This is a genomic window from Marinobacter salarius, assembly GCF_032922745.1.
Classification (GTDB): Bacteria; Pseudomonadota; Gammaproteobacteria; order Pseudomonadales; family Oleiphilaceae; genus Marinobacter.
The window spans coordinates 1,726,282-1,837,289 of sequence record NZ_CP136693.1; the positions used below are offsets into that span (position 1 = coordinate 1,726,282).

Consider the following 111,008-nt stretch of genomic DNA (forward strand, 5'->3'; position numbering starts at 1 on the left):
CCGCGCCGACACACAAACCACAAGGAGTGGAAACCGATGCCATGGAGGCAGGCCGCACTAATTGTACTTTTCGTTATTCCCGCCGTTGCAACAGCCGAAAAAATGTACACCTGGGTTGATGACCAGGGCGTTGCGCACTTTACCGACATAAAGCCAGTGGCTCGTGAACATGAGCATGTGGAGTTGAAGCGCCCCTCGCTGATTCCCATGCGGGAGAACATCACCCGGGGCAAGCGGGTGAGCACGATCAATCAGCAAGTGAACCGTAGCCTTGAGAGCAGTAGCCGTAGCCAGCAAACGATGTCCGAAAAACAGAAGGCCCGCGAGCGTGAGCGCAAAAGCGCCCGCTGTGAGGAATATCGGAAAAAGCTGGACCGTATCCAGAAGCAACTGCGGGCCGGGTACTCCAACGATCAGGGCAACCGCTTGCGGCGACAGCGTCGGGAAGTCAGTCAGAAGTTGTCACGCGAGTGCTTGCTTGGCTGAGCTTCCCTGTGTATTCGGGCGCGTTTACGAGGTGAACGTGGTGGTTTCCTGATTTTCGGTGCTGGGTATGTCGTTCGTTATTCTGGTCGGAATACTCCAATAAAAAAGGTTTATCGCGGGTTAGCGGGCTTTTTTGTTGAATTCGTGGTGCCCGAAGGGCGCTACCCATAATCGCTGCAGAGCGGGTTTAATCGGACTATTGTGAGGGTGGGCAAGTGGTTAGACCACATGTTCGCTGTCCCGGATCTACCAAATCGACCGCTGCCCCATGCCTTTCGCTTCATACTTTGCCCGTGCCCAGACTAGCAAACGATACATCGAACCCTGTCTGGTTTCGGCCGTCCAGGAACGGACAAACTATCTCTCTGCGCAGCGGCGTGAGATCTAACCGGCTAGTTCATAAGGTAATCTGCAAGTGCTTGGTAAGCCGCTAACGAGGTTACGTCATTGATGGCATTGCTGGGAGTGGGGTGAGACGCGAAGCGAGCAATCACCATCTGAGCGGTCGGATCAACGTAAAGTGTCTGACCATGGATGCCTCTGGCGGCGTATGCGCCATTTTCATTGTGAAAAAGCCACCACAGGCTTTTATAGCTACCGTTTGGAATGGTGTCGTATTTGGCCTTGGCAAAGTCATCGGGGTCAGCGCCGGCAGTGATGCTTTTTATGGCTGCTTGCGGAATCAGACGCTTCCCGTTGAGTGAGCCCTCATTCAGCATGAGTTGCCCGATACGGCCAAGGTCTCTTAAGCCCATGCTCAAGCCGCCGCCCGCAAACGGCGTTCCGATGGAGTCGATGGTGAAGTATGCGGACTGTTCTGCGCCCATTTTCTGCCAGATGCGTTCCGACAGTTGTTGTGCCACCGACTTGCCGGTAACCCTGGCAATGATCCACCCGATGGTATCGACGTTTATGGTTTTATAAGCAAAAGCTTCGCCATGTTGTCCCTCCGGTTGAACGGTCTGGAGGTATTCGAAGTAGCTCCTGGGTCCCTCGAATCCGGGAGGTTTCGGTAGCGGTGTGGCCGCTTTTGAGTAGACCCAGACATCGGCATCAGGGTCTGAATAGTCTTCGCTGTATTTAAGGCCGGTTGTCATGTTCAGGATCTGGCGCACAGTGGCGTCTCCAAACGCGCTGTCTTTAAGTTCCGGCACAAGCTCTCCGGCTAAAGCGTGTTCATCAAGCGTGCCCTCGGCAATCAGCGTTTCGGCGATCAGGCCTGTTACGGATTTGGTCATCGACATGGCCGCGTGCTTTCCTTGCCCGTCCAGGCAGCCTGAATAGCGCTCGTAGACCACTTTCCCTTTGTGCAGAACAATTACTCCGTCAGTGTGATTAGCCGTATAAGCCTCTGCCCAGGTCATGGTGTCGCCGGTATCGCTGCGCTGGAATTTGACTTGGGCGATATTTTCGTCGAGCTGATAATCAAGTGGGACTGGCGCGCCGAGGCCTCGTGATACTTCTGTCGTTGGTAGCAATTCGCGAAGGTGACACACTGACCAGTTGAGTTTGGGAGCGGAAAAAAAGTCGCGATCGCTATTCCGGATGATACGGTTTTCGGGCGGTGGAAAGCCTTCCATCCACTCTCTTTCATTCTCTGTTGTGTCGGCCACCGCCGTGGTGTTAATGCACACGGTCATTGTCAGCACCTTGATCCAGAGATTGGTTTTAATGGTGTTAATCTGTTTGTACATAGTGGTTGTATCCCGGATTAATCGTCAGAGTTGTAGCGAAGGCGCCTTGGCACATGCACGGTTAGCCGAATATCAGTAAGCCGCCATCAGATCAGTATCCCTCTTCTTTTCCTAAGATCAGAGTTGCCAAAAAAACTTTCAGGCACATCGTCCATTTGAGGGTTTTGTAACGATTTGCAAGCAGGCAATTGATTTAGTCCCAACAGACCATGCCGATGTGTATGGATTTCCGGAAAGTTGCAGAGTTCAAGAATTGCGTTCGATACAAGGAGACAAGAACAATGCAACGTAGTTATTTGGGGGCGCTGATTGGTGCTGCAATGATTCCAGTATTTTTATCGTTTACTGCTAACGCGGCTGTAGGGTCAGAACAGATTGAGCGCCTTGGGAAAGATCTGACCTGTGTAGGTGCAGAAACGCAGGGGAACTCGGCGGGTACAATTCCCGAATTCACAGGCCGTTACTTGGGTGCAGTGCCCGGTTGGAATCCAGAGCCCAACTCCGGCGAACATCCTAAGGATCCTTATGCCGAGGAGTCCCCTCTGTTTGTCATAACCGGGCAAAACTACGACCTTTTTGCGGACAAGCTTTCAGAAGGTCAGCGTGCCATGTTTGAGCAGTATCCGAGCACTTTTCGGATGAACATCTATCAGGGGCACAGGGACTTCCGCTATCCGGATTTCGTGTGTGAAAGGGCAAAATACAATGCGGAAAGAGCTCGAGTTACCTACCGTGGCTTGGGTTATATGGGGATGGGCCACACACCGTTTCCGTTTCCAGAGACCGCGTTGGAGTTGCTGTGGAATCATATGGTGCCATTTCGCGCATACACTGACGAAAGCGTTCGCGACATTGCGTCTGTAAATGCGAGCGGGGATGTTGGCTTTGGTCGGGCAGAAGGGCAGTGCTTGGCCTTGTCCAACAAACCTGAAGGTCGTCCTCTCACAAGTGATGGCGTCTCGGCCATGTGTCGTACCGAGGTGCTCCTACCTATTCGTGAGAAAGGGAACGTTTCGATTAATCACGAGCCTTATAATTACTCGAGAGATAAGCGTGTGGTCTGGTCCTACAATGCCGGTACTCGTCGAGTCAGACTTGCGCCGGGATACGGTTTTGATCAGCCCCTTGGAGGAAGCAATGGCAATATGACCATTGATGAGGACAGGTTGTTCAACGGGTCGCCAGAGCGGTACGAGTGGACGATCGTCGGCAAGCGCGAAATGTATATTCCTGCGAATGCCTACAAGCCGAATACCGACCAGGTTTCTTATGAGGCCCTTTTGACGCCTCGTCACGCGAACCCTGATTTCATGCGATATGAGTTGCGACGGGTGTGGGTCCTTGAGGGCACTCTGAAACCAGAATTCAATCACCTCTATGGCAAACGCCGACTGTTTCTCGACGAAGATACATGGCATGCGGTTGTCGCTGATAATTACGACAGACGAGGCCAACTGTGGAAGCATGCTTTCGCTAACTACTATTATCACCCCGACAGTTCAGCTTGGCAGATTGGCAGCTCCTTCTACCACGACCTTACGAGCGGAGAATATCTTGCCTACAACCTGACGAACGAACGTCGCCAGGGACCTGTAATCAACAGGGGTAATCTGAAGGCTTACGAATTTACGCCAGATCGGTTGCGGGCGCAGGGACGTTAAGCCGCGAGATGGTCTGAATTGACGATGTCGAAAAGAGAGTTCAGGTAGATGCTCTTTCCAGTATGTCTGTCTGAAAACATAAAATGAGGTGTGAGATTATGCCAATTTCCGTCGTAACGGGTGCCGCATCGGGCATCGGTGCTGCTGTTTCTGAGAAGCTAAAGAGTCAAGGCCACACTGTGGTCGGAATTGATCGGGCGAATGCCGATGTGTCCGCTGATCTCTCCACGCCTGAGGGTCGTAAAGCTGCGGTTGAGCAGGCTCTGGAGAAAGCCGGAGGTAAGGTTGATCAATTGATTCTCTGCGCCGGGTTGGGGGTAACGGCACCCAATGCTGGACTGATCGTGTCCGTCAATTATTTTGGCGTCAGTGAATTGCTGGAAGGGTTCTTCCCGGCGCTCCAGACCGGTGACTCACCTTCAGCCGTGGTTGTGGGCTCCGTTGCGTCGGTTCAACCCGGTGCTGATCAGTCACCCCTGGTGGCAAAAATGCTGGAAAACGATGAAGACGGTGCCCTTGCGCTGACACAGGAGCGTGAGAATTCCATGGAAGCCTATGGCGGCTCCAAATACGCTGTCAGCGTTCTGGTTCGTCGGAAGGCCATTGAATGGGGCAAGGCCGGGGTCCGTTTGAATGTAGTGGCACCGGGTGCTGTTGAAACGCCCCTTCTTCAGGCTTCAAAGGAACATCCAAAGTATGGCGAAGCTACGAAGAAGTTTGTGGCTCCCCTGGGGCGTGGAAGTCGTCCGGAAGAGCTCGCAGATGTTATCTGTTACCTGACCTCAGATCAGGCGAGCTTCATACACGGGACCGTTCTTTTTTGCCGATGGCGGCATGGATGCAATGCTCAGGCCGGGCAACTTTTGAATACTGCAGAGGACGGATCATGAAAGTTGATTCAGAGATTATCGCAGAGGGACTTGCTTTTCCGGAGGGGCCGCGCTGGCGTAATAACCTTCTTTGGTTCTCAGATTTCTACAGCGGTAAGGTTTACACGCTGTCACTGGCCGGTCAGCTGGAAAAGCAGATTGACGTACCAAGCCAACCCTCTGGCCTAGGCTGGACACCTGAGGGTCACTTGCTGGTGGTCTCCATGATCGACCGGAAGCTGTTGCGTTGGGATGGTAAAGACCTTGAGGAGGTTGTCGATCTTTCTGCGCTAGCTGGCGGATGTTGTAACGACATGTATGTGGCCAATGACGGGACGGCATTTGTCGGCAACTTCGGCTTTGATATTTTCGGTGGTGAAACCTTTCGGCCCGCCCGGCTTATTAAGGTGACCCCGAATGCCGATGTAGAAGTCGCTGCAGAAGATATGCATTTCCCTAATGGTACGGTAGTCGTCAATAACGGCCAGACCCTGATTGTGGCTGAATCATTTGCGAATCGACTTACAGCTTTTGATATTGACCCTCATGGCGCGCTCTCCCGGCGCAGAGTATGGGCGGATTTGGGTGAGCACTCACCCGATGGCCTGTGTCTGGATCGTGATGGTGGCATTTGGGTTGCTACCCCGGGGCCTGGCAGGGCCGGGTTGGTCCGAGTGGCAAAGAACGGCGAAATAACGCATGAAATCACTGTGAGCCAAGACGCCTACGCTTGTGCTTTGACTTGTGATGGCCGTTATCTCCTGGTTTGCACCTCCGCCCATGCAGAGCCCTCCGAATGTCTGCGTTACCGCAGCGGGCGGATAGAGAAGGTTGATTTGACCGGTTTATGAGCCAGTAGGGAAGAGGCATGCGGTTCAGCCGCTGCGCTCCACCAATGAAAAGCGGTCGAATTCCGTTTCCACTATTAGCCATTTACCCTCAATGCGGCGATAACGATCTCTGTATTGACCTCCTAACTGCATAGTGGCGCCGGTCTCTCTATCCTGATTGAAGTAGTACAGGGCCCAGCGGGCAACCGCTTCATCTTCCCCTTCTAACCTTATTTCAGGGTTGCTCCCATGATGAAGATCTATGACTCGCTCATTGCAGGCCAGCTTCTGAAACAAAGCCACAAAGCTGTCTCGATCTTTAAAACTACCGAGGGGGCCAAAATCAATGAATACATCGCCGGGAGCAAAACACTGGCGAATGACCTCAACGTCTTTTGTATCGCAAGCATTCAGGTACCGATGCTTCAGTTCGCGGATATCTTCAAGTGCCTCCAGGCGGGCAACGCGCTGTTCAAGTTCCATGTTGAGCGCTCCTTTTATAATCGACGAGGAAATTCCGGGTCATATCGAACTTACTCAACTCTTGCAGGGTGGAATTTGCGTGGCTCTCCCAAGACGCTGCGATAGGAGGCAGGTTTATGGCCGTCTTGATCAGTAATGCCGTACTTTGCGGCCAGCTCTGCGGTGATTAAAGTTTGCCCGGAGATTTGTTTCAACTCAGCGTCATTCAATAGTGCAAGGATGACCCGACCGTTGAATTCCGGGGTTTCTGCGTTAGCCATAACGGATTCATATTTGTCCGCGCGCTCAACGGCCGCAATGGCTGAGCGTTCCGTACGCTGGGGGCCCAGCCATAGTGAAGCAGTGGCTACATTTGTACCCTCGAAATCTGCAGCCATATCAAAGGCGATCTTGTCGATGCCGGCCTTCTGACCACCGTAGGCCGGGCCACGCATATAGCAGTCCGCCCCGAATGATGAGGTGAAAGCAATCAAGCCACGAGGCGATTTAAGTAACAGCGGTGCAGCGTAATAGCTGGCAATATAGGAGGATCGCAGGCCGACATTGAGCATCTCCACCATATCGATCGGCTTACTCCAAAACGGTCCGGGATCAATAAGGTTTTCGTGGAGAAAGGCCGCATTGTTCACCAAAACGTCCAGGTGTCCTTGTTCTCGCTCGATTCGAGCGAAAAGCTGGCGAACCTGTTCATCAATGGCGTGATCGCAGCCTACGGCAATTCCCTTGCCTCCAGCGTGGGTAATCGCTTCTGCGGTTTCCTTAAGAGTGCCTGATAAGGTCTGACCGCGAAGCTTTGCATTGCTTTTCGTAGCAGAGCGGCCAGTAACGTAGACGGTCATTCCAGCGGCCCCTAAAACGATCGCAATGCCCCTGCCAACGCCACGACTGGCGCCGGTTACGACGGCCACTCCTCCGCTTGGTTGATTCATCTGCTCACCCTTATAACTGAGTCGGTGTTACTGAATTAAAGAAGAGTGGCTTTCAGGGCACGGCCACGCATCGTCTTATCAGACTAAGGCGAGGCTGAGTTCTCACGCCGGCTTCGCATTTGAATCGCACCGGTTTGTCTTCTTGAAGATAGGTCAACTGATGACTGGTGTAATGGCTTGAATCAACGCGCCAAATCGCTGTTGGCCCTCGCTGTGTCAATCGCTTGCTGTAAATCTGCAATCAAATCCGAAGGGTCTTCCAGGCCAATGGATAATCTGAGCATACCGTCACTGATCCCTCGTTTTTCTCTCTCTTCTTTCCCAATGTCATGATGACTTGTGACTGAAGGTTGGCTGACCAGGCTTTCTACACCGCCAAGACTGGTTGCCAACAGGAAGATTCGCAGATTGTCGGCAACGGCTGTGGCTGTTGGGCCTCCGCCAGCGATTTCGATGGTCATCATTCCGCCGAAGCCGCTCATCTGTTCGCTGGCCAGTTGGTACCCCAGGAAAGATGGCAGGCCAGGATAAAGAACCCGTGTTACGCCGGGATAACCGTCCAGGGCCCGCGCGACAGCCATGGCATTTTCATTGTGTTGCCTGATTCGCACGGGCAGGGTGCGAAGGCTCCGGGAGAGCAGGGCAGCAGTCTCGGGTGAAAGTAACTGGCCAAGGTTCTTACGCCAGGCGGCAACGGTCTTGCTCAATGGTGCCGACGACATCAGGGCACCAGCAGTAAGATCACTATGACCGCCCAGATACTTGGTGGCGCTGTGAACCACCAGGTCTGCACCCAACGCCAGTGGACGCTGATTTATGGGAGAGGCAAAAGTGTTATCAACGGCCAGTAACGCTCTTTTTTCGTGGGTGACCCTGGCCATGGTACGAAGATTAATGATGGCGAGGGTAGGGTTAGCTGGGGTTTCGCAGAACACAAGCATGCCGGGTCTGCTCAACGAAACCTCGAGATCTTCCGCGTTGGCTCGAAGAAGAAAGGTGACCGGGATACCCAATGGCAGGCAATGATTGGTAAGTAGCTCCTGCGTTCCACCATAGATATCACCAATACAGACAACGCCCTGTTGGCCGTGGGCGAGAATTGTTGCGGAAATCGCCGCCATCCCCGAAGCAAAGGCGAGCCCTGCCTCGGCATGCTCCAGCGTTGCAAGGCCCTGTTCCAGTTCCTGAATGGTCGGATTGGTTCCCCACCGGGTGTAGAGGTAGCCCGGCTTTCGTGCCTCAATGCCGTCCAGTTGCGCTTCGGTGTCACGGAAGCGGTAGGTGGTGGTGTTATAGATTGGTGAGTAGGGACTGCCAAAGGCATCCTGATGGCGTCGATTATGAATAATGCGCGTGGATTGGCCTTCTGAATGATCAGTAGTCATGTCTAATCACACCTCTTCCCGGATGACTTATGGCTGCTTTTTACTCAGTGCATGTTCATGATCGGGCGGATGCGATGGGCACCCATTTTTGATGGTTATACCAACAGCTACTCTCTGACTGGCAGCCTAATACCCTTGAGGCCCTCTAGTTCAGTGGCTTGTGGGCGATATCCAGTTCTTTGCCCTTGAGCATGTAATCAAAGTAGAACGGCGGCAGAAAATGCTTTTTCACCTGCCAGTAGAACCGGGACTCTTTAAATGGGCTCAGAGGCAGGGTAGGGGCAACCTTTCCACCATAGATGAATTCCGCCAGCATGACCTTGCCATAGCCCGTTACCACCGGACAGGAGGTGTAACCATCGTAGCTGGCGCTGATGTTACCGCCAGAGAGTTTGGCCAGAATGTTGGCGGCGGCTACCGGTGATTGCTTGCGAATGGCCGCCGCCGTTTTAGAAGTTGGTAGCGAGCTGGCATCGCCGAGGCTGAACACGTTACCGTAGGATATATGCTGCATGGAATGCTGATCTACATCCACCCAGCCGTCTGCGTTGGCCAGAGCACTGTTCCGGATAAAATCCGGAGCGCACTGTGGCGGCGTAACGTGCAACAAGTCGAAGGCTTCTTTTACTTCGCTGGTCTCGCCGGCGCTGCTAGTAAAGCGGAAGGTAGCAACTTTCTTGTCTCCGTCCACCGCAACCAGATTGTGGTTCATCAATAAACTGACGTTATGCCGTTTGGCCACCTGAGTCAGCGGCGGTACGAAGTCGGGTACGCTGAACAGGGCCCCGCCAGCGGCAAAGAACTTCAGTTCGCTACTTCCAGCAAGGCCTTTTCTGCGCACATAGTCCGCTGCGAGATAGGCAATTTTCTGGGGTGCTCCGGCGCACTTGATGGGTGCCTGTGGCTGGGTGAACAATGCCTTTCCGCCCTTGAATGCCTTCAGACACTGCCATGTGTATTCCGCCAGTGACGGGTCATAATTGCTGCAGACACCGTTGCGTCCGAGGGTATCCCGGAGCCCTTCCACACCATCCCAGTTCAGCTTCAGTCCGGGTGTCACCACCAGAATATCGTAAGCCAGTCTGCGGCCATCTGAGAGCGTTACCGAATTGCTATCTGGCTCAAGTTCATCGACGGCGGCTCTCACCCAGCGAGCGCTAGCCGGCAGGGTTTCCGCCTGTGGCCTGGCGGTTTTGGCGAGAGAATAGGCTCCACCGCCCACTAGCGTGAAGGCGGGCTGGTAGTAGTGAACGTCGTTTGGCTCAACGATTGCAACGTCCAGCCCTGGGCGTTGCCTTAGCAGAGAGGCGGCGACGCTGGTGCCGGCGGCTCCGGCGCCGATAACAACGACGGTGTGGTGTTGGGTGGTCTCTGGTTTGGCCATGAATCTGCTCCTTCCAATGTGTCATTCATAGAATGAAACGTTTGGATTTAATGTTAGATCTAAAACCAAAAAACATGGAATGATGGAGGTCATTTGCTGTCGATCGTTTTCGAATATCCATAAACCGCTTTTAAATCATGTCGATAAGTAGTAAATCGAAAAAACAGATAAATAATATCAAAACAATCTGATTTATAAGGGTTGTGTTTGCTTCCTAGAGTGCCCGTGACATTTTCGGCCCCCTCCGGATTGCCTTCCGGAGAGGCCACTCACACTGTGTTGCGGTGGCTTATTATGACAAACGCGCTTTCAGCATCTCCGCTCTCAGCGGAGCAGCAGCAACGGCTAGGCCAGTTACTGGCGGAACTCAGTCCGGATCAGACGAGCTGGCTTGCCGGCTATCTCGCTGGTGTCTGTGCAGCCTCGGGTACGACCGCACTGTCTCCCTCTGTTAAAACGGCATCCGCTCCGGGCGAGAGCGAACTGACCATTCTCTTTGGTTCCCAGACCGGCAACGCCGAAGATGTGGCGGAACAGCTGGCGGCCCGGGCGGCGGAGAAAGGCGTTGCCGCCAGAGTGGTCGACCTGGCGGACTACAAACCCAAGCAGCTCAAACAGGCACAGTTCCTGGCGCTGGTCACGTCAACCCAGGGCGAGGGCGATCCGCCCGACAACGCACTGGATTTTCACGAATTCTTGATGGGCAAAAAAGCGCCAAAACTGGGTCAGTTGCGATACAGCGTGCTTGGGCTCGGTGATTCCAGTTACGAGCATTTCTGCCAGACCGGCAAGGATTTTGACCAGCGGCTGGTGGAGCTGGGTGCCTCCAGCCTGGCCGAGCGGGTTGACTGTGATGTGGACTACGAGGATCTGGCAAAGCAGTGGATCGAGCGGGTGCTTGAGGCTGTGGCATCCGAGGCCGGCGCTTCCCAACCGGTGGCCGGCGATGCGACAGCATCGGTTGCGCCACTAGCATCGCCTTATGGCCGCAAAAATCCATTCCAGGCGACGATCTTGACCAACCAGCTGTTGAACGGCCAGGGCTCGGATAAAGAAGTACGACATATCGAGCTGTCCCTGGAAGACTCGGGGCTGCAGTACGAACCCGGCGATGCCCTGGCGGTGTGCCCGGAAAACAACCCGGAGCTGGTCTCACAACTGTTATCGGCCCTGGAGTTCGACAGTGAAACGACTGTGGATATCAATGGCGAGACCGGCTCTCTGGGCGAAGCCCTGACCCGGCATCGCGAGATTACCCTGCTGACCCCGCCACCGGTAAAACAGTGGGCAGAACTGGCGGGGCAGGAAGAACTGAGCGCCCTGGCCGACAATACCGGCGAACTCCGGGACTGGATGGAAGGCCGGGATCTGCTGGATCTGGTTCAACGCTGGCCGGTGCCGTCACTGGAGCCACAGCAACTGGTGAACCTGCTGCGCAAGCTGCCACCGCGGTTGTACTCCATCAGCTCCAGCCAGGCAGCCGAGGAAGACGAGGTACACATTACCGTGGCAGCCTGCGTTACCAGAGCCACGATCGGGATCGCGAAGGCGTGGCCTCCACCTGGCTGGCGGACCGGCTGGAGGGGGGTGCTACAGTGCCGGTTTACATTGACCCGAACAAGAACTTCTCCTTGCCGGATAACGACGAGGCGCCGGTCATCATGATCGGTCCCGGCACCGGTGTGGCACCGTTTCGGGCCTTCATGCAGCAGCGGGAAGAGCGGGAGGCAGCCGGTGATAACTGGCTGATTTTCGGTGACCGCCGCTTCCGCAGCGATTTCCTGTACCAGAGCGAGTGGTTGAAGTGGCGCCGGGATGGTTTGCTGACCCGGCTGGATGTGGCTTTCTCACGGGACCAGGAAGAGAAACGTTATGTTCAGCACTGCTTGCGGGAGCAGGGGGCGGAAGTCTGGGCCTGGCTTGAACGCGGTGCCAGCCTGTATGTCTGCGGCGATGCCGAACAAATGGCACCGGATGTCCATCAGGCGCTGCTGAACATAGTCCGTGAGCAGGGCGGCAAAACTGCGGATCAGGCGGAAGACTACCTGCACCAACTCAACCGGGATAAACGTTACCAGCGGGATGTGTACTGATGAGTGAGAAACTGCCAGAAGCCGAGATTATCAAACGGGAAAGCGATTACCTCCGGGGCACCATCCTGGAGGGGCTGCAGGACCGGGCGACCGGGGCCCTGCCGGAGGATGACACCAAACTGACCAAGTTCCACGGCAGCTACCAGCAGGACGACCGGGATCTGCGGGACAAGCGCCGGCGTCAGAAGCTGGAGCCTTTGTACCAGTTCATGGTGCGCCTGCGCCTGCCCGGAGGTGTACTGTCCAGCCAGCAATGGCTGGGGCTGGACCGGATTTCCGATGAGTGCGCCAACTCCACCCTGCGCCTGACCACCCGTCAGACGTTCCAGTTCCACGGCGTGTTCAAGGAAAAAATGCAGACCTTCATGAGAATGGTCAATGCCCTGGGTCTGGATACCCGGGGGGCCTGCGGCGATGTCAATCGCAACGTGATCAGCAACGTCAACCCGCAACTGTCCCACCTGCACCGGGAGATCCACGAACTGTCGCTGGCGATCAGTGATCATCTGCGCTGGCGCTCCGGCGCCTATGGTGAAGTCTGGCTGGGCGAGAAACGGGTCGCGGCCCTGGGGGAAGAGGAGGAGCCGTTCTACGGCTACAAATACCTGCCCCGCAAATTCAAGATTGCCCTGGCCATTCCGCCGGAAAACGATTGTGACGTATTCGCCAACGATATCGGTCTGATTGCCATCGTTGAGGATAACCGGATTCAGGGCTTCAACGTGGTGGTAGGCGGCGGCATGGGGCTGACCTATGGTGACCCCGCCACCTATCCAAGGCTGGCGACCATGGCCGGGTATGTGCCGAAAGACCAGATAGTGGATGCCTGCCAAGCCATCTGTGCCATCCAGCGGGATTTTGGGGATCGCACCAACCGCGCCCATGCACGCTTCAAGTACACCATCGATGACCACGGCATGGACTGGTTCCGGGACAAGTTTCAGGAATACCATGGCGAGGCCTTCGGGAAAGCCCGCAGTTTTAGCCTGACCAGCAACGGCGACCATTTCGGTTGGGTCGAGGGCGAGGATGGCCTGCTGCACCTGACCCTGCTGATCCCCACCGGCCGGGTGGCCGATACGGAGGAGGGCGGTCAGATACGTACCGCGCTGCGCCGGATTGCTGAAATCCACCAGGGCAACTTCCGGATTACCTGTAATCAGAACCTGGTGATTGCCGGTGTGCCCGCTGACCAGCGGCCGGCGATTGATGCGCTGGTAGAGGAATACGGTCTGGATGACGGCAACCGCAGCACCCCTCTGCGCCAGCACTCCATGGCCTGTGTGGCTTTTCCGACCTGTGGTCTGGCCATGGCTGAGTCCGAGCGTTTTCTGCCAGAGTTTATTGACCAGATCGAGCAGTTGATTGCAGAAGAGGAACTTGAGCCGAATGCCATCAACATCCGGATAACCGGTTGCCCCAACGGCTGCGCACGACCCTACCTGGGCGAGATAGCGCTCACCGGCAAGGCTACTGGCAAATACAACCTGTATCTGGGGGCGGACTTTGCCGGCCAGCGGATGAACCGGCTATACCGTGAAAACATTGATGTTGACACGGTTCTGGCCGAATTGCGGCCACTGTTTCGTGCCTACCGGGAGCAAAGCCAGGCCAGCGAGCACTTTGGTGACTTCCTGGTGCGCAGCGGAATAATTGAAGACGAAAGGACGGCACTCATGTTTCACCATCCATTGGTGTAACGTTTTGGATAATAGATTGGAAGTAAAATAGGTTGTTTTTTGTTGATCTTTTTTCAGTGAAAACCGTCGTCAACTGCGTAATGAGCCCGCCAGTGATCTAATCATCGGGTATTTTCATCGTTAGCGTCACGTTTTGGGGGTTCATCAGATTGAGATGTGAGACCTGAGCAGTGATCAAGACACCGTCTCAGGCCTCCATTCATTGCGGTTATTGAGAACCAACCGCCTAACAGCTTTCAGGTCATTACAAAGACTTCAAATATTCGACGAGATCACTCTGTTGTTCCTCATCGAGACCAAGGGCTTTGCGGTCATTGTAGAGAGTGACGACATCCGCAAGCGTTGCAGCCATTCCGTTATGGAAATAGGGCGGGTGTTGCCAGATGCCTTCCAGCGGAGAAGTGCGGTACATCTTGGTTGCACTTCGAGATGCGTACCCCGGAGCTCCGTCAGGCTCCGGTTCACTCACAACATCCGATGGATCATGCAAACGACTATTCGCGTCCGTGAACTTGGGCCCGCTATGGCAGGAAGAGCACTGTGCCTGGCCGTTGAACAGCTCTTCTCCACGGGCCGCTGCTGCAGGATCAAATGAACCTTCGGGAGGTTCTGGCGAGAGCAGCGACAGTTGATAAGCCTGTAGCGCCGGGAGCTTATCCGTCACAAGATCTTCGGTGCCGTTGGTTACATCAACCCCGGTTCTGGGTTCGTAGAAGGAACCTTCCCCACCCATCTGGGTGACAGCGACGTATCGGTTCCAATAGGCGATATCGTCGCCGTCTCCGGTGGATGTTGTCTTTTCAATACCGTTCAGACCAAACGCAGGCGTGATGACATGGGGACTGCTGATGCCGTCCTGATTGAACCTGGCGTCGTACATCCCTGGCCCCCAGTAAGCGTTCATTCCACGACGTTCTGCCACCCCGGTGAATTTGTCCCTACAGTAACCTCACATTTTCCAACAATAGGTTACTCCCATGAGAAAGCACCGCACCCCGGAACAATGGCAAGCCCTGGTTGACCAGCAGCATGACAGTGGCCTGTCCGCTCCGCAGTTTTGTAAGCAGGAGAATATCGGCTACGCCAGTTTCTGCAACTGGCGCAAGCGCCTGTCCGATCAGGCGACCGGTGACTCAGCGGATTCCGGCGAAGCCGGTTTTCTGGACCTGTCCTCTCTGATGGGTGCAGCGCAGTCCGGCCCAGGCTGGAACATTGTGCTGAGCTTGGGCAACGGCGTCGAACTGCGGCTGAGCCAGAACGGATGATCGGGCTCGATAGCCAGGCCAGGATCTGGTTGTGCACCGAGCCTACCGACATGCGCAAATCGTTCCGGGGCCTCAGTGCTCTGGTCCGGAATCAGTTGAAGCACGATCCGCTCAGCGGCCAGTATTTTGTCTTCGTCAATCGTCGCAAGACCCAGATGAAGATGTTGTACTTTACCGCCACCGGGTATTGCCTGTGGGCCAAGCGCCTGGAGCAGGGACAGTTCCGGGTGCCATCATCCGCCTCTGGTCAGCGGGCTTTAACCTTGACGGATTTGCAGTTGCTGATTGATGGCATTGAGGTGCAAAAATACCGTCAATTCAAGCGTTTTCGAGGGGTATAAAACGCGGACTTCCGGTATAATATCGGCCATGAATTCAACGGCTTCCATCTCCCAGTCCAACGCACCTTCCTACTCGGCCCTGGCCGAGGAGAATGCGTTGCAGCGCGAGCAGTTGGATGCTCAGGCGGAAGCCATTCGGCAGTTGAAACACCAGTTGGACTGGTTTAAGAAACAGCTGTTCGGCCCCAAATCTGAAAAGCAGGTTTATGATATTCCAGAACAGGATAGCCTGTTCACCTCCGGTGAAGCACCGCTGCCGGAGAAGCCTGCCGAGGAAGAGAGGCGCACCATTAAGGCCTATCAGCGCGGCACCGGCAAGAAGCAGCGGGACGACGATTGTCTGAACGACACCGGCCTGCGCTTTACGGCGGATGTGTCGGTGGAAGTCATTGAGCAATTGCCACCGGAACTGACCGGGCCGGACGCCGACCAGTACGACATCATTGGTACTAAAACGACTTATCGCCTGGCGCAGCGCGCCTCCAGCTATGTGGTGCTCAAGTGTGAGCGCCCGGTGTTCCGGCGTAAAGGCAGTGATAAGCCCATCACCACACCGGCCCCGTTCAACGTGCTGGACAACAGCCTGGCCGATGTCAGCCTGCTGGCCGGGTTGCTGGTGGACAAATTCCAGTTCCACCTGCCGCTGTATCGCCAGCACCAGCGCATTCAACAAGCAGGTATTACCCTCAGCCGCAGCACCCTGACCAACCTGGTGAAGCGTGCCATCGACCTGCTCCGACCCATCGTAGATGCCCAGACCGATAACGTATTGCGCAGCCGGGTGCTGGCGATGGATGAAACGCCCATCAAAGCGGGTCACCAGGGCCGGGCAGGTCCGCAGAAAGGCAAGATGAAAACAGGCTGGTTCTGGCCCCTATACGGTGATGACGACGAAGTGGTGTTTACCTACTCGAACAGTCGGGGCCGACTGCACATCGAGCAGGTTCTGAACGACCAATTCAGTGGCACTCTGATCAGCGATGGTTATGCCGCTTATGCCCGCTATGCCGCGGCCCAGAAAGGTATTACCCATGCTCAATGCTGGGTGCATAGTCGCCGTTGCTTCGTTGAGGCCCAGAAGGACCATCCTGAGAAGGCCACCGAAGCCCTGCAACAGATCGCGAAGCTGTACCAGATTGAAGATACCATGAAGGAAAAGGAACTCACCGGCGAGAAGAAGCGTCAATACCGGCTGGACCATGCGAAGCCGGTCGTCAGCGGCTTCTTCCAATGGTGCCGGGATCAGTTGGCGCAAGGCGGCCTGTTGCCCAGTGAACCGCTAACCAAAGCCCTGAATTACGTGCTCGGTCGGGAAACGAGCCTGACGGTGTTCCTGGAAGATCCGGACGTACAACCCGATACCAACCACCTGGAACGGGCCCTGCGGCCCATTCCAATGGGCAAGAAAAACTGGATGTTTTGCTGGACCGAACTGGGCGCTGAACACCTGGGCATCATCCAGAGCCTGATCAGCACCTGCAAGCTGCACGATATTACCCCGTACATGTACCTGGTGGACGTATTGCAGCGCATCAGCCAGCACCCGGCCCGTGAAGTCAGCGACCTGACGCCCCGACTCTGGAAAACTCGGTTCGCCGAGAACCCGTTACGGGCGCTGATCGACCCACGCCATCCTGACCGACAGAGCAAACAGCCGGAGGCCACCGTCCGTGCGCATTGAGGACATGAGCATCGACCAGTTGCTGGAACTGAACCAGTATATCTGCCAGCGAATTGATGAGCTACAAGAGCAAGAAACCCTGCAAGCCTTGAGTCAATTGCGGGTTGGCCTGAAAGTGACCTTCGAGGGCCGGGAAGGACCGGTGTTGGGGATCGTCACCAAGATCAACCGCAAGAGTGTGATCGTGCTGGGTGAGGATGGCAGGAAGCAGTACAAGGTCTCGCCGGAGTTATTGAGGCCCCTCCGTGACGTGAAGTAGGTCAACTACGTCGTGGAATGAACGCTTACGGCCCCCAGGAGTTGTAGATGTCTTTTTGTGCGGGAGTAAGTGCAGGCGACAAGGCAATAATGGCACCCGGGTTCAGGTCCCGGTTGGCCCATCCGTCAAGTCGTTTGCCAATGCCCGGAGCAAAGGAATTGTTCACGGTCGAATGGCACAACGCGCAGGTCACACCGACACTGGTGAGCGTATCCACGCCGTTTACCTCCTCCACGGTGCCTTTGACACCGACTACCGCATCCAGCTTGAGCAATGCAACGGTGGTCGCAGGTGACTCCAGATCAATGGTTCCTTGGGCGATTCCATCAACTACAGCCTCAGGAAGCGCTTCAGCATCTACTTTTAGTCCCACAGAAAGAGCTGTGACCGGATCAACGGCTGACTGAATAACATCGTGCATTTCCAGCACGTCCGTCCAGAAACGTTCATCTCCAAATGTGTCATAGCGGAATATCTCTTTTCCGAGCGCAAGAGTTTCCGGGCGTGCTGTTGTGCCAAAACTCCACTTAAAAATTTCTCCAAGCGTATTGTTGGAGAGATCCCGCACTTCTGCAGCAATTTGAACTTCGCAGTCCTTGTTTTCGGGCAAAAGCGTGTCTGGAGTCAAAATAACGGTTCTGACGTTGTTCTGGAAGGTGACATCGGCAAATGTGACCTCGGATTCGTCACATTCAAGGTGAACCTCGGCGGCCAAAAAAGTCGTGCTATCAAGTGAGCGGTTAAAGGTGATCGCAACCTGAGTATCAACTGGAATCAGTTCACCCTCGGCTGCCGGGCTGACGCTCTGCACAGCGAAAGGAGGCGAACTTCCGTCGCTGCACCCAACCAATGTTGCGATGCCAATTGCCCACACCAGGGTGTCTACTGTCTGTAGGTGTTTCTTATTGCTGTTCATATCCCGTTTCCTTCATTAGGCCGGTAACGGCGCACGTAACTACACCCAAACCCCGATTATTCAGGGTTGGCTAAAGCGACAGATGCGGGAAATTGGAAAAGGTTACCGAAAGTTTACGGGCGGTGGGGTGGCACTTTAATGCATTGCCGTGATGGCACTACCGACAAAAAAGCCTGAAACCTTTTCGTCAGAGCTGCATCTGGTTCATTGTCACATTAATTAATCACGAACGAGGAATGGCTATGAAAAAGTTACTGATCGGCTTGTTGGGTATGAGTCTGGCGGCCGGCGTGCTGGCCCATGACGAAGACAAGGTTGCCCAAATGCCGCCGGAGGGACCGTATGTGCAGGTGAGCGAGGTGTTGCCGCTGCCTGCATTTCTGCCGGGCCTGGGGACACTTTTCGTTGATCCGGACACCCTGCCTGCCGGTCCGTTCTTGGGCTATGACCACGATGGAAAGTTGTTGGCTACTGTCTACATGACGCCCCTTGAGGAATTGAAGAACGGAGTCGCTTACGACGACCTGACGATCGGATCTCATGAAGTGACGGCTGTTGACATCTACTACAACGCAGGGCATCCCGGCGTGGAAAGTCCGCACGCTCACGTCGTGCTGTTCCACGACAAGGGCGCCAAAGATCGGTTGGCCAAATAGACGACGAGTTGTCCCCCTTTTGGTTATCTGAGAGCACAAGGAGGGTCTATGGCATAACACGGCTGAACTGGGTTGGGATCGCAGGCAGAACGCTTACTTGGGTTTGAATGAAACGGGAAAAGCATGCAAGACCAACCCTGGCTCAGCCTGGGTGCTGAAACTTACGCCCCTTGTTTTGCGAACAGAGGCCGTTGATGACCATAGGAATTCAAAATATTTGTACGTTTGTCGCGTAACCTTTTTGAAATAAGCGCATCTGATCAGTAAGGCGTTTCTCAAATACCGATTGGACTGCCCGCCGGGTATCTGACTATGAACTGTTCAAGGCGTAGATTACTGAAGTTGTCGGGCTCGCTATTACTTCTGAGTAGTGGTGTGACTGAGGCTGCTGGCGAAAGCCAGGTTGTTATCAAGATGCAAGGCACACCCAGAGGTGAAAGGGTTTGGTTTGATCCGAAGGGGGTTGCGGTAAATCCAGGCGCAACAATTACCTTCGTCAATCGGGATCCCGGGAATTCCCACACGGTGACCGCGTATCACCCTGAGTATTTTGATCGGGTGCGGCGGATGCCAAAGGCTGCCAAACCGTTCGATAGTGGCTATTTGCTTCCGAACCAGAAATTCAGTCTGACGCTGACGGTTCCTGGTGTTTATGACTATTACTGCGTGCCGCATGAAATGGCGGCTATGGTTGGGCGGATCGTCGTTGGAACGCCTGCAATGGTGGATTGGGATAGCTCCGCTCTGTGTGCAGGTGGCGTAAGTGGACATGTAGCGACTCAATTCCCTTCGATCCGCGACATTCTTAATGCAAGCTGACAAGGTCTTGTTATGAAAGTTTCTGTCGATTCCCTATCGCCTAAGCCCTCCATTGGCTTGCAAACCTCTGAAGACGAGCTTGTAAGACTGGCAAAACAGGGGCATGAAGCGGCTGTAAGGGAGGTAATCAGAAGGCTTAATCCGCGTCTGTTTCGTATCGCCCGAGGTATTATGGATAACGATGCCGAGGCCGAGGAGATCGTCCAGGAAACCTACCTCATCGCCTTTTCGCGCATTGCCGAATTTCGTGGGGATGCCAAGCTCTCAACCTGGGCCACTAAAATCGCGTTAAATGCTGCACGAATGCGATTGAGAAAACGTCATCCGACCGAAGAATACGACTCGATCTCGGAAGAATTTCATCAGGAAGCATCAGTCATAGCGTTTCCAGGCAGCAGACAACGTTCCCCTGAAAACGAGCACGGGGTTGCACAGTTCCGCGAATGGTTAGAGGCAGCAGTATCTGAACTACCGAGTCATCTTCGGGTTGTGTTTGTTCTCAGAGAGGCAGAAGGGATGGCGTTGGCCGACATTGCATTGGACCTCGGTATTACCGTTATGACCGTCAAAACACGCCTGTTCCGCGCAAGACGACATCTTAAGTCGTTACTGGAGTCGCGTATCAAGGGTGGGTTTGAAACGGTCTATCCATTTGATGGCGCCCGTTGCGCCCATATGGCGGATTCCGTTATCGAGCTCCTTGCTGATTTTATCCGCCCTCCCAGTTAGTGATTGTCCTATTCCGACTCAATTGAAGAGCTAAATGCGGTTTGTAGTTGTCCAACGCTCATTCATCGGAGGGGCACGTGGACACCAAGCGAAAGGAAATTCATCAATAAATTATTACCGGCGAAGTCCATCCTGATGGTGATGTGCGTGATACACGCCGGAGATGCGCTTGGACGCGGCACTTTGGAGGAGCAGGAGCAGCTTGATGCCTCGTTTGGCCGTCAGAATCATACGCACAAAATCCTCATCGCGGGCAACCACGACTGGTGTTTCGAGAGAAGAGAACCAAATCAGTAGCGCCAATCTAAAAAATATACAACGTTATTCCCAAAAATTATCCGGAATGTACCTAGATCATCTCCTGTGGAGAACAAACCTTTCTGCTCCTTGTTTTTTAAATATAATGGGTTGAATCTGATTTATTGTTGAGGAGGTAAGAGTGAAACGTCTTCTAAGGAGACTCTGAATAAGTCTCAAAATCAGCGATAATATGGCCATCGCCAACCGCATAGGATTCGTTGCCACCATGGATCAGATCACTTTCTCCGAAGCTGAGTACCAGACCAAGAAGCGCAAGACGCGTCGCGAGATCTTTCTGGAACGGATGGACAAGCTGATTCCGTGGAAGCAGTTGGAGAAGAAGGTAGCCCGTTATTACCCCAAGGGTCAGAACGGTCGGCCTCCGTATCCGCTGCCTGCCATGCTTCGAGTTCACTGCATGCAGTTGTTCTATAACCTGAGCGACCCGGCGATGGAAGACGCTCTTTACGAGATCGAATCCATGCGCCACTTCGCTGGCCTGAAGCTGGACCGCTTGCCGGACGAGACCACCATTCTCAACTTCCGGCATTTCCTGGAGCAGCACGGTCTTGGCAAGGCGCTGTTTAAAGAGGTGAATAAACACTTGGAGAAGAACGGCCTGATGCTGCGTGAAGGCAGCATCGTAGATGCCACCATTATTTCTGCTCCAAGCTCCACCAAGAACAGCACTGGCAAGCGCGATCCTGAAATGCACCAGACCAGAAAGGGCAACGAATGGCACTTCGGCATGAAGATGCACATTGGTGTCGACGATACGCTTGGCCTGATTCATAGCATCGATACCACCGCTGCCAACGTGCACGACATCGTGCCCACCGACAAGCTGCTGCACGGTGAAGAGCAACGGGTCTTCGGCGATGCCGGGTACCTTGGCATTCAGAAGCGGGATGAGCATAAGCACCGTGAAAACGTCTCCTGGTTCATTGCCAAACGGCCTGGCACCCGGAAGAAGCTGGATGCTGACAAGCTGAAAGCCGAGAAAATCAAAGCCAGTGTTCGTGCCAAAGTGGAGCATCCCTTCCGGTACATTAAACAGGTCTTCGGTTATAGCAAGGTCCGCTATCGCGGTCTAGCCAAGAACAACAACCGGCTGCATTTGCTGGCCGCGTTCAGCAACCTGCTGATTGGTGAAAAATACATGCTGGCGTAGGGCCAGTGCGCCTGTTTTTCGCCAAAATGGCGGGAATCGGGCAAGAAACACACAACTAACGGGAAAATAGTGTCTGAATCTTCGATTTTTTGCCGGTTAAACCCAAGATCGGCAAATATCAGCAGTTATTCAGACCTTCCATAAGGTTATCTGTTTCGATCCCCATTTTATTTTATATGAAAGGATTATACAAATTCACACACGATCTGTATGGATCGGGTTCTCTCGGGGCGAATTCTCTTGGGGTGGACTCATATTCGATACGCGAAATAATCCGGCAAGATTTTATCGAGTTAAGTTACGATCTTCCGTTTAATGGAATACTGGTAAGTGAAGGTGATTATCTGCTGTGGAGCTTCAATACTTACTCAGTTTTTATTGATTAGAGTGAAGTGGTGGGCAGCCGGTCGCTCCGGCCTAGCCCGCGGTCTTCACCTGACGTCCTTGTCAGGTCGTCGCTAAGCAAAATCGCTATGGTTACACCGAAGATCAGGGTGCAAAATGCATATAAAAACAGCCAACACGATCTTTTATTGTAGAAAGTGGAAAGAATGTGTCGGCTTTTATAAAAATAAAATCGGGCTTCAGGTAACGACGTCTCTTGATTGGTTTGTTGAATTCAAATTAAATGAGGCGTCCTGTTTAAGCATTGCAGATGAATCAAGAACCTCAATTGATAGCAATGAGGGTAAAGGAGTAACCATTGCACTCGAAGTAGGTGATATCGAAACTGTACATATATACTTGAATGAGGCGGGTCTTTCCCCTCCACCTATAAAAGATCATTCTTGGGGAGCAAGGGTCATTCATATTCACGATCCGGAAGGCAACCGGATCGAATTCTGGTCTATAAACTTGGGGGCTAAATAACAATGCTAGGGAGACTCTGAATAAGTCTCAAAATCCGCAATAATATGGCTGTCGCCAACCGCATAGAATTCGTTGTCGCCATGGATCAGATAAACTTCTCCGAAGCCGAGCGCCAGAACGGACGACCTCCCTATCCGCTATCTGCCGTGCTGCTCGATGGCGCCGTTCATACGAACTTACTTTATGATCAGCCTGTTGCTCCCTAGGGACTGTCCCGACTCCAGCCCACGCGCTGTTGCGAAGCTTGGCCATTGATCGTGACTTCACAGCAAGACAGTCTTTGCAGCGTTAAAAAATATTGCTGTCCATTTCAAAAAGCGAACTGGCGAGCCGCTTGGGATCGCTGGTGAAATTGAAGAGTGAGGTGGACCCGTTTCCTTAATTTTGGATTTGGGTTATTGTATAGTTGAACCGGTCATATTCTTTGGTAAGAAACTTATGCATTTTGCCTACACTGCACCCCGTCAATTTCATCGGACTATTTCGTCCGAGGGTTTGTTGTGCCTCGTCGCTTTCCACTCTTTCCGCTGAATTCGTCGTACTAATCGCCGAGTTCGGCGAGCCCCCAAGAACAACTACATCAATTGAATATTGCATTCCAGGCTTAGAGGAGTCGGTATGTCCGAACGTCCAGCTATTTATGTCTTAGACCATGATTTTGATCGCTTATCTGCCATGTTGGAAAAACAGCCAAATGGCAATGCTACAGCTGAAGCGCTCTTGCAGGAGCTTGATAGGGCCACTCTGGTTGATACCGAAAAGCTTCCTGCTGGCACCGTGACCATGAATTCTTTGGTCCATTTTAAAAATGAGGGTAACGACGCCGAGTATAAGCTCAGGCTCGTTTATCCGAGACAGCCAGAGGCAGATGAAGAGCATGTATCCGTCTTGGCTCCGGCAGGTGCGGCCCTGTTGGGGCTTCGGGTAGGTGATCGTATTGATTGGCCTTTGGCTGGCAAGAAAACGCTTAGTCTGAAAATCATCCATGTGACTCACGTAAACTAAACAAGGAAGGCCCATGCATCAAAAAGACACCCTTGAAGAGCTTTACGAGCAGGTGGTCCTGAGAAACCCTGCGGAGCCAGAGTTTCACCAGGCTGTTCTGGAAGTTCTGGAGTCTTTGTCGCCGGTAATCGCCAAGCACCCGGAGTACAAGGAAGCAAAGCTGCTGGAGCGAATTTGTGAACCAGAGCGGCAGATCATTTTCCGGGTTCCCTGGGTGGATGACTCAGGAACGGTGCAAATCAATCGTGGTTTTCGGGTTGAGTTCAACTCGGCCCTTGGGCCGTTTAAGGGTGGTTTGCGGTTTCATCCCTCCGTCAATCTGGGCGTGGTTAAATTCCTGGGTTTCGAGCAGATCTTCAAAAACTCTCTGAGCGGGATGCCAATCGGAGGGGGTAAGGGTGGTTCGGATTTCGATCCCAAGGGACGATCTGATAATGAGATCATGCGGTTCTGCCAGTCCTTTATGACCGAGCTGTACCGACATATTGGTGAGTACACCGACGTACCAGCAGGCGATATAGGCGTTGGAGCCAGGGAGATTGGCTTCCTGTTCGGCCAATACAAACGTCTGACTAACCGCTACGAATCCGGTGTGTTGACCGGGAAGGGATTGGGCTGGGGCGGAGCCCGTGTTCGTAAGGAGGCTACAGGATACGGAACCGTTTATTTTGTCCGGGAAATGCTGGCTGCTCAGGGAACGGAACTGGAGGGCAAAGAGGTGGTGGTCTCTGGTTCCGGGAACGTCGCAATTTATGCGATGGAAAAGGTCCAGCAGTTCGGTGGCAAGGTTATCGCCTGCTCCGACTCGGAGGGCTATGTCTACGACCCTGCCGGAATCGATGTCGGTCTGGTTCGCCAGATCAAGGAAGCGGAACGTGGTCGGATCAGCGACTATGCAACTCGTCGTCAGAACGGCAGTGATTTTGTGGCGGGAGCGTCCATTTGGTCGTTGCCCTGTCAAGTTGCCCTCCCGTGCGCAACTCAGAACGAACTGACCGGCTCAGACGCAATGGCGTTGATTCGCAATGGCACCATGGCTGTCGCCGAAGGTGCCAATATGCCGTGCACCCCGGACGCGGTGAAGTTGTTCCGCGAGGCTGGCACCTTGTTTGGTCCGGCAAAAGCCGCCAATGCAGGTGGTGTCGCAACCAGCGCTCTGGAGATGCAGCAGAACGCCTCCCGGGATTCCTGGAGCTTCGATTACAGCGAACAGCGCTTGAAAGACATTATGATTGAAATCCACCGAGCCTGTTTCGAGACGGCCGAGGAGTATGGCAGGCCCGGAGATTATGTGTTTGGTGCCAACACCACAGGGTTCTGTCGGGTGGCTGATGCGATGTTGGCATTCGGTGTTATTTGAGTCGAAGCTATCTCGAATCGTTAGCGCGCAAAAATTCGTCAAATGTCGCCATTGTTGGGTTCGCTTCCAACTTTTCATTGTTAATGGATAAAATGACAATGCCACTTTCCTCGCCGCCGACGCTCAGTTGTATGTAGTCGCCAGACCTGCTACCAAATAGTGCGAGTCCAAGAGATGAGTCTATCGGTAGGTCTTTCGGATGGACGTCTCTTGGCCCAATAGCTTCAACCAACCGGAATTCATGAGGCTGGGAATCTGCGCAATCTATAATCGTGACCCAGCTTCCAATCATTGCCATTTCATTCTCCCCAAGAATAATTGCTCTTATCAGGCGACGACACTTTCTTCTCATGATTCCCAAAGTATCTAAGGAAGGTCTGAATAACTGCTGATATTTGCCGATCTTGGGTTTAACCGGCAAAAAATCGAAGATTCAGACACTATTTTCCCGTTAGTTGTGTGTTTCTTGCCCGATTCCCGCCATTTTGGCGAAAAACAGGCGCACTGGCCCTACGCCAGCATGTATTTTTCACCAATCAGCAGGTTGCTGAACGCGGCCAGCAAATGCAGCCGGTTGTTGTTCTTGGCTAGACCGCGATAGCGGACCTTGCTATAACCGAAGACCTGTTTAATGTACCGGAAGGGATGCTCCACTTTGGCACGAACACTGGCTTTGTAAGCGCCAATAAATCCGCACCTGTAGCTGACGCCCGAGTTTCGCCACACTGATTCCTGCTTTCACATTAAAGAGGAATCCGATGACTACCCCTGATTTACACCAGTTCTGGCAAGAGACGCTGTCGGACTGGCAGGCCTCGGGCCTGTCCGGTGCAGCCTACTGCAAACAAGAGTCGCTTGTTTATCATCGGTTTGTCTACTGGCGGCAGAAGCTGACCGGCCGTGTCGAATCCAGCGAACCGGTTCAAGCTCGATCCGGATTCGCTCGTGTGGCTCCGATTCCGGATACAGGAGTCGGTTTGACCGTGTCACTGCCCGGCGGCGTATCGATCACCGGTCTGCATGCCGGTAATATCGATTTGCTGGGTGCCGTCTTGAGACAGCTGTGATGCGTCACCGCTATCTGCGCCCTTCCTGGGATCTGCCGGAGATCTATCTGTACCGAAAGCCCATCGACTTCCGCAAGCAGGCCAACGGCCTGGCCCTGCTGGTGGAACAGGAACTGGGGCACAGCCCATTCTCCGGTGCACTTTACGCCTTCACCAACCGGCAGCGGAACAAGATCAAATGCCTGATGTGGGAAGACAACGGCTTTGTGCTCTATTACAAAGCCCTGGCCGAGGAGAAATTCAAGTGGCCAGGGCCTGCGGATGAACTGATGCCGCTGACCGGTGAACAGATCAACTGGTTGTTGGACGGCTACGACATCAGTCTGTTGCGGGGCCATAAAACCCTGCACTATGAGAGTGTCGGATAGCCCTTTTTGCATTACGTTTTAGGTGTGCCAGGGCATTGTTTTTGCTATAATTCCGCCATGAAATCAACGCCTGATAACGCCCTCAAAACCCCGGATCTCAACGGTTTATCGACCGCTGAGATGGTGGCGGTTATCAGCGGCCTTCAGCAGCAACTCGCCTCCAAAGAAGACGCCATCCAGCGACGAGACGCTCGCATCGAGATCCTCGAAGAACTGCTGCGCCATAAGAAGATCCAGCAGTTCGCCGCCAGCAGTGAAAAGCTGCCCAATCAGATCCTGCTGTTCGATGAGGTCGAGCTGGAAGTCGAGATTGATGAACTGCGCGATGAGCTGCCGGACGATGTCGAAGAGGAAGAGACGCCCCGCCGTTCCCGCAAGCGCCGCCAACGTGGCTTCTCCGATACGCTGCTGCGTGAGCGTATTGAATTAACCCTCAGCGACGAAGAGAAAGCCGGTGCCAGCAAGACCTTCTTCACCAAGGTGAAGGAAGAGCTGGAGTACATTCCCGCTCAACTGAAAGTGCTGGAGTACTGGCAGGAAAAGGCGGTGTTCGAGCAGGACGGCGAAGAGCGCATTGTTGCGGCTGCCCGTCCGGCGCGCCCGCTGGGCAAGTGCATCGCCACCCCGTCACTGCTGGCTTACCTCATTACCTCCAAGTATGCCGACGGTCTGCCGTTGTACCGTCAGGAACAAATGTTCCAGCGCCTGGGGCATGAAGTGAGTCGCACCAGCATGGCTCACTGGATCATCCGGCTGAATGACGTCTTCCAGCCGCTGATCAACCTGATGCGGGAAACCCAGAATAGCGGTGATTACCTGCAAGCCGATGAAACCCGGATCCAGGTGCTCAAGGAAGACGGTAAGACCGCCCAATCCGACAAATGGATGTGGGTCACCCGGGGTGGTCCACCGGGAAAACCTTCGGTTCTGTTCGAGTATGATCCATCACGAGGTGGCAAGGTACCGGTGCGTCTGCTGGATGACTTCCAGGGCATTCTGCAAGCCGATGGCTATTCCGGCTATGGGCAGGTCTGTGCCACGAACAAGCTGACGCGGATCGGATGTTGGGATCACGCGAGACGTAAGTACGTGGAGGCGTCCCGGGCGGCACCGGCCAAAGGCAAAAAAGGCCAACCCTCAAAGGCGGATGTAGCCCTGAGCCACATCCGCAAACTGTACGCCATTGAAAAGGCCGCCCGGGATCTGAGCGACGCGGAGCGATATCGGGTTCGCCAGGAAAAGAGTCTGCCGTTGTTGAACGCCTTTAAAGCCTGGCTGGAGAAAAATGCCCCCAAGGTGATGAAAGGCCTGCTTACCCGTCAGGCCATGGATTACACCCTGAACCAATGGGACTACCTGGTCGGCTACTGTGAGCGCGGTGACCTGAAGATCAGCAATGCCGGAGCCGAGAACGCCATCCGCCCGTTTGCCCTCGGCAGAAAAGCCTGGCTCTTCGCCGATACCTCACAAGGGGCGAAAGCCAGCGCCACCTGCTATTCGCTCATCGAAACCGCCAAGGCCAATGGCCTGGAGCCTTCAGCTTATATCCACCATGTGTTGGAACGCATTGCTGAGTCCGACACGCTGGAGAAGCTCGAAGCGTTGCTGCCCTGGAATGCCGAGTTGCCGGCTTCGAAAAAAGTGGCTCAATACGATTAGGGCAAGCGGGTCGATTTAACGGCGCTTACCTGGCTTTGATTTTCTCGGCTTTCAGCTTGTCAGCATCCAGCTTCTTCCGGGTGCCAGGCCGTTTGGCAATGAACCAGGAGACGTTTTCACGGTGCTTATGCTCATCCCGCTTCTGAATGCCAAGGTACCCGGCATCGCCGAAGACCCGTTGCTCTTCACCGTGCAGCAGCTTGTCGGTGGGCACGATGTCGTGCACGTTGGCAGCGGTGGTATCGATGCTATGAATCAGGCCAAGCGTATCGTCGACACCAATGTGCATCTTCATGCCGAAGTGCCATTCGTTGCCCTTTCTGGTCTGGTGCATTTCAGGATCGCGCTTGCCAGTGCTGTTCTTGGTGGAGCTTGGAGCAGAAATAATGGTGGCATCTACGATGCTGCCTTCACGCAGCATCAGGCCGTTCTTCTCCAAGTGTTTATTCACCTCTTTAAACAGCGCCTTGCCAAGACCGTGCTGCTCCAGGAAATGCCGGAAGTTGAGAATGGTGGTCTCGTCCGGCAAGCGGTCCAGCTTCAGGCCAGCGAAGTGGCGCATGGATTCGATCTCGTAAAGAGCGTCTTCCATCGCCGGGTCGCTCAGGTTATAGAACAACTGCATGCAGTGAACTCGAAGCATGGCAGGCAGCGGATACGGAGGCCGACCGTTCTGACCCTTGGGGTAATAACGGGCTACCTTCTTCTCCAACTGCTTCCACGGAATCAGCTTGTCCATCCGTTCCAGAAAGATCTCGCGACGCGTCTTGCGCTTCTTGGTCTGGTACTCAGCTTCGGAGAAAGTGATCTGATCCATGGTGGCAACGAATCCTATGCGGTTGGCGATGGCCATATTATCGCTGATTTTGAGACTTATTCAGAGTCTCCCTAAAGACACAAGAAAACCAACATCAATGTTCATAAAACCTCTGATCAGAAACATGATAAATACATATAAGGTGTGAGAGTTCGATAAGTAAAATGCAGGTGATATGACCGTGAGAAAAACCGTTATTGAAGGGGAAAGGTTGACCCTTTCCCCTATTGCTAATCAGGCGTTTTTTTGTTTTTTATCTTTTCTTTTCTCTTTCAATGTTTTTTTTGCCTGTTTCTTCGGTTTTTCCTTACTCATTTCTGTGCTCTCAGTTATAAATAGCGCTGCCGATATGCGCTTTATAAAAACTGGTCGGCATTTTATTCATGCAATCTGATCACCTTTAGTATGTTTCGGGTTTTCCAATAGGCTACCTTCTTTATTTATTTAATCAAGTGAAGGTGGCGTGCCCTCTGAAAGTTCTCGGAGCTCCGATTGTAGCTATAAAGCTGCTAAGAAAATATCAGCCCGTTTCTTCGGTAGCCGTCCTAATATATAGGCGTCCGTCTTTGCCCTCAAAAATAACGCCAGCGCCGATCAGGCGGCAGAGTCCATGCATCGTTATGTCTTCGTTAAAATCCAAGAGTTCTGAAAGCTCATGTGGGTGAGGCAGCGGTTCGTTGATGTTCCAGTAATTAGAGTCAATAAAAAAACGTAACGCGTCAGTAGCCTGCTGTTTTTTTATTAATCCAAAACAATATTTTCGAAACAAAAAAATTATTACGTTCATGAAGATCAAAGCCTCCAAATAATTATTTGGTGAGCATTTTTCGAAAATGAGCAGAAAATGGGAGGCTCAGTCGCGGAGCCTCCCTAATCTATTTTTATTGTTGTTGTTCCGAAAAATGCCTTGTGCAACTTTGGCCTGACTCTCCGTCAGTATTAGTTACTCCCCCCTGTGCTTTCAGGCGATATGTCTAAGAGCACTTGAGAGAGTTCCGTTTATGTTATTTTTGCAGAAACTGTAGTGGTTGCGAGCACAGAGTGAACGGTGCTCGCATTATTAATGGAAGGTGGTCAAGAGATACTTTCGTGAAAACATGGCTGCTCTCAATGTGTTCTGAATCCCAACCATAGCAACAATTAAAATAAAGGCAAGAGTGGAACTCACAATAACTTGCAAGACGACGAATTAGCCCGGCCGCCGATGACAAGCAATTCAGAAATTTTGGGTACTGGCAGAGCACCACTTAGGTACAGACAACGAAAAAGGACCTGCGTTTTCACGCAAGTCCTTCATGCAGCAAGAATCTCTCTGAACTCAGCATTAACGAGTCCGAATTTACGCCTCGCTTCTTCGGGGTCTTTGGTCTTAAGGGAGCGTTTAAGCTCTCGTTTGCCAACGAAAGGCCTGAGCTCTTTGGGGACGCCAATGCGACAGACATAGGTGGCGTATTTGTCTCTGGTTGGGGTAGCCATACGGAGTGCCACTGTACTCGCCTCTTGTGCCAGTCTGAAGGCGAAACCAATGAGAGGATGGAGCGTGGAAGGTGTTGATTTTCCTGGGGGCCAGACACGACAAAGCCCACGCAAAGGTGGGCTCCATCTGAATTCTTAATGGTGCCCGGAGGCGGAATCGAACCACCGACACGGGGATTTTCAATCCCCTGCTCTACCGACTGAGCTATCCGGGCGTGTTGCGGTGCTGCTGCAACGGGGCGCTATTAAACCGGTTTAGGTTGCCTGAGTCAAGGCCGTTCCGGGAAAATTTTCATAGGCGCTTCCACAGGTTGGCGGCTTACTTCTCCGGTGGCACATACCCCTCGGCCTTGTCGAACGGCTCGTTGTTGAAGAAGCGTTCCATCTGCGCCTGCAGGTACTTGCGGGTGTTGGGGTCCATCAGGCTCAGGTGTTTTTCGTTGATGAGCATGGTTTGCTGGGCCTGCCACTCTTCCCAGGCTTTCTTGCTGACGTTTTCGTAGATGTCTTCGCCTTTCTTGCCAGGCATAGGGGGAAAGTCCAGCCCTTCAAGTTCTTCCTGGTATCTGCGACAGAATACGATGCGGCTCATGTCTGCTCCTGTTTGGAGGTGGTGTTGCTGAATCTGCTGGGATGATAACAGATCAAAGCAAGAGGGTTTGTTCCGGCGCGGTCAGTAGTGTGCGAATGGGGGCCGGCAGGCCGAGGGTAAGGGCCTGGTCTCGGTGGACCCACTGGTGGTCGTCCCGATCGTTGATGTGCGCGGGGCTTTGTACGGTGAGCCGTGCCGGCTGGATGTGAAGGTGGTAATGGCTGAAGGTGTGGCGAAAGCCGCTGGTAAGTTCCGGTTCGCCACAGTGGAAGCCGAAGGCCTGTTCGCAGGCGTCTGGCAGTTCTTCCGGGCCGTAGGCCGGGTCCAGTTCCGGAAGGCTCCAGAGGCCGCCCCAGATGCCGCTGGGAGGCCTGCGTTCCAACAGGATGCGACCTTGATGATCTTCCAGTATCACCATCCAGGTGGTTTTTTCGGGCTTGGCTTTCTTCGGCTTTGAGCCGGGGTAGAGGCTGGTTTCGCTGCGGGCATAGGCGTCGCACCCATCCTGTAGTGGGCAGCTGTCGCACGCTGGTCGGCTGCGGGTGCAGACCATGGCGCCCAGATCCATGATGGCCTGGGTGTAGTCGCGGATGCGTGCATCGGGTGTGTGTTCTTCAGTGCGCTCCCAAAGCTGGTTGAGCACGTCGGTTTTGCCTGGCCAGCCGGGGATGGCGTGGTATCGGGCCAGCACCCGTTTTACATTGCCGTCCAATATAGCTGCCCGTTGCTGGAAGGCCTGGGCAAGGATGGCCGCAGCGGTGGAGCGACCAATGCCGGGCAGGGCCTGGAGTTGTTCCAGGTTGCCGGGAAATTCGCCTCCGTGCTCGTTGGCCACCTGTTGCGCCGCTTTCTGGAGATTGCGGGCGCGGGCGTAGTACCCGAGGCCGGACCAATGGCTGAGAACGTCATCCACCGGTGCAGAAGCGAGTGCTTTCACGTCTGGAAAGCGCTGCATAAAGGCTTCGAAGTAGGGGATAACGGTGGTCACCTGGGTTTGCTGCAGCATGATTTCCGAAACCCACACGCGGTATGGGTTCCGGTCATGATGCCAGGGCAGGTCGTGCCTGCCGTTTTCGTCGTACCAGGCGAGAAGCTTTTGGGCAAAACCGTCGTTCATTGACCGAACAGGCCCTTGAGGGCGTCTTTCACCTTTTCGCCACTCTCTTCACCCAGCTTTTCTTTCAGCTTTTCGGACACTTTGTCTTCCGCTTTGGATTTGGCTTCGTCCACTTTTTCGCGCGCCTTGGCTTTGGCAGCGTTGGCGGCAATGGTTTTCAGGGTGTCGCGGAAGCGTGAGCCGTCGAAGGAGCAGAGGCCGGCAGGGTCTTCCGCGAAGTCGCCGCGGCACTCAACCGGGATCACCACGTTTTCAACGTATTCGGTCACTCGGCAAGCTTCGTCCCGGTGGATCTCGCCCACGATCCGCAGGCCAACTTCGTAATCCAGGTCGGAAGCAGCCAGGTCCACCGTGCCGTCGCCTTCCAGTCTCATGCCGGCGAGGGCAGCCACAAGGTCCGTGTTGTTCAGGGTGTTGCCGTCAATCTTGAGGGTGCCCTTCATGTCGTTGAACGGCGTGCTGGTACCCCAGTCTGATGTAGAGAGGCTTTCCTGGTTGGCCAGTGCAATGCCCTGGCACGCCATGCGCGTGAGGTTCATGCGGGTGAACTCACCCTCGGCCAGGTTGAAGTTGATGTCGCCTTTGGCGTTGCTACGCAGGGCGGAAATACGATTGCCTGTGGTATTCACATCCACGGACAGGTTGGCGCCACCGGCAAGCATGTCCACTTCGGCAAGGTCGGTCAGCAGTGGCAACGTCTGTACGTTGTTGACCTTGGAGCCGATGCTCCACTTCGGATTGTCGGTGCGGGCATCCAGGGTCACTTTGGCGCCGAAGGAGCCTTCGTACAGTTTGCCGCTGAAGTCCTGCACTTCCAGCACACCATTGCGTGCGGTGATCACCGATTTGATTTCCTTGATGGTGAGATTACTGACGATCAGTTCGCCCAGCCCGAGATTGATATCCAGCGCTAGCGAACGGAGTGTGTCCAGGGGCAGCAAGTCGCCTTCTTCCGCCGGGGCGCCACCACCTTGCGGGGCTTCCTCGGCGGCGGCATCGGTTTGTTCCTCACTGGCAGGCGGCATATAGCGGTCGGCATTGATCGCGTCGCCCTGCAAGTCCAGGCCAATACCGCTGTTGGCCAGGGCGTAACTGGCACTGCCCTGGAAGGTGGTATCGTCCAGGCTGATGGTCAGGTCGCTCAGTTCCACGGTGCCGGCGGGGCCACCGATGTTGGTGGAGAAAGCGACGGCCTTCATGACGTCAGGGTCTTCTGTTTCGATGGCGGGTTGGCCAAGGGCCGCCAGAAGCGCTTTGAGGGAAAATTCGTCAATGCTGAGACTGCCTTCGAGTTTCGGCTTGTCGCCAAAGCCGTTCACGGTCAGGTCTGTGTTGAGCGTCAGGTCGGCCAGGCTGGCGGTAAAGCCATTAAGCGTGGCGGTTTCGTTTTCCAGATTGGCTTCCAGGGAGCCAGCTATTTCGGCGCGAACGGATTCGCCGCCAAAAGGCTCGCCGTTCATGTCGAAGATGGCTTCCAGGTCGGACACGCCAAATTCGTTTAACGCTTCATTGGCGGCCAGGCGGGCACTGATGTCGCCCTCAACTTCAAACTGCGGCTGGTTGGTGGCGAAGCGGAACGAGACGTCCAATGGGAAGCTTGAACCCAGGGTGATCTCGCTGGCGTTTACGGTGAAATCTTCCAGGGTAAATGCCTGGCCCGTGCCCTTGTCTTCGTAATGAACGCGGGCGTTGCTGATTTCCACGCTCTCTACGTTGAAGTTCAAGGGCTCGCTGGCGCCGCTGCTCTCTGGCTGTTCTTCAGCGGTTTCGGCTGGCGTGGCGGGTTCTTCCTGCTGCGGCTGTTCTTCACCTTCCGGCATGATGCGGGTCCAGTTACCGGTACCGTTGGCATCAACGGACAGGTTGGCGTCCAGCCCGCTCAACAGGAACGTATCCACCCGGGGCGACATGGTTACCAGGGACCAGAAGCTGACCTGGGCCACCAGTTGGTCAAGCTTGACCAGGCGTTCGTCTTCCAGGGTGGCCTCAACGTCGTTCAGTTCCAGGCCCAGTGGGATGAAAGACCAGCCAATATCCCCGGCCAGTATCAGGTCCAGATTGGTCTTACTTTCGACCACTTTCTCAATCTGTGGCTTGTAGGTGTTTGGGTCAATAACGGCGACCGCGATAGCGACGGCGGCAACGGCAAGAATGAGCAGGCCAACGATGGCAAGAGCCACATAGCGAACAGCTTTCATGATTTTGGCGTCCTTCCGATAATTCGTGTCCGGTAACTGGGCTTGTGATTAGCCCAAGGATAACCCAGGGGTAACAAAATAAAAGCCTGAGTGTATGACAATACGTTAGTGATCAGCCAAAATAGGCACCTTATTTCTACACAACGATATAAAGCGCGTCTTACAACGATAAAAAGGAGTAAACAGTGGCTATTACTGTCTCTATTGAGCTTAACCGGGAACTGGATCTGCCCGCCGGATATGACGAAGTATTCGAGCTGCTGGCGGACGTGCCCGCATCGGCAAGCCATTTCCCCAAGGTGCATAACCTGGTGGATCTGGGTGACAACGCCTATCGCTGGGAAATGGAAAAGGTGGGCGTGGACAAGCATGCCATCCAGTCTGTATACGCGTGTAAATACTTCGCGGACAAGGACAACGGCAGGATTACCTGGGAGCCGGTGAAAGGCGAGGGTAACGGTGTGGTAAAAGGTTCATGGGCCCTCAAGAAGAAAGACGACAGCACTACTTCGGTGAAATTCCAGACCAGCGCCGAGTTGACCGTTCCGCTGCCGAGCCTGTTGAAACTGGCAATCAGCCCCGTGATCAAGCACGAGTTCAACAGTCTGGTCGATACCTACATGAGTAACCTCAAGAAAGCGTTCTGATGGTCGTCGCTATCAAGGCTATAAAGGCCATTGCGGGACGCGGGGAATCATAAAAGGTATAATGCGCGCAGACACTTTTCCGGCATGTGCCGACTGATGACTTTGGAGTCCCCATGGCCGAACGCAAGGCTCGGGTAGAAAGAAATACCCTGGAAACACAGATCACTGTCGAGATCGATCTCGACGGTACCGGCAAGTCCAGTTTCGATACCGGCGTGCCCTTCCTTGAGCATATGATGGACCAGATTGCCCGCCACGGGCTGGTGGACCTGAACATTGTCTCCAAGGGCGATTTGCACATCGACGACCACCACACCGTGGAAGACATCGGCATCACCCTGGGGCAGGCCTTCAAGCAGGCGGTGGGCGACAAAAAGGGCATTCGCCGTTACGGCCACGCCTACGTACCGCTGGACGAAGCGTTGTCCCGCGTGGTGATTGACCTGTCCGGTCGCCCCGGACTGTTGATGGATGTGCCTTATACCCGTGGTGCTGTCGGTGGCTTTGATGTGGACCTGTTTGCGGAGTTCTTCCAGGGCTTTGTAAATCACTCCATGGTGACCCTGCACATCGACAACCTGAAGGGCAAGAACACCCATCACCAGATTGAAACCGTGTTCAAGGCCTTCGGCCGCGCCCTGCGCATGGCCATTGAAATGGACGAGCGTATGGCGGGCATTACCCCGTCCACCAAGGGGTCGCTGTAAGCGGCCCTGGGCTTGACTAAAGAACCACGATCCAGGAAGTCTCTCTTCGCATGAAAACCGTTGCCATTATCGACTACGGCATGGGTAACCTTCATTCCGTCAGCAAAGCGGTTGAGCACGTTGCACCAGACACTCGCGTTCTGGTCACCGACAACGCCGACCAGATCCGCAGCGCGGATAAGGTAATTCTGCCGGGCGTAGGCGCCATCCGCGACTGCATGGCCGAAATTCGCCGCTTGGGTATTGATAATCTGGTGCGCGAAGTTTCCGCCGACCGGCCTTTGCTCGGCATCTGCGTGGGCATGCAGGCCCTGATGTCCCGCAGCGAGGAAAACGGCTGGGTGGATTGTATCGACCTGTTCCCGTCGGAGGTGCGCTTCTTCGGTGACAATCTCTCCGAGAACGGTGAACGCCTGAAAGTGCCCCATATGGGCTGGAACGAAGTCCACCAGACCACGGATCACCCGCTCTGGCACGACATCCCCGACGGCGACCGCTTCTACTTCGTGCACAGTTACTACGCCGAAGCAGAGGGCAACCCGGACATTGCAGGCCGTACCCATTACGGTGTCGACCTGGCGGCGGCGGTGGCCAGAGACAACATCTTCGCGGTGCAGTTCCACCCGGAAAAAAGCGCACGGGCAGGGCTGCAATTACTGAAAAACTTCACCAACTGGACTGGAACATGCTGATCATCCCGGCCATAGATCTCAAAGACGGCAAGTGCGTAAGACTGCGCCAGGGCCGCATGGACGACTCCACGGTATTCGGAGACGACCCCGTTGATATGGCAACCCGCTGGGTAGACGCCGGTGCCCGCCGCTTGCATCTGGTGGACCTGAATGGCGCCTTCGCCGGCGAACCCGTCAACGGCGAAATCGTCCAGGCCATTGCCCGCAAATACCCGGACTTGCCCATCCAGATTGGCGGCGGTATCCGTTCAGCGGAAACCATCGAGGCCTACCTGAAAGCCGGCGTACAATGGGTCATCATCGGCACCAAGGCCGTGAAAGAACCGGAATTCGTCACCGAGATGTGCAAGCGCTTCCCCGGCCACATCATCGTCGGCCTGGATGCCAAGGATGGTCGCGTGGCCACCGATGGCTGGGCGGAAGTGTCCGAAGTCATGGCCACTGACCTGGCCAAACGCTTTGCCAATGACGGCGTTGAGGCCATCGTCTATACCGACATCAGCCGCGACGGCATGATGCAGGGCGTGAACGTGGAAGCCACCGCAGCGCTGGCGGAAGAAGGCGGCATTCCTGTGATTGCCTCAGGCGGCGTGACCAATATGGATGACCTCAAGCGGCTGGCTACCGTGGCAGACAAGGGCATTCTGGGTGCCATCACTGGCCGTGCCATCTATGAAGGTACGCTGGATGTGGCCGAAGCCCAGGCTTTCTGTGACAGCCTGAAGGGGTAAATCGAACTATGGCTCTGGCGAAACGCATCATTCCCTGCCTGGACGTCGACAAAGGCCGAGTTGTTAAAGGCGTGAACTTCGTCGATATCCGCGATGCCGGTGATCCGGTGGAAGTGGCTCGCAAGTACAACGAGCAGGGCGCGGATGAAATTACCTTCCTGGACATTACCGCCAGCCACGAAAGCCGCGACACCACCTACGAAACCGTGGAACGCATGGCTGCCGAAGTGTTTATCCCGCTGACGGTTGGCGGTGGTGTGCGCACCGTTGAGGATATCCGCAAGCTGCTGAACGCGGGTGCCGATAAGGTGTCCATCAACACCGCTGCGGTGTTCAACCCTGAATTCGTGCGCGAGGCCGCTGAGCGTTTCGGCAGTCAGTGCATCGTGGTCGCCATTGATGCCAAGCGTGTCAGTGGTGAAGGTGAAGAGCCGCGCTGGGAGATCTTTACCCACGGTGGACGCAAGCCCACGGGGCTGGACGCCGTGGAGTGGGCCCGCAAGATGACCGCCATGGGCGCCGGTGAATTGCTGCTGACCAGCATGGATCGGGACGGCACCAAAATCGGATTTGACCTGGGGCTGACCCGCGCGATCAGCGACGCCGTATCGGTGCCGGTCATTGCGTCAGGGGGTGTGGGCGAGCTGCAGCACCTGGCGGATGGTGTGACCGACGGTCGCGCAGATGCCGTGCTTGCGGCGTCCATCTTTCACTTCGGGCAGCATACGATTCCGGAAGCAAAAGCCTTTATGAAGGCTCAGGGGATCGTCGTACGGGATTGAGGCTGGAACCTATTCCTGCTTCGCCAGCGCGGGCCGAATGGCCCGCTTTTCTCCTTCCGCAAACATTGGCCGGTTGCCATTCCTCATTGCCCACACGCCGCTGACAGTCGCCACGGCTATGCCCTGTGCATCCAGTTCAGGCAGGCGCTTCTCAAGATAATCCACGGTTACCTTGTGAGGATGGCCAATGCCGATGGCGCTGCCATTCTCTTTCGCCCGCTTGATGAGAAGCTGGAACTGCTTGTCCACGAACTCCTCGGTCTGTTCGTGGTCCAGGAACACGTCACGGGTGAGTGTGGGGATGCGGTACGCCGCCGCTACCTCGCCCGCAATGGAGGAGGCAATGGTACGGCTGTCCACAAAATAGACCGGGTAATGATCGAGTTCGGACATTACCCAGTCCATGGGCTGAAGTTGTTGGGTAAGCAGGCTACCCATATGGTTGTTCACGCCCTGGACATGAGGAATGGACTGAAGCGCGCGCCGCAAGGTGGTGGCGATGCTGTTCTGGTCCATGTCCGGGCTCAGGCCACCTGGCCCAAGGCCGATGTTGCGGGTGTTGGCCATTGGTGCATGCAGCATGACTTCCTTGTGCTTTTGGTGCGCTAACTCCGCCAGCCTGGTGGTATATCGGCGGTAGGGCAGGAAGGCCAGGGTGATGGGCTGATCCAGGGCGATCAGCCGTTCGCCCTCCACCAGATTGTGTCCCATGTCATCGATGATGATGGCGATGGTGGGCGGCAGTTGCCGCTCGTGCTCCCCGGCAAAAACCGGGGAACTGACCAGAATGGCGGTAAGCAGTGTTGCTAGAACTTTCAATCCGCGCTTTCCTGTGCCGGCTTGTTACGCTTGTTGAGGATACCCAGGCCTTTCAGCAGGTTCAGTGCGGAGCGCAGTTGGAAGTCCTTGTCCGCCGGCGACGTGCTTTGTGCAGACTCTTCCTTCTGCTTTTCTTCCTGCTTGCCTTCGTCCTGCCCCTCAAGGTGGCCGCTGAGGTCCGCCTCCGTAAAGAACGGTTGGCTGTCGAGTTCAGTCAGTTGCGCCGGTTTCACCTCGATATCCGGCTTGATGCCCTTGGCCTGGATGGACCGACCATCCGGGGTGTAATAGCGGGCTGTGGTCATCTTGATGGCGTGGGTCTCATCCAGGGGGATGACGGTCTGCACGCTGCCCTTGCCGAACGACTGGGTGCCCATAACCACGGCACGCTGGTGGTCTTGCAGGGCGCCGGCAAGAATTTCAGACGCTGATGCTGAACCGCCATTGATCAGAACCACAATGGGTGTTTCCGGCATCACATCCCCGGGCTTGGCGTTGAAGCGCAGGCGCGAGCTCTGGATGCGGCCTTCCGTGTAAACAATCAGACCGCTGTCCAGCAGGGCGTCGGCTGCCTCAACCGCGGCCTGCAGGATGCCGCCCGGGTTGTTGCGCAGGTCTATTACCAGGCCGTCCAGATCACTGCCATGTTCCTTTTCGAGGGCTTCGAGGGCATTGGTGAACTGCGTACCCGTGTCCGCCTGGAACTGGGTTATACGAACGTAGCCATAGCCGTTCTCGATGATGCGGGACTTGATGCTGGTGACCTTGATGATGTCACGTTCCACATCGATTTCGATGGGCGCCGATTCTCCCTCGCGCATGATGGTAAGGGTAAGGACAGTGCCGGGCTTGCCGCGCATCAACTTAACGGCTTCTTCCAGCGACATGCCTTTTACCGGCTGGTCACCCAGTTTGATGATCAGGTCACCGGCCTGCACGCCCGCTTTCTGGGCGGGGGTGTCATCGATGGGGGAGATAACCTTTACGAAGCCATCTTCCATGCCCACTTCGATTCCCAGCCCGCCAAATTCGCCGGAGGTGCTTTCTTCAAGCTGTTCGTAGTCTTTCGGGGCCAAGTAGGTGGAGTGAGGGTCCAGATCCGACAGCATGCCTTTGATGGCACTTTCGAGGAGTTGGCGGTCGTCAACCTCTTCCACGTAGGCGTCTTTGATGCGGCCAAACACTTCGGCGAACTTGCGAAGGTCGTCCAGGGGCAACTGTTCTTCGGGATCGGGTAGTTGAATTTCCACCTGCTCACCGTGCTGGATGCCTTCCAGCAGGCGTTGGGTGTCTTCATCGGCTTCCTGAGCGTGAACAAGGCCGGGCAGGGCAGTTAAGCAGGTGGCAAGGGCGAGTGCGCGTGTGGTTGCGGCGTGGTGTAGACTTCTTACCCGTCTCATTCACATGTCCTGTGTTAATCCGGTGACTGGTTATTCCCGAGTATTGCCGGACAGTATGGCGTTACCGGGCTGATTTGTCAGCCTTTAGGGTAGCACGAACCGGTTCAGCGATTGCCCAGCCAACGCTGTGGGTTGTCCGGTTTGCCATTGTGGCGAACCTCGAAATACACCGCGGGATCATTGGTGCCGCCAGTGCGGCCAGCCTGTGCAATGGCTTCCCCGGCTTCAACCCAGTCGCCGGGGCTGGTGAACAGGCTGCTGCTATGGCCGTAGAGCGTCATGTAGCCGTCACCATGATCGAGGATGGTGATCAGGCCAAACCCGCGCAGCCAGTTGGCAAATACCACGCGGCCATAGTGAACCGCTTTGACGTCGCCTTCTTCGGAGGTATTGATCAGCAAGCCGTTATACCTGAGTTTGCCGCCGGCATAGCGGTCCCCAAAGCGGCTGACAACCTTGCCTTGGGCCGGCCATGGCAGTTTATTCTTGAGTGACCCGAACGGGTCTGACTCGTTGGGTGTGGGAATGTTGGCAATGGCCTCTTCCACCTCTCGCAGCAGCTTTTCCAGCCGCTTGCGGTCCGCTTCCAGTTCCTCTCGTTCACCCAGTCGATCGCTGATATCGGCTTTCAGGGCCGCCAGGGTCTGTTCCCTTTCCTTCTTGCTGCTGCTCAGTTTCTGTTGGCGGTCGGCGACATCTTCTTCCAGTTTTGCCAGCCGCAGTCGCCCGGCCTTCACCTGCTTTTGCGTTTCTTTCAGTTGGCGAAGATTGGCTGCGAACGCCTCCAGGCGCTCAATCGTGTCCCGGCTGAGGTATTCGTAGTAGGTCATCGTGCGGGCGATCTTGTCCGGGTCAATCTCGTTGAGCAGGACTTTGACGGCAGGTGCGTCGCCTTCCATCCAGGCGGCGCGGATCTGTTTTTTCAGGCTGTCGCGCTGGCTTTCCAGCACGCGGGTAAGCTTGGCCTCTTCCTCGCCGAGTTCGGTCAGGCGTTGTTGCTGTTCCCTTGCCTGCTGGCGGAGTTCACGGCGCTCGCGGGTGAGCCGGCCGATTTCCTGTTCAAGGCCAGAGAGTTGTTGCTCAAGCGAGGAGCGGTCTTCCTCGGCGTCGGCAAGCCACTCATCAATATCGGCGATCTCTTCCTTGAGGTCTTCTATCTGGCCAGGTGTGACCTGTTGCTCCGCCAGTGCTGGCGTGGCGACTGCAAGCATCGCCACCGCCAGCCAAAGACGCACAATCAACCGATCTCCACCAGGCTGTGCCCGGTCATTTCAGCCGGTTGTTCCAGGCTCATCAGGCTCAGCAGGGTGGGTGCCACGTCGCTGAGGCTGCCGTCGTCCTTGAGGTTGACCTTGCGTGGGCCTACATAGATCAGCGGCACGGGGCCGATGGTGTGGGCCGTGTGCACCTGGCCGGAATTGGGATCGGTCATCTGTTCACAGTTGCCGTGGTCAGCGGTGATCAGGGCTTCGCCGCCCACTTCCTGCAGGGCGTCGGTAATGCGCGCGACGCACTGGTCAATGCATTCAGCGGCCTTGATGGCGGCGTCCAGCTTGCCGGTATGGCCCACCATGTCGCCATTGGCGTAGTTGCAGACCACCAGATCGTACTTGCCGCTCTTGATGGCTTCAACCAGTTTGTCGGTGACCTCGGGCGCGCTCATCTCGGGTTGCAGGTCGTAAGTCGCGACTTTGGGCGAAGGAACCAGGATGCGGTCCTCGCCTTCAAACGGTGTTTCAAGACCGCCGTTGAAGAAGAAGGTGACGTGGGCGTATTTCTCGGTTTCGGCAATCCGCAGCTGGGTTTTGCCCAGGTTGGACACGTATTCGCCCAGCCCGTTGGTCAATTGCTCGGGCGGGTAGGCGCAGGAGGTTTTGATGTCGGCTGCATACTCGGTCAGCATGACGAAGTCGGCCAGTTCCGGATGCTTGCGGCGCTTAAAGCCGTCGAAGTCCTTCTCCACGAAGCAGCGTGTCATCTCGCGGGCGCGATCGGCACGGAAGTTCATGAATATAACAGTGTCGCCGTCATTGATAGTGCCTTCCTTCTCGCCGCTGCCGATGATGCGAGTAGCCTTCACAAATTCGTCGTTTTCGCCACGCTCATAGGCCTGTTCCAGTGCGGAGACCGGATCGGCCGAGGTGAACTCGGCGTCGCCCAGGGTCATCACGTTGTAGGCTTCTTCCACGCGGTCCCAGCGATTGTCACGGTCCATGGCGTAGTAGCGGCCGACAATGGAGGCCACCCGGCCCACGCCGAGGTTCTTCAGTTTGGTGGCGGCTTTTTCCAGTGATGCTTTTGCGCTGCGGGGCGGCATGTCACGGCCGTCGAGAAATGCATGGATATAGACTTCCTTCGCGCCACGTTTCGCCGCCATTTCAGCCGCTGCCAGTATATGGTCTTCATGGCTGTGAACGCCGCCGGGAGAAAGCAGGCCCATGAGATGCACGGCACGGTCGCTGCTCACGGCCTTGTCGATGGCGGCGCAGAGTGTGGGGTTTTCCGTAAAACTACCTTCTTCCACGTCTTTGTCGATGCGTGTCAGGCTTTGATAAACCACCCGTCCAGCACCCAGGTTCATGTGGCCAACCTCGGAGTTGCCCATCTGGCCCTGGGGCAGGCCGACAAACATTCCGGATGTGTTGATGAGCGTTTTCGGCTGATTTTTCCAGAGCTTATCCCAACATGGGGTGTTGGCGTTGCTGATGGCGTTGTCTTCAGCCGGGTCACGGTGGCCCCAGCCATCAAGAATGATCAGTGCGGTAGGCTTACGCGTGGCAGTCATCACTTAATCCGATGGTAGTTTGGTAAATTTACTAAAACGAACATTGATTCTAAACATTTTCGCACCCTTCGGCCAGTGTCGTCACCTTGGGTCGGTTACCTTCTGTCCATGGGGAAGGGTGTGTATAATCCCGCCACAAACTATTCAGCAAGGTGTTTTCATGGAAAGGGTGTTCGAGTTCGCGGTTAACCATTACATTCTGGTGTCTCTGTTTGTCGCTTTCCTGCTGGCCATACTGGTGCTTGAGTCTCGCCGTGGTGGCAAGAAAATCTCGGCGCAGGGAGCCGTGAATCTGATTAACCGTGACGAAGCTGTCGTCGTCGATATCCGTGATCGCAAGGATTTTAACGAGGGCCGGATAACCGGTTCAATCAATATTCCCCTTAATAGTATCAAAAGTCGCGCGTCGGAACTGAAGAAGTTCAAGGACAAGCAGATTATTGTGGCCGACAAAATGGGTCAGCATTCCGCCATGGCGGTCAAGCAACTGAATGCGGAAGGCTATGGCAATGTGGTTCGCCTGGACGGTGGCGTTGCGGACTGGAAAGGTAGCAATCTGCCGCTGGTGAAGAAGTAACGGCCCCGCCAGGCCTTGAACTGAACGGTAAACTGTCGCACTGTTTCACATCAGCCGGCGGAGCCAGGCATTACACTGTTCCGGCAGCACTGACATAACAACGGGCCCTGGTTGCCCCCTACCGAGAACGAAAGGATTGAACATGGCTGAAAATCAGCAGGCCGCAGCAGGCAACGAAAACCAGAACCAACCCCAGTTTGCGCTTCAGCGTATTTACGTGAAGGACCTGTCGTTTGAGTCTCCGAATTCCCCGACGGTTTTTCAGGATCAGTGGAAACCTCAGGTCAACCTGGACCTGAACACGTCCCACAACAAGGTCAGCGACAACCAGTACGAAGTGGTCCTGTCTCTGACTGTGACCGCGAAAGTCGATGAAAAAGTGGCTTACATCGTCGAGATTCAGCAGGCAGGTGTTTTCCTGGTGAAAGGCATTGAAGGCCCACAGCTTGGCCAGATGCTGGGTGCCTATTGCCCCAACATCCTGTTCCCCTACGCTCGGGAAGCCATTGACGGTGTGGTTGGCCGGGGTAGCTTCCCGGCACTGATGCTGGCACCGGTTAACTTTGATGCCATCTATGCACAGGCATTGAAGCGCAAGCAGGAAGAGGCGTCAGGGGAAGCGAAGGAAGAGCAGACTCACTGATACGCTCTCGGCACAAGCGCCAGAAAACCCCGCCAACTCAGGTTCGCGGGGTTTTTTATTGGACGGTTTCCGGCTCGATACCGTCACTGATTATCTGGTCGATCTCACCGGATGTCTTCATGGACTCCAGCGCCTGGGACAGGCAGGGGATATCGTCTTTGCGGGATTCATGCACCCAGTGGTAGATGGGGGCTTCCAGCAGTGGCTCGCCAATAGCCAGTTTTGGGTTCTTGCGTTTGGCGGCCAGAGCGTCCCACTCCAGGGTCAGTGCCACGTCGATACGGTCTCGTTCGAGCAGATCGATCAATTGAAAGCTGTCACTGGTGGTTATCTGTGTCGCATCCTCGGGCAGGACTGCCGCGACCATTCGATAGCCATTGAGGAAGCCAATCCGTTTTCCTTTCAATGACGCCTTCGAGTCACCGGTTTCGCCGTTGAGAGCCATCGAAACCAGGCGCGCGTCCAGGATCGGCGTAGCCAGGGGTAGCAGGGGTGCATTGTCTTTGACGGCCATCGGTATTCGTGCAAGCTCGCCGTCTGACTGGCCTTTCTCTGCCATGAGCACGGCTCGTGCAGCCGGGGCATCCAGATATCTTATGTCCAGCCCGCAGCTGTCATAGAGCTTTCGGATGATCTGTTTGCCCAGTACCACAGACACTTCTGAGGTTGTCGAGGGAGTGGTGATAACCCGGGTAGCCTGCGTATCGCTATTGGACCAGGCGTTGCTGGCGGTCAGTACGAGCGAAATGGCAAAAGTGGGCCACATATCCCGGATATGGCTATTGTGCCCCTTCGAATCCAAGTTGCCTCCACGCTTCATAAACCACCAGTGCTACCGTGTTGGATAGGTTAAGGCTCCGACTTTCTGGCCGCATGGGCACTCTCAGGCGATGCTGCTCCGGCATCGCATTGCGGATGTCCTGCGGTAGCCCGCGGGTTTCGGGGCCGAACATCAGATAGTCACCACTCTGGTATTCAACATCATGATAACCACGGCTACCTTTGGTGGTCAGCCCGAAGAGCCTTGAAGGTTGCTCATTTTCCAGAAAGGCCTGGTAGCCGGAGTGCACCGTTACCGTTGCGTATTCGCTATAGTCCAGGCCTGCCCTGCGCATCTGTTTGTCCTCGAGGGTAAAACCCAGGGGTTCAATCAGATGCAGCCGGCAGCCGGTGTTGGCGCAGAGCCGGATGATATTGCCGGTATTCGGCGGTATCTCCGGCTCGAACAGCACCACGTTCAACATCCTGTGATCAACGCTCTACGGCGAGGGCAACACCCATGCCGCCGCCAATGCACAGGGTGGCAAGGCCCTTCTTTGCATCCCGGCGAGCCATCTCGTGGAGCAGACCGACCAGGATTCGGCAACCGGAAGCCCCGATTGGATGGCCCAGCGCGATGGCACCACCGTTCACATTGACCTTCGCGGTATCCCATCCCAGGTCCCGATTAACGGAAATGGCCTGGGCGGCGAAGGCTTCGTTCGCTTCCACCAGATCCAGATCGTCCACCGACCAACCGGCCAGTTTCAGGCAGCGCTGGCTAGCAGGGATCGGGCCGGTGCCCATAATGGCCGGGTCGACACCGGCATTGGCGTGAGCCCTGATGGTGGCCAGCGGCTCAAGACCAAGTTCTTTGGCCTTGTCGGCGCTGCATACGATGACGGCCGCCGCGCCGTCGTTAAGGGAAGACGCATTGCCGGCGGTGACGGTTCCATCCTTTTTGAAGGCGCCACGAAGCTTGCCCAGGCTGTCCGCGGTTACGCCAGCACGCGGGTTTTCGTCCGTGTCGACGATCAGCGGATCGCCCTTGCGCTGAGGAATAGTGATGGGGACAATCTGGCCCTCGAAGTAACCCGCGTCGATCGCGGCGGCCGCCTTCTGCTGGGACGCGGCAGCAAACTCATCCTGTTCTTCACGGGTGATGCCGTACTTCTCCACAATGTTTTCCGCGGTGACACCCATGTGGTAGTCATTGAAGGCGTCCCAAAGGCCATCGGAAATCATGGTGTCTACCATGTTCCAGTTACCCATGCGCTGGCCGTTGCGGCTGTTAGGCAGCACATGGGGAGCCTGGCTCATGCTCTCCTGGCCACCGGCAATCATCAACTCGGCGTCACCGCAGCGAATGGCCTGGACCGCCATGTGCACTGCCTTCAGTCCCGAGCCACATACCTTGTTGATCGTCATTGCCGGTACAGAGGCGGGGATGCCGGCGTTGATGGACGCCTGGCGTGCCGGATTCTGTCCGCAACCGGCCGTCAGAACCTGGCCAAGGACCACTTCGTTGACCTGATCGGCAGCAACACCGGTTTCTTCAAGCAGGGCTTTGATAACGGCGCTGCCCAGCTTATCGGCACTCAGGCTGGACAGCCCGCCGCCGAAGCTGCCGACGGCGGTACGTTTGGCGGCTACGATAACTACATCACGCATGGAGTCTCTCCGGTTTGCACGCAGATTTTAAAAGTTGGCTTCATTGTATCGGAAAGCGAGAGTGGGCCAAAGCAGGCAGCTGCGATGGTCTTAAATATTGAGGGATCTTACATATTAAGGCTGCGTCCGCCATCCACCGCGAGGATCTGGCCGGTGATAAACGGGGCGTCGCACAGCAGGAAGGCGATGGCGCCAGCAATGTCCTCCGGTTTGCCGGTGCGGGCCAGGGGCGTCTTGGCCAGTATGCTCTGCTGGTAGGCATGGTCTATCACAGCATCACCCTCTGGCCAGAGGATGGCGCCTGGTGAAACCCCATTCACGCGTACCTCGGGTGCCAGGTCCTTCGCCCAGGACAGGGTCAGTGAAGCGAGTCCGGACTTGCTGGCGCAGTACAGTGGATGGTTGGCCAGCGGCCGTTGGCTGTAGATGTCGATAAGATTCACGATGGCGCCCCGTGACAGTTTCAACGCTGGCAGGCAGGCCTGGCCCAGAAAGAAAGGCGCCCGCAGGTTGGTGTTCATGTTCGCGTCCCAGTCACCTGGGCTGGCGTCCTGTGTAGGGTTCGGGTAGAACACCGAGGCGTTGTTCACCAGGCCATCAAGCCGACCCCAGGTGGAAATTGCCTTGCGGGCCAGCAGTTCTGTCTGATCCGGGGCGGCAAGATCGGCCTGGATGGCAACCGCCGATTTCTGTCGGATGCTGTTGAGCTCGTCACGAAGGGCGTTTGCGTCCGCCTCCCGCGAACGGTAATGAATGACCAGGTTCCAGCCGCGTTGGTGAAGATGTCTGGCGGTATGGGAGCCAAGCCGATGCGCTGCGCCGGTAATGAGCACTACAGGTGTTGAGGATGCCATCGCGTGTCTACTCTTTGTTGAGGAATGCGAGGATACGCCGTAACCGCTCTTTGCGGATTGCTTCACCCAGTTCTTTTCCACGAAACCCCTGTTCCATCAGGGTTTTCGCCTGTACCCCGGTGGCGGCGTGTTGCGCGGATTCCAGCCAATCCACCCTGTGCCGTTCTGGCTCCGGCAGCGCGCATTTCAGAGCAACCAATAGGCCGGAAAATCGGTCTGCCCGACGCCACACGTCTGCTCCATCCAGCATGTCCAGCAACAGGTCGGCGTCGTGAGACGTCATGGTGTGGATCTTTGGTATCACGTCGGTGATGAGGCGGGTGAGATCCTGGCAGTCGTTGGGGGCTTTCAGTGCCCTGGCTCGATTCCGGGCTTCGGCTGGCGCCAGGGGGGAAAGCAGCGCGGCGAAGCGGACACTCGTATCATCGCTGCTTTCGTGGGCACGGCGCAAGGCGCCGATGGCGCCTGAAAACGCCTCGAGTGGCTCAAGCTCCGGTATAAGGACGGCCAGTGCGCCGCATTCACGCAGGACTTCGAAAAAGGTGCCGGGTTCCTGCTCATGCAACGCTCGCTGGATTTCCTGCCATACCCGCTCCGGCACCAGGTCGCCGACCTCGCCCTGGTCCACCATCTGCCGCATCAGCGCCATGGTGGGTTCGGCAATGGTGAATCCCTGGGGCTGCAGGCGGGCAGCAAAGCGTGCGGTGCGCAGTATGCGCAGCGGGTCCTCGGCGAAGGCCTCGGAAACGTGGCGTAGTTTGTGATCCTGCAGGTCCTGGCGGCCGTGGAAGGGGTCGACAATTTCACCTGCGGTGGACTTTGCCATGGCGTTGATGGTCAGGTCACGGCGCTTCAGATCGTCCTCAAGGGGCACGTCCGGGGCACTGTACACGGTAAACCCGTGGTAGCCTCGCCCCTGCTTTCGTTCCGTTCGTGCTAATGCGTACTCCTCCCGGGTGTCTGGGTGAAGGAATACCGGAAAATCCGCGCCTACCTGCTTGAAGCCCTTTCGCAACATGTCTTCCGGAGTTGCACCGGTGACCACCCAGTCCCGGTCTTTGACCGGCAGACCAAGAAGTTCATCACGGACGGCTCCGCCCACCAGATAGGTTTTCATGGATTGGGTTCTGCTCCTTGAGGGATGTTGCTCTGGGGATTATCCCGGCAAGGCTGGCCACAGGCAAACCGGTTGGCCACAAAAAAAGCCCGGTATCAAACCGGGCTTGGTGGACTGCTTCTATACAACAGGCTTAGAACGCAGCGCCGAACTCAATCGCCGCGCCCAGATCGGCATCGCTGATCAGGCCGCCGATATCGAGGCGGGCACCGAAGGGCGACAGGCCGATACCGGCCGTAAACTGGGTGTCTTCCTCGATGCCATCGTTGTCGTCATTGCTGGCCAGGTTCTGGCGCACGCCGAAGCGAAGTTGCGCGTAGCGGAAAGCGTCGAACTCCGCGCCGAGAGCAACCCACTGGGTGTCATCTTCGTAGCCGAAGGCTTTCTTTTTCGTCAGGTCCACTTCTGCCGTCAGCACATGGAATTCGCCTTTGTGGGCGATGCCAGCGGTTACCATCGGGTCGAGTTCCAGGGTGCGTTCCTCTTCATCAGGTTGGCTGGCCGCAGAATCCAGTTCCATGGGGATCAGGTTTTTGACGGCAATGCCGGCATTCCACTGGTTGCGAGAACCGAAAGCGTAGGCGGCGCCCACGTCGAGGTTAAACCCGCTCTTGTCGGTCTGGTACTCGTCGCTGTCGAACTCGTCGTCTTCAAACCCGGAGACGGTTTCGGTGTATTGGAAGGTGCGCAATTGGACGTATTTCGGGGAGACGCCCAATTGCAGCCTTGAACTGTCCTGAAGCTCTATGGAAGTGGCGATGGAAAGGCCTACTTCGGCGACAGCGGAGGCCAGGATGCGGCCACGGGACTCCAGGTCACGGTCGAGGTCGGCGGCAATCAGTTCCGGGATGGTTGCATTTTCCAGGTCAGCCAGAAACTGCTCATCATCTTCGTCAAACTCCCCGCGGACGGTGGCGCGGATGTTGCCGTTGCTGAAGAAACCGACGGCAAACGACTCCGAGGGCACGGCCAGGGCGAGACCCAGGCCACCGTCAATCCGGACGGTGTCGCGATCAAAGTCATTCAGCTGCCGTCTCAGGTCGCCGGCGGCTTGGCGGGCATCTTCCGGGTTCGACGTCTTGTCCAGTTCCTGAAAGCGATCAATCGTGTCCTGGATATCGTCGATCTGATCAACGGTTTCCTCTTCGTCCGCAAAGCGGGCGTTGACGGAGGGCAGTATCAGGCCAAAGTCGTTGGACCATTCATGGTGGTCCGCAGCCATCATCGCTGGGTTAGTGGCGCCGGCCGCAGCCGGATGGGCGACGGCGACACCGGTGCCGCCCATGGCAAATGAGCGTGATGACATGAACGCTTGCGGGCTCGCGATGGCGGAGGTGGTGGCGATGGAAAGGCCGATGGCCAGTGATAGCTTGGTCAGACGCTGTGGGGTCATGATGTGTCCTGATGAAGCGATGATGCTGCTAAGTTAAAGGTGACATGCAGTTCAGGTTAATCCAGTTGCCGCCGTGACTCACCGGTGATGCGGTAACGGTTTGTTTTTTTACTGTAAATAGCGGTAGTTTTTTGCCGCTTGGTTCCTGTGTGGCGGGCCCGGTGGGACATGAAATTATGGAATTCAGTCGGTTACAAAGGTTGGCGTGAATTTTTCATAAGGGCAGTGAACAGATGTTTTTTGCGGAGAACCAACATGATCCTGCGGCGGATACTGATACCTGCGCTGGTGCTAACAATGATCGGCTGCGCCCCCGTTGGCCAGCACCGGAACGCCGGTGCCGACCGGCAGCAGACCGAACTGGACCCGATTACCGTGCGAGTTAGCGGCTTCGGGACCTATGAGGAAGTGTCGAAAGATCGCCTGAACACGCGCAAGCGCCTGCTTGCCCGGCGTGCGTCCCAGTTGGATGCCTATCGCAACCTGGCGGAGCGGGTCTATGGCACCGTGATTTACGGCAGCTCAACGGTGAACGATTTCGTTTTGCAGAACGATATGTTCCGCACCTACGTTGATAGCTACATCCGTGGCGCCAAAATGGTTGCCGTGAATGAACACAGTGACGGCGTGGTGGAAACCGTTATGGAACTCAAGCTGGAGCCCAGGTTCCGTGCCTGTGTTTCCCGCGTAACCGATCGGGAAGTGCAGGACCTGTGCCCGATTCCGATGCCCAGAGGCAATGACAGCACCGGAGATTTCCAGAGCCGGGGCGTTGATTCCCTCTACTACCTCGAATAAGAGAACGATTTCCCATGAAGCTGGCTATTTCTGTTGTCACAGCGCTGTTGGTAATTGCGTGTGGCGGTGCCCAGGCAGTGGTGCTGGAGGGCGTCGGCCACGCCACCATTTACAACGATGACGTCGACAGCGCACGGCAGGAGGCTAAGAAGGCGGCGTTAAGGGATGTTTCCCTGCAGTACGAAGCCAGGATCAGTAGCCGCGACACCATGGAAAACGGTGTGGTGACGGAATCCCGCCTGCAGGTTGCCTCGTCGGCGCGGGCAAAGTCCGTTGAAGTGGTGGACGAGTACCGGCGGGGCAATCTGTTACGTGTCACGGTTCGCGCCGACATGTCAGCGGGCGGCCAGTGCCAGGCCGGCGATGCCGCGGAGTTGAGAAAGCGCGTGGCCGTGACCGGTTTTCCCATGGTGTATCCGGATCAGGCCCGGATAGGTCGAATAGGGGATGCCGGCGAAGTCTTGCCGCAATTGTTGCAGGCAGATCTGCAGAGAAGTGGCCAACTCCAGGTTTTTGGTGCGACCACCCAGCGCCTGTTTGATGACCTGCTTAATGCCCCAACGCACCAGAAATTCAACAATCGATTGAGCAACGTGATCCAGGTGGCTCGCGAGCTCGGGGTGCAGTTCGTGGTTACCGGTGTCATCCGTGATGTTGGCGTGTCCGACCCGGACGCCTGGGGAAGTTCTGTTATCGACCGCCTGCAACGGGGCATTGGTGCGGCGAACCAGAACCGGCGGTTTGTGGTGGACATGATGGTTTATGACGGCTTCAGCGGCGCACCTGTCTATCAGGAGCGGTTTTCGGCGGAGGCACGTTGGAATGCTGGGCCGGGGTCTTCTGATGGGTTCGGGTCGGCGGGTTTCCGGGAAACCGAGTACGGACAGGCTGTTGCGGGATTGATGAACAACATGGTGTCTGCGGTCAATGATGCGCTTGCTTGTCAGCCGTTCATCACGCGGGTGACCAGAGTCGACGGCGACAAGGTCACGCTGGATTCCGGAGCCACGGCAGGCTTGCGCCCGGGGGATGAGCTGAAACTCTATCGCAGTGCCAGTTTCTTCGATTCACCCGGGGCGACCCCGGAACTGGTGGACAGCCGCGCCACCATGACGGTGAACAATGTTCATCCGGACTTCAGCAACGGCAGCATTCCTGTCTATGGCGGGCTGATCAATATACAGCGGGATGACGTGGCTATCGTCTGGTAGGGCTGCTCAATCAGGCTGCGGCGGTTTCCGCAGCCACATCCCGGATCCTGCCAACCATGGCTCTCAGGCCGTTGCCCCGTGTGGGCGAGATGTGGCGGAACAGATCCAGTTGTTCGAACAGTTCGTCGATGTCCGTAGCCAGCAGGTCCCTGGGAGACTTGCCATTCAGGGCCACCAGGATAATGGCGGCAAGGCCGCGAACGATGATGGCGTCAGAGTCAATCAGCAGGTATAGCTTGCCACTTTGCTCATCGTAATGATGAATCAGCCACACCTGGCTCTGGCAGCCGTGGACGTAATTCTCTTCCCTGCGCTCGTCGTCCGGAAATGCCGGTAGCTGCTTGCCAAGGTCGATAATGAACGCGTAACGCTCTTCCCAGTCGTCCAGGAATTCAAAGCCATCCAGGACGTCTTCGAGGGTGGTGTCTTTCCCGAGCGGATTGTTCAAAAATTCCTGTTCAGCGGCAGTCATTACAGCATCCCCAGTTCAAGCTTGGCTTCGTCGGTGAGCATGTCATTGTTCCAGGGCGGATCGAAGGTCAGTTCGACGGTCACCTTGTCCACATTGGGTACATGCTCAAGCTTGGTCTTGACGTCTTCAGTGATCACCGGGCCCATGCCGCAGCCGGCGGCCGTGAGTGTCATCTTGACGTACACATGGTTGCCGTCTTCCGTGCCATTCTGTATTTCACACTCGTAGATCAGGCCCAGCTCCACCACGTTGACCGGAATTTCCGGGTCGTAGCAGTTGCGCATCGCTTCCCACACCTGGTTTTCGTTCACCGTACCGTCTTCGGGGGTGTCGAAGCTGCTTTCAAGGGGCTTCTTGCCCAGGGCATCGGCATTGTGGCCTTCAATACGAGCGAGGTTGCCGTTCACGGCCACGGTGAAGCTACCACCGAGTGACTGTGTGATGGTAACGAAGGTGTCCGCCGGAATCATGATTTCGGTTCCGGCGGGCACCAGGCGCGCCTCTACTTCGCGTTTGGTCAGGACCACTTCCCGTTCTTGCATGCCTTAATGGGCCTCGTATTCGCTATCTGGTTTGTCGGGTTCAGGCGACTGTAAAGCTCTCGCCACAACCGCACTCTGCCGTCGCATTCGGATTCCGGAACTGGAACAGGGAGTTCACCCCTTCGGTCACGAAATCAATTTCAATGCCGTTCACCAGAGGCAGGTGCTCTTCCTTTACAAAGACGTCCACACCGTCGATGTGAAACACCTTGTCGTCCGCTGCGGCTTCTTCCACCCACTGGGTTTCATACTTGAAGCCGGAACAGCCGCTTTTCTTGATCGCCAGGCGGATACCTTTCGCCTCAGGCTTCTTGTCCAGTTGTTTGCGTACGTGTTTCACCGCTGTCGGGGTCATGGTGACCGCCACGGTTGGTGTGAAGACTTCGGCTGTCATATTTCCACCTCCATCAGGCAAACAGACGCTGGATTTTCTGCAGGGCAGTGAATAATTGTTCCACTTCCTCCAGCGTATTGTAAAACGCAAAGGACGCCCTGGCTGTACCGGGAACCCCGTAAAAGTCCATCAGCGGCATGGCGCAATGGTGGCCAGTGCGGATCGCGATGCCCTGCTGATCCAGCAGTGTTCCTATATCACTGGGGTGCAGGCCGGCGATTTTAAAGGACATGACCGGCACCTTTTGGCTGGCCGTACCGATGATCTCCATGCCCGGGACGACCGACTTGACCAGTTCGTTGGCGCGGGTGAGAAGCGCGTTTTCCGCCGCTTCCATGCCATTGCGATCGAGGTCGCCCAGATAATCAATGGCTGCGCCCAGGCCAACGGCCTCGGCAACCGGTGGTGTGCCGGCCTCAAACTTGTAAGGCAGCACGTTCCAGGTGGTGCGCTCGAACGACACCCGCTCGATCATCTCACCGCCCCCCTGGAAAGGAGGCATCTCTTCCAGCAACTGGGCCTTGCCGTACAGTACGCCAACGCCGGTTGGTCCGAACAATTTGTGGGATGAGAACACGTAGAAATCACAGCCCAGCGCCTGTACGTCCGGCTGGAAGTGCGGCACCGCCTGGGCACCATCGATAACGGTGATCACGCCGTGAGCCTTGGCCTGCTCAATCAACGGTGCAATCGGGTTCACGGTGCCCAGGACGTTGGACACATGCGTCAGTGCCAGTACCCGGGTGCGCTCGCCCAGCAAGCTGTTGAACGAGTCCAGATCCAATTCACCCTGTGGAGTGATCTGGATGGGAACCACCTTCGCGCCCGTGCGCTCGGCCACCATCTGCCAGGGCACGATGTTGGCGTGATGTTCCATATGGCTGACGAGAATTTCGTCATCAGGCTTGAGGCGGCCGGCCAGGCCATTGGCCACCACGTTGATGGCCTCGGTGGTGCCACGGGTCCAGATAATCTCGCGGGTGCTGCCAGCGTTCAGGAACGCGCGAACCTTCTCCCGGGCGCCCTCGAAGGCGCTGGTGGCGCGGTCGCCAAGCGTGTGGGCGCCGCGATGGACGTTGGAATGCATTTCCCGGTAATAGCGATCCATGGCGTCCAGAACGGCGATGGGCTTCTGTGACGAAGCGCCGTTGTCCAGATACACGAGGGGCTTGCCGTTGATCTGCTGATCAAGAATCGGAAAGTCCCGGCGGATCGCCTCGACGTCGAACGCCGCAGTGCCCGCCTTTTTGGCCATGGAAAGGTCTGTCATAACCGGTCAGGCCTCCTGAAACGTCTGGTCGAAAAAGTCATTAAGCCGGAGCTGGGCAGCGTCTTTGACTGCCTGAACCGGAATCTGTTCAACAAGTTCGTTAATGAAGGCCATTGTCAAAAGGGTATTGGCCTCACGACGCCCGATGCCACGGGATACCAGGTAGAACAGGGAAATCCTGTCAAGCTGGCCGATGGTGGCACCATGGGCACATTTGACGTCGTCCGCGTAAATCTCCAGCTCGGGCTTGGTATCGATCTCAGCACCGGTGGAGAGCAACAGGTTCTTGTTGTTCATGTTCGCGTTGGACTTCTGGGCATCCTCATGGATATGGATGCGGCCATTGAACACGGCGTGGGATTCGTCCGCAGCGATGTTGCGATAGGTTTCCTCGCTGTCGCAGTGGGCGGCCACGTGTTCAATAGAGGTATGGTTGTCGTAGTGCTGCTTGCCCTGGGTGACAACCACGCCGTTCAGCTTGCACTCACCGCCTTCGCCTTCCAGCCGAACCTGCAGGTCATGGCGACGCAGTGGCCCACCGAAGCCCACGCAGTGACTCTCGAAACGGGAGTTGGCGGCCTGGCGAACACCGGTAGCCCCGATGTGCTGTACATTCTCGCCTTCCATGACCAGCCGCACATTCGTGACCTGGGCCCCGTCTGCCAATACAAACTCGGTGACGGTATCCACCATGACCGGCTCCTCACCGCTGGAGAGGTATTCCTCTACCACCGTAATCTGACTGTGACGTGCCGCATCCACATAAATACGCGGGTACGCCGAGCCTGAAGCCGTGCCGGTCACTTCGTGCACGATGAACAGGGGCTGATCAAGAACCGCTTCCTTGTCCAACTGGATGTACAGGCCGTCTTCAAAGCGGGCGGAGTTCAGTCGCGCCATCTGTACGGCACGGGTGTCCAGTGTGTTGTCCAGGCGCTCGGCCAGGCCCGCGGCCTCGTCATCGTCCAGATCGGCGAAACGTTGAATGCGGATGCCGTCCAGGTCCGGAAAGTCCGAGGCTTCTGGAATCATCACGCCGTTATGGAACACCACGCGATAACCGGGAATCGATAAGCTATAGCCATCCTTGCCGGTCGCGGGCAGGGTGGTGGCCAGTTCGTCGGTCAGCTTCAGGTGCCGGCTGGAGTATTTCCAGTTTTCGGTTTTGCGGGTGGGCAATGGCATATCCACCAATGCCGTGCCCCGATGTTTGCGCAGCTCAAGCAACGGCTCGGGCAGTGAATGCCCGCCCGGCTCGAGGAAGGCGCTGGAAATGGTTGGTGCTGGTTTCATTCCACGGCCTCCTTAGCTGGCTGCACTGGGGGTGGCTTCTTCGTCTTTCACGCCGAGCCAGCCGTAGCCACGCTCTTCGAGCTCGAGGGCCAGCTCTCGACCCCCGGATTTGACGATCCTGCCACCGGCCAGTACATGAACATGGTCTGGCACAATGTGGTTCAGCAGACGCTGGTAGTGAGTCACCATCAGAATGGCACGGTCTTCGGCGCGCAGGGCGTTTACGCCCTTGGAAACCACCTGCAGGGCATCAATGTCGAGCCCTGAGTCTGTCTCATCCAGAATGGCCAGCTTTGGCTGCAGCAACAGTGCCTGAAGAATCTCGTTGCGCTTCTTCTCGCCACCGGAGAAGCCTTCGTTGACACCGCGCTTGAGGAACGCCGGGTCCAGGTCCACCTGTTTGGAAACCTCTTTGGCCAGCTTCATGAACTCCGCGGCGTTCATTTCCGGCTCGCCACGGTGTGTGCGCATGGCGTTGACGGCGGTGCGCAGGAACTGCAGGTTGCTGACGCCGGGAATCTCCACCGGATACTGGAATGCCAGGAAAATACCTTCACGAGCCCGCTCTTCGGTTTCAAGGTCTAGCAGGTTCTCGCCGTTCAGGCTGATTTCGCCCTGGGTTACCGCAAACGTCTCATTGCCCGCCAGCACCTGGGACAGGGTACTCTTGCCTGAGCCGTTCGGGCCCATGATGGCGTGAACTTCCCCGGCCTTGATCTCCAGGTTGATGCCCTTGAGGATCTCTTCACCCTCAACGGATGCGTGCAGGTTCTTGATGCTTAGCATTTCTGGCGTCTCTCTATAATCTGAAAACTGGTATCTGAAAATTTGTATATGAGCCTGGGGTTAACCAACGGACCCTTCAAGGCTGACTTCAAGCAACTTGCCAGCTTCCACGGCAAACTCCATCGGCAGCTCCTTGAACACCTCTTTACAGAAGCCGTTCACAATCATGGAAACCGCCTGCTCCGGGTCGATACCACGCTGGCGGCAAAGGAACATCTGCTCGTCGCTGACCTTGGAGGTGGTTGCCTCGTGCTCAACGATAGCCGACTTGTTCTTGCTCTCGATGTACGGGAAAGTGTGGGCGCCGCAGCGGTCGCCGATCAGCAGCGAATCACACTGGGTGTAGTTACGCGCACCTTCCGCACCCGGGCCGAACTTCACCAGCCCGCGATAGGCGTTGGAGCTCTTGCCGGCGGAAATGCCCTTGGAGATGATGGTGCTGGACGTGTTCTTGCCCAGATGAATCATCTTGGTACCGGTATCCGCCTGCTGGTAATTGTTGGTCAGTGCCACCGAGTAGAATTCGCCCACGCTGTTATCACCACGCAGCACGCAACTCGGATACTTCCAGGTCACCGCAGAACCGGTTTCGACCTGGGTCCAGGAAATCTTGGAGTTCTTGCCAATAGCGGCGCCACGCTTGGTGACGAAGTTGAAGATGCCGCCTTTGCCGTTCTCATCGCCCGGGTACCAGTTCTGCACCGTGGAATATTTGATCTGTGCATCGTCCAGGGCCACCAGTTCAACGACGGCAGCGTGAAGCTGGTTTTCGTCGCGCATCGGCGCGGTGCAGCCTTCCAGATAACTGACGTAGCTGCTGTCCTCGGCGATGATCAGGGTGCGCTCAAACTGACCGGTATTGGCCGCGTTAATGCGGAAGTAAGTGGACAATTCCATGGGACAACGAACACCCTTGGGTACGTACACGAACGTGCCATCTGAAAACACGGCGGAGTTCAGGCCCGCGAAAAAGTTGTCGCCTGCAGGAACCACAGAACCCAGATACTTTTTCACCAGTTCCGGGTAGTCCTGGATGGCCTCCGAAATGGAGCAGAAGATTACGCCAGCCTTGGCCAGCGGCTCCTTGAAGGTGGTTGCCACGGAAACGGAGTCAAATACGGCGTCAACAGCCACGCCGGCGAGCTTTTCACGCTCGTGCAGGGGAATGCCCAGTTTCTCGTAGGTCTTGAGCAGCTCAGGGTCGACTTCGTCGAGGCTCTGGGGCATGTCTTCCTTGCGCTTGGGCGCGGAGTAATAGGAAATCGAGTTGTAGTCGATTTTCGGATAACCCACGTGTGCCCAGTCCGGCTCGTCCATTTCCAGCCAGCGACGGTAGGCCTTCAGGCGCCATTCCAGCATCCATTCCGGCTCTTTCTTAATGGCGGAAAGGCGGGCAATGACGTCTTCGTTCAGGCCGGGCTCGAACGTGTCGGCTTCGATTTCTGTCACGAAACCGTGTTCGTATTCCCGTTTGATCAGCTCGTTCACCTCTTTATCGGTGGTCGCCATGATCGTCGCTCCGTATTCTCTCATCTCGGGCCTTGCAGCCCCTGGTGTCGCCGGTAGTCTCGTGTTCAGGGCTGCCGGGCGGATGTCATAAATTCATGCGTTGCAGTGATCGCCCCAGACTTGGGTACGCCCTGCAATCGGTTTTTGGATGACGGATTGGGTGCGGCCCTGTTGAAAATCAAGGGCAATATCCGTTTCTTCTGGTGAGTGAGTATACAATACCAGAGTAAAATAGTCAGGTATTAAATTGCGCGTGTCGTGATTATACCTCAATCAACCCTTGTGGCACTAAGGGACTGGCAATCAGACCGATAGCTCGACGCTTTGAATGACCAAATTGCCTCATGTCTCGTTACGACTAAAGCCGAATATGGCTATTTTCAGCTAACATGTGTACGCTGACGAGCGCAGGTAAAGCGTGCCTGTAAGGAATTATCAGGAGACAGTGAAATGCACTCAGAACCGATGAAGCCCCGCGCGGCTATGGCACCGTTCAGTGCGCGAGTGACTTCGTTGATTGCCGGGCACCTGGAACGTGGTCGGGTAGGGGTGGAGGCTGTTGCCTCTCAGTTGCACATGAGCCGGCATACGCTTCATAAAAGGTTGAAGGAAGAAAATCTGACCTTTGCGGCGTTGCTTGAGGATATCCGGCGCGAACGGGCTCTGGCCTATCTGAAGGATCGTAGTAAACCCCTCGTGGAAATCGCTGAACAGCTAGGGTTTTCCGAGCTCAGCGCCTTCAGCCGTGCGTTCAAGCGCTGGATGGGCAAATCGCCAGGAGCCTACCGCTCGCGGGTTGCTTGAGGGAGGCTTAAGAGGCATTGAAAATACCGGGGCAGCAAATTCGTGCATGCCCCGGCGGTTTGTTGCCTGGTGGTCAGGCTTTCTTGAAGATCAGCGTGCCGTTAGTGCCGCCGAATCCAAAGCTGTTGCTCATCACCAGAGGCAGGTCCACGTTGTCCTGCCGCTCTCTCACGATGGGGTAGCCTTCGGCGCCTTCATCCAGGTTCTCGATATTGGCAGACGGAGCAATAAAGTTCCCCCGTTGCATGATCAGACTGTAGATGGCTTCGTGCACACCGGCTGCGCCCAGAGCATGGCCGCAAAGTGGCTTGGTTGAGCTCAGTGGCGGTATCTTGTCGCCAAAGGTTTCCTTCAGCGCTTTGAGTTCGGTGACATCCCCCGCCGGCGTGCTGGTGCCGTGGGTGTTAACGTAGCTGATCTCGCCATCAACGTTTTTCATCGCCTGCTGCATGCAGCGAATGGCGCCTTCGCCGCTGGGCGCCACCATATCGGCGCCATCAGAGGTTGCGCCGAAGCCGACCAGTTCGGCCAGGATGTTGGCCCCACGTGCTTCTGCATGCTCCAGGGCTTCCAGTACCAGAATGCCGCCGCCACCGGAAATCACGAAACCGTCCCGATCCCGATCATAGGTGCGGGAGGCTTTGCCGGGAGTGTCGTTGTATTTGGTGGAGAGCGCACCCATGGCATCGAACATCAGGCTCAGCGTCCAGTGGATGTCTTCACCACCACCGGCAAACATCACGTCCTGGCGACCCAGCGTAATCATATCGGCGGCGTGGCCAATGGAGTGGGCGCTGGTGGCGCAGGCGGAGGTAATGCCGTAGTTGATGCCGGTAATGCCGAATGCCGTAGCAAGAGAAGCATTGATGGCGCTGCCCATGGTGCGTGGCACACGGTACGGACCTACCCGGCGGATGCCTTTCTCGCGGTGGGTATCGATCGCATCCATCAGCTCGACCGTTGACGCACCACCAGCACCGGTGATGACGCCGGTTGAGTTGGCGCGGATATGCTCTTCCGTCAGTCCTGCTTGCTCAATGGCTTCTTTCATCGCCAGGTAGGTGTAGCCGGAGGCCGGGCACATGAAGCGCATCAGTTTGCGGTCGATCAGTTCCGGCAGATTCAGGTCAATCTGTCCGCACACATGGCTGCGCAGACCGTTGTCCTTGGCTTCCTGGCTAAAGCCGATGCCAGGAATTGAATCCCGCAGGGACCGGGTTACTTCGTCTTGATTGGTTCCGAGGCTGGAGACGATTCCCATGCCTGTAATAACAACACGACGCATTTAATGGCTCCTAGAAGTCATCCGTAGAATTGAACATGCCGACCTTCAGGTCTTTGGCGGTGTATATTTCCCGGCCATCCACTTCCATACGGGCATCGGCGATGGCCATGGTGAGCTTGCGGCGGATGACCCGTTTGATGTCGAGGTGATACCGCACGAGTTTATTCGTGGGTAGCACCTGCCCAGAAAACTTCACCTCACCGCTTCCAAGCGCGCGACCCTTGCCTTCACCCCCGGTGGCTGCCAGGAAAAAACCCACCAACTGCCACATGGCGTCCAGGCCCAGACAACCGGGCATAACCGGATCGTCCACAAAATGAACCTTGAAGAACCAGAGGTCCGGATCAATATCCAACTCGGCAACAATGCTGCCTTTGCCATAGAGCCCGTCGGTTTCGCTGAAATGGGTAACGCGGTCCATCATCAGCATTTCATTGATAGGCAGTCGCATCTTGCCGGGGAAAAGCGTGCCTTGTCCGCAGGCTTCCAGATCGGCCTTGGTAAAGTGATCAGGGGTCATAATGCCAGTGTTCCTGTTACAAAATGGTTTCTTATACTTTAGCTGGTATTACCGCTAAGGCTATTGACCATTGGTTGCAGTTTGCAGTCGGGCACAAATTTTCTGAGGCGATTTTCCACTTCGTCATGGCGAAGCCACCCTGGCCAACGACTCCGGAGGTCAGCGCCCCCCGGATTTTTCGGATACCTGCTTCGTCAGTTCCTGCAACTGTTGCTGAACCGCCTTTAACTGGCGTGCGATCTCGTCCCGTTCATCGTGGGCTTTTTGGGCCTGCTCGGCATTCTGTTCCTCACTCATGACTTCCAGGATCGCCCCGATCATCATGTTGAGGAATACGAACGCTGTCAGGAATATAAATGTCAGATAGTAGAGCCAGCTGAGCGGGTAGGATTCCATCGTCGCATACATCACATCGGTCCAATCCTCGAAGGTCGCCACCCGGAATAACGTAAGCATGGCTATGGCGACATCGCCCCAAAGAGTCTCGTCCACGTCGGCAAAGAACATTGAGCCCATGGCCGCATAAATGTAGAAAATGATAAACATCAACAGGGCGATGTAGCCCATGCGCGGGATGGCTTTCAGAAGAGAGTTGATCAGGAAGCGCAGCTCTGGCACCACAGAGACCAGGCGCAACACCCGGAACACTCGCAACAATCGGCCAAGCAGCACGGCGTCGGAGTTGTCCAGTGGAATAAGGCTGCCAACCACGACCAGTGTGTCGAACAGGTTCCAGCCGTCCATCAGAAAGCGTTTCTTGTTGGGGCAGGCAGCAAAGCGGAACAGGATTTCTATCAGAAAAAATACGGTGATGGCGCTGTCCATCACGCTAAGGGAACCCTCCACCAGCGGCGGTAGCTCGTAGGTCTTCGCGCCAATGGTGAGTGCCGACAGGATGATAATGCCGATAACCACGCTCTGGAAGATCCGGCTGGACTCTATGCGGCGCAGTTGTTCGAATCCGGTTGTAGGGCTTGGTTGGGCAGACATGGGAAAACAGCAACTCCATAACGATCGCGGAGCCTGAATTCTAAAGGGAGTAGGGCGGATTGGGTAGCGGGAACTTTGCTCAGGCGTTGGCGAGTATGATCCGCCACTGTTCTTCAGTAACGGGCATCACCGACAGGCGGTTGCCACGCCTGATCAATGCCAGACCTTCAAGCCCTGGCAGGGACTTGATTTCATTCAGTGTGATCAGTCGTGGCAATTTTTTCTCAAAGGCCATATCCACGGCCTGCCAGCGCGGTTTTTCCGGTGTGCTTTTGGGGTCGTAGTAGGGCGAATCTTCCCGGAACTGGGTCGGGTCCGGATAGGCGGACGTCACGACGCGGACAATCCCCGCCACGCCAATGTGTTTGCAGCTGGAGTGGTAAACAAACACGTCGTCCCCCTCGGCCATTTCCCGCAGGAAATTTCGCGCCTGATAGTTGCGCACTCCGTCCCAGGGGATAGTCTGATCTTTCGCGTTCTCAAAGTCATCGATGCTGCATTCGGACGGTTCGGTCTTGACCAGCCACTTTGCCATTGTTCGGCTCCCGACATAGTGAGGTTATACAGTATAACCAAAATCAGGCTCGTCAGGCCGCTATGGCACGGTCACGCTGTCACAGGGTATGGGGTAGAACGCCGTAGTAGATCGCACTGAAATGCAGGGCGCTTCCGCCGATGACGAACAGGTGCCATATCGCATGCATGTAGGGAATGCGGTCCGCGAGGTAGAAGCCGACACCGGCGGTGTAGACCACGCCACCCGCGATGGTCAGGTAGAGGGCTGTGTCGCTGATGCTCGCTACCAGGTCGGATGAGGCGAAGGTGATCAGCCAGCCCATGGCAACGTAGATACCTACACGTGCCAGCTTGAAGCGGTTCTGGAAGATGACTTTCAGAACCACGCCGGTAGCCGCCAGGGACCAGATGATGGCAAACAGGGTCCAGCCGCTGGTGCCGCGCATGTTGACGAGCAGGAAAGGGGTGTAGGTGCCGGCGATCAGCAGGAAGATGGCGCAGTGGTCCAGGGTTTTGAACAGCGCCCTCAGCCGGGGGTGGCGGGCACCATGGTAAAGCGCTGATGCCAGGTAAAGCATGATCAGGGATGCGCCAAAGATGCTGAAGCTGACGATCTTCCAGACATCACCCAGTTGGCTGGCCGCGACGATCAATGCAATCGTACCGATCACGCTAAGAAGGGCGCCGAGACCGTGGGTGGCGCTGTTCAGCCATTCCTCGATACGGTGATGGACGGATTCTTCGGGGTTCTCGCGAGGTTTCATGGATACCTGGTCAGGTTCTGTCATGACGATACGGTACTTCAGCGTACAGGTGTACGCAATAGACGAAGTGTGACGTGTTGTTCAGCTCGAGCCTGTAAGAACGCTGTTCGATGGATTATCCCGAACTGCGGCCGTTGCCGGTGGCCTTCTTCAGCCTTGAGAAAGTTGCCGGGACCACGCCCAGCCAGGACGCCAACTGGTTGTCCGGGACTCGCTTGATCAGTTCGGGATACTCGTCCAGCAACAACCGATAACGCTCTTGGGCCGGCATGGTTTGCTTGCGGAATTCCCTCATGCTGGTCAACTCGGCGACCTCCTCAGTCAGCACAATGGCAAACTTTTCCCAGGCGCCATCCCCCTGTGCCTGAACAGCAGCACGGAACGCGGAAAAGTCGGCGACCCAGAGGGTAGCGGGGGTAACGGATGTGAGGCACAAGGTGTTGCGGGAGGTTCGGCTTCTGCCAAAGACTGGCCAGATCAAGTCCCCTTCCGTGAAAAAATGGTGGATGGCCACCTTTCCCGTCAGTGATTCCCGGAACAGTCGAAGCACGCCGTGCTGGATCAGGTACACATTACCCCAGGGGCGGTTGTGCCGCTCCAGGTCGGTTTCAGCATCCACCCGGCATTTCTGGAACAGTCCGCCCAGCTCACTGACGAAGCGCTGTTGGGGGTTGTCGCTGTCGTTGCTCAGATGAATGCCAAAACAGTGGCTGAGCCCGCTGAGTAACGCATGGGACTCGGGCGCGGGCTCGTGCCAGATAATATCCCGGTGTCGCTCTGCCAGCATGCATGGAGGCGATGAACTGGCAATTGGTTCCTGTTTCATGGGTACACCTTGGCTGGGTCAGTTTTCGGAGTTTGGCACCTGGATAGATATATTCAAAATAAATTAAACCAGTTTGTCTTAGCGGCTGAATCAATATTCCTGCTGGTGTTAAACTCGGTGCCTTTCTTGCGCTATACCGGAGTCAGCATGGCCGCGGCCCTCGCACTGTTCTACAAATTGCTCCCCCTGTATATCACGGTTGCGTTGGGTTGGATTGCCGGGCGTTATCTCCAGGCCAGCGGCAAACACATCGCCGGCATCATGCTCTACATCGTCACGCCTTCTGTGGTGTTTTCCGGCGTTATGGCGGCACCGCTCTCGACAGAAGTCATCCTGTTGCCATTGCTGGTTTTTACGCTGTGTTCGGTGCTCGGTTATGCGCACATGAGGATTGCCCGCGGGATGATTTCGGACGGCAGTGCCAGTCTTATTCCGTTGTCGGTGGGCACAGGCAATACCGGTTATTTTGGCATACCGGTGGCATTGCTGTTGTTTGGCCAGGAAGGCCTGGCGCTTTATATCGTGTGCATGCTGGGTACGACGCTGTTCGAGAATTCCGTGGGCTTTTATCTGGCCGCCCGGGGACGATACAGCCTCAAGGATTCCCTCGTGAGGGTGGCACGGCTGCCCTCGGTCTATGCCTTCATGTTGGCAGTTATGCTGAACCTGAACGGATTTTCTATCCCGGACGTTTTTACGCCGCTTTTTGATAACCTTCGTGGTGCCTATAGCGTCCTCGGCATGATGATTATTGGCATGGGAATTCTCAGTTTTCGCGGGCTGGCGGGCAACCCGCGCTTTACCGGCCTGGCGTTCCTGGGCAAGTTCGTGTCCTGGCCGCTGGCGGCCATTGTGCTGTGGTGGCTGGATGCCCGTTTCTTCGGTATCTACAACCTCGCCGTCTATCAGGCGATTTTCCTGATTTCCATAACGCCCATTGCCGCCAATACGGTGGTCATCGCCACCCTGCTGGACACTGCGCCGAAGCAGGCTGCAGGCACCGCCTTGCTAAGCACCTTGTTTGCCCTGGCCTTTATTCCGGTGATGGTGGCCCTGGTGATGCCATAACCCGGGGTGCTCGAGACAGGGTAAGCAGGCCGGCTGCCAAGCCGGCAAATGCACCAAGCCAGTGGGACTGGACAATGACTCGGCCACCGACCAAAGGGTTTTCTCCAACAGCCGGATAAAGGAACACTTCTGTTGCCAGCTTTATCAGGAGGAATCCGAGGATGATGAGGCTCCAGCGTGTCTCCGCTCTTATATTATAGAGTGCCGTAAACACCAGGAGTCCGTGCAGGCAGCCTGAAAAGCCCCGGTACCAGTCAAGCTCGGGCGCTGCCAGAAACAGGCCTGATGAGATGGCGAGAGGCGAGAGAACCAGGTAGCTTAGCCAGATCGGCAGCGGTGGGTGCCTTGTGAACAACAGGCCGGTTACCAGGAGTCCTGCCAGGTTGAGTAGCAGGTGGTTCAGGCCGAGGTGAACCCAGTGGCCGGTCAGCAGTCGCCAGTACTCGCCGTCAGGAATACCCTCACGAGACCATTCCAGAGTGCTTGCCGGCCACAGGAAAGCAGCCGCCAGCAGTGCTGCCAGCACCGTGAACCTCTGCCAGTAAGGGAACAGTTGTGGTGATCGTGTGTGGGTCATATGCGGTTCAAGTTTATACAGGTTGTCGCGTCTATAACCACCCCCAGTAAGAGTTATCGGACTTCCGGACTGACGGAATGGGCTGACGCCTGTTTTGCGCCGTCGATGTCCTTGCGGGCATGGCGCACCACGCTGACCCCCGCCGTAATGGCCAGGCCACCCATCACTGTTGCCACGGCCAGGTCGGGCCAGGCGGTACCGGTGCCGAACACCCCCAGCGCTGCGCCCATCACGGCGACGTTACCAATGGCGTCGTTGCGGCTGCACAGCCACACCGAGCGCATGTCAGAATCACCGTCCCGATAGCGGAACAGTATCAGTGCCACGATGACGTTTGCCACCAGTGCCATAAGGCCCACGACCCCCATGGTCAGAGGCTCCGGTGTCATGCCACTCTGAAGTACCCAGATAGCCCGGGCGAGCACGATGACACCGAACACGGCCATGGTAATGCCTTTCACCAGGGCGGCCCGGCCGCGCCAAAGCATACCCATGGAAAGTACGGTCAGGGACAGAACGTAGTTGGCACTGTCGCCAAAGAAGTCGATGGCATCGGCCATCAATGACACGGACCCGGACTGAAGGCTGGCAAAGCCCTCGACCAAAAACATTGCAAGATTGACCCAAAGCGCGATCCACAAAGCCTTTCGAAAGCCCGGAGCGGGGGATTTTGGGTTGGGGGCGGAGCAGCTACTGCAGGCCATGAATACCTCCATTTGTGAGAATGTATTCATTAAAAACCCTATAGTAACTACAGAGTCAAACCGTGCGGTAGAAACGGTGTTCAGCGAGTGCCGTGAGTGCCGGGAATATGGTTGTGGTTGCCGGAAGATGCTTCATGGGCCGGCTCAGAAGTCAGTCCGCCGAGGGTGCCGCACTCGCTGACAGTGCGGCCCTCGGAACAGGCTTGCTGAAGTTGTTGTAGGGTGTCTTCCAGATTGGCCAGTTCCTGAAGACGCTCCCTTACATGGCTGAGATGACGGGCCAGCAAAGCGTCGACTTCGCTGCAATCAGCGTCTGGCTGGTCGGCCAGGCGTATCAGTTCGCGGATTTCATCCTGGGCCATGTCCAGATTACGGCAACGTTTGATGAACAGCAGGCGGTCGAGATGACTTTGCCGGTAATGGCGGTAGCCGCTGGCTTGCCGCTCGGGTGCGGGCACCAGCCCGATTTTTTCGTAGTAGCGAATGGTTTCTACCGGAATGCCTGTGGTTTTCGAGATTTCGCCAATTTTCATGGTTGTTCGCCTGCCGTTTGTCCGCCAAGACCGTTATGGGTTCCTGACCGGCTTCAATGGTTCCAGATTTTTCCGGTTGGCCAGAAATTCAGGCCGTGGTTTATTGCCACAATAGGGCTCTTCCAAGGTATTGTGAACGCTGTTGTAAACGAAAAACAGATTGCTTCGCGGCCAGCACGACATATTCACGTTGGAACCATGCAGTGTGTTGCACTCAAAAATGATTAACGACCCCGGTGGTCCCTTGGGTGCCTCAATGGCGTTCTCGTCCATTAACCGGGTGAGACTGGCGGCGTCTGGAACCCCGAGGTCCTGGCTTTTGAGGGATTCCTTGTAGTTGTCTTCCGGTGTGCGGCCGACACAGGGGATAAAGTACTTCTGGGAACCCGGAATCAGCATCAACGGGCCGTTGAACTCGTTGTTGTCGGTCATCACGATGGAACAACTGAGGCTGCGCATACGCGGCATGCCGTCTTCACTGTGCCAGGTTTCGAAATCGGAATGCCAGTTGAACCCCTTGCCCTTGAAACCGGGCTTGTAGTTGATCCGCGATTGGTGGATGTAGACCTCGCTGTCCAGCAACTGCCGCACGATGTTGAGCAAGTGAGCATCCCGGGTCAGCCGGTCAAAGCGTTCCGAAATGTCATGAATGCCGAAGATGGATCGAATCTCCTCCTTTCCGGGCTCAAGAATGGTGCCCTCGGACAGCTTGAGGTCGTCATCGTCCTCGTAGTCTTTAAGCTCTTTGATAAACCCGTCCATTTCGTCCTTGGAGAAGAAGGAATCAAAAAATAGAAACCCCCTTTCATCGAATTCTCGCACCTGTTTGGCGGACAGTGGGCCGTCCGACAAGCGCTCCGAAGGGGTATGTACCACAGGATCCAGTCGCTCAAACATGCCCAGTTTGCGTTCAAGGCGTGTCGGAAACAGGTCTTGTGGGCGTGACATATGTGTCCTCCTTTTTGCCGTAGGTAACCTGATCCGTTGGGGTTTTAAGATGTATTTCAACCGTTGATATGGAGGAGGCCCTTGAAACATTTTCGAGCAGTGAAAGTTGATTGCCGTGGACAAGACGACGGTTGTTTACGTGTTTTTTTACGATTAACGGGTGCCCAACACCTTTCCATGCTTCTACTATGGAAGGTTAGGAGTTTTTAGGGGAGGACGGGTATGCGTTTTTCGTTATCAAGCAGTGTGCTGATGCTTTTGGTGCTTCCGGGGTTGGCTGCCTTGCCGGGCGCTGCCAATGGTGCCTTTCGTTGTGGCTCCTCACTGGTGGATGTCGGCGACTGGCCGGTAGAGGTGGAAGAGCGCTGCGGTGCGCCGGACTATGTAGCGACCTACCCAACGGCCAGCGTTCCCGGAATAGGTATTGTTGGCGAAGTCGAGCATTGGTACTACAACCCGGGCCCACAGGGATTTATCCGCCGCCTTGAGTTCAGGAACGGCAAGCTCCGGCATGAGCACAGTCTGGGCTATGGCTTCGCCGGCGACAGTGCCGGTGACTGTTCTCCGGCGCGACTTCAAAGTGGTCTCAGCGAATTCGAAATGGTGGCCTATTGTGGCGAGCCGCTTTCCCGGCGGGTCACCTGGGAATCGGTTGGCCGTGGATCAACGGTCCCCGGTCATTACGGTGCCAATCAACTGGTACCTGTGGAAGAATGGCTGTACGAGACCGGGAAGACCCAGTTCCGCCGCATCGTGACGTTGCGTAATGGTCGGGTGGTTCACGTGGAGACCGCCAAGAAACCAATGGGAAACTGATTATGGCCCGATTCAGCGATGGACTGCCCGCACCCTCGGTGCTGATGTTTGACTGGCATGGCACGCTGGTGGATACGCATGACGCCATGTTCAGCGCCATGGAAGAGATGCTGCCACAGTTGGAAGACCTGGGTCTGGTGGACCGGCTGCTGCCCGAGGACAAATGTCGCACCTCAGACGATGCCCGCCTGGTCCGCTACATACGGATCTTTCGGCGGCTGCACCCGCGCATTCTGGCGGAGCGGCGGGTATCTCGTACCGACATTTTCAACGCCATCTTTGGCGACGATAAAGACGCCAAGCTGATTGCCCATAAAGCCTACAACGATTGTTACCGGAAATACTTCGGCAAGGTTCGGCCCTTCCAGCAGGGCGCCTACGAGTACCTGACCGCCATGAAGGAAATGGGTATCCGGCTGGCGGTGTCCACCAACCGCAACCGGGAGTTCCTGGACAAGGAGCTGGGCATGGTGGACGAGGGGCGCTGGCGCAACCTGTTTGACGTTACGGTATGCGCCGACGATGTCACCGAGTACAAGCCCGACCCGGAAGTGATTACCCGCGTGCTGGAGAAACTGGGGCTGCCAGTCGACGAACAGGCCTGGTATGTGGGCGATAGCTACGTGGATATGCTCACGGCCAACCGTGCCGGGGTATCGGGTGTTTTCTACAACGGCGCCTGTTGGGAGCCGGATCGAATTGACAGTTGGTTCAGTTATCGCGACGCTCCGGCCGCCATACTGGACAGCTTCGAAGACCTCATAGACCTGTTGGCGTTGTTGGAACGACATCAGCCAAAGGCGTTTCGGGCCACTCCTGCGGAAGTCCGGCCACGGCCCTACCCGCGTCCGGAACCGCCACAGCCCCGCATTGAGCCGGACTGGCATCCTGCCGTTGTCAGCCTGATCCGCCCGTCGGTGGTGTTGTTCGACTGGCACGCCACGTTGGTGGATACCCTGGACGCGATGTATCACGCGGTGGACGATATGTTCCCGGAATTCGAGGAGCTGGGCCTGGTCAGCCGTATGCTGGCGCCGGAAGACAGCAAGACACCGGAAGATGCCCGGCTGGTGGCTTACGTGCGGGAGTTTGCCAGGCTTCACCCCAAGGTTCGGGCCGACCGAAAAATCTCACGTACTGATATTTTCGAGGTGTTGTTTGGTGACGACCAGGAGGCCAAACAGATTGCCCACAAAGCGTTCAATCGTCACTACCGAGAGCATTTTGGAACGGTAAAAGCGTTTGAACCAAAGGTGCGGGCCGTTCTCGAGGGGCTTCGACGCATTGGCATTCATGTGGGTGTTATTACCAATCGTGACCGGGAGTTTTTCGAGCATGAACTGGCCGCCGTGGAAGACACCGGCTGGACGCATCTGTTCGATGTGGACGTCTGTGGAGACGACACGCCGCTGAGAAAACCTCATCCCGATCAACTTTATCTTGCCGTGCAGAAGCTGGATTACCCGCCAGACCCGAGCGTCTGGTACGTGGGCGACAGCACCACTGACGTCATTGCCGCCAAGCGCGCGGGCATGACGGCGGTGTTTTTCAACGGTGCGCAGTGGGACTTGCCCTGGCTGAACCGGATTTTTCCGGGCACTCACAAGCATCCGGACAAGCCGGATGTGGTGGTCAATGACTTTTCGGAATTCTGGGCGCTGGTGCTGGCCTGCGAAATCGGCCCGCCGTGATCTGTTTCCTGAGGCAGGAGGATAGAGGCGCCGTGTTAAGTATTTGATAACATGCTGTCCTGTTTTTTTAGCTCGTACGAATAACAATAAAGGCTTACGAATGTCTGATGTAAAAACATCGATTCTGGTTGTTGACGACGACCTGGCAATCCGTGAATTGTTGCATGAGCACCTGTCTCGTGTCGGCTACGATGTCATGACCGCGGCCGAGGGCGACAGTATGCGCCGCACTCTGTCAGAGGCACGGATCGATCTGATTGTCCTTGACGTCATGTTGCCGGGCGATGATGGTTTTACGCTGTGCCGGGAGATTCGCGAGCACTCGCAGGTGCCGATCATCATGCTGACCGCGAGCTCGGACGAAACCGACCGTGTGGTCGGCCTTGAAATCGGTGCCGACGACTACCTGGCCAAGCCTTTCAGCGCCCGGGAGTTACAGGCCCGGGTCAAGGCACTGTTGCGACGTTCCGGGTTCAATCGGGCGGACAATCCCCGGTTCGTGTGCTTTGATCGCTGGCGGCTGGACACCCAGGCCCATGAGCTTATCTCGGACCAGGGAGAAGCCACTCCGTTGTCCGGCGCGGATTTTTCATTGTTGCAACTGTTCCTGGCACACCCCAACGAAGTCCTGGATCGTGACACCATTTCCGGCGTTACCCGGGGGCGGGAGTCCATGCCGCTGGACCGGGTGGTGGATGTGGCGGTCAGCCGCCTGCGCCAGCGCTTGGGAGATCAGGGGCGCAGCCCCAGGCTAATCAAGACGGTGCGAGGGGCAGGGTATCTGCTGGCGGCAACGGTGACCCATGGCGCGGAATAATGAGGGGGCCGTAGAAACCGGCCGCAAGGTCTGGCGTCTTGTGCCCTCGTCGCTTCTCGGACGCATCCTGTTGCTGACTCTGCTGGCAATGGGCGTTGCCCAGGTCGCCTCCAGTGTGATCTGGGTAGGCACATTCCGCGCCCAACAGGTGGAGGGCCTGGTGAACACCACCCGCAACCTGGCCTCATCAGCGGCGGCAACGACACAGTTCTTCAAGTCTCTGCCACTGGAATACCGGCATATCGTGCTGGACCAGCTGCGGGATATGGGAGGCTCCCGCTTTTTTGTCTCCCTCAACGACAAACACATCGATATGCGTGCGTTGCCTGACAGTGAACGCAAGCGCCTGGTGACAGACGAAGTCGTGGCGGTGTTGAAAAGCCGGTTGGGCAAATCGATCAATCTGCACGTGGAATTTGTTCACCCCGATGATCTGCGAATACTGAATACCCAGTTGCCATTGGATGCGTTGCCGAAATCCTGGGCTCACTATGCTTTGACACTGGAACCCATCAAACCACCTGTTCTGGTGACCCAGGTGGAGATTGCTACAGGAGAGTGGCTGTACCTGGCTTCGCTGTTGCCGGCGCCCTATGTCTCGCTGGATGATGAAAGCATCCCGGGCCAGCAGATCGTGTTTATCCTGGTGATGATAGGGGTTCTGTTCCCGGTGCTGGCCTGGCTGGTGCGTCGCCAGACCCGACCATTGCACAAGCTGGCCAGGGCAGCGCGGGACCTGCCGCTGGATGAACACCGATCACCATTGAGAGAGCAGGGTAGTGCGGAAATTGTGGCGGTAACCCGTGGCTTCAATACCATGCATCGGCGGCTACAAAGTTACATCAGCGACAGGGATCAGCTGTTCCGCGCCATCTCCCACGATCTGAAAACCCCGATAACCCGGCTTCGCCTGCGCGCCGACCTGATTGACGATGCCGACATTCGCGAGCGATTCGAGAGCGACCTTCAGGAGCTGGAATTGCTGGTGAAGGGGGCCTTGCAGGGTATGAAGGACACCGACATCCATGAAAACGTGGAGTTGGTCGATATTGACGGCATGTTACGGCGAATGGCGGAAGCGTATGGAGGAGAGAGCCCGCGGGTAGTCGTGGAAGGAAACTGCGCGGCTTATCGCGGCAAACCACTGGCGCTCAAACGATGCCTGGGTAACCTGGTGGACAATGCCGTCAAGTATGGGGACTCTGCGACCATCAGTGTGGAGGACTCCCCAGAGCAGTTGACGATCCACGTCAGGGATTACGGGCCGGGTATTCCGGAGGTCGAACTTGGACGGATTTTCGAGCCTTACTACCGCCTGGGTCAGGAGCATCGGCGGGGTCATGGGCTAGGTCTTGGTATAGCCCGTAACATTGCCCAAAGCCATGGTGGCGACCTTGAAATAGCGAATTGGCCAGGCGGTGGCCTGGACGTCACCCTCACGCTGCCCCGACATTGAGGTGGCATGTAACAACCGTGTTACATCGGCCTTTCAGTTTGATACGTTCCTCCCCGAGGTATTGCCATAGACTCCGATATTGCTAATACAACAAAAACAAGGAGTCATAATGAATACCCATAAAACGTATCGTTCTGCCCTGATCCTGGGCGCCAGGCCCCTTCACAGACTGACAGCCGTCGTAAGCGTGGCGTCGTTGGGATTGTTCGCCGGCCAGGCGTATGCCCAGGAGAGCGTGGAAGAACGCCTGTCCGCCCTGGAGCAACAATTGGCTGAGGTCGAACCCCATGCCAAAGGTGAGCAGGGCTTCTCCTTCAATACCTACGCCCGTTCCGGACTGCTGCTCAACAGCGATGGTAAAAGTGCTCCCGGCGGCCCCTACCTGACCCCCGCTGGCTCTGTTGGTGGGGCCGTGGGTCGGCTGGGTAACGAGCCGGATACCTATCTCGAAGCCATCCTTACCGCCAATAATTATTTCGGCAACGTGCAGTGGCTGATCAATGGTATGTCTGCTGCGGATAACGATGAGCGTGTCGTAGGGGGCGTTATGGAGGCCGTTGACTCAGGTGTGCAAACCATGCTGGCCTACCACGGCGATCATGGCGGAAACCAGCAAAGACCGTTATGTGGAAGGGGACGAGTACCAATGGTTGACCTTCAACACCCGCCTGGCCAACGAACTGGGCGCCAACTTTGAGATGCAGTACGAAGCCTCCTGGCAGGTGATGGACCTGCAAACGGAAGGCTACGAAGGCCGTGGTGACGTGGATGGCGACTACGCCCGCTTTACCATCGCCCCGACCTTCAAGCCCCAGGTAGGCGGCTTCTGGAACCGCCCGGAAATTCGGGTTTTTGCCAGCTACTCCACCTGGGATGACGAGCTAAACCGCTACGACGGTGGCGATGCCCTGGGGCAGGAAGACTTTGGCGGCAGCCAATGGACCTTTGGCACCCAGATGGAAGTCTGGTTCTAAGCCTGACAAACGTCTCCACGACAAGAATAAGGAGTCATTATATGAAATCGTTCAAACGTCATCTTACAGCTCTGGCGGTCTCTGCCGCCCTGATGCCAACAGCGGCCGTTCAGGCCGGAGAGGTTGAGGTTCTGCACTGGTGGACCGCTGGTGGGGAAGCGCGCGCTGCGGCCGCCCTCAAGAAAATGATGGAAGAGCAGGGCCACACCTGGAAAGACTTTGCCGTGGCCGGTGGCGGTGGTGAAGCCGCCATGACCGTCCTGAAAACCCGCGCCGTCTCCGGCAATCCGCCCGCCGCCGCCCAGATCAAGGGCCTGGACATTCGTGAGTGGGCGGAACTGGGCTTTCTGACCAGCCTGGACAGCGTCGCGGAAGCGGAGAACTGGGATCAGCTTATACCGCCGATGATCTCCGACGTTATGAAATACGAAGGAAAGTACGTGGCTGTGCCGGTCAACGTACATCGGGTGAACTGGTTGTGGGTGAATCCAGAGGTCATGAAGGACGTCGGTGTCGAGGTTCCCACCACGCTGGATGAGTTCTTCGAGGTGGCCGACAAACTCAAGGCCGAGGGTTACATTCCCCTGGCGCATGGTGGCCAGCCGTGGCAGGACGCAACGGTGTTCGATGCCGTGGCACTTGCCGAGCTTGGCCCCGATGATTACCGCAAGGCCTTTGTCGACCACGACATGGACGTGATCAACAGCGCCAAAATGGAAGAGGTCTTTGCACAGTTCGCCAAGGTCATGAGCTACGTGGATGACGATGCCGCGGGCCGAGACTGGAACACCGCCACCGGTATGGTCATTCGCGGTGAGGCCGCCATGCAAATTATGGGCGACTGGGCCAAGGGTGAATTCACCGCCGCAGGTCTGACGCCAGGAGAGGATTACGTCTGCGCGCCGGCTCCAGGCACAACCGGGCAGTTCACCTTCAACGTGGACTCATTCGCCATGTTCACGCTGTCCGAGGAAGAGGACATCAAGGCACAGAAGGATCTCGCCCGAACCATCCTGGAACCGGAATTCCAGACCCTGTTCAACCAGAACAAGGGCTCAATCCCGGTTCGTACCGACATGGACATGAGTGATTTCGATACCTGTGCCCAGGCGTCGATGGATACCTTCAAGTCCAGCGCGGATGACGGCGGTCTGGTGCCAAGCTTCTCCCACGGCCTGGCGACCACCAGCTACATCCAGGGCCAGATCTTCGATGTGGTCACCAACTTCGTAAACTCCAACAACCCGGACCCGGCAAAAACCACGGACCAGTTGGCAGCCGCCATCAAGTCCGCCATGTAATGCCGTATCAGGCCGCCCGGTGGGCGGCCTTCGGGTTTCTTCAGGGGATTCCTCATGGAACACACTCAACGTCGCCCCACCGGGGTGGCCAGGGCATCGTCTGGCCTGATGGATGGCCTGCAGCGCTGGTTGCCCAAACTGGTGGTGGCCCCGACCTTCCTGCTGGTTGGCATCGGGATCTATGGCTACATGCTATGGACGGGCGTGCTGTCATTTACCAATTCCAGCTTCCTGCCCAGTTACAATTTCGTCGGCCTTGAGCAATACGCCAAGCTGATGGAGAGCGAGCGCTGGATCGTCGCTTCATGGAATCTGGCAATTTTTGGCGGGCTCTTTATCGGCATCTGCCTGTTGATCGGCGTGGTGCTGGCGATCTTTCTGGACCAGCGCATCCGCCAGGAAGGCGCGATCCGGACTATTTATCTCTATCCCATGGCGCTGTCCATGATTGTCACCGGCACCGTCTGGCGCTGGATTCTTAACCCGCGCCTGGGGCTGGAAAAACTGATGCACGACTGGGGCTGGACGTCCTTCAGCTTCGACTGGCTGGTGAACTCTGACTTTGCCATCTACACCATTGTGATGGCGGCGGTCTGGCAGGCATCCGGCTTTGTGATGGCGCTGTTTCTGGCTGGGCTGCGCGGCGTGGATTCGTCGATCATCCGCGCGGCGCGGGTGGATGGCGCCAGCCTGCCGGTGATCTACTGGAAAATCATCCTGCCGTCGTTGCGGCCGGTGTTCTTCAGCTCGGTGATGGTGTTGGCCCACATTGCTATCAAGAGTTTTGACCTGGTGATGGCGATGACGGCGGGCGGGCCGGGCTACTCCACCGACCTGCCGGCGGTGTTCATGTACGCCCATACCTTTACCCGTGGCCAGATGGGGCTGGGCTCTGCCAGCGCCATGCTGATGCTGGGTGCGATTCTGGCATTGTTGGTGCCTTACCTGTATTCCGAACTGAGGGAGAAACGCCATGACTGATATGGTTCGTACCGGCTTTCGCCCCAGCCGCATTGCTATCTATGGCGTGCTGCTTCTGGCCTGCCTGGTGTACCTGATTCCGCTGATCGTGATGTTGATCACCAGTTTCAAGACGCCCATGGATATCCGCTCTGGCAACCTGCTGGCACTGCCCACCGACTGGACAACCATCGGTTGGACCAAGGCCTGGTCCGAGGCCTGCACCGGTGTGCAGTGTGAAGGCGTGAAAGGGTATTTCTGGAACTCGTTCAAGATGACGGTGCCAGCGGTGATGATTTCCACCCTGCTGGGTGCCTTTAACGGCTATGTGCTGTCGAAATGGAAGTTCAAGGGCTCGGATCTGTTGTTCGGCATGTTGCTGTTCGGCTGTTTTGTGCCCTTCCAGGTGGTACTTCTGCCCATGGCGGCCACCCTGGGCAAGTTGGGTATGGCCAACACCACCGCCGGACTGGTGCTGGTTCACGTGATCTACGGGGTGGCCTTCACCACGCTGTTTTTCCGCAACTATTACGTGGCCATTCCCGACGCTTTGGTGAAGGCGGCCCGACTCGACGGCGCCGGCTTTTTCACCATCTTCTTCCGCATTCTTCTGCCCATGTCCACACCCATCTTCATGGTGTCACTGATCTGGCAGTTTACCCAGATCTGGAACGACTTCCTGTTTGGCGTGGTATTCGCCAGTGGCGACAGCCAGCCGATAACGGTCGCCCTGAATAACCTGGTGAACACCAGTACCGGGGTGAAGGAATACAACGTGGATATGGCCGCCGCCATGATTGCCGCCCTGCCAACGCTGGTGGTGTACATCGTGGCCGGCAAGTACTTTATACGCGGCCTGACGGCCGGCTCGGTTAAAGGGTAAAACAACATGTCACAACTTGAACTGCGGGACATCCGCAAGACATACCCGGGGGCTCTCGATGAGACGCTCAAAGGCATCAATATTGACATCGCATCCGGTGAGTTCCTGACTCTCGTTGGGCCTTCCGGCTGCGGCAAGTCAACCCTGATGAACAGCATTGCCGGCCTGGAATCCATTACCGGTGGGTCGATTGTGGTGGAAGGCAGGGATATATCCACCATGGAGCCGAAGGACCGGGACATCGCCATGGTGTTCCAGTCCTACGCGCTGTATCCCACCATGTCGGTACGCGAGAACATTGCGTTCGGCCTGAAAATCCGCGGTATGCCGAAAGACGAGATCCAGCAAGAAGTGGAGCGGGTGGCTGATCTGCTGCAGATTTCCGCATTGCTGGACAAAAAGCCGGCCCGGCTCTCAGGCGGTCAGCAACAGCGGGTCGCCATGGGGCGCGCCCTGGCTCGCAGGCCGAAGATTTATTTGTTCGATGAGCCGTTGTCCAACCTGGACGCCAAGCTGCGGGTGGAAATGCGAACCGAAATCAAGAAGCTGCACCAGCGCCTGAAAACCACCATTGTGTACGTGACCCACGACCAGATCGAAGCCATGACGCTGGCGGACCGGATCGCGGTGCTCAAAGACGGCGAACTGCAGCAACTGGGCACGCCGAAGGAAGTGTACGACACGCCGGAGAACCTGTTTGTCGCGGGCTTTATGGGTTCGCCGTCCATGAGTTTTATCAATGTGACGGTAGAGCAGGCTGGATCAGGCCTGGTGGTCAACGTTGAGGGCAGCGATGGCCGGAAACTTGCCCTGCCAGTGCCGGATTACCTGCAGGGGTGGGCCGGCAAACAGGTGGTGCTCGGCATCCGCCCGGAGCACATAAGCCAGCCAGATGAACAGAAAAGGGATAGCCAGATGGTGGCCGAGAGCCGGTTTACGGTGGAGGTGACCGAACCCACCGGGCCGGACATCCTCGCCGTGATTCGCCTCAACAATGTTGATGTGCAGTGCCGGCTGGATGCGGAACACCCGGTGAACTGGGGGGAAGAGGCGGAACTGATGTTCGACATGAGAAAGGTCGTGTTCTTCGACCCGGACAGCGAGAAGCGCATCCGCCCATAGTCGCGCCAGCCCCTCTCCGTTTTCAGAGCTGCTCCAGATGTGCCAGCAAGTTGTCGGCACGCTGGAGCAGCGCCTCCCGCCTTTCTGGTTTCTGCTTGTCCCAGTTGCGGTACATCATGCCCATGCGCGGATTGCTGGCAAAGTCTTCCCGATGGCGATTGATGAAATGCCAATAGAGCGCATTGAACGGGCAGGCGTCGTCTTCCGTGGCCTTGTTGACCTTGTAGTGGCAGTTGCTGCAATGGTCGGACATGCGCTGGATGTATTTGCCGCTGGCGGCATAGGGTTTCGATCCCAGGTAACCGCCGTCTGCGTGCATGACCATGCCGAGCACGTTGGGTAGCTCCACCCAGTCGTAGGCGTCCGCGTACACCGCCAGGTACCAGTCACAGATCTCCTCCGGCTTGACGCCGGCCAGCAGCGCAAAATTACCGGTCACCATCAGCCGCTGGATATGATGTGCATAGGCATTGCGACGGGTGGCATCAATAGCCTTGTGCATGCAGCGCATGTTGGTGTCCCCGGTCCAGTAGAACCAGGGTAGGGAACGGGTATTACCGAGCCGGTTTTCCTGTGCGTAACCCGGCATATGCAACCAGTAGATACCCCGCACAAACTCACGCCAGCCCAGGATCTGGCGGATAAAGCCCTCCACTGCGTTAATTGGCGCACGCCCCGAATACCAGGCCTGTGCGGAGGCCTCGCAGACGGCCAGTGGATCCAGCAAGCCGCAATTGATGTAGGGCGACAGGATGGAGTGAAACAGCCAGTCTTCATTGTCTGACATGGCATCCTGAAAGTCGCCGAAACAGGGCAGGGCAAAATCGATGAAGTACTCCAATGCCTGCTCTGCGTCCTCGTGGGTGACGGCAAAGTGAAAATCCTCCGTGGTGCCGAAGTGTTCGCTAAAGTGTTGCTCTACCGCCTCAATCACCTCCCGGGTCACCTTGTCGGGCTCAACGCGAAAGGGAGCCGGAGCCGCCGGTTTTCCCGTCCACTTGCGGCGGTTGTCGGCGTCGAAATTCCATTCGCCGCCCTCAGGCTTGCCATCTGGTGTCATCAACAAACCGGTTTTTCGTCGCATTTCCCGGTAGAAGAATTCCATTCGCAGCTGTTTGCGCCCCTCTGCCCAGTCCGAAAACGCCTGCTTGCTGGCGATAAAACGCGTATCCGGCCGGATCTCCACCGGCACACCCAGGCGCTCATGCCACTGGCTAACCTGCTCGTGCAATCGCCACTCGCCGCACTCTGTCGTGATCACCCTGTCAGCGCCGGTTTCTTTGAGCTGATTGGCGATGACAGACTCGAGATTTCGGGTTTCGTTATCGGGGTGGTAAGTCTGGTAGTGAACCTGCCAGCCGTCATCCTCCAGCCGCTGTGCGAAATGGCGCATGGCGCTGAACAGCAGAACCAGTTTCTTCTTGTGGTGATTGGTGTAGCTGGCCTCGTCGTGGACCTCTGCCATAACGATTCTGTCTCGTTCCCTGTCAGCGTTGTCGAGTGCGCTGATGGCGGTGGTCAGCTGGTCGCCGAGTATCAGAATCAGATTGGACATAGCGGGAAACGACCTCCGTACCTGGGGCAGCAATCACCCATGATCGCCACGATGTGGTACGAAGGATACGCCAGCGGCGCAAGGCTGGTTCAGCTGGAAGGCTAGCCGCCGGTCATATTCATAAACCGAAGAATCTGAACGTCACCCTCGCTGGAAAAGTGATGGCGCTCCGGTTTCAGGTCCATGGCATTGATGATGGTTTCACGGAGCTTGTCATCGGTTTCCGGGTGGCCGCGCAGCACGCGGCGCAGATCAACGGAATGCTCATTGCCCAGGCACAGCAGCAGGCGGCCTTCCACCGTGACCCGAACGCGGTTGCAGGTGGAGCAGAAATTGTGGGAATGGGGCGAGATGAAACCGACCCGAACGTCGCTGTCCGGCATGCGGTAGTAGCGGGCGGGCCCGCCGGAATCTTCCGGAGTGGGAACCAGCGCATGGCGCTGGCTGATGATATCGCGCACTTCGTCGCTGGTGCATAGCACCTGACCGCGATCATGATCGGAAATTTCGCCCAGTGGCATTTCCTCTATGAAGGTAATATCCACCTTCTTTTTACGGGCAAACTCAACCAGCTCTGGTACTTCCTGGTCGTTGCCACCTTTCATGACAACGGTATTGAGTTTGATGCCCTCAAACCCCGCCTCTTTTGCGGCGTCTATACCATCAAGAACCTGGGCAAGCCGGCCAGTGCGGGTGATGCGGCTGAACTTCTCGGCATCCAGGGAATCCAGGCTGATATTCAGCCGCTTGAGTCCGGCCTTGCGCAGTGGCTCTGCCATGGTGGGCAACTGGCTGCCATTGGTGGTCATGGCGAAGTCCCGCAGACCAAATGTGCCGATTTCCTTGACCAGTTCCAGAATGCCCCGTCTTACAAGCGGCTCTCCCCCGGTCAACCGAATCTTTTCGGTGCCCAGGGATACGAAGGTCTTTGCCACCTGGGCAATCTCTTCAAGCGTCAGCACCTGCTGCCGTGGCAGGAAGGTCATCTCCTCGGCCATGCAGTACACGCACCGGAAATCGCAGCGGTCTGTGACGGACAGACGCACATAGTTGACGGTGCGACCAAAACGGTCTGTCAGCGTGGCGTTGGGCATGGGTAAGTTCCCCGTCTGGCTTTGTATACAACAAGCATAACCAATGTGTGGCGAATAACCCAACCCAATATCGACAAAAGAACCATTCGGGCGTAAGAACCGGTTTTATGAATTCTGCGTATACACGTATCGGTTTGGCCACTTTCGGTGTGAACCTGATATCGATGACTTATTGGAGTTGATGAATGCACATCACCCGTTACACCGATTACTCCCTGCGTGTTCTGGTTTACCTGGCGGTGCAGGGTGATGAGCTGGCGACCATTCAGCAGATCGCCGACAGCTATGAGATCTCCAAGAATCACCTGATGAAAGTCGTTCATCAACTCAACAAGAATGGCTACATCGAAACCGTCCGTGGCAAGAAAGGAGGGATGCGCCTGCACATGGCGCCGGAGGACATTAACGTTGGCATCCTGGTCAGGGAAACCGAACAGGATCTCAGTGTTGTGGAGTGCTTTTCCTCCAGGAATGCCTGCCGCATCACGCCGGTCTGTGGGTTGAAATCAATGTTCGGCGAGGCCTTGACGGCATTCCTGGAAGTACTGGACCGATACACGCTGGCCGATATTATTAACGACCAGCATCGCCCGCAGTTACTACGACTTTTGCAGATCGCTTAACCCAAGGCCCGGTTGCTGAATTCCGGTAGCAGCCGGTTGCGCATCCGGTCCGGCAGTGAATAGCCGAAAATGCGTTTCAGCACGGTTGAATACTGTTTGGCGAAGGTGCCGGTGTTGTACGGAATACCGTGCTTTTTACACACCGCTTGAACTTTCTCCGACATTTCGGGGTAGCGGTGGGCTGGCAGGTCCGGGAACACATGGTGCTCAATCTGATAGCTCAGATGGCCGCTCAGTAGGTGCACCCACTTACTGCCGGTAAAGTTGCTGGAGCCTGTCAGTTGGCGCAGGTACCAGTGGCCCTTGCTCTCACCTTCGCATTCCTCCTCGGTAAACGTCTCCGCATCCTGGGTAAAGTGGCCACAGAAAATGACCGTGGACGACCACAGGTTACGGATCAGGTTGGCGCCAATGTTGCCCGCCAGTACCACCGGAGCCACCGGAAAGGTGATCAGCGGGAAGAACACATAGTCCTTGAAGGCCTGACGGCCGCCCTTGCGGAAGAAGTCCTTCAGGAACGGAATCTTTTCCCGTACCGAGATTTCCCGGCGGCGGATTCGTTCAGACTCCAACTCATGCAGCCCCACGCCCCACTGGAAGAACACACTCAGCAGGATATAGTTGATGAGCTGCAAGCTATGGGCCGGCTTCCATTTGTCGTCGTCGCTCAGGCGCAGCAGCGCATAGCCATAGTCCCGGTCCTTGCCAATAATATTGGTGTAGGTGTGGTGCTCGTAGTTATGGGTGCGGCGCCAGGAATCGCCAGTGCACACCGTATCCCATTCATAGGTCTGCGAGTGGAGCGACGGGTCGTTCATCCAGTCGTACTGGCCGTGCATGACGTTGTGGCCGATCTCCATGTTTTCGATAATCTTGGAGATGCCCAATGCCGTGGTGGCCGCCAGGAACACGGGTGGGATAAACCCGAAGGGCATCAGCACCCGGCCACCGATTTCCAGGGATCGGTGAAGCCGAACGATCCTGCGGATGTAACGTGCATCCCGTTCGCCAAGATCGGAAATCACCTGGTCACGAATGGTGTCCAGGTCGTTTTCAAGCTCTTTCAGTTGTGTTTCGTTCATCGTTTTCATGGTGACTCCTTGCAGAATGGTCGAACCATGTCTGCCAATAATGGGTTCAGGCGTTGTGGTGCGGCCGGTCAGAGTTCAACAGACACCGGCCCGCTCGGAACAGACACACAAAGCTGAATGGTTTCCTCGCCCGGGCCGGAGGCTTTCCCGGTCAGGCGGTTGATCACAGTGCCGCTGGTCTTGCGGCAACTGCACTGGTGACAGATGCCCATGCGGCAGCCGTAGCGTGGCGACAGTTTCGCGGCCTCGGCAATGTCCAGCAGCACCGCATCGCCTTCGGACGAGACATCCAGGTTGCTGCGTTGGAAATGCACCGCTCCTCCGAGGGACTCGGTGTCGAGATTTGCGGACGGTGCGGAGAAGAAGGTGCTGTGAATGCGGTCTTCGCCAATCCCCCGCCGATACAGGAGATCGTTGGCCAGATCCATGAGCCCTTTCGGCCCGCAGAGGTAGCACCGCCGGGCTGGAATGCCGGGAACCTCATCCAGGTGTTGCTCGCTGAGGAGCTGGGGCGGGTGGGTGTCGCTGGTGGCAAACACCTTCAGGGTGAAGGCCGGCCAGCGACTGGCCAGCGCGTGCAGCTTTTCCGCAGCAATCACATCGGCCTGGGTGCGCACGAAATACAGCAGGGTCACCGGTGCCCGATAGTCTGATGCCGCCATGGTTTCCAGCTGGCTCAGCACCGGGGTGATGCCGCTGCCACCGGCGATGTACAGGGCTGGCTCCTGCGGAGCGGGAATCTGGAAGTCGCCGAACGCCTCGCCCAGCCCGATGACAGCGCCTGGCTCCAGGTGGTCGTGCATCCAGTTGGTCACCAGACCACCGGGTAGCCGTTTGATGGTCAGGGTAACGGTGCCGTCTGCGCGCCATTGAAGGGGCGAGCTGGACAGGCTGAAGGTTCGGTTGCGACGCACGCCGTCGACATCGATGCCAATATTGACGTGCTGACCGGCGGCAAAGCCTTTCCAGCGGCTGGCCGGAGCCAGGACAAAGGTTTTGGTGTCGGCAGTTTCGTTGTAGATGGCTTTTACTCTGGCTGGCGTGTACTGCCGTACCCACATCGCGTTGATGCGCTCCAGCAGGGGGTCGAAAAAGGCAGCCGGGTCGTCCCGGTTAAAAAGCTGCCTGCCCAGCCAGTGCAGGGTCGGTGACTTTTCCAGTACAGATATCATGATTGCTCTCCTTTGTACTGATGTGTACAAGTGTTCACTAATGTGTGCGACTGTACACACCGAAGCGTTGGGCGGCAATCAAGCCATTAACATTGTCCTCTAATGACAAGTTCGGGTTATTTTTAGTGTGGGTCTGTGTACACTTGTTGGCTTGTGATCAACCGATGAGCTAGTTCCAGGCCATGGCAGAAAAACAACGACGTAAGCCGGGTGAAACCCGCGAAAAACTGATGAACGCGGCATTGGCCCTGGTGGGAAATGGGCGGCACTTTGCCAGCCTGGGCATCCGCGAAGTCACCCGGCAGGCAGGCGTGGTGCCGACGTCGTTTTACCGGCATTTCCGCAACATGGATGACCTGGGGCTGCAGTTGGTGGACGAATTGGGGCTGGTGCTTCGACGGATGATGCGCGAGGCGCGGGCGAACGTATTGCAGGCGGACAAACTGATCGACGAATCAGTCGGTATTTTTATCTCCCATGCCCGCAATAATCGCAGCTTTTTCATGTTTATGGCCCAGGGGCTGGCGGGGGAGAGCCGGGCGGTACAGGAAGGCATTCGCAGCGAAATGCGTTATTTTGCCAGCGAACTGGCCAATGATCTTCGGCGTCTGAAAGTGGCTGATCACCTGAGCGATGCCGATCTGGATATGACCTGCGACCTGGTGGTGCGCAGTGTGGCCTTCAGCCTGACAGACATCCTGGGGATTTCTCCCGACGACGACTATCAGGAAGAACAGGTGCGGCAGCGAACCGCGCGCTTTCTACAGCTGATATTTGTGGGCGCAGCCAACTGGAAGAGTCAGTCCTGAAGGTCGACCATTACTCGCGGAAACTGGCATCAATGCGGTCGAGCTTGCGTAGCAGGCCCGGCCAGGCCAGCTTGCCGCCCAGGCCTTTGGTCACCTGATCCGCCTGTTGCCGGATGGTATCCACAATGCCGGCAGGAATTGGCGTCAGTGGGCGATCGCCCGACAGTGCCCTGATCTGGATCTGACAGGACGTTTGCAGTATGTACATGGCCAGGAAGGCATCGGGAATACTGGAGCCGGTGGTCAGCAGGCCGTGGTTGCGAAGAATCATGAAATTGGTATTGCCGAGATCTTTTTGCAGGCGGGCCTTCTCGTCTTCCCGTAGCGCCACACCTTCATAGTCGTGATACGACAGGCTCGCCAGTGCAAACAGGCTCTGCTGGGATAACGGCAGCAGGCCCTCCTGTTGCGCGGATACGGCAATACCGTCGGTGGTGTGCAAATGCATGACGCAGGCGGCATCGTCCCTGACCTGGTGGATGGCGCTATGGATGGTAAAACCCGCAGGATTGATATCGAAGTCGTCGGGATTGATCTTGTTGGCGTCCTGATCCACTCGCACCAGGCTGGAGGCTGTAATTTCCTCGAACATCATACCGTATGGATTAATAAGAAAGTGGTGCTCGTCACCGGGTATCCGTGCGGAAATATGGGTAAATACCAGATCGTCCCAGCCGTACAGGGCGACCAGACGATAGGCCGCGGCGAGGTCGACTCGGAGCTGCCATTCTTCCTTGCTGACCTGATCTCTTTTTGACGGAATTGAAAGTTGTTCGGACATGGCATTGGCTCCCGTTCTCAGGTGTTGCGTTACTTTTTGTTGGAGGCGGCGACCTTTCTGCGGACGGATTTTTGAGTGGCGGTATCAGGCGGGAGAGCCAGCATTTCCAGTTCATCCAGAGCCTCGCCGGTGTAGACCGCCAGCTTCTGCATGCTGGGCAACGTATCGCGACAACCCGTGAAGCCAAAGTTCAGTGAACCGGTATAGCTCAGGCAGGTGATATTGAGAGCACCGCCATGGGCAATGAGCGAGACCGGGTACATCGCCTCCAGCCGAGCGCCCTCATAGTAAAGCGTTTCCTCGGGCCCCGGTACGTTGGAGATGGTCACGTTGAACACCGGGCGCATTCGCCCGCCGAGGCCAGACATCAACTGCAGGATGTAGGGTGACATCAGCAGCATGGTGTACTGAGTCAGGGCTTTACGCGGCAGTTTCTGCAGATGCTGTTTGGCCCTGCGGGTGGAGTGTTTGATGTTCTTCAGACGCGAGAGCGGATCCGCTTCGTCCGTGGCCAGCGATGCGATCATGAAACTGATCTGGGTGCCGGTGCCCTGGTCATCGGAGGGGCGGATATTCACTGGAATTCCGGCGGTGAGTGGCGTATCCGGCAGGTTATCCTGTTCAACAAGAAAACGACGCAGGGCAGTGCCACAGAGGTAAAGCACAATGTCGTTAAGGGAACCGTTGGACGCCTGGGCAACCTTTTTGATTCGCTCTAACTGGTAGTGCTGGGTGGCAAACCGCCGCTGACCGGTGACTCGGTGGTTGAGGGCGGAAACCGGGCCGGCAAATGGGGCGGTCAGCCCCTCTTCCGGGTGTCGTGCGGACTGGATCAGGCGGTTCATGGCATCCCAAAGGCGCGGGGCCATGTCGGCCTGAATCCTCAGGGCTTCCATTGCCTGCGACAGAGCGGCGGAAATACTGGCCTCGGAATCTGTCTTGCTGCCGCGTGTTCGTTTCGGGCGTACCGACCATGGCGGTAGCATATTAATCTCACCGGGATCCTTGCTGAGCACCCGCTGCATCAGCCGAACACCGCTGATGCCATCTATCATGGAGTGGTGCATCTTGGTGTAGAGCGCAAATCGGTTGTTTTCCAGGCCCTCGATAATGTGGCATTCCCACAGCGGGCGGGAGAAATCCAGCGGGTTGGAATGCAGACGAGACACCAGGATACCCAGCTCACGCTCGCTGCCAGGGCGGGGTAATGCCGAGTGGCGAACGTGGTAATCCAGGTCAAGCTTTTTGTCGACTTTCCAGGACGGAGCGACCAGGCGGCCCAGGAACCCTGAAAAGGCGAGCTTGTAGCACCAGGGTGGCGCTACATCGGCATCTGCTTTCATGCGCGCGAGCATGTCTCTGAGAAACGTCTCCGGAGCATCTTCCGGTAGTGAAAAAATCTGCAGGTTACCGACGTGCATCGGAGTGTCTTCCGATTCCACCGCCAACCAGGAGGCGTCCAGTGTGCCCAGCCGTTTCATTGATCGTCCTCTTGCTTTATGAAGCTGCCAAACTGCACTCAATCTGATGCGTTTGGATTCGTATAGTTGTTGTTCGAAAGTATACGCAACAACCGAGACAATCACACGAACACGTGCGTTGAAAAGTTCAGCTTTTTGCGCGCAACTCTATTCCTGTCTTTCCTGCGGTTACACGTCGTTGCGAATCACGATTCACTTTTTTATAGCCTCCTGTGCTATTTTCTTTCGCTGGCTAACTTCAATACAACAAAAACTCTGGAGGCACTGTGGAATCCAGTCTACTGATCTCTGCAGGGCTGCCGATTGCCCTGTTTATCATCATGATCGGTATAGGTATGACCCTGACGGTCAGGGACTTCCGCCAAGTGGCGGTTTTTCCAAAAGGTATGGTTGTGGGTACCGTTGCGCAGATACTGCTCATGCCCATGGTGGCCTTTGCCATTGCCTCCATGCTCGACCTGTCCTCTGCGATTGCCGTGGGGCTGGTGATCATTGCGGCCTGTCCGGGCGGCACCACCTCCAATCTGTTTGTACTGCTGTCCCGGGGGAACATTGCCCTGTCGATAGTGCTGACGGTCACGGCCAGTCTTATAACCATCGTGACACTGCCATTGTTCACCAACTATGCGCTTCAACTCTATGCCGGCACGGAGGAGTCCATCACGCTGCCGGTGGGAAGAACGGTGGGCATGCTTGTGGGTATTGTCCTGTTCCCCGTCGCGGTTGGGATGGTCTTTCGCACCCGGGCGCCAGAGCTCTCACGCCGTGCAGAAAGCGCGGTCAGCGTGTTTGGCGGTGTGGTCCTGGCGTTGTTGGTTGTTGGGCTGATCTGGGGCGTACGCGACCAGATCTGGGACTTGCTGCGACAGGCAGGCCCAGCAACCCTGTTGCTGAACATTGCCGGCATATTCGTGGGGCTCCTGGCAGGCCGTGCCGTTGGTCTGACCCAGCGCGAATCCATTGCGGTTGCCGTGGAGCTGGGCATCAAGAACAGCACCATTGCCCTACTGGTGACGCTGACACTGCTGGAGTCCAGCACCATGTCGATCCCGGCGGCGGTATACGGCGTGCTGATGTTTCCGATCGGATTCCTGCTGGCGGCCTACGGCCGGAAAGTGATTCCCGCTACAATCATTACCCAACCGCGTCCAGGGACCAAGGCCGGGTAGGCACGAGGCCGCTTAGTGGCTATGCTCCTGACTAGGGTCGTTTTTCGGTCGGGAGCTGCCACCATGAATTTTCTCAACGGAATTACCCTGCTGCTGGTGTATCAGTTGGTAGGGGAAGTCACTGTTCGTCTTCTCTCACTGCCGATTCCAGGGCCCGTGCTGGGTATGGTAATGCTGTTCCTGACCCTGATGGTTCGGGGCTACACACCGGAGCCACTGGAGAACGCCTCCAGCGCCTTGCTTAGCCATCTGTCGCTACTGTTCGTACCGGCTGGTGTTGGTATGATGAGTCATTTCGGCCGGATTGCGGATGAGTGGCTGCCGATCACGCTGGCTCTGTTTCTCTCCACTATTATCACCATGGTCGCCACCGCTGGCATTATGCAGATAACCTCGCGATGGTTTACCCGACCCGAAAGCGCGGGAGGGCAGCGGGATGAATGAGCCGGCCATTCGTGATATCTGGGTTTATCTTTCAGCGTCGCCGTTGCTTGGCCTGACCATAACACTGGTAGCCTATGGCCTTGCCTACCGTCTATACCTGAAGTCCAACTCCAGCCCTCTGGCCAACCCGGTGGTTACCTCAGTGGCGATGCTGATTGCGCTATTGATGCTCACTGGTACCTCCTACGACGAATACTTCGAAGGCGGACAGTTTGTTCACTTTCTGTTAGGACCAGCCACCGTGGCGCTGGCAGTTCCCCTTTACCAGCAGTTTTCCCGCTTGCGCCAACTCTGGTTGCCGGTATCCATTTCCCTGTTGTGCGGTGTCGTGATTGCGGCGGGCAGTTCCATCGGGCTTGCCTGGCTGCTTGGCGGTTCCGCGGAAATCCAGATGTCCCTGGCGCCAAAATCCGCCACGGCGCCGGTTGCCATGGGGATTTCGGAAACCATTGGAGGCATCCCGTCCCTGACCGCTGTTCTGGTAGTGGCCACAGGTATTGTCGGTGCGGTGCTCGGCACCAAGCTGTTTGAATGGATGCGCATCACCGACGACAGTGTGAAAGGTATTGCCATGGGCGTCGCAGCCCATGGCATAGGTACGGCTCGGGCGTTTCAGGTCAGTTCCCAGATGGGGGCTTTCTCTGGGTTGGCCATGGCGTTGTCGGCGTTTGCGACGGCGTTGATTGTGCCCTGGTTGGTGGATCTACTCGGTATTTAACCCGGAAGCAGGAGGTAAAGTGGTCATTATCAGAATGTTGATCGTGGTCTTTTCGGCGCTGATATTCGCTGGAACATGGGGCACCGCCAATGCGCAGCAAAGCGTGGAGTCGCAGGACACCAACGTCATCAAGGTGACGTCGCCCAGACTTGAGAGAGAGCTCTACGAGACCCCTGCAGCGGTTTCCGTGACCAATGCACCGGATATCCGCGAGGGCCAGCAAAGGCTGCAATTGGACGAGTCCCTGGACACCGTCCCCGGGCTGTTCTTCCAGAACCGCTACAACTTCGCCCAGAACCTGCGGCTGTCCACCCGCGGTTTTGGCGCCCGGGCACCGTTCGGCATTCGCGGCATTCGCATCCAGGTGGATGGTATCCCCTACACTCTGCCGGACGGCCAGTCGCAGATTGACGCGGTGGATCTGGACTCGGCCCAGCGTATTGAGGTGATTCGCGGGCCGTCGTCGGTTCAGTACGGTAACGCCTCCGGTGGGGTGATCGACATTACCACGGCCCGTGGAGACGAAATGCCGCCGGGCGCGCGCCTGCGTCAGGATGTGGGAAGCAACGACTATTACAAGACCACGTTTCAGGCCAACGGAAGTGAGGGGGCTTCCAGTGGCATAGCAACGATGTCCTGGCTCAACTACAACGGCTACCGCGACCAGAGCGAGGTTGAAAAAGGCCTGTTCAATGGGCGGTTGTCCCACGAATGGGGAGATGGGCAGCGCCTGACCGCCACGCTCAATGCTCTGCACACGCCAAAAGCGGAAGACCCGGCCGGCCTGACAGCGAGCCAGGTGGAGCAGGATCGTCGCCAGGCGACAGCCAATGCCGAACGGCTTGACGCCGGCCAGGACGTTGACCAGCAGACGCTGGGGTTGCTGTATGAAACCGCCGAGATGGGTACTGGGGACCTGGCCGTTAGTACCTTTTTCACGCACCGTGATTTTGCCCAGCAACTGCCGTTTCCCGGCCCCAGCCGAATTGCCTACGACCGGCAGTTCTACGGCGTCAGTACGGATTACCAGCAAGGCAGCGAGGTCGCGGGCCTTGCGCTGACCTGGGTGGTGGGCGCTGACCTCCATCGCCAGGTTGATGAACGCCGTCGCTATTCGGTGTCGTTTAACGGTGATGTCACCGGACAAACCCAGGACGAAACCCAGAACGGCACTACCGCTGCGGTGTTTGCCCAGGGTGACCTGGCATTGACGGAGCGCCTCAACGTGTCTCTGGGCACCCGGTTTGATCGCCTGCGGCTATCGGTGGACGATCACAGGACCAGCGACGGCGACGATTCCGGCAGCCGCACCTATCGGGAATTCAGTGGTTTTGCGGGAGTCAGCTATCGGTTGGCGCCACGCCAGCAGTTCTACGCCACGGTGGGCACGGCCTTTGAAGCGCCCACCTTCACGGAGTTTGCCAATCCCGACGGCAGCGGTGGCTTCAACCCCGACATTGAGCCCCAGCAGGCGCTTAACCGGGAAGTCGGTATACGCGGCGGCCTGGGGCAGGGGGTCCGTTACGACCTGGCACTGTTCTCCATTCGAGTGGACGACGAAATCCTGCCCTACGAGATCAATAATCGAACCTTTTACGAAAACGCCGGCCGCACGGAACGGAATGGGGTAGAGCTCGGCCTGAAGTGGGATATCTCCTATACCTGGCGGGTAACCAGTGCCGTGACCCTCGCGGACTACACGCTTAAGGACTTTACCGACGAGCAGGGCAATGACGCCGATGGCAATCGCCTGCCGGGGTTACCGCAGGAGCAATGGGTTACGGAAGTGGAGTGGCGTGGTGACGGGCAACGGTTTGCTGCCCTGGAGTGGCAGTACGTGGGTGACCTGTACGCTGAGAACAGCAACCAAACCAGGGTCAGCGATTACTGGCTGCTGGGGATTCGGGCCGGTGACAGCGTTCGCGTGGGCAGTCAAAAATTCAGCGTCTACGGCGGTATCCGCAATCTTCTGGATGAGGACTACTTCAGCAATATCCGCATTAATGCCAACGCGGACAGGCCCATAGAAGACCGGGGCTACTATGAGCCTGCGCCCGGCAGAACCTTTTATGCCGGGCTGGAGTGGGCATTCTGATGATCAATGGCCGCGACTAATCCGCGTCATCCAGCTCCCGTTGCGGGCAGTGGCATTCTTCCATGACCACGCCGTTTTCGACGCTTTCCAGGTGGACATCAAAGCCCCACAAACGATGCACGTGGCGAAGAACCTCGTCAGTGTCGTCGCCAAGTGGAACCCGGTCGACGGGAATATGCCGCAGGGTGAGTGAACGATCCCCCCTGACATCCACGTTCCATACCTGAATATTCGGTTCTCGGTAGCTCAGGTTGTATTGCCGTGCCAGCTTTTCGCGCAGGTTACGGTAGCCCGGGTCATCGTGAATGGCGGTGATCCGATAGACGTCCTCTTCGTCATCGTTCTGAATGGCAAAGAATTTCAAATCTCTCATCACCTTTGGAGACAGGAACTGCTGGATAAAGCTTTCGTCCTTGAAGTTCTTCATGGCGAAGTGCAGGGTTTCCAACCAGTCAGAACCGGCAAAGTCCGGAAACCACTCGCGGTCCTCGTCGGTGGGATTCTCACAGATCCGACGCAGATCGGTAAACATCGAAAAACCCAGGGTGTAGGGGTTGATGCCCGAATACCAGGGGCTGTCAAAAGGCGGTTGGTAAACCACGGCCGTATGACTTTGCAGGAACTCCATCATGAAACCGTCGTTCACCAAGCCCTTGTCGTACATTCTGTGTAGCAGGGTGTAGTGCCAGAAGGTGGCCCAGCCCTCGTTCATGACCTGGGTCTGGCGTTGTGGGTAGAAGTATTGGCCCAGTTTGCGAACGATACGGATGATTTCCCGCTGCCAGGTTTCCAGCAGCGGTGCATTCTTTTCGATGAAGTAGAGAATGTTCTCTTGCGGTTCTTCCGGATAGCGCTGCTTGCGCTTGACGGGGTCGTCGTCCTCGCCCATCTTCGGAATGGTACGCCACAGGTCATTCAGCCTGCGTTGCTGGTACTCTTCCCGTTCTTTTTGCCGGCGTGCCTCCTCTGCCGCAGAGATCGGCGCCGGGCGCTTGTAGCGGTCGACCCCGTAGTTCATCAGGGCATGGCAGGAGTCCAGGATTTCCTCCACGGCATCCAGCCCGTAGCGTTCCTCACATTCCGATACGTAGTGACGGGCAAACACCAGATAATCGATGATTGCGCTGGCATCCGTCCAGGTGCGGAACAGATAATTCCCTTTGAAGAAAGAGTTGTGGCCATAGGACGCATGAGCAATCACCAACGCCTGCATGGGCAGGGTGTTTTCCTCCATCAGGTAGGCAATGCAGGGATCGGAGTTGATCACGATCTCGTAGGCAAGGCCCATCTGCCCCCGCTGATACCCTTTTGAGGTAGACAGGAACTGCTTGCCGAAGGACCAGTGGTGGTAGCCCACGGGCATGCCGACGGAGCTGTAGGCGTCCATCATCTGTTCGGCGCTGATCACCTCCACCTGGTTGGGGTAGGTGTCGAGGCCGAACTCTGCCGCGCATTTGGCGATTTCCTTGTCGTATTTCTCGATCAGCGGGAAGGTCCACTCGGAACTGGTGGATATGGGTTCCCGGGTTTTCGGCTCGTTGGGTCTGTCGATGGTGTCAGTCATGCGGCTTTCCTCTCGAACAGCTGGCGGAAGACCGGATAAATTTCACCAGGATCGGCAATCTGCTGCAGCGCGAAGCTCTGCGGGAACCGCTCCTGAATCTTCTCGTATTCGTACCACAGCATCTGGTGATCCTGGGGCGTGATCTCCACATAGGCGTAGTACTGCACCAAAGGCAGGATGCTGTCGGCCAGCAACTTGCTGCAGATGGGAGAGTCATCGTTCCAGTTGTCACCGTCCGAAGCCTGGGCGGCATAGATGTTCCACTCCGCAGGGGAGTAGCGGGACTCGATGATCTTGTGCATCAGTTTCAGAGCACTGGATACGATCGTGCCGCCGGTTTCCCGGGAGTAGAAGAACTCTTCCTCGTCCACTTCCTTGGCGCTGGTGTGGTGGCGGATGAAGACCACTTCGATCTTCTTGTAGTTCTTCTTCAGGAACAGATACAGCAGAATAAAGAAGCGTTTGGCGATGTCCTTGTGCATCTGGGTCATCGACCCGGACACATCCATCAGGCAAAACATCACGGCGCTGGTGGCCGGTTGTGGCTTCTTGATGTGCTGGCGGTAACGCAGGTCAATCTCGTCAATGAACGGAATGCGCCGGACATTGGCCTTGAGATCGGCAATTTCATCCTCCAGGGCTTTGATCTGGTCCTCGTGGCTGAACGCCGGGTCCAGATCCTCCGGTGCACTTCTCAGTGCGGCCAGCTCTTCCTCCATTCGGCGGATTTTCTTGCGGCGCGCGCCACCGAGGCCAAGGCGTCGGGCATGGGCGCCCCGCAATGAGCGAACCACGTCCAGCTTGGCGGGGATGCCCTGGGTTGAAAAACCGGAGCGAACGTATTTGAACGCCTCGGTGTCTTTCAGTTTTTTACGGGCGAGATTGGGAAGCTCCAGATCATCAAACAGAAAGTCGAGGAACTCTTCCTGGGTGATCTGGAAGGCGAACTCATCCATGCCTTCGCCATCCGGGCTGGCCTGGCCTTGTCCCTGGCCTCCGCCGCCACCTCCCGGAGGTTTGGGCACAGTGTCACCGGTGACGAACTCCTTGTTGCCCGGATGCACCATCTCCCGTTTGCCGCCCTGGCCATGGTGGAAAATCGGTTCGTCAGTATCCCTGGACGGAATACTGACATTCTCGCCACGCTCAATATCCGTAATGGAGCGCCGATGAACCGCGTCCGCCACTGCCTTCTTGATATGATGGCGGTAACGGCGCAGGAAACGTTCCCGGTTTACCGCGCTCTTGTTCTTGCCGTTCAGTCGCCGGTCGACTACGTGAGTCATACCCATAGTTTCACTCCAGTTCAGCGTATGAAGGCTGACTTATTGAGACTTACGAACCCGCAGGTACCATTCCGCAAGGAGACGGACCTGTTTCTCCGTGTAGCCTCGATCGACCATACGTTCGACGAACTGCTTGTGCTTGTTCTGATCCTCCTGGCTGGCCTTCGGATTGAAGGAAATAACCGGCAGCAGGTCCTCGGTATTGGAGAACATTTTCTTCTCGATCACGCTGCGCAGTTTTTCGTAGCTGAGCCAGGACGGGTTGCGACCCTGGTTGTTCGCCCGTGCCCGCAACACGAAATTGACCACCTCGTTACGGAAGTCTTTCGGGTTACTGATGCCGGCCGGTTTCTCGATTTTCTCCAGTTCGTCGTTAATGGACGAGCGGTCGAGAATTTCTCCGGTTTCCGGATCACGGTATTCCTGATCCTGAATCCAGAAGTCGGCATAGGTGACGTAGCGATCGAACAGGTTCTGGCCGTATTCGCTGTAGCTTTCGAGGTAAGCCGTCTGGATTTCCTTGCCAATAAACTCAACGTAGTGAGGCGCCAGGAACTCCTTGATAAACCGCAGGTAGCGGTCGTGGGTCTCGGCCTGGAATTGTTCCTGCTCGATCTGTTTTTCCAGCACATAGAGCAGATGAACCGGGTTTGCGGCTATTTCCGTGGTGTCGAAGTTGAAGACCTTGGACAGAATCTTGAATGCGAAACGGGTGGACAGTCCGTCCATACCCTCGTTTACGCCGGCTGTATCCCGGTATTCCTGAATCGATTTAGCTTTCGGGTCGGTGTCCTTGATGTTCTGGCCATCGTAAACCCGCATCTTGGAAAAGATACTGGAGTTTTCCGGCTCTTTGAGCCGCGACAGGATGGAGAACTGCGCCAGCATATCCAGGGTGTCCGGTGCGCAGGGGGCGCCGGAGAGGGAACTGTCGCGCAGCAATTTGCGATAGATATCAATCTCTTCCGTCACCCGCAGGCAGTAGGGCACCTTGACGATGTATACCCGGTCAAGGAAGGCCTCATTGTGCTTGTTGTTACGGAAGGTCTGCCACTCGGACTCGTTGGAGTGGGCCAGGATAATACCGTCGAACGGCACGGAGCCCATGCCTTCGGTGGTGTTGTAGTTGCCTTCCTGGGTGGCGGTGAGCAACGGATGCAGCACCTTGATGGGCGCCTTGAACATTTCCACGAATTCCATCAGGCCCTGGTTGGCCTTGCACAGGCCGCCGCTGAAGCTGTAGGCGTCCGGGTCATCCTGGGAGAAGTCTTCCAGCATGCGGATATTCACCTTGCCTACGAGGGCGGAGATGTCCTGGTTATTGTCATCACCCGGCTCGGTCTTGGATACACCCACCTGGTCCAGTACCGACGGGTACATCTTGACCACACGGAACTGACTGATGTCGCCGCCATACTCGTGCAGGCGTTTTACCGCCCAGGGCGACATGATGGACTTGAGGTAGCGGGGCGGGATGCCGTATTCCTCTTCCAGAATGCTGGCATCCTCGGCTGGATCGAACAGGCCTAGTGGCGACTCGTTAACGGGTGACCCTTTGATCGCATAAAAGGGCACTTTCTGCATCAGTGACTTGAGTTTTTCAGCGAGCGAGGACTTGCCGCCACCGACGGGGCCGAGCAGGTAGAGGATCTGTTTCTTCTCTTCCAGGCCCTGGGCAGCGTGGCGGAAGAAGGAGACAATGTTTTCCACGGCTTCTTCCATGCCATAGAACTCGGAGAATTCCGGGTAACGCTTGATCACCTTGTTGGAAAAGATACGTGACAGCCGGGAGTCACGGGATGTGTCGATATGTTCCGGCTCGCCAATGGCCAGTAACATCCTCTCTGCGGCAGTGGCGTATGCCGCCGGGTCCTTTTTGCAGATCTCCAGGTATTCCTCAAGAGTGTATTCTTCTTCTTGAGTTGCTTCATACCGGTCTTTGAAATGCTGCATTATGCTCATAGATGGCCCCTCGCTTGCTCTCTTGCCATGAAAAGACAGCTTTTAGTTCACACAATATCCCCGTTGCTGTTGGGTCCGCCGCTCCAGGCGGTCGTTATGGTTATGGGTGGAAGTATAGGGAGTAACAGACCGATTTACGCCGACGCGTTTATGTCGGTCTTGTTACTGTGAGCTTAGTTCAAGCTTCGGGACTTGGACAGGCGTAAAAGCGTTAAGGTTCATTAAATTGTGTATCAGCGCTTTCTGAGACGGAACACGCTCTCCGTCGCGCCAGCAAGCCCTTTACGCTTGGTAAACGGGTGATCTTTTGCCAGTGTATTGGTGAGTATGTGTTCGATCTCGTAATCAGCGGAGTATAGTTTCAGTACTTCTTTGTCACTGACATTGAACGGCGGGCCCTTGATGTCGGTGTCGTAGTCCAGGGTGATCAGAAGTATGCGGGTGCCATCCGGAATCACAGCGGTCAGGTGGTCGACATAATCCTGGCGCATGTGGGGTGGCAGGGCGATCAGGGCGGCACGGTCGTACACCAGTCGGGCGTGCTTCAGGTCCTCCGGCACCAACTGGAAAAAGTCGCCGCACCAAAGCTGGAGATCGTCGTGGGCGAATTTCGTGAAGGGCTCACCCGGGTGAACCTTCGCTTTCTCCTGGCCCTCTTCGAAAAAATCCTTGCAGGCAACCTCGCTCAATTCCACGCCGATGACAGCGTGGCCGCGGTCATGGAGCCACCACATGTCATGAGCTTTGCCGCACAGGGGAACGAGCACGGCGCCGATACCATTGCCGGCAAGTTCTGGCCAGTGGTCATGGAGGTACTGATTAACGGTGCCTTCGTGGAAGCCGATTTCTTTCTTGGCCCAGCGTTCGTGCCAGAACTGATGTTCCATGAGTGTTCCCCTTTTCGCCAATTGGAGGTTTAGCTCAGTCTAACTTAATCTGGGGCTCTGTTGGTCGGTCAAAAAACTCACGAATAAGGAACGACGAATGAAAGCCGTATTTCTGGACGCAGACACGCTGGGTAAAGATGTGGACCTTTCGCCGATTGAGGCAGTGACCGGGGAGATGATCAAACATCCGCGAACGTCCTCCTCGCAAGTGCAGGAGCGCATACGGGGATTCGACACGGTGTTGGTGAATAAGGTTGTGCTGTCGCGGGAGCACTTTGAGGCCAGCCCGGAGCTGAAAACGGTTGCGGTGGTGGCGACGGGGCTGAACAACATTGATAAGGACGCAGCGAAAGACCACAACGTAACGGTGATGAACGTGACCAACTACGGCCGCTCCACCGTGGCGCAGCACACCATGGCGTTGATTCTCGCGCTGGCCACGCGCTTGGTGGATTATGACAAGGACGTGCGGGCCGGGCGCTGGGGGCAAAGCTCGATGTTCTGCCTGATGGATCATCCCATCATGGAACTGGAAGGGCGCACGCTGGGGGTTGTCGGCTATGGCGACCTTGGGCAGGGCGTTGTTGAGCGCGCAAAGGCATTCGGGATGAATATTGTGCTTGGCGCCAGGCCCGGCCAGGCAACTGGTGAGGTGGACGGTTACCCCCGCATTCCCCTGGATGAGCTGCTGCCCAAAGTGGATGTGCTGTCGCTTCATTGCCTGCTGACGGATGACACCCGGAATATGATAGGCGCCCGCGAACTGAAGATGATGAAAAAGGAGGCGCTGCTGATCAACACCAGCCGTGGCGGCCTGGTGGACGAGCAGGCACTGGCGGATGCCCTGCGAGGAGGGACCATTGGCGGTGCCGGCTTTGATGTGCTGACGGAGGAGCCGCCTCGAAATGGCAATCCGCTGTTGGCGGATGATATTCCGAACCTGATTGTGACGCCGCATTCGGCCTGGGCGAGTCGGGAGGCGCGGCAACGAATCGTCGATATTACGGCGCGTAACCTCTCTTCGCTGGTCTGATTTTCTGACGGTTTTCCCGGGTACGCCCCCTCACTCCCCCTTGAAAAGTTCGCAGCCGTATGACGCGGCTGCGGTTCCTCCCCGCCTAAACTCCCTGTGAAATGCCCCCGATAGGGGGCATGCGTTTCACCAACGCTCAAACAATAACAACAGGGCGATACCTATGATCAGACCCCACCTGGCTCTTGTGCTTTCCTGTGTTTTCTTTTCCGCGCCGGTGTTCTCTTTTGAACGCGGTGAACTGCTTATCTGGATCAACTCCGACAAGGGGTATGAAGGACTGGCTGAGGTCGGCCGGCGCTTCGAAGCCGAAACCGGCATTCAAGTGACTGTGGAGACGCCGGACGATCTCACCTCCGAGTACGACCATTACGGCTATTCCTCCAAGGCTCCGGATATCGTGATCTGGCCCCATGATCGTTTTGGCAGCTGGATCAATGAGGGCCACCTGCGCCCCATCGAGCCATCCGGGCAGGTGCGTGAGGCCATTGCACCCTTCGCCTGGCAAGCGGTTTCCGTGGGCGATCGGGTGTACGGCTACCCGATTGCCATGGAAGTGGTCAGTCTGCTCTACAACAAGGACCTTATTTCAGAGCCGCCCGCCACGCTGAAAGGCGTGAAAGCTGAGCATCAACGGCTGAGCGCACAGGGTATTGAGGCCATCTCCTGGGACTACAAGAATGTGTATTTTTCCTGGCCCGTGTTCGCCGGATCCGGTGGGTACAGTTTCGGCCTGGAAAACCAGGTCTACGACCTTTCCGATGTCGGCGTGGACACAGATGGTGCTGTGGATGCCGTGGCAGGCATAAAAGACTTGCTGGATTCCGGTGTGCTGTCGGCAGGCGCGGATTACGGCACCATGATGAACGGATTCAAAACTGGCCAGACAGCGATGATCATCAACGGTCCCTGGGCCTGGAGTGAGATACGGGACGCCGGTATCAACGTGGGCATTGCCGACGTGCCCACTGTCAGTGGCGATCCCGGAAAACCCTTTGTGGGCGTACTGGCCGCCGGGATCAGCGCGGTGTCCACCAACCACGAACTGGCCCGTCGGTTCATGGAGGACTACCTGCTGACCGAATCCGGCCTGCACGCCGTGAATGACGACAAGCCCCTTGGCGCCGTGGCCCACCTGGATGTGGTGAAAACCCTCAGCGAAGACCCGTTTATTGACCATACCTTCCGTTCCGCCAGTCGTGGGGAAATCATGCCCAACATTCCTGAAATGAAACGCTTCTGGGATCTGATGACCATCCGTTTTGATGGCATGTTGGCCGATGATTACCCCATAGCGTCCACGCTCAAGGAGGCCGCAGGCAGGCTTGAGCGGCTGGATGACATGCGGGGCTGGACGCGCCGGCATTACGTTACTGATTGACTGGTTTCAACGGATGGTAACGTGCTACTGAGCCGAAACCGCTAGTAAAAGCCACACAATACGCCATACTTTGTTGTGAATTGGTATCTGACTGATAATCTGTACAAAACACTGGCAAACAGGACGTTGTGTGGCTTCATTTCAATTCAAAGATCGGCTTCAGGCTGCGGAAACCTGGATTCTCGCCAATCCCAATCCACCGCAACACTGGCCATGGACCTGGCTGTATAAAACCGGGCGAACGGCCTATGCGCTGGTGCGGGACGTCGTCAGTGGCAACCTGACGCTCCACGCCATGAGCCTGGTGTATACCACTCTGCTCAGTATTGTGCCGTTGCTGGCGCTGAGCTTTTCAGTGCTCAAGGCGCTGGGCGTGCACCAGCGTATGGAGCCCTTCCTGTTCCAGTTCTTTCGGCCCATGGGCCCGCAAGGCGTCGAGATTGCCGAGCAGATTCTGGGCTTTGTGGATAACATGAAAGTGGGTGTGCTCGGCTCGGTCGGCCTGGCACTGCTGGTTTATACGGTGGTGTCGCTGGTGCAGAAAATCGAGCGTTCTTTCAATATGATCTGGCGGGTGCCGGACATGCGCTCAATGGCCCAGCGCTTCAGCAATTATCTCAGCGTTATTATGGTGGGGCCGTTGTTGATGGTGTCGGCTATCGGTATCAGTGCCACCATTTTCTCGTCGGCGTTCGTGCAGTCGCTGATGGAAATCGAACCGCTCGGTTCGATGATTGTCTTCGCCACCCGTTTCACCCCGTTCATGTTAGTGGTTGGGGCATTCACCTTCGTGTACGTGTTTATCCCCAACACCCGAGTGAAGCTTCGCTATGCGTTCATCGGTGGCCTGGTGGCGGGTATATCCTGGCAGGCGGCGGGTATGCTGTTTGCGTCGTTTGTCGCCGGTTCCGCCAAGTACGCTGCCATCTATTCCAGTTTCGCCATTGGCATCATCCTGTTGATCTGGGTGTACCTCAACTGGATGATTCTGCTGCTGGGCTCCAGCATTGCCTTCTATCTCCAGAACCCGGGCTCGGTGGCCAAACGCCGCCAGGTACGGTTGTCGCCGGAACTTCTGGAAAAAACCGGGCTGGCGTTGATGTGGCTGGTGGCAAAACCCTTCAGCGAAGGTCGGCCAGCGCCTCAGCAGGAAGCGGTTGAGCAGCAACTCAGGGTGCCGGGGGAGGTGACCCGTGGTATCAGTGACAAGCTGATCCGCGCCCAACTGCTGACATTGGCCGGTCGCAACGGCGATTGCCTGGCCCCGGGCCAGTCCCTTGAGAGGATTACTGTTGGCAGCGTGCTGGAAGCCATACGTCATGATGAGGATCGGGTGGCTGACCGTTTACCCTATGCTGTGCCGAGCCATCTGATGGAGCGCCCTCCGGAACACGAATCGGTGTCCTTCGCCGAACTGCTGAAGCAGGAAGGGGGTTACGGAGAAAAAACCTAGGCGCGGGTTTTTGCACCAGCCTCCAGGGTATCGAGGATCACCTTGCGCACCCGTGTAAACTGTTCCCTCGAGATGTGAGTAATCCGCAATACGTCGTCTTCCGGCATGTTGCGCTGGTGGGCATGGCGTAACACCTCCCGGGTGCCGATGATGATGCCATCGTTCAACGGGGTGTGCTGCTGCCTCGGGGCCGGTCGTTCCGCCGCCAGAAGCTGGGCGTGGTATTTAGGCGGCAGGTTCCATTCATTGGCCAGCAATTGCGATGTGGCCCATTGGTGGCGTGAAAGGGCGATATGGATCAGCGAGGGTGGCGGTTCCACCATTCCAGATTCCGTTCTGCAAACGCGCAGCAACTCCCTTCGTAGCGTGATGTAGGACAACGCTGGCAGTAAGCCCGCCATGAAATAGACGCTGCTATCCTGGCCCTGAATCTTGGCAATCAGTTCCGCACTGCGGGCACAGGTGAGCCCCCAGCGCCATACCCGTTGTGCGAAGAGCGCTTCCCGACTGTTCCGCGCCGCCATCATCGGCCGCATGATGGCGGCGGAAACGACGTTACGAATACCGTCCATGCCCAGGACAAAGACCGCCTGGTCCACCGAGTCGATGGTTTGGTCGCTGGTACGGAAGTAAGGGCTGTTGGCAATTTGCAGCAACTGGTCGGTCAACGCGGGGTCATTGAGAATGATCTCCGTCAGTTGGTTACGGCCGGTGTTGGCATCGGAGAGTGCCCGCATCAGCATTGGCAGCGTCATGGGTTGGCGCGGTAACTCGTCCAGTTCACCATTGGCGATTCGCCAGCGCAGTTTTTCCAGAACCTCATCCCATTGCCCGGCCTCTGATCGCAGCGCGACGGGAGGCGAGTCAAGGAGCCAGCAAAACAGGTACTCTTCCAACTGGTCAATCAGGGCCGGGTCTATGTCCGGGCTGTCGTCTGTCGCAACAACCGGGTTGAGCAGGCGGGGTTCAGATACTGTTGTGGTTGCGTTTGTTGGTTTGTCGGACGAAAAAAGTCCTGAAATCCAGGAAAAAAAGCCTGGCATCCGATGCCTCCGGGAAAAGAATAGTCGCCGGGAAATACATGCCCGTACTCTATGAGTATAGAATGAGCTGGCGGCTATGCCCAGTGCTAAGCGCTATAACCGCAGGCTTTATGGCGCTGAGGCATCAGAAAACTGAGCCACCGAAGACGAACACCAATTGGCAGATACCGGCGGCGAAGCCCAGGAAGGCGCCCACCAGTATCAGTTTGATCTCGTCTTCCTGGAAGCAGGGCCGAAGAAGATCCTGAAACTCCTCAGACGAGAGGGCAATCATGCGCTCCACCATGATGCTTTCCACGGCCCTTGCCCGGTCGGTTTCGAACACCGGGTTATTGAAGGAGGTTTGCGATATTTCGATGGCTTTTTTGCCGACCTGGTTCTTTAGGGTTGCAAAGCCTGTTGGTCCAAACGCCATCTGGGTCAGAGCCTTGCCCATGCCGGCGGTTTCGTCGACCAGGGGTTTGATGTGCTTTTTGACCATGTTGCGGGCCCGGTCGCCCTTAGAGCCTTCCAGTATGGCGTTGATGATGTTACCAACGGTGAGAATTTCGTGGGTAACGATGTGGCAGAAGGATTCGGCGACTTCCTGCTGGCGTTTGAGGAACAGCCCCTGAAGTCGGACAGGGCCGACTTTCTTTTCATGCAGCGGGCGGAAGATTACGTTTAGTGCAATCCAATTGGTGGCCCAGCCCACCATCAGGCCGAAGAAAGGCAGTACCCACCAGCTTTGGTAGAAATACCAGACGGTCATCTGAACCAGGCCGAACAGGAAGCCGAAGTAAAAGCCGGAGTTGATGATGAAACGGAACTCCACTTCCCCACACTCGATGAAAATCCGGTTCAGCAGTCGTTTGTCCTTGGCCAGGCGTTCGATGACCATGCTTTTGATGTCGAGAAGGTCTTCGATGTTGTCGGAAACGTCACCGACCAGGTTGTCCACCAGTTGTGGGGTAGATTTACGTACCCGGTCATAGACCATGTTCCTGGCGGAGGAGGGCAGGTTTTCCCAAAAGGTGGGGTATTCCCTGAGCATGAGTTCGTCGACGTATTCTTCGGTGCGGGGTTCGACGGTGTAGATGATGTGGGCGGCGAGTACCTGAGGGTCGATCTGCTGGAAAATTTCCCGCACCGTGCCGATTTTGGAGATGGTGGCGTCGACGCTGATGGCGGCCATCTTTCGAGCCTTGGAGGGGATGATGCCCTGCCAGCCCAGTAGCGGAGGCTTGCCGACGAATTCCAGCGGGTAGAAGGTCATTTTGATGGCCAGCCAGTTCGTGGTCCAGCCGATCAGGGCGGCAATGACCGGGATACTGAGGTATTGCCAGAATTCTGGGTTGCTTAGCAGGCTTGTCATCCGGTGTTCGCTTTTTGGGTTCTGGAGTTTGCTGCATTACGGGGAGGCCTTTCCAAAACACGCTCCTTGCGGCACATCCCTGTGGCGCTTGGGCTCCGCCATCCATGGCTCCGCACAGTTTTGGAAAGGCCTCCCCGTAATGCAGCCCCGACTACAGAGCTATCCTCAACAGACTTATCACTCGACAGGGATAATGTTGTCGGGGGCCGGCTCTGTCAATGACTTGCGCGCCAGATTGAGATGGCGGCACAGTCGGTAGGCTCAACCGCCGATATCGCCCCACAACCACTGACACAGTGCCATGGCGGCAACCGGGGCGGTTTCGGTTCGTAGAACGCGGGGGCCGAGGGCAACGGGGAGGAAGCCGGCGGTTTCGGCGGCGGTGATTTCGTCCGGGCTGAGGCCGCCTTCGGGGCCGATCATTAACGCGACGCGGGCGGGTTTGGCCAGGGTGTCCAGGGATTGTTCGGTGCGGTGGTGTAGGACCAGGCGCAGGTCACAGTCCTGGGTGTGGTCGAACCAGTCGGGCAGTGCCATCACGGGCAAAATCTCAGGCACCCGGGCGCGGCCACACTGTTCGGCAGCGCTGATAGCAACGGATTGCCAGTGGCGCAGGCGTTTGTCTTCACGGTCGCCTTTGAGTTTGACGTCGCAGCGTTCGGTGGTGAGAGGGACGAGGCGGGTAACGCCCATTTCCACAGCTTTCTGAACGGCGTAGTCCATACGGTCGCCTTTGGAGAGGGTCTGGCCGAGTACGATCTCCAGGTGGGACTCGGTGGCATTGGCGGACGGCGTTCCTACCTCGACCGACACGTGTTTCTTGCCGGCCTCGGTGATGGTGGCGGGGTAGTCGTTGCCGTCGCCATTGAACAGCAGCAGCTCCTGGCCGGGCTGCATGCGCAGCACACGGCCGACGTGTTGCGCTGCATTGTCGTCCAGGCCGGCCGTGGCGCCTTCACTCAGGGGTGAGTCGGTGTAGATGCGGGGGATGCGCATGGTGTTTGTCAGTCCCGTACGGCGATTTCGATGCCTTCTGTGGCCACTTGGGCCAGGTGGCGGATCTGTTCTTCGGTGATCACGTAAGGGGGCATAAAGTAGACTACGTTACCCAGTGGCCGCAATAGCGACTGGCGGGTGAGCGCATGCTGGTATACGCGGATGCCGCGTCGCTCCTGCCAGGGGAAGGGCTCTTTGGTGGCTTTGTTTTTCACCATTTCCACCGCCAGGGTCATGCCGTGCTGGCGGATGTCTCCCACGTTGGGGTGGTCCGCCAGATGCGCGACGGAGTCTGCCAAGCAGGTGCTCAGGCGTTTGTTGTTTTCGATGACGTTGTCATCGCGGAAGATGTCCAGGGTGGCCAGGGCAACGGCACAGCCGATGGGGTTGCCGGTATAGCTGTGGCTGTGCAGGAAGGCTTTCAGGGTTTCGTAATCGTCGTAGAAGGCGTTGTAGACCGTGTCCGTGGTCAACACCACCGACAGCGGCAGGTAGCCGGCAGTCAGGCCCTTCGACAGGCACATGAAATCCGGAGTGATACCGGACTGCTCGCAGGCGAACAGGGTGCCGGTGCGGCCGAAGCCAACGGCAATTTCGTCGGCGATCAGGTGCACGCCATATTTGTCGCAGGCTTCGCGCAGTTTGGTGTGGTAAATCGGATGGTGCATGCGCATGCCACCGGCGCACTGGATCAGGGGCTCCACCACCACGGCGCAGATTTCGTCGTGCTTTTCGGCCAACAGTGCGTCCATGGCCTCGAACTGCCGCAGCGCGTACTCCTCGTCGGTCTCGCCCGGCTCCTTGTTGAACGCATCCGGGGAGGGCGCCGTCATGACTTCCATCAGCAGCGGCTGATAGGTGTCCTTGTAGAGGGCAACATCGCCCAGTGCCAGTGCCCCCAGGGTTTCGCCATGGTAGCTGTTGCTCAGGTTGACGAAGTTTTTCTTGCCCGGTTTGCCCTGATTCTTCCAGTAGTGGAAGCTCATCTTGAGCGCGGCTTCAATCGCAGAAGAACCGTTGTCAGCGTAGAAACACTTGTTGAGACCTTCCGGTGTCACTTCGATAAGCCGTTCGGACAGGCTGACCACCGGCTCGTGGGTAAACCCCGCCAGGATCACATGTTCCAACTGACCAATCTGCTCCTGAATGGCGGCGTTGATTCGCGGATTCGCATGGCCGAACAAGTTGACCCACCAGGAGCTCACGGCGTCGATGTAGCGGTTGCTCTCGAAGTCCTCCAGCCACACCCCTTCGCCCCGTTTGATGGGCACCAGGGGCAAGGTGCCTTCGTGGTCTTTCATTTGGGTGCAGGGGTGCCATACGGATTTGAGGCCGCGGGCGACGAGGTCAGCGTTACGCATGATAAATCTCCGTCAGACGGTGGGGTTCTGTCAGGTTCCAACAAAAGGTCGGTTGTTAACCAGTGCGAATATTACAGTTAACATCGCCTGCTGACCACTATGCCATCCGCCGGTGACCGGCGGGCCAATGTGTGAACGAAACTCACCGCGCACAATCAGGCCATTCTTATACGGAGGCCTTTATGGAACTGGAATTGAGACATTCATACGATGCTGGCCTGGACCGGGTGCTGGGTTCGTTTTTCGACGAGGCCCATATCCAGGAGAAAAACCAGCGGCTGGGTTCGCGCAATGTGCGTATATCGGAGCTGACTCGCGACGACTTGTCCGCAAAGGTGGTGGTGGAGCGGGAAATGACGGCGTCTACCGAAGTGCCCGGTATTCTGGCCAGCTTCCACAAGGAATGGAATCGCGTGCGCCAGGAAGAGCACTGGTTCCGCAAGGACGACGGTGAATGGCACTGCGAGTTCCGGGTGAAGATCGAAGGCGTGCCGGCGAAGATCAAGGGCAACATGCGCCTGCAAGGCACTGATCAGGCCTGCATCAACTACGTCACGCTGAATGTCTGGTCTGAAGTGCCGTTACTGGGCAAGAAGATTGCGCGGTTTCTGGCGGATGATTCCCATACCAAGATCGAGAAGGAGTACAGGGTTACCAGGCAGTTGCTATAAGTGAGTTGTTGAGAGAACATCCCGCTGCCACCTTTTGGGTAGTCAACCGTGCTTAGCAGCGAATGTTTTGACCAACTCCAGCATCGCCCGCTTCGGCCAGATACAACCTTTAATTGTCTTTCCCGTGCATGGCCGCTCCGCTAACCAGGCACTGGTGCTGTGTGGCGCCAGGTCAGTAATCGAGAGATTGTCATACCAGATCTGATGTTCCAGATCCTGCTTCATCTGATTCATGGTCGCCTGCACTGAGCGGTCGCATACTGAGTCGCAAGACAGTTGTGAAATTGCGCTTGCGGCAGCCTCCATTTGTGCAGCATTAGCACCGGACTTAAGGAGTGTGTTCATCAGTGCATCGTGAAACCACCAATCCAGCTCTGCGAAGTCCGGTTTGGTTAGGCAGGTTATTAGTACTGGAAAGCGGGTGCTGTCATGAAGAAACAACACGCAGTTGCGGCGCTGGATAGTTAGTAGGTTGGCGTGCCAACTGCTCAAAGAGCTCTCCGCCTCATCATTGGCTGCTAGCGACAGTAAGGCTTTTCTTTTCAGCCGACCGGACGTATCCAGTGGCAGTTTCGCGATCAGCTTTTGGGTGCAGTGGAGGCGGATCATCGCTTTCCAGGTTTGAACGTTGCGGTTCGAATAGTGATGAAATTCGTTTCTCCGGCCCATGCCCGAGTATAGAAAGTATAGTCTTTGGGATGCGGGGCGCTCGAATCGCGGCTAATAGATGGCCCGGAATTTCTCAGCTACCTGGCCAACGCGATACATAACGTTGTTGTCCCGAGCGAGTTGATGAGCCTCAGGCTCCAAAACAGCGATCAACAGATAGTGATCGTCGTTTATTGCGCCCTGACAGTACAGAAGATGACAGTCGCTGGTCATCTGAAACTGCATCGCCCTCACAGGCCAGTTAGAGTCAGCATCCTTCAAATGAATATGCTGGACTTCCTCCTCTCGCACTATCCTGAGTGTAACATCACTGTCATAGGCTACATCACGTCCAAAATTTTCAGGGCGGTGCCCCGTTGACTTGTAATTCCTGAAGTCTTCCACCAGATCCTTTAGTTGTCCTTCCGGCATCGATTTCCCGATGATTCTGGACGTGAAAACGGCTACCACCTAGTAAATTCCTCCAAATCCTCAGGCTTGGCCTTCTCCAGCGCTTTAGCACCGCTTTGGCAGTACTCTGTCAACTCAGCCCCAGACGGCCTGAAGCGGCCGCGAAACGTCCGGGCTTCTTCCTTGTCGCCAATCAGCTTCATCATTTCTTCAAAGAGTTCGGCGCCAATAACATAGCCTGCTGGCTTGTTATGGCTCAGAACAGCAATGGGTTGATCGCCAAAATACTGCGCGGGATTGTTGCGTAACGCAGAGATGCTTACGGATTTCTCCGCCAAGATGGCGTGAGTTTCCATGACGAACCCTCTCTATAACCATGATGATTTGATCAAATAATTGCTCAAAATTTCGTGCAATTTAATAGTCATAATAATGTTGTGGTTTGGCTTTGTCAAAACCGGGAGCCTGGGAAGAAAGCGAGCGTCCGTTATTGTCTGTCGTCGGGAGGCATCCAAGAAAAAGCCCCCAGGATCGGGGGCTATGTTAGCTTAGCTCAGTGCGCCAAAACCCGGCTCAGAAACGCTTGGGTGCGTTCATTCTGCGGGTTGTCGAAGACATCTGCCGGTTTGCCTTCCTCGACAATCTGGCCTTCGTGGATGTAGATCACGCGGTCGGCCACTTCGCGGGCGAAGCCCATTTCGTGGGTGACCACCATCATGGTCATTCCTTCCTTGGCCAACTCCCGCATCACGTCCAGCACTTCGCCGATCATTTCCGGGTCCAGGGCGGAGGTGGGTTCGTCGAACAGCATCAGCCGGGGTTCCATGGCCAGTGCGCGAGCAATGGCTACGCGCTGCTGCTGGCCGCCTGAGAGCTGGCTTGGGAATTTGTCGGCCTGGCTGCCGATGCCCACGCGGTTCAGGAGCCGTTCGGCTGTGGCGTTGGCAACGGTCTCAGACGCATCCTTCACCTTTCGGGGCGCCAGCATGATGTTCTTTTTCACCGTCAGATGCGGGAACAGGTTGAATTGCTGGAACACCATGCCGACTTCCTTGCGGATTTCAGCCAGGGCTTTCGGGTTGCCACTCTTCGGGGCAAGCTCGTTGCCGTCGACCATCAGCTTGCCGGACTCGAACTCTTCGAGGCCGTTGACGCAGCGGATGAGGGTGGATTTGCCGGAGCCACTGGCGCCGATAACCACCACCACTTCGCCGGCTTCAACGGTCAGGTCAATTTCCTTGAGGACATGCAGGGTACCGAAGTACTTGTTCATGCCCTGCATTTGCACGATCTGTGTCATGGGTACCTATCCTTCAGACAGAAGCCAGTCCGCGCCGCTCTATCAGGCGGAGCACGAGTGAGAGGGAGAGGGTAATCGCGAGGTACATGATCGCCACCACGAAGTAGACCTCGAAGGCGGTAAAGGTGTTGGCGATGTACACCTGGCCCTGGCGAACCAGTTCACCCACACCGATGACCGAGAACAGTGATGTGTCCTTGATGCTCACGATCGCCTGATTGCCCAAGGGCGGAATCATGCGGCGGAAGGCCTGGGGCCAGATAATCGACCAGAAGGTCTGGGAGCGCGACAGGCCCAGCGACAGGCCGGCTTCGGTCTGGCCCTTGTCGATGGATTGCACGCCGCCCCGGACCACTTCGGAAATATAGGCGCCGGAGTTCAGGGCAATGGCGGCGATACCGGCGGTCAGCGGGTCAATCGGGCCGCCAACCAGATCGGGCAGACCGTAAAAGATAAAAAGCACCTGCACGAGAATGGGGGTGCCGCGGAAAATTTCGATGTACGCGGTTGCGGGCCAGCGAAAAAACCATTTTTTGTTGATGCTCAGCAGGCCGAAAATAATGCCCAGCACAAAACCAATGGCGAGGCCGCCAAAAGAAATAAGCAGGGTATAGGGAATACCTTTGAGCAAATAAGGAACGGCGTTGATGGCTGCCTGCCAGTCAAACTGAAACTGGAATTCCACAGTGGATGTCTCCGTTGGATGGGGAGTTACCAGCCGGGGTGTTGTACACCCCGGCTGTGGTTTTCAGTTTTACATGTCTTCCGGCATGGGGCCGAACCACTTCTCGTAGATCTTCTTGTAGGTGCCGTCTTCCTTGATGGAGGCCAGGGCTTCGTTAACGTCATCCACCCACTCACTGCCGTTTTTCAGGGCGATGCCGTACTGCTGGCCTTCATAGAGTTTGCCAACGGTTTTGACCTTGCCTTCACCGCGGGTGCTGGCGAAGTAGCCAACGTTGGGCGCATCGTAGAACACCGCGTCAACGGCGCCTGACATCAGCGCCATGTACATGTCTGAACTGCCTGGGTAGGGCGTTACGCCGTCATTCTCGTCCAGCGTCTTCATCAGGTAGTCGTAACTGGTGCTGCCGATCTTGGTGCCGATCTTCACGCTTTCCAGGTCGGAAATCTCGCCAACCTTGTCGTTGTCCTGGCGCACCAGAATTCTCAGGCCGGAATCGTAATACGGGTCGGAGAAATCAACGATTTCCTCACGCTCTTCGGTGATGGTGATCCCGGCAATGGCAATGTCCACGTTGCCTGTCTGCAGGGCTGGGATGATGCCATTGAAGTCCATGGTGTTCAGGTCGATCTCAAAGCCGGCACGGTCTGCCACTTCGCGGATGATCTCCATGTCGAAACCGATCATTTCGCCGGTTTCCTGGTCCATCATTTCGAACGGCACGAAGCTGGGGTCGGTGACGACGCGCAGGGTCTCTGCGCTGGCAGTGCCTGCGGCAACGGTAAGTGCCAATGTTGCGCCAACCGTCTTAAGCCATTTGGTGCTCATACAATCTCCTGTTTTTGCTTGTTGTCACCCGTGCGCTCGGTGGAGCGCTCCGAAAATGCAGACTGATCAAGCCAGTTCTCCCCGGGGGTGGTTAGTGGAACTACAACCACTACACTTTAGACCATCAGGAGGAGAAATGCAGGAAATCAAATGGTTGGCGGGGGTGAACCCTCTCCCATGGAGGGAGAGAGTTGGGGGAGCGTCGGGGAGAGCGGCGAAAACTTAAAACGCGATCTTCTCCCGCTCACCAATCCCCAGGTTTTTCCAGATACTCAGGCTCGGTTCCGCCTGGTTCAGGGTATAGAAGTGCAATCCGGGTGCCCCGGCAGCAATCAGTTTCGCACACATCTCGGTGACCACTTCCTCACCGAATTTGCGGATGCTGTCACTGTCGTCGCCGTAGGCCTCCAGCTGCTTGCGGATCCAGCGGGGGATTTCCGCGCCGCACATGTCCGAGAATCGGGTCAGGTTGGAGAAGTTGACGATGGGCATGATGCCTGGCACCACCGGAATGGTGACGCCCATCTTCTCCAGACGGTCGATGAAATAGAAGTAGCTGTCCGCGTTGAAGAAGTACTGGGTGATGGCGCTGTTGGCACCCGCTTCGACCTTGCGGGCGAAGTTCTTCAGGTCGTCTTCCGCGGTGCGGGCCTGGGGATGAAACTCCGGGTAGGCCGCTACTTCAATATTGAAGGTATCGCCGCTGTACTCGCGGATAAAACTCACCAGCTCATTGGCGTAACGCAGTTCACCAGCAGCGCCCATGCCGGATGGCATGTCGCCTCGCAGGGCGACGATGCGGTTGATGCCGTTGTCGCGGTAAACATCCAGCAGTTCCGCAATGCTGTCGCGGGTGGCGCCCACGCAGGACAGGTGCGGCGCGGTGGACACGCCCCGTTTGTGCAGGTCCAGTACCGTCTGCACGGTACGGTCCCGGGTGGAGCCGCCAGCGCCAAAGGTGACCGAGAAGAAATCCGGGTCAACCTCGGCCAGCGTATTGCGCACGCCCTGCAGCTTGTCCCAGCCCTTGTCGGTCTTGGGTGGAAAAAACTCAAAGCTGAAGCGACGTTTGAACTGTTTCTGGGTTTCCATGCTGCTACCTGATCAGTACTTGTAACTTTCCGGCTTGTACGGGCCTTCGACCGGTACACCAATATACTTTGCCTGCTCCGGCGTCATCTTGGTGATCACGCCACCAAAGCCTTCCACCATGGCGCGGGCCACTTCCTCGTCCAGATGTTTTGGCAGAACCTGAACGTAGATACCCTTTTCACGTGCCTCTTCCGGAAGGTCGGCAAACTTGCGCTCGAACAGATACATCTGCGCCAGCACCTGATTGGCGAAGGAACCGTCCATGATCCGTGATGGGTGACCGGTGGCGTTGCCCAGGTTCACCAGACGGCCTTCGGACAGCAGGATAAGGTGGTCGTTGGCGGCCTTGTCGCGATACACCACGTGCACCTGCGGTTTGACCTCGTCCCACTCCCAGTTCTTGCGCATGTAGGCGGTGTCGATTTCGTTGTCGA

Annotated in this window: 116 protein-coding genes, 1 tRNA gene and 2 pseudogenes (1 of these 119 running past the window's edge); 54 read left to right on the forward strand and 65 right to left on the reverse strand. The window is 56.5% G+C overall.

What is annotated here, in order from left to right:
* Positions 1-36: 36 nt before the first annotated feature.
* On the forward strand, positions 37-486 hold the full coding sequence (locus R1T46_RS07870) for a DUF4124 domain-containing protein (protein WP_317307912.1): 450 nt from the start codon (positions 37-39) through the stop codon (positions 484-486).
* A 392-nt stretch (positions 487-878) separates the two neighbouring features.
* Here R1T46_RS07870 and R1T46_RS07875 read toward each other — a convergent pair whose 3' ends face one another.
* A complete protein-coding gene (locus R1T46_RS07875) occupies positions 879-2,180 on the reverse strand; it encodes a serine hydrolase (RefSeq protein ID WP_317307913.1) in 1,302 nt (433 codons plus the stop codon).
* Between the two features lie 281 nt (positions 2,181-2,461).
* Between R1T46_RS07875 and R1T46_RS07880 the strand changes: the two genes are divergently transcribed.
* The 3 genes from R1T46_RS07880 (at position 2,462) to R1T46_RS07890 (ending at position 5,561) form a co-directional block, all read left to right on the forward strand.
* Entirely contained in the window at positions 2,462-3,841 is a 1,380-nt protein-coding gene (locus R1T46_RS07880; protein WP_317307914.1) for a DUF1329 domain-containing protein, read from the forward strand.
* 98 nt (positions 3,842-3,939) lie between these two features.
* Complete coding sequence (locus tag R1T46_RS07885; protein WP_317307915.1) at positions 3,940-4,731, forward strand: SDR family oxidoreductase; 792 nt, start codon at positions 3,940-3,942, stop codon at positions 4,729-4,731.
* Positions 4,728-5,561 carry an SMP-30/gluconolactonase/LRE family protein gene (locus R1T46_RS07890; protein WP_317307916.1) on the forward strand — a complete coding sequence of 278 codons (834 nt, stop codon included), beginning with the start codon at positions 4,728-4,730 and terminating at the stop codon, positions 5,559-5,561. Before R1T46_RS07885 ends, R1T46_RS07890 begins: the two co-directional genes overlap by 4 nt.
* A 24-nt stretch (positions 5,562-5,585) precedes the next feature.
* Here R1T46_RS07890 and R1T46_RS07895 read toward each other — a convergent pair whose 3' ends face one another.
* The 4 genes from R1T46_RS07895 to R1T46_RS07910 all read right to left on the reverse strand — a co-directional run bounded on the left by R1T46_RS07895 (position 5,586) and on the right by R1T46_RS07910 (position 9,721).
* A complete protein-coding gene (locus tag R1T46_RS07895) occupies positions 5,586-6,023 on the reverse strand; it encodes a nuclear transport factor 2 family protein (protein WP_317307917.1) in 438 nt (145 codons plus the stop codon).
* 50 nt (positions 6,024-6,073) lie between these two features.
* A complete protein-coding gene (locus R1T46_RS07900; protein ID WP_317307918.1) occupies positions 6,074-6,952 on the reverse strand; it encodes an SDR family NAD(P)-dependent oxidoreductase in 879 nt (292 codons plus the stop codon).
* Between the two features lie 182 nt (positions 6,953-7,134).
* Entirely contained in the window at positions 7,135-8,337 is a 1,203-nt protein-coding gene (locus R1T46_RS07905) for an aminotransferase class I/II-fold pyridoxal phosphate-dependent enzyme (protein ID WP_317307919.1), read from the reverse strand.
* A gap of 145 nt (positions 8,338-8,482) precedes the next feature.
* Positions 8,483-9,721, reverse strand: coding sequence for an FAD/NAD(P)-binding oxidoreductase (locus tag R1T46_RS07910; RefSeq protein ID WP_317307920.1), 1,239 nt, complete (start codon positions 9,719-9,721; stop codon positions 8,483-8,485).
* 294 nt (positions 9,722-10,015) lie between these two features.
* On the opposite strand from R1T46_RS07910, the gene R1T46_RS07915 reads away from it, so the two are divergent.
* The 3 genes from R1T46_RS07915 to R1T46_RS07925 are packed head-to-tail and all read left to right on the forward strand — an operon-like array spanning position 10,016 to position 13,514.
* A complete protein-coding gene (locus R1T46_RS07915) occupies positions 10,016-11,386 on the forward strand; it encodes a sulfite reductase flavoprotein subunit alpha (protein ID WP_317307921.1) in 1,371 nt (456 codons plus the stop codon).
* Positions 11,353-11,814, forward strand: a complete 462-nt coding sequence (locus R1T46_RS07920) for a hypothetical protein (protein WP_317307922.1) — start codon at positions 11,353-11,355, stop codon at positions 11,812-11,814. The genes R1T46_RS07915 and R1T46_RS07920 overlap by 34 nt, the downstream gene beginning before the upstream one ends.
* Positions 11,814-13,514: an NADPH-dependent assimilatory sulfite reductase hemoprotein subunit gene (locus tag R1T46_RS07925; protein WP_317307923.1), complete on the forward strand. Its 1,701-nt coding sequence runs from the start codon at positions 11,814-11,816 to the stop codon at positions 13,512-13,514. Before R1T46_RS07920 ends, R1T46_RS07925 begins: the two co-directional genes overlap by 1 nt.
* Positions 13,515-13,758: 244 nt before the next feature.
* Here R1T46_RS07925 and R1T46_RS07930 read toward each other — a convergent pair whose 3' ends face one another.
* Positions 13,759-14,418 carry a c-type cytochrome gene (locus R1T46_RS07930; RefSeq protein ID WP_317307924.1) on the reverse strand — a complete coding sequence of 220 codons (660 nt, stop codon included), beginning with the start codon at positions 14,416-14,418 and terminating at the stop codon, positions 13,759-13,761.
* Between the two features lie 73 nt (positions 14,419-14,491).
* Here R1T46_RS07930 and tnpA (R1T46_RS07935) point away from each other — a divergent pair, with 73 nt between their 5' ends.
* Genes tnpA (R1T46_RS07935) through R1T46_RS07950 form a run of 4 tightly spaced genes read left to right on the forward strand, consistent with a single transcriptional unit; the run spans position 14,492 to position 17,060 of the window.
* Positions 14,492-14,779, forward strand: a complete 288-nt coding sequence (gene tnpA, locus R1T46_RS07935; RefSeq protein ID WP_317305808.1) for an IS66 family insertion sequence element accessory protein TnpA — start codon at positions 14,492-14,494, stop codon at positions 14,777-14,779.
* The gene (gene tnpB / locus R1T46_RS07940) at positions 14,776-15,120 is read left to right on the forward strand and encodes an IS66 family insertion sequence element accessory protein TnpB (RefSeq protein WP_317305809.1); all 345 of its coding nucleotides are present in this window, start codon (positions 14,776-14,778) and stop codon (positions 15,118-15,120) included. The genes tnpA (R1T46_RS07935) and tnpB (R1T46_RS07940) overlap by 4 nt, the downstream gene beginning before the upstream one ends.
* Entirely contained in the window at positions 15,074-16,801 is a 1,728-nt protein-coding gene (gene tnpC / locus R1T46_RS07945; protein WP_407070138.1) for an IS66 family transposase, read from the forward strand. Before tnpB (R1T46_RS07940) ends, tnpC (R1T46_RS07945) begins: the two co-directional genes overlap by 47 nt.
* Positions 16,791-17,060 (forward strand): hypothetical protein, encoded by a 270-nt coding sequence (locus R1T46_RS07950; protein ID WP_092031717.1) that lies wholly within the window; start codon positions 16,791-16,793, stop codon positions 17,058-17,060. Before tnpC (R1T46_RS07945) ends, R1T46_RS07950 begins: the two co-directional genes overlap by 11 nt.
* A gap of 25 nt (positions 17,061-17,085) precedes the next feature.
* Here R1T46_RS07950 and R1T46_RS07955 read toward each other — a convergent pair whose 3' ends face one another.
* Positions 17,086-17,976 carry an Ig-like domain-containing protein gene (locus tag R1T46_RS07955; RefSeq protein ID WP_317307925.1) on the reverse strand — a complete coding sequence of 297 codons (891 nt, stop codon included), beginning with the start codon at positions 17,974-17,976 and terminating at the stop codon, positions 17,086-17,088.
* A 242-nt stretch (positions 17,977-18,218) separates the two neighbouring features.
* Between R1T46_RS07955 and R1T46_RS07960 the strand changes: the two genes are divergently transcribed.
* From R1T46_RS07960 to gdhA, 8 genes are all read left to right on the forward strand, one after another.
* The gene (locus R1T46_RS07960; protein WP_317307926.1) at positions 18,219-18,632 is read left to right on the forward strand and encodes a hypothetical protein; all 414 of its coding nucleotides are present in this window, start codon (positions 18,219-18,221) and stop codon (positions 18,630-18,632) included.
* Positions 18,633-19,007: 375 nt separating this feature from the next.
* Positions 19,008-19,451, forward strand: a complete 444-nt coding sequence (locus R1T46_RS07965) for a plastocyanin/azurin family copper-binding protein (protein ID WP_317307927.1) — start codon at positions 19,008-19,010, stop codon at positions 19,449-19,451.
* Between the two features lie 12 nt (positions 19,452-19,463).
* A complete protein-coding gene (locus R1T46_RS07970) occupies positions 19,464-20,180 on the forward strand; it encodes an RNA polymerase sigma factor (protein WP_317307928.1) in 717 nt (238 codons plus the stop codon).
* A gap of 141 nt (positions 20,181-20,321) precedes the next feature.
* A complete protein-coding gene (locus R1T46_RS07975; protein ID WP_317308280.1) occupies positions 20,322-20,477 on the forward strand; it encodes a metallophosphoesterase in 156 nt (51 codons plus the stop codon).
* A gap of 229 nt (positions 20,478-20,706) precedes the next feature.
* Positions 20,707-21,651, forward strand: coding sequence for an IS5 family transposase (locus R1T46_RS07980; protein ID WP_041657592.1), 945 nt, complete (start codon positions 20,707-20,709; stop codon positions 21,649-21,651).
* 501 nt (positions 21,652-22,152) lie between these two features.
* On the forward strand, positions 22,153-22,521 hold the full coding sequence (locus R1T46_RS07985; RefSeq protein ID WP_317307929.1) for a VOC family protein: 369 nt from the start codon (positions 22,153-22,155) through the stop codon (positions 22,519-22,521).
* A gap of 618 nt (positions 22,522-23,139) precedes the next feature.
* Positions 23,140-23,526, forward strand: coding sequence for a nucleoside diphosphate kinase regulator (gene rnk / locus R1T46_RS07990; protein WP_305937516.1), 387 nt, complete (start codon positions 23,140-23,142; stop codon positions 23,524-23,526).
* A gap of 13 nt (positions 23,527-23,539) precedes the next feature.
* On the forward strand, positions 23,540-24,886 hold the full coding sequence (gene gdhA / locus R1T46_RS07995) for an NADP-specific glutamate dehydrogenase (protein ID WP_317307930.1): 1,347 nt from the start codon (positions 23,540-23,542) through the stop codon (positions 24,884-24,886).
* 7 nt (positions 24,887-24,893) lie between these two features.
* On the opposite strand, the gene R1T46_RS08000 is transcribed toward gdhA, so the two are convergent.
* Both R1T46_RS08000 and R1T46_RS08005 read right to left on the reverse strand, forming a co-directional pair.
* Positions 24,894-25,184 (reverse strand): hypothetical protein, encoded by a 291-nt coding sequence (locus R1T46_RS08000; RefSeq protein WP_317307931.1) that lies wholly within the window; start codon positions 25,182-25,184, stop codon positions 24,894-24,896.
* Between the two features lie 212 nt (positions 25,185-25,396).
* Positions 25,397-25,561: pseudogene (locus tag R1T46_RS08005) on the reverse strand (transposase); the annotation flags it as partial.
* An 83-nt stretch (positions 25,562-25,644) separates the two neighbouring features.
* Between R1T46_RS08005 and tnpA (R1T46_RS08010) the strand changes: the two are divergent.
* From tnpA (R1T46_RS08010) to tnpC (R1T46_RS08020), 3 genes are read left to right on the forward strand one after another with little or no spacing between them, the layout of a single operon-like run.
* A complete protein-coding gene (gene tnpA / locus R1T46_RS08010) occupies positions 25,645-25,953 on the forward strand; it encodes an IS66 family insertion sequence element accessory protein TnpA (RefSeq protein WP_317305974.1) in 309 nt (102 codons plus the stop codon).
* A complete protein-coding gene (gene tnpB, locus R1T46_RS08015) occupies positions 25,953-26,321 on the forward strand; it encodes an IS66 family insertion sequence element accessory protein TnpB (protein WP_114435616.1) in 369 nt (122 codons plus the stop codon). Before tnpA (R1T46_RS08010) ends, tnpB (R1T46_RS08015) begins: the two co-directional genes overlap by 1 nt.
* A 57-nt stretch (positions 26,322-26,378) precedes the next feature.
* Positions 26,379-27,980 (forward strand): IS66 family transposase, encoded by a 1,602-nt coding sequence (gene tnpC, locus R1T46_RS08020; protein WP_106762036.1) that lies wholly within the window; start codon positions 26,379-26,381, stop codon positions 27,978-27,980.
* Between the two features lie 31 nt (positions 27,981-28,011).
* Here the strand turns inward: tnpC (R1T46_RS08020) and R1T46_RS08025 are convergent.
* A pseudogene (locus R1T46_RS08025) lies at positions 28,012-28,797 on the reverse strand (IS5 family transposase); the annotation flags it as partial.
* A gap of 181 nt (positions 28,798-28,978) precedes the next feature.
* On the opposite strand from R1T46_RS08025, the gene R1T46_RS08030 reads away from it, so the two are divergent.
* Positions 28,979-29,191 (forward strand): hypothetical protein, encoded by a 213-nt coding sequence (locus R1T46_RS08030; RefSeq protein WP_317307932.1) that lies wholly within the window; start codon positions 28,979-28,981, stop codon positions 29,189-29,191.
* Between the two features lie 126 nt (positions 29,192-29,317).
* Here the strand turns inward: R1T46_RS08030 and R1T46_RS08035 are convergent, their stop codons facing one another.
* From R1T46_RS08035 to R1T46_RS08060, 6 genes are all read right to left on the reverse strand, one after another.
* Positions 29,318-29,584, reverse strand: coding sequence for a hypothetical protein (locus R1T46_RS08035; RefSeq protein WP_317307933.1), 267 nt, complete (start codon positions 29,582-29,584; stop codon positions 29,318-29,320).
* Positions 29,585-30,090: 506 nt separating this feature from the next.
* Positions 30,091-30,273: a DUF6538 domain-containing protein gene (locus tag R1T46_RS08040; protein ID WP_317307934.1), complete on the reverse strand. Its 183-nt coding sequence runs from the start codon at positions 30,271-30,273 to the stop codon at positions 30,091-30,093.
* Positions 30,274-30,412: 139 nt separating this feature from the next.
* Positions 30,413-30,488: transfer RNA gene (locus R1T46_RS08045), tRNA-Phe, on the reverse strand.
* A gap of 104 nt (positions 30,489-30,592) precedes the next feature.
* Positions 30,593-30,865: an oxidative damage protection protein gene (locus R1T46_RS08050; protein WP_126811601.1), complete on the reverse strand. Its 273-nt coding sequence runs from the start codon at positions 30,863-30,865 to the stop codon at positions 30,593-30,595.
* Positions 30,866-30,917: 52 nt separating this feature from the next.
* The gene (gene mutY, locus R1T46_RS08055; protein WP_126811603.1) at positions 30,918-31,982 is read right to left on the reverse strand and encodes an A/G-specific adenine glycosylase; all 1,065 of its coding nucleotides are present in this window, start codon (positions 31,980-31,982) and stop codon (positions 30,918-30,920) included.
* Positions 31,979-34,180, reverse strand: coding sequence for an AsmA family protein (locus R1T46_RS08060; RefSeq protein ID WP_317307935.1), 2,202 nt, complete (start codon positions 34,178-34,180; stop codon positions 31,979-31,981). Before R1T46_RS08060 ends, mutY begins: the two co-directional genes overlap by 4 nt.
* Positions 34,181-34,365: 185 nt before the next feature.
* Here R1T46_RS08060 and R1T46_RS08065 point away from each other — a divergent pair, with 185 nt between their 5' ends.
* The 5 genes from R1T46_RS08065 to hisF all read left to right on the forward strand — a co-directional run bounded on the left by R1T46_RS08065 (position 34,366) and on the right by hisF (position 37,739).
* A complete protein-coding gene (locus tag R1T46_RS08065; protein ID WP_007153402.1) occupies positions 34,366-34,827 on the forward strand; it encodes an SRPBCC family protein in 462 nt (153 codons plus the stop codon).
* A gap of 113 nt (positions 34,828-34,940) precedes the next feature.
* Positions 34,941-35,534, forward strand: a complete 594-nt coding sequence (gene hisB, locus R1T46_RS08070) for an imidazoleglycerol-phosphate dehydratase HisB (protein ID WP_135803146.1) — start codon at positions 34,941-34,943, stop codon at positions 35,532-35,534.
* 50 nt (positions 35,535-35,584) lie between these two features.
* Positions 35,585-36,226: an imidazole glycerol phosphate synthase subunit HisH gene (gene hisH / locus R1T46_RS08075; RefSeq protein WP_317307936.1), complete on the forward strand. Its 642-nt coding sequence runs from the start codon at positions 35,585-35,587 to the stop codon at positions 36,224-36,226.
* Positions 36,220-36,957: a 1-(5-phosphoribosyl)-5-[(5-phosphoribosylamino)methylideneamino]imidazole-4-carboxamide isomerase gene (gene hisA, locus R1T46_RS08080; RefSeq protein ID WP_317307937.1), complete on the forward strand. Its 738-nt coding sequence runs from the start codon at positions 36,220-36,222 to the stop codon at positions 36,955-36,957. Before hisH ends, hisA begins: the two co-directional genes overlap by 7 nt.
* An 8-nt stretch (positions 36,958-36,965) precedes the next feature.
* Entirely contained in the window at positions 36,966-37,739 is a 774-nt protein-coding gene (gene hisF, locus R1T46_RS08085) for an imidazole glycerol phosphate synthase subunit HisF (protein ID WP_317307938.1), read from the forward strand.
* Positions 37,740-37,748: 9 nt separating this feature from the next.
* On the opposite strand, the gene R1T46_RS08090 is transcribed toward hisF, so the two are convergent.
* The 4 genes from R1T46_RS08090 to gpmM form a co-directional block, all read right to left on the reverse strand.
* Complete coding sequence (locus R1T46_RS08090; RefSeq protein WP_317307939.1) at positions 37,749-38,558, reverse strand: divergent polysaccharide deacetylase family protein; 810 nt, start codon at positions 38,556-38,558, stop codon at positions 37,749-37,751.
* The gene (locus R1T46_RS08095; RefSeq protein ID WP_317307940.1) at positions 38,555-39,958 is read right to left on the reverse strand and encodes a S41 family peptidase; all 1,404 of its coding nucleotides are present in this window, start codon (positions 39,956-39,958) and stop codon (positions 38,555-38,557) included. The genes R1T46_RS08090 and R1T46_RS08095 overlap by 4 nt, the downstream gene beginning before the upstream one ends.
* 104 nt (positions 39,959-40,062) lie before the next feature.
* Positions 40,063-41,169: a murein hydrolase activator EnvC family protein gene (locus R1T46_RS08100; protein ID WP_317308281.1), complete on the reverse strand. Its 1,107-nt coding sequence runs from the start codon at positions 41,167-41,169 to the stop codon at positions 40,063-40,065.
* A 26-nt stretch (positions 41,170-41,195) separates the two neighbouring features.
* Positions 41,196-42,743 carry a 2,3-bisphosphoglycerate-independent phosphoglycerate mutase gene (gene gpmM / locus R1T46_RS08105; RefSeq protein ID WP_317307941.1) on the reverse strand — a complete coding sequence of 516 codons (1,548 nt, stop codon included), beginning with the start codon at positions 42,741-42,743 and terminating at the stop codon, positions 41,196-41,198.
* Between the two features lie 160 nt (positions 42,744-42,903).
* Here gpmM and R1T46_RS08110 point away from each other — a divergent pair, with 160 nt between their 5' ends.
* Both R1T46_RS08110 and secB read left to right on the forward strand, forming a co-directional pair.
* Positions 42,904-43,320 (forward strand): rhodanese-like domain-containing protein, encoded by a 417-nt coding sequence (locus R1T46_RS08110; RefSeq protein ID WP_317307942.1) that lies wholly within the window; start codon positions 42,904-42,906, stop codon positions 43,318-43,320.
* Between the two features lie 142 nt (positions 43,321-43,462).
* Positions 43,463-43,963 carry a protein-export chaperone SecB gene (gene secB / locus R1T46_RS08115; RefSeq protein WP_317307943.1) on the forward strand — a complete coding sequence of 167 codons (501 nt, stop codon included), beginning with the start codon at positions 43,463-43,465 and terminating at the stop codon, positions 43,961-43,963.
* 55 nt (positions 43,964-44,018) lie between these two features.
* Here secB and R1T46_RS08120 read toward each other — a convergent pair whose 3' ends face one another.
* From R1T46_RS08120 to R1T46_RS08145, 6 genes are all read right to left on the reverse strand, one after another.
* The gene (locus tag R1T46_RS08120; protein ID WP_286811510.1) at positions 44,019-44,765 is read right to left on the reverse strand and encodes a substrate-binding periplasmic protein; all 747 of its coding nucleotides are present in this window, start codon (positions 44,763-44,765) and stop codon (positions 44,019-44,021) included.
* Positions 44,743-45,207: a tRNA (uridine(34)/cytosine(34)/5-carboxymethylaminomethyluridine(34)-2'-O)-methyltransferase TrmL gene (gene trmL, locus R1T46_RS08125; protein WP_286811509.1), complete on the reverse strand. Its 465-nt coding sequence runs from the start codon at positions 45,205-45,207 to the stop codon at positions 44,743-44,745. The genes R1T46_RS08120 and trmL overlap by 23 nt, the downstream gene beginning before the upstream one ends.
* Positions 45,208-45,214: 7 nt before the next feature.
* On the reverse strand, positions 45,215-46,393 hold the full coding sequence (locus tag R1T46_RS08130) for an acetyl-CoA C-acetyltransferase (protein WP_286811508.1): 1,179 nt from the start codon (positions 46,391-46,393) through the stop codon (positions 45,215-45,217).
* A gap of 107 nt (positions 46,394-46,500) precedes the next feature.
* On the reverse strand, positions 46,501-47,247 hold the full coding sequence (locus tag R1T46_RS08135) for a pteridine reductase (protein ID WP_317307944.1): 747 nt from the start codon (positions 47,245-47,247) through the stop codon (positions 46,501-46,503).
* Between the two features lie 7 nt (positions 47,248-47,254).
* Positions 47,255-48,364, reverse strand: a complete 1,110-nt coding sequence (locus R1T46_RS08140; RefSeq protein WP_136634158.1) for a multifunctional CCA tRNA nucleotidyl transferase/2'3'-cyclic phosphodiesterase/2'nucleotidase/phosphatase — start codon at positions 48,362-48,364, stop codon at positions 47,255-47,257.
* Between the two features lie 133 nt (positions 48,365-48,497).
* Entirely contained in the window at positions 48,498-49,757 is a 1,260-nt protein-coding gene (locus R1T46_RS08145) for a conjugal transfer protein TraF (RefSeq protein WP_317307945.1), read from the reverse strand.
* Between the two features lie 255 nt (positions 49,758-50,012).
* Here R1T46_RS08145 and R1T46_RS08150 point away from each other — a divergent pair, with 255 nt between their 5' ends.
* Entirely contained in the window at positions 50,013-50,555 is a 543-nt protein-coding gene (locus R1T46_RS08150) for an LPP20 family lipoprotein (protein ID WP_317307946.1), read from the forward strand.
* Positions 50,556-50,569: 14 nt separating this feature from the next.
* Complete coding sequence (locus R1T46_RS08155) at positions 50,570-51,766, forward strand: flagella assembly protein FlgT (RefSeq protein WP_075194394.1); 1,197 nt, start codon at positions 50,570-50,572, stop codon at positions 51,764-51,766.
* A gap of 10 nt (positions 51,767-51,776) precedes the next feature.
* Here R1T46_RS08155 and R1T46_RS08160 read toward each other — a convergent pair whose 3' ends face one another.
* The 7 genes from R1T46_RS08160 to sufB are packed head-to-tail and all read right to left on the reverse strand — an operon-like array spanning position 51,777 to position 58,032.
* Complete coding sequence (locus R1T46_RS08160) at positions 51,777-52,238, reverse strand: SufE family protein (protein WP_075194395.1); 462 nt, start codon at positions 52,236-52,238, stop codon at positions 51,777-51,779.
* Positions 52,238-52,780, reverse strand: coding sequence for a putative Fe-S cluster assembly protein SufT (sufT, locus tag R1T46_RS08165; RefSeq protein WP_213479651.1), 543 nt, complete (start codon positions 52,778-52,780; stop codon positions 52,238-52,240). Before sufT ends, R1T46_RS08160 begins: the two co-directional genes overlap by 1 nt.
* A gap of 40 nt (positions 52,781-52,820) precedes the next feature.
* Positions 52,821-53,174 (reverse strand): HesB/IscA family protein, encoded by a 354-nt coding sequence (locus tag R1T46_RS08170; protein WP_007153379.1) that lies wholly within the window; start codon positions 53,172-53,174, stop codon positions 52,821-52,823.
* Positions 53,175-53,187: 13 nt separating this feature from the next.
* Entirely contained in the window at positions 53,188-54,444 is a 1,257-nt protein-coding gene (locus R1T46_RS08175) for a cysteine desulfurase (protein ID WP_317307947.1), read from the reverse strand.
* Between the two features lie 6 nt (positions 54,445-54,450).
* Complete coding sequence (gene sufD / locus R1T46_RS08180; protein WP_317307948.1) at positions 54,451-55,737, reverse strand: Fe-S cluster assembly protein SufD; 1,287 nt, start codon at positions 55,735-55,737, stop codon at positions 54,451-54,453.
* A gap of 12 nt (positions 55,738-55,749) precedes the next feature.
* Positions 55,750-56,523, reverse strand: coding sequence for a Fe-S cluster assembly ATPase SufC (sufC, locus tag R1T46_RS08185; RefSeq protein WP_286811501.1), 774 nt, complete (start codon positions 56,521-56,523; stop codon positions 55,750-55,752).
* 60 nt (positions 56,524-56,583) lie between these two features.
* Positions 56,584-58,032: a Fe-S cluster assembly protein SufB gene (gene sufB / locus R1T46_RS08190; protein ID WP_036208822.1), complete on the reverse strand. Its 1,449-nt coding sequence runs from the start codon at positions 58,030-58,032 to the stop codon at positions 56,584-56,586.
* A 450-nt stretch (positions 58,033-58,482) separates the two neighbouring features.
* On the opposite strand from sufB, the gene R1T46_RS08195 reads away from it, so the two are divergent.
* Complete coding sequence (locus R1T46_RS08195; RefSeq protein ID WP_041334002.1) at positions 58,483-58,836, forward strand: helix-turn-helix transcriptional regulator; 354 nt, start codon at positions 58,483-58,485, stop codon at positions 58,834-58,836.
* A 73-nt stretch (positions 58,837-58,909) separates the two neighbouring features.
* On the opposite strand, the gene fabB is transcribed toward R1T46_RS08195, so the two are convergent.
* The 6 genes from fabB to R1T46_RS08225 all read right to left on the reverse strand — a co-directional run bounded on the left by fabB (position 58,910) and on the right by R1T46_RS08225 (position 63,737).
* On the reverse strand, positions 58,910-60,121 hold the full coding sequence (gene fabB, locus R1T46_RS08200; protein WP_317307949.1) for a beta-ketoacyl-ACP synthase I: 1,212 nt from the start codon (positions 60,119-60,121) through the stop codon (positions 58,910-58,912).
* Positions 60,122-60,131: 10 nt separating this feature from the next.
* A complete protein-coding gene (gene fabA / locus R1T46_RS08205; protein ID WP_300495179.1) occupies positions 60,132-60,641 on the reverse strand; it encodes a bifunctional 3-hydroxydecanoyl-ACP dehydratase/trans-2-decenoyl-ACP isomerase in 510 nt (169 codons plus the stop codon).
* A gap of 159 nt (positions 60,642-60,800) precedes the next feature.
* On the reverse strand, positions 60,801-61,631 hold the full coding sequence (locus tag R1T46_RS08210) for an ion transporter (protein WP_041334003.1): 831 nt from the start codon (positions 61,629-61,631) through the stop codon (positions 60,801-60,803).
* Between the two features lie 79 nt (positions 61,632-61,710).
* Positions 61,711-62,166, reverse strand: a complete 456-nt coding sequence (locus R1T46_RS08215; RefSeq protein WP_317307950.1) for an EVE domain-containing protein — start codon at positions 62,164-62,166, stop codon at positions 61,711-61,713.
* A gap of 79 nt (positions 62,167-62,245) precedes the next feature.
* On the reverse strand, positions 62,246-62,935 hold the full coding sequence (gene trhA / locus R1T46_RS08220; RefSeq protein WP_317307951.1) for a PAQR family membrane homeostasis protein TrhA: 690 nt from the start codon (positions 62,933-62,935) through the stop codon (positions 62,246-62,248).
* Between the two features lie 91 nt (positions 62,936-63,026).
* A complete protein-coding gene (locus R1T46_RS08225) occupies positions 63,027-63,737 on the reverse strand; it encodes a Crp/Fnr family transcriptional regulator (protein WP_317307952.1) in 711 nt (236 codons plus the stop codon).
* A 147-nt stretch (positions 63,738-63,884) separates the two neighbouring features.
* Between R1T46_RS08225 and R1T46_RS08230 the strand changes: the two genes are divergently transcribed.
* Positions 63,885-64,805, forward strand: a complete 921-nt coding sequence (locus tag R1T46_RS08230) for an AEC family transporter (protein WP_317307953.1) — start codon at positions 63,885-63,887, stop codon at positions 64,803-64,805.
* Here R1T46_RS08230 and rrtA read toward each other — a convergent pair.
* The 4 genes from rrtA to thpD all read right to left on the reverse strand — a co-directional run bounded on the left by rrtA (position 64,771) and on the right by thpD (position 67,567).
* A complete protein-coding gene (gene rrtA, locus R1T46_RS08235; RefSeq protein ID WP_317307954.1) occupies positions 64,771-65,382 on the reverse strand; it encodes a rhombosortase in 612 nt (203 codons plus the stop codon). The two genes, R1T46_RS08230 and rrtA, sit on opposite strands and share 35 nt — an antisense overlap.
* Before the next feature lie 53 nt (positions 65,383-65,435).
* The gene (locus R1T46_RS08240; protein WP_317307955.1) at positions 65,436-66,086 is read right to left on the reverse strand and encodes a cation transporter; all 651 of its coding nucleotides are present in this window, start codon (positions 66,084-66,086) and stop codon (positions 65,436-65,438) included.
* 80 nt (positions 66,087-66,166) lie between these two features.
* Entirely contained in the window at positions 66,167-66,619 is a 453-nt protein-coding gene (gene cadR / locus R1T46_RS08245) for a Cd(II)/Pb(II)-responsive transcriptional regulator (RefSeq protein WP_317307956.1), read from the reverse strand.
* A gap of 33 nt (positions 66,620-66,652) precedes the next feature.
* Complete coding sequence (thpD, locus tag R1T46_RS08250; protein ID WP_317307957.1) at positions 66,653-67,567, reverse strand: ectoine hydroxylase; 915 nt, start codon at positions 67,565-67,567, stop codon at positions 66,653-66,655.
* A 222-nt stretch (positions 67,568-67,789) separates the two neighbouring features.
* Between thpD and R1T46_RS08255 the strand changes: the two genes are divergently transcribed.
* From R1T46_RS08255 to R1T46_RS08300, 10 genes are all read left to right on the forward strand, one after another.
* Positions 67,790-68,383, forward strand: coding sequence for a DUF2845 domain-containing protein (locus R1T46_RS08255; RefSeq protein WP_317307958.1), 594 nt, complete (start codon positions 67,790-67,792; stop codon positions 68,381-68,383).
* A 2-nt stretch (positions 68,384-68,385) separates the two neighbouring features.
* Entirely contained in the window at positions 68,386-70,074 is a 1,689-nt protein-coding gene (locus tag R1T46_RS08260) for an HAD family hydrolase (protein WP_317307959.1), read from the forward strand.
* A 100-nt stretch (positions 70,075-70,174) separates the two neighbouring features.
* A complete protein-coding gene (locus R1T46_RS08265) occupies positions 70,175-70,891 on the forward strand; it encodes a response regulator transcription factor (RefSeq protein WP_317307960.1) in 717 nt (238 codons plus the stop codon).
* Complete coding sequence (locus tag R1T46_RS08270) at positions 70,878-72,347, forward strand: ATP-binding protein (protein ID WP_317307961.1); 1,470 nt, start codon at positions 70,878-70,880, stop codon at positions 72,345-72,347. The genes R1T46_RS08265 and R1T46_RS08270 overlap by 14 nt, the downstream gene beginning before the upstream one ends.
* Before the next feature lie 109 nt (positions 72,348-72,456).
* A complete protein-coding gene (locus R1T46_RS08275) occupies positions 72,457-73,044 on the forward strand; it encodes a carbohydrate porin (RefSeq protein ID WP_407070120.1) in 588 nt (195 codons plus the stop codon).
* The gene (locus R1T46_RS08280) at positions 72,998-73,321 is read left to right on the forward strand and encodes a carbohydrate porin (RefSeq protein ID WP_317307962.1); all 324 of its coding nucleotides are present in this window, start codon (positions 72,998-73,000) and stop codon (positions 73,319-73,321) included. Before R1T46_RS08275 ends, R1T46_RS08280 begins: the two co-directional genes overlap by 47 nt.
* Positions 73,322-73,362: 41 nt before the next feature.
* On the forward strand, positions 73,363-74,622 hold the full coding sequence (locus R1T46_RS08285; protein WP_317307963.1) for an ABC transporter substrate-binding protein: 1,260 nt from the start codon (positions 73,363-73,365) through the stop codon (positions 74,620-74,622).
* Between the two features lie 54 nt (positions 74,623-74,676).
* Entirely contained in the window at positions 74,677-75,603 is a 927-nt protein-coding gene (locus R1T46_RS08290; protein WP_075194413.1) for a carbohydrate ABC transporter permease, read from the forward strand.
* Complete coding sequence (locus R1T46_RS08295) at positions 75,596-76,465, forward strand: carbohydrate ABC transporter permease (RefSeq protein WP_036208880.1); 870 nt, start codon at positions 75,596-75,598, stop codon at positions 76,463-76,465. The genes R1T46_RS08290 and R1T46_RS08295 overlap by 8 nt, the downstream gene beginning before the upstream one ends.
* A gap of 6 nt (positions 76,466-76,471) precedes the next feature.
* Positions 76,472-77,587: a sn-glycerol-3-phosphate ABC transporter ATP-binding protein UgpC gene (locus tag R1T46_RS08300; RefSeq protein WP_317307964.1), complete on the forward strand. Its 1,116-nt coding sequence runs from the start codon at positions 76,472-76,474 to the stop codon at positions 77,585-77,587.
* A 22-nt stretch (positions 77,588-77,609) separates the two neighbouring features.
* On the opposite strand, the gene R1T46_RS08305 is transcribed toward R1T46_RS08300, so the two are convergent.
* Together R1T46_RS08305 and moaA are read right to left on the reverse strand one after the other, a co-directional pair.
* Complete coding sequence (locus R1T46_RS08305; RefSeq protein ID WP_317307965.1) at positions 77,610-79,142, reverse strand: cryptochrome/photolyase family protein; 1,533 nt, start codon at positions 79,140-79,142, stop codon at positions 77,610-77,612.
* A 101-nt stretch (positions 79,143-79,243) separates the two neighbouring features.
* Positions 79,244-80,236, reverse strand: coding sequence for a GTP 3',8-cyclase MoaA (gene moaA, locus R1T46_RS08310; RefSeq protein ID WP_041334038.1), 993 nt, complete (start codon positions 80,234-80,236; stop codon positions 79,244-79,246).
* 185 nt (positions 80,237-80,421) lie between these two features.
* On the opposite strand from moaA, the gene R1T46_RS08315 reads away from it, so the two are divergent.
* Positions 80,422-80,859 carry an RrF2 family transcriptional regulator gene (locus R1T46_RS08315; protein WP_041334041.1) on the forward strand — a complete coding sequence of 146 codons (438 nt, stop codon included), beginning with the start codon at positions 80,422-80,424 and terminating at the stop codon, positions 80,857-80,859.
* Here R1T46_RS08315 and R1T46_RS08320 read toward each other — a convergent pair.
* Together R1T46_RS08320 and R1T46_RS08325 are read right to left on the reverse strand one after the other, a co-directional pair.
* Positions 80,856-81,950 carry a fatty acid desaturase family protein gene (locus tag R1T46_RS08320; RefSeq protein ID WP_213479641.1) on the reverse strand — a complete coding sequence of 365 codons (1,095 nt, stop codon included), beginning with the start codon at positions 81,948-81,950 and terminating at the stop codon, positions 80,856-80,858. The genes R1T46_RS08315 and R1T46_RS08320 overlap by 4 nt on opposite strands.
* A gap of 68 nt (positions 81,951-82,018) precedes the next feature.
* Positions 82,019-83,122 (reverse strand): ferredoxin reductase, encoded by a 1,104-nt coding sequence (locus R1T46_RS08325; protein WP_317307966.1) that lies wholly within the window; start codon positions 83,120-83,122, stop codon positions 82,019-82,021.
* A 182-nt stretch (positions 83,123-83,304) separates the two neighbouring features.
* Between R1T46_RS08325 and R1T46_RS08330 the strand changes: the two genes are divergently transcribed.
* Complete coding sequence (locus R1T46_RS08330) at positions 83,305-83,931, forward strand: TetR family transcriptional regulator (RefSeq protein ID WP_317307967.1); 627 nt, start codon at positions 83,305-83,307, stop codon at positions 83,929-83,931.
* Between the two features lie 10 nt (positions 83,932-83,941).
* Here R1T46_RS08330 and R1T46_RS08335 read toward each other — a convergent pair whose 3' ends face one another.
* Both R1T46_RS08335 and R1T46_RS08340 read right to left on the reverse strand, forming a co-directional pair.
* A complete protein-coding gene (locus R1T46_RS08335) occupies positions 83,942-84,712 on the reverse strand; it encodes a class II aldolase/adducin family protein (protein WP_007153342.1) in 771 nt (256 codons plus the stop codon).
* Between the two features lie 29 nt (positions 84,713-84,741).
* Entirely contained in the window at positions 84,742-86,193 is a 1,452-nt protein-coding gene (locus tag R1T46_RS08340) for a wax ester/triacylglycerol synthase family O-acyltransferase (protein ID WP_317307968.1), read from the reverse strand.
* A gap of 266 nt (positions 86,194-86,459) precedes the next feature.
* Here R1T46_RS08340 and R1T46_RS08345 point away from each other — a divergent pair, with 266 nt between their 5' ends.
* The 4 genes from R1T46_RS08345 (at position 86,460) to R1T46_RS08360 (ending at position 90,619) form a co-directional block, all read left to right on the forward strand.
* Positions 86,460-87,362 carry a bile acid:sodium symporter family protein gene (locus tag R1T46_RS08345; RefSeq protein ID WP_317307969.1) on the forward strand — a complete coding sequence of 301 codons (903 nt, stop codon included), beginning with the start codon at positions 86,460-86,462 and terminating at the stop codon, positions 87,360-87,362.
* 63 nt (positions 87,363-87,425) lie between these two features.
* Positions 87,426-87,806 (forward strand): CidA/LrgA family protein, encoded by a 381-nt coding sequence (locus R1T46_RS08350; protein WP_317307970.1) that lies wholly within the window; start codon positions 87,426-87,428, stop codon positions 87,804-87,806.
* On the forward strand, positions 87,799-88,524 hold the full coding sequence (locus tag R1T46_RS08355; RefSeq protein ID WP_317307971.1) for an LrgB family protein: 726 nt from the start codon (positions 87,799-87,801) through the stop codon (positions 88,522-88,524). Before R1T46_RS08350 ends, R1T46_RS08355 begins: the two co-directional genes overlap by 8 nt.
* A 19-nt stretch (positions 88,525-88,543) precedes the next feature.
* Complete coding sequence (locus R1T46_RS08360) at positions 88,544-90,619, forward strand: TonB-dependent receptor (RefSeq protein ID WP_317307972.1); 2,076 nt, start codon at positions 88,544-88,546, stop codon at positions 90,617-90,619.
* Between the two features lie 16 nt (positions 90,620-90,635).
* On the opposite strand, the gene R1T46_RS08365 is transcribed toward R1T46_RS08360, so the two are convergent.
* The 4 genes from R1T46_RS08365 to tmpT form a co-directional block, all read right to left on the reverse strand.
* A complete protein-coding gene (locus R1T46_RS08365; RefSeq protein WP_127401837.1) occupies positions 90,636-92,183 on the reverse strand; it encodes a SpoVR family protein in 1,548 nt (515 codons plus the stop codon).
* Positions 92,180-93,469 (reverse strand): YeaH/YhbH family protein, encoded by a 1,290-nt coding sequence (locus tag R1T46_RS08370; RefSeq protein ID WP_208855183.1) that lies wholly within the window; start codon positions 93,467-93,469, stop codon positions 92,180-92,182. The genes R1T46_RS08365 and R1T46_RS08370 overlap by 4 nt, the downstream gene beginning before the upstream one ends.
* Before the next feature lie 39 nt (positions 93,470-93,508).
* Positions 93,509-95,431 carry a PrkA family serine protein kinase gene (locus tag R1T46_RS08375; RefSeq protein WP_127401836.1) on the reverse strand — a complete coding sequence of 641 codons (1,923 nt, stop codon included), beginning with the start codon at positions 95,429-95,431 and terminating at the stop codon, positions 93,509-93,511.
* A 233-nt stretch (positions 95,432-95,664) separates the two neighbouring features.
* On the reverse strand, positions 95,665-96,318 hold the full coding sequence (tmpT, locus tag R1T46_RS08380; RefSeq protein WP_286748981.1) for a thiopurine S-methyltransferase: 654 nt from the start codon (positions 96,316-96,318) through the stop codon (positions 95,665-95,667).
* Positions 96,319-96,415: 97 nt separating this feature from the next.
* On the opposite strand from tmpT, the gene R1T46_RS08385 reads away from it, so the two are divergent.
* From R1T46_RS08385 to R1T46_RS08395, 3 genes are all read left to right on the forward strand, one after another.
* Positions 96,416-97,351, forward strand: coding sequence for a D-2-hydroxyacid dehydrogenase (locus tag R1T46_RS08385; RefSeq protein WP_317307973.1), 936 nt, complete (start codon positions 96,416-96,418; stop codon positions 97,349-97,351).
* Positions 97,352-97,514: 163 nt separating this feature from the next.
* The gene (gene malE / locus R1T46_RS08390; RefSeq protein WP_317307974.1) at positions 97,515-98,732 is read left to right on the forward strand and encodes a maltose/maltodextrin ABC transporter substrate-binding protein MalE; all 1,218 of its coding nucleotides are present in this window, start codon (positions 97,515-97,517) and stop codon (positions 98,730-98,732) included.
* A gap of 130 nt (positions 98,733-98,862) precedes the next feature.
* Positions 98,863-100,185, forward strand: a complete 1,323-nt coding sequence (locus R1T46_RS08395) for a YihY/virulence factor BrkB family protein (protein WP_317307975.1) — start codon at positions 98,863-98,865, stop codon at positions 100,183-100,185.
* On the opposite strand, the gene R1T46_RS08400 is transcribed toward R1T46_RS08395, so the two are convergent.
* The 4 genes from R1T46_RS08400 to R1T46_RS08415 all read right to left on the reverse strand — a co-directional run bounded on the left by R1T46_RS08400 (position 100,182) and on the right by R1T46_RS08415 (position 104,939).
* Positions 100,182-101,228, reverse strand: coding sequence for an HDOD domain-containing protein (locus R1T46_RS08400; protein WP_317307976.1), 1,047 nt, complete (start codon positions 101,226-101,228; stop codon positions 100,182-100,184). The genes R1T46_RS08395 and R1T46_RS08400 overlap by 4 nt on opposite strands.
* A gap of 124 nt (positions 101,229-101,352) precedes the next feature.
* A complete protein-coding gene (locus tag R1T46_RS08405) occupies positions 101,353-102,582 on the reverse strand; it encodes a hypothetical protein (protein WP_317307977.1) in 1,230 nt (409 codons plus the stop codon).
* Between the two features lie 261 nt (positions 102,583-102,843).
* A complete protein-coding gene (locus tag R1T46_RS08410; RefSeq protein WP_317307978.1) occupies positions 102,844-103,578 on the reverse strand; it encodes a 16S rRNA (uracil(1498)-N(3))-methyltransferase in 735 nt (244 codons plus the stop codon).
* A gap of 8 nt (positions 103,579-103,586) precedes the next feature.
* On the reverse strand, positions 103,587-104,939 hold the full coding sequence (locus R1T46_RS08415; RefSeq protein ID WP_317307979.1) for an adenosylmethionine--8-amino-7-oxononanoate transaminase: 1,353 nt from the start codon (positions 104,937-104,939) through the stop codon (positions 103,587-103,589).
* A gap of 182 nt (positions 104,940-105,121) precedes the next feature.
* Between R1T46_RS08415 and R1T46_RS08420 the strand changes: the two genes are divergently transcribed.
* On the forward strand, positions 105,122-105,610 hold the full coding sequence (locus tag R1T46_RS08420) for a DUF2505 domain-containing protein (RefSeq protein WP_317307980.1): 489 nt from the start codon (positions 105,122-105,124) through the stop codon (positions 105,608-105,610).
* A gap of 42 nt (positions 105,611-105,652) precedes the next feature.
* On the opposite strand, the gene R1T46_RS08425 is transcribed toward R1T46_RS08420, so the two are convergent.
* The 8 genes from R1T46_RS08425 to ahcY form a co-directional block, all read right to left on the reverse strand.
* A complete protein-coding gene (locus R1T46_RS08425; protein ID WP_317307981.1) occupies positions 105,653-106,219 on the reverse strand; it encodes a DUF6933 domain-containing protein in 567 nt (188 codons plus the stop codon).
* A gap of 111 nt (positions 106,220-106,330) precedes the next feature.
* Positions 106,331-106,729: a type II toxin-antitoxin system YafO family toxin gene (locus R1T46_RS08430; RefSeq protein ID WP_317307982.1), complete on the reverse strand. Its 399-nt coding sequence runs from the start codon at positions 106,727-106,729 to the stop codon at positions 106,331-106,333.
* A complete protein-coding gene (gene yafN / locus R1T46_RS08435; protein WP_317307983.1) occupies positions 106,723-107,025 on the reverse strand; it encodes a type I toxin-antitoxin system antitoxin YafN in 303 nt (100 codons plus the stop codon). The genes R1T46_RS08430 and yafN overlap by 7 nt, the downstream gene beginning before the upstream one ends.
* A 197-nt stretch (positions 107,026-107,222) precedes the next feature.
* Positions 107,223-107,969, reverse strand: coding sequence for an amino acid ABC transporter ATP-binding protein (locus R1T46_RS08440; protein WP_317307984.1), 747 nt, complete (start codon positions 107,967-107,969; stop codon positions 107,223-107,225).
* Positions 107,970-107,982: 13 nt separating this feature from the next.
* Positions 107,983-108,654 (reverse strand): amino acid ABC transporter permease, encoded by a 672-nt coding sequence (locus R1T46_RS08445; protein WP_041334074.1) that lies wholly within the window; start codon positions 108,652-108,654, stop codon positions 107,983-107,985.
* Between the two features lie 69 nt (positions 108,655-108,723).
* The gene (locus tag R1T46_RS08450) at positions 108,724-109,482 is read right to left on the reverse strand and encodes a transporter substrate-binding domain-containing protein (RefSeq protein ID WP_317307985.1); all 759 of its coding nucleotides are present in this window, start codon (positions 109,480-109,482) and stop codon (positions 108,724-108,726) included.
* A 222-nt stretch (positions 109,483-109,704) separates the two neighbouring features.
* Entirely contained in the window at positions 109,705-110,574 is an 870-nt protein-coding gene (metF, locus tag R1T46_RS08455; RefSeq protein WP_317307986.1) for a methylenetetrahydrofolate reductase [NAD(P)H], read from the reverse strand.
* Positions 110,575-110,586: 12 nt separating this feature from the next.
* Positions 110,587-111,008 carry the end of an adenosylhomocysteinase gene (ahcY, locus tag R1T46_RS08460; protein WP_317307987.1) on the reverse strand. Its footprint extends 973 nt past the window's final position, so 422 of the gene's 1,395 nt are visible here — the last part of the coding sequence; its start codon lies off the right edge, out of view; its stop codon occupies positions 110,587-110,589.

Bases quoted from the DNA above. Each gene is read 5' to 3' on its own strand.
- R1T46_RS08340 (WP_317307968.1), bottom strand. From the start codon at position 86,193: ATGAAACGGCTGGGCACACTGGACGCCTCCTGGTTGGCGGTGGAATCG.
- R1T46_RS08325 (WP_317307966.1), bottom strand. From the start codon at position 83,122: ATGATATCTGTACTGGAAAAGTCACCGACCCTGCACTGGCTGGGCAGG.
- gdhA (WP_317307930.1), top strand. From the start codon at position 23,540: ATGCATCAAAAAGACACCCTTGAAGAGCTTTACGAGCAGGTGGTCCTG.
- moaA (WP_041334038.1), bottom strand. From the start codon at position 80,236: ATGCCCAACGCCACGCTGACAGACCGTTTTGGTCGCACCGTCAACTAT.
- R1T46_RS08155 (WP_075194394.1), top strand. From the start codon at position 50,570: ATGAAGCTGGCTATTTCTGTTGTCACAGCGCTGTTGGTAATTGCGTGT.
- R1T46_RS08370 (WP_208855183.1), bottom strand. From the start codon at position 93,469: ATGACTCACGTAGTCGACCGGCGACTGAACGGCAAGAACAAGAGCGCG.
- R1T46_RS07905 (WP_317307919.1), bottom strand. From the start codon at position 8,337: ATGACTACTGATCATTCAGAAGGCCAATCCACGCGCATTATTCATAAT.
- tmpT (WP_286748981.1), bottom strand. From the start codon at position 96,318: ATGGAACATCAGTTCTGGCACGAACGCTGGGCCAAGAAAGAAATCGGC.
- R1T46_RS07875 (WP_317307913.1), bottom strand. From the start codon at position 2,180: ATGTACAAACAGATTAACACCATTAAAACCAATCTCTGGATCAAGGTG.
- R1T46_RS08305 (WP_317307965.1), bottom strand. From the start codon at position 79,142: ATGTCCAATCTGATTCTGATACTCGGCGACCAGCTGACCACCGCCATC.
- mutY (WP_126811603.1), bottom strand. From the start codon at position 31,982: ATGAACGACGGTTTTGCCCAAAAGCTTCTCGCCTGGTACGACGAAAAC.
- R1T46_RS08300 (WP_317307964.1), top strand. From the start codon at position 76,472: ATGTCACAACTTGAACTGCGGGACATCCGCAAGACATACCCGGGGGCT.
- R1T46_RS07880 (WP_317307914.1), top strand. From the start codon at position 2,462: ATGCAACGTAGTTATTTGGGGGCGCTGATTGGTGCTGCAATGATTCCA.
- R1T46_RS07890 (WP_317307916.1), top strand. From the start codon at position 4,728: ATGAAAGTTGATTCAGAGATTATCGCAGAGGGACTTGCTTTTCCGGAG.
- R1T46_RS07925 (WP_317307923.1), top strand. From the start codon at position 11,814: ATGAGTGAGAAACTGCCAGAAGCCGAGATTATCAAACGGGAAAGCGAT.
- R1T46_RS07870 (WP_317307912.1), top strand. From the start codon at position 37: ATGCCATGGAGGCAGGCCGCACTAATTGTACTTTTCGTTATTCCCGCC.
- cadR (WP_317307956.1), bottom strand. From the start codon at position 66,619: ATGAAAATTGGCGAAATCTCGAAAACCACAGGCATTCCGGTAGAAACC.
- R1T46_RS08035 (WP_317307933.1), bottom strand. From the start codon at position 29,584: ATGAACGTAATAATTTTTTTGTTTCGAAAATATTGTTTTGGATTAATA.
- R1T46_RS08240 (WP_317307955.1), bottom strand. From the start codon at position 66,086: ATGGCCTGCAGTAGCTGCTCCGCCCCCAACCCAAAATCCCCCGCTCCG.
- tnpB (WP_317305809.1), top strand. From the start codon at position 14,776: ATGATCGGGCTCGATAGCCAGGCCAGGATCTGGTTGTGCACCGAGCCT.
- R1T46_RS08110 (WP_317307942.1), top strand. From the start codon at position 42,904: ATGGAAAGGGTGTTCGAGTTCGCGGTTAACCATTACATTCTGGTGTCT.
- trhA (WP_317307951.1), bottom strand. From the start codon at position 62,935: ATGACAGAACCTGACCAGGTATCCATGAAACCTCGCGAGAACCCCGAA.
- R1T46_RS07895 (WP_317307917.1), bottom strand. From the start codon at position 6,023: ATGGAACTTGAACAGCGCGTTGCCCGCCTGGAGGCACTTGAAGATATC.
- R1T46_RS08335 (WP_007153342.1), bottom strand. From the start codon at position 84,712: ATGTCCGAACAACTTTCAATTCCGTCAAAAAGAGATCAGGTCAGCAAG.
- tnpA (WP_317305974.1), top strand. From the start codon at position 25,645: ATGACTACCCCTGATTTACACCAGTTCTGGCAAGAGACGCTGTCGGAC.
- tnpA (WP_317305808.1), top strand. From the start codon at position 14,492: ATGAGAAAGCACCGCACCCCGGAACAATGGCAAGCCCTGGTTGACCAG.
- R1T46_RS08290 (WP_075194413.1), top strand. From the start codon at position 74,677: ATGGAACACACTCAACGTCGCCCCACCGGGGTGGCCAGGGCATCGTCT.
- sufC (WP_286811501.1), bottom strand. From the start codon at position 56,523: ATGCTAAGCATCAAGAACCTGCACGCATCCGTTGAGGGTGAAGAGATC.
- R1T46_RS07960 (WP_317307926.1), top strand. From the start codon at position 18,219: ATGAAAAAGTTACTGATCGGCTTGTTGGGTATGAGTCTGGCGGCCGGC.
- R1T46_RS08215 (WP_317307950.1), bottom strand. From the start codon at position 62,166: ATGGCAAAGTGGCTGGTCAAGACCGAACCGTCCGAATGCAGCATCGAT.
- R1T46_RS08210 (WP_041334003.1), bottom strand. From the start codon at position 61,631: ATGTCTGCCCAACCAAGCCCTACAACCGGATTCGAACAACTGCGCCGC.
- trmL (WP_286811509.1), bottom strand. From the start codon at position 45,207: ATGTTGAACGTGGTGCTGTTCGAGCCGGAGATACCGCCGAATACCGGC.
- R1T46_RS08160 (WP_075194395.1), bottom strand. From the start codon at position 52,238: ATGACTGCCGCTGAACAGGAATTTTTGAACAATCCGCTCGGGAAAGAC.
- R1T46_RS08270 (WP_317307961.1), top strand. From the start codon at position 70,878: ATGGCGCGGAATAATGAGGGGGCCGTAGAAACCGGCCGCAAGGTCTGG.
- hisA (WP_317307937.1), top strand. From the start codon at position 36,220: ATGCTGATCATCCCGGCCATAGATCTCAAAGACGGCAAGTGCGTAAGA.
- R1T46_RS08060 (WP_317307935.1), bottom strand. From the start codon at position 34,180: ATGAAAGCTGTTCGCTATGTGGCTCTTGCCATCGTTGGCCTGCTCATT.
- R1T46_RS08260 (WP_317307959.1), top strand. From the start codon at position 68,386: ATGGCCCGATTCAGCGATGGACTGCCCGCACCCTCGGTGCTGATGTTT.
- R1T46_RS07955 (WP_317307925.1), bottom strand. From the start codon at position 17,976: ATGAACAGCAATAAGAAACACCTACAGACAGTAGACACCCTGGTGTGG.
- R1T46_RS08440 (WP_317307984.1), bottom strand. From the start codon at position 107,969: ATGACACAGATCGTGCAAATGCAGGGCATGAACAAGTACTTCGGTACC.
- yafN (WP_317307983.1), bottom strand. From the start codon at position 107,025: ATGGAAACTCACGCCATCTTGGCGGAGAAATCCGTAAGCATCTCTGCG.
- R1T46_RS08265 (WP_317307960.1), top strand. From the start codon at position 70,175: ATGTCTGATGTAAAAACATCGATTCTGGTTGTTGACGACGACCTGGCA.
- R1T46_RS08255 (WP_317307958.1), top strand. From the start codon at position 67,790: ATGCGTTTTTCGTTATCAAGCAGTGTGCTGATGCTTTTGGTGCTTCCG.
- R1T46_RS07985 (WP_317307929.1), top strand. From the start codon at position 22,153: ATGCATATAAAAACAGCCAACACGATCTTTTATTGTAGAAAGTGGAAA.
- hisH (WP_317307936.1), top strand. From the start codon at position 35,585: ATGAAAACCGTTGCCATTATCGACTACGGCATGGGTAACCTTCATTCC.
- R1T46_RS08285 (WP_317307963.1), top strand. From the start codon at position 73,363: ATGAAATCGTTCAAACGTCATCTTACAGCTCTGGCGGTCTCTGCCGCC.
- R1T46_RS08355 (WP_317307971.1), top strand. From the start codon at position 87,799: ATGAATGAGCCGGCCATTCGTGATATCTGGGTTTATCTTTCAGCGTCG.
- secB (WP_317307943.1), top strand. From the start codon at position 43,463: ATGGCTGAAAATCAGCAGGCCGCAGCAGGCAACGAAAACCAGAACCAA.
- R1T46_RS07900 (WP_317307918.1), bottom strand. From the start codon at position 6,952: ATGAATCAACCAAGCGGAGGAGTGGCCGTCGTAACCGGCGCCAGTCGT.
- R1T46_RS08320 (WP_213479641.1), bottom strand. From the start codon at position 81,950: ATGAAAACGATGAACGAAACACAACTGAAAGAGCTTGAAAACGACCTG.
- R1T46_RS08225 (WP_317307952.1), bottom strand. From the start codon at position 63,737: ATGAAACAGGAACCAATTGCCAGTTCATCGCCTCCATGCATGCTGGCA.
- hisF (WP_317307938.1), top strand. From the start codon at position 36,966: ATGGCTCTGGCGAAACGCATCATTCCCTGCCTGGACGTCGACAAAGGC.
- R1T46_RS07885 (WP_317307915.1), top strand. From the start codon at position 3,940: ATGCCAATTTCCGTCGTAACGGGTGCCGCATCGGGCATCGGTGCTGCT.
- R1T46_RS08350 (WP_317307970.1), top strand. From the start codon at position 87,426: ATGAATTTTCTCAACGGAATTACCCTGCTGCTGGTGTATCAGTTGGTA.
- R1T46_RS07970 (WP_317307928.1), top strand. From the start codon at position 19,464: ATGAAAGTTTCTGTCGATTCCCTATCGCCTAAGCCCTCCATTGGCTTG.
- R1T46_RS08175 (WP_317307947.1), bottom strand. From the start codon at position 54,444: ATGACAGACCTTTCCATGGCCAAAAAGGCGGGCACTGCGGCGTTCGAC.
- R1T46_RS08040 (WP_317307934.1), bottom strand. From the start codon at position 30,273: ATGGCTACCCCAACCAGAGACAAATACGCCACCTATGTCTGTCGCATT.
- R1T46_RS08150 (WP_317307946.1), top strand. From the start codon at position 50,013: ATGATCCTGCGGCGGATACTGATACCTGCGCTGGTGCTAACAATGATC.
- malE (WP_317307974.1), top strand. From the start codon at position 97,515: ATGATCAGACCCCACCTGGCTCTTGTGCTTTCCTGTGTTTTCTTTTCC.
- R1T46_RS08195 (WP_041334002.1), top strand. From the start codon at position 58,483: ATGCACTCAGAACCGATGAAGCCCCGCGCGGCTATGGCACCGTTCAGT.
- thpD (WP_317307957.1), bottom strand. From the start codon at position 67,567: ATGTCACGCCCACAAGACCTGTTTCCGACACGCCTTGAACGCAAACTG.
- sufD (WP_317307948.1), bottom strand. From the start codon at position 55,737: ATGAAACCAGCACCAACCATTTCCAGCGCCTTCCTCGAGCCGGGCGGG.
- tnpB (WP_114435616.1), top strand. From the start codon at position 25,953: ATGCGTCACCGCTATCTGCGCCCTTCCTGGGATCTGCCGGAGATCTAT.
- R1T46_RS08295 (WP_036208880.1), top strand. From the start codon at position 75,596: ATGACTGATATGGTTCGTACCGGCTTTCGCCCCAGCCGCATTGCTATC.
- R1T46_RS08450 (WP_317307985.1), bottom strand. From the start codon at position 109,482: ATGAGCACCAAATGGCTTAAGACGGTTGGCGCAACATTGGCACTTACC.
- R1T46_RS08275 (WP_407070120.1), top strand. From the start codon at position 72,457: ATGAATACCCATAAAACGTATCGTTCTGCCCTGATCCTGGGCGCCAGG.
- R1T46_RS08170 (WP_007153379.1), bottom strand. From the start codon at position 53,174: ATGACAGCCGAAGTCTTCACACCAACCGTGGCGGTCACCATGACCCCG.
- fabB (WP_317307949.1), bottom strand. From the start codon at position 60,121: ATGCGTCGTGTTGTTATTACAGGCATGGGAATCGTCTCCAGCCTCGGA.
- R1T46_RS07930 (WP_317307924.1), bottom strand. From the start codon at position 14,418: ATGAACGCTTACTGGGGGCCAGGGATGTACGACGCCAGGTTCAATCAG.
- R1T46_RS08145 (WP_317307945.1), bottom strand. From the start codon at position 49,757: ATGACCCCACAGCGTCTGACCAAGCTATCACTGGCCATCGGCCTTTCC.
- rrtA (WP_317307954.1), bottom strand. From the start codon at position 65,382: ATGACCCACACACGATCACCACAACTGTTCCCTTACTGGCAGAGGTTC.
- R1T46_RS08400 (WP_317307976.1), bottom strand. From the start codon at position 101,228: ATGCCAGGCTTTTTTTCCTGGATTTCAGGACTTTTTTCGTCCGACAAA.
- R1T46_RS07910 (WP_317307920.1), bottom strand. From the start codon at position 9,721: ATGGCCAAACCAGAGACCACCCAACACCACACCGTCGTTGTTATCGGC.
- metF (WP_317307986.1), bottom strand. From the start codon at position 110,574: ATGGAAACCCAGAAACAGTTCAAACGTCGCTTCAGCTTTGAGTTTTTT.
- R1T46_RS08415 (WP_317307979.1), bottom strand. From the start codon at position 104,939: ATGCGTAACGCTGACCTCGTCGCCCGCGGCCTCAAATCCGTATGGCAC.
- R1T46_RS08130 (WP_286811508.1), bottom strand. From the start codon at position 46,393: ATGCGTGATGTAGTTATCGTAGCCGCCAAACGTACCGCCGTCGGCAGC.
- R1T46_RS08420 (WP_317307980.1), top strand. From the start codon at position 105,122: ATGGAACTGGAATTGAGACATTCATACGATGCTGGCCTGGACCGGGTG.
- R1T46_RS07915 (WP_317307921.1), top strand. From the start codon at position 10,016: ATGACAAACGCGCTTTCAGCATCTCCGCTCTCAGCGGAGCAGCAGCAA.
- R1T46_RS08050 (WP_126811601.1), bottom strand. From the start codon at position 30,865: ATGAGCCGCATCGTATTCTGTCGCAGATACCAGGAAGAACTTGAAGGG.
- R1T46_RS08230 (WP_317307953.1), top strand. From the start codon at position 63,885: ATGGCCGCGGCCCTCGCACTGTTCTACAAATTGCTCCCCCTGTATATC.
- R1T46_RS08375 (WP_127401836.1), bottom strand. From the start codon at position 95,431: ATGAGCATAATGCAGCATTTCAAAGACCGGTATGAAGCAACTCAAGAA.
- gpmM (WP_317307941.1), bottom strand. From the start codon at position 42,743: ATGACTGCCACGCGTAAGCCTACCGCACTGATCATTCTTGATGGCTGG.
- R1T46_RS08410 (WP_317307978.1), bottom strand. From the start codon at position 103,578: ATGCGCATCCCCCGCATCTACACCGACTCACCCCTGAGTGAAGGCGCC.
- R1T46_RS08425 (WP_317307981.1), bottom strand. From the start codon at position 106,219: ATGATCCGCCTCCACTGCACCCAAAAGCTGATCGCGAAACTGCCACTG.
- R1T46_RS08000 (WP_317307931.1), bottom strand. From the start codon at position 25,184: ATGGCAATGATTGGAAGCTGGGTCACGATTATAGATTGCGCAGATTCC.
- tnpC (WP_106762036.1), top strand. From the start codon at position 26,379: ATGAAATCAACGCCTGATAACGCCCTCAAAACCCCGGATCTCAACGGT.
- sufT (WP_213479651.1), bottom strand. From the start codon at position 52,780: ATGCAAGAACGGGAAGTGGTCCTGACCAAACGCGAAGTAGAGGCGCGC.
- R1T46_RS08140 (WP_136634158.1), bottom strand. From the start codon at position 48,364: ATGAAAACCTATCTGGTGGGCGGAGCCGTCCGTGATGAACTTCTTGGT.
- R1T46_RS08330 (WP_317307967.1), top strand. From the start codon at position 83,305: ATGGCAGAAAAACAACGACGTAAGCCGGGTGAAACCCGCGAAAAACTG.
- fabA (WP_300495179.1), bottom strand. From the start codon at position 60,641: ATGACCCCTGATCACTTTACCAAGGCCGATCTGGAAGCCTGCGGACAA.
- R1T46_RS08095 (WP_317307940.1), bottom strand. From the start codon at position 39,958: ATGAGACGGGTAAGAAGTCTACACCACGCCGCAACCACACGCGCACTC.
- R1T46_RS08135 (WP_317307944.1), bottom strand. From the start codon at position 47,247: ATGGCATCCTCAACACCTGTAGTGCTCATTACCGGCGCAGCGCATCGG.
- R1T46_RS08100 (WP_317308281.1), bottom strand. From the start codon at position 41,169: ATGCTTGCAGTCGCCACGCCAGCACTGGCGGAGCAACAGGTCACACCT.
- sufB (WP_036208822.1), bottom strand. From the start codon at position 58,032: ATGGCGACCACCGATAAAGAGGTGAACGAGCTGATCAAACGGGAATAC.
- R1T46_RS07980 (WP_041657592.1), top strand. From the start codon at position 20,707: ATGGATCAGATCACTTTCTCCGAAGCTGAGTACCAGACCAAGAAGCGC.
- R1T46_RS08385 (WP_317307973.1), top strand. From the start codon at position 96,416: ATGAAAGCCGTATTTCTGGACGCAGACACGCTGGGTAAAGATGTGGAC.
- R1T46_RS08365 (WP_127401837.1), bottom strand. From the start codon at position 92,183: ATGACTGACACCATCGACAGACCCAACGAGCCGAAAACCCGGGAACCC.
- rnk (WP_305937516.1), top strand. From the start codon at position 23,140: ATGTCCGAACGTCCAGCTATTTATGTCTTAGACCATGATTTTGATCGC.
- R1T46_RS08315 (WP_041334041.1), top strand. From the start codon at position 80,422: ATGCACATCACCCGTTACACCGATTACTCCCTGCGTGTTCTGGTTTAC.
- R1T46_RS08405 (WP_317307977.1), bottom strand. From the start codon at position 102,582: ATGACAAGCCTGCTAAGCAACCCAGAATTCTGGCAATACCTCAGTATC.
- hisB (WP_135803146.1), top strand. From the start codon at position 34,941: ATGGCCGAACGCAAGGCTCGGGTAGAAAGAAATACCCTGGAAACACAG.
- R1T46_RS07975 (WP_317308280.1), top strand. From the start codon at position 20,322: ATGTGCGTGATACACGCCGGAGATGCGCTTGGACGCGGCACTTTGGAG.